Annotated in this window: 107 protein-coding genes and 7 tRNA genes (2 of these 114 cut by a window edge); 35 read left to right on the top strand and 79 right to left on the bottom strand. The window is 72.7% G+C overall.

Annotated features, from left to right (window positions below; genetic code table 11):
- From ACIQGQ_RS19940 to ACIQGQ_RS19930, 3 genes are all read right to left on the bottom strand, one after another.
- Positions 1–467, bottom strand: the 5' portion of a protein-coding gene (locus ACIQGQ_RS19940; RefSeq protein WP_402397558.1) for a vitamin K epoxide reductase family protein. The gene continues 169 nt to the left of window position 1, outside the view; 467 of the gene's 636 nt are visible here — the first part of the coding sequence; its start codon is at positions 465–467; its stop codon lies off the left edge, out of view.
- Between the two features lie 556 nt (positions 468–1,023).
- A complete protein-coding gene (gene hisS / locus ACIQGQ_RS19935) occupies positions 1,024–2,289 on the bottom strand; it encodes a histidine--tRNA ligase (RefSeq protein WP_402397555.1) in 1,266 nt (421 codons plus the stop codon).
- Between the two features lie 14 nt (positions 2,290–2,303).
- On the bottom strand, positions 2,304–2,990 hold the full coding sequence (locus tag ACIQGQ_RS19930; RefSeq protein ID WP_402397553.1) for an MBL fold metallo-hydrolase: 687 nt from the start codon (positions 2,988–2,990) through the stop codon (positions 2,304–2,306).
- 150 nt (positions 2,991–3,140) lie between these two features.
- Between ACIQGQ_RS19930 and ACIQGQ_RS19925 the strand changes: the two genes are divergently transcribed.
- Positions 3,141–3,920 carry a peptidylprolyl isomerase gene (locus ACIQGQ_RS19925; protein WP_402397550.1) on the top strand — a complete coding sequence of 260 codons (780 nt, stop codon included), beginning with the start codon at positions 3,141–3,143 and terminating at the stop codon, positions 3,918–3,920.
- Positions 3,921–4,106: 186 nt separating this feature from the next.
- Complete coding sequence (locus ACIQGQ_RS19920) at positions 4,107–5,336, top strand: DUF349 domain-containing protein (protein WP_402397547.1); 1,230 nt, start codon at positions 4,107–4,109, stop codon at positions 5,334–5,336.
- Positions 5,337–5,612: 276 nt separating this feature from the next.
- Here the strand turns inward: ACIQGQ_RS19920 and ACIQGQ_RS19915 are convergent, their stop codons facing one another.
- The 15 genes from ACIQGQ_RS19915 to pgsA form a co-directional block, all read right to left on the bottom strand.
- A complete protein-coding gene (locus ACIQGQ_RS19915; protein WP_402397545.1) occupies positions 5,613–8,168 on the bottom strand; it encodes a RelA/SpoT family protein in 2,556 nt (851 codons plus the stop codon).
- 160 nt (positions 8,169–8,328) lie between these two features.
- Positions 8,329–8,880 (bottom strand): adenine phosphoribosyltransferase, encoded by a 552-nt coding sequence (locus tag ACIQGQ_RS19910; RefSeq protein WP_402397542.1) that lies wholly within the window; start codon positions 8,878–8,880, stop codon positions 8,329–8,331.
- Positions 8,877–9,980, bottom strand: coding sequence for a protein translocase subunit SecF (gene secF / locus ACIQGQ_RS19905; RefSeq protein WP_366290500.1), 1,104 nt, complete (start codon positions 9,978–9,980; stop codon positions 8,877–8,879). Before secF ends, ACIQGQ_RS19910 begins: the two co-directional genes overlap by 4 nt.
- A gap of 1 nt (position 9,981) precedes the next feature.
- A complete protein-coding gene (gene secD / locus ACIQGQ_RS19900) occupies positions 9,982–11,727 on the bottom strand; it encodes a protein translocase subunit SecD (protein ID WP_402397539.1) in 1,746 nt (581 codons plus the stop codon).
- A gap of 145 nt (positions 11,728–11,872) precedes the next feature.
- The gene (gene yajC / locus ACIQGQ_RS19895) at positions 11,873–12,328 is read right to left on the bottom strand and encodes a preprotein translocase subunit YajC (RefSeq protein ID WP_402397537.1); all 456 of its coding nucleotides are present in this window, start codon (positions 12,326–12,328) and stop codon (positions 11,873–11,875) included.
- Positions 12,329–12,494: 166 nt separating this feature from the next.
- Positions 12,495–13,568 (bottom strand): Holliday junction branch migration DNA helicase RuvB, encoded by a 1,074-nt coding sequence (gene ruvB / locus ACIQGQ_RS19890; RefSeq protein WP_366290492.1) that lies wholly within the window; start codon positions 13,566–13,568, stop codon positions 12,495–12,497.
- 71 nt (positions 13,569–13,639) lie between these two features.
- Positions 13,640–14,266, bottom strand: a complete 627-nt coding sequence (gene ruvA / locus ACIQGQ_RS19885) for a Holliday junction branch migration protein RuvA (protein ID WP_402397534.1) — start codon at positions 14,264–14,266, stop codon at positions 13,640–13,642.
- Complete coding sequence (gene ruvC / locus ACIQGQ_RS19880) at positions 14,263–14,841, bottom strand: crossover junction endodeoxyribonuclease RuvC (RefSeq protein ID WP_402397532.1); 579 nt, start codon at positions 14,839–14,841, stop codon at positions 14,263–14,265. The genes ruvA and ruvC overlap by 4 nt, the downstream gene beginning before the upstream one ends.
- Positions 14,842–14,966: 125 nt before the next feature.
- Entirely contained in the window at positions 14,967–15,719 is a 753-nt protein-coding gene (locus ACIQGQ_RS19875) for a YebC/PmpR family DNA-binding transcriptional regulator (protein ID WP_352277445.1), read from the bottom strand.
- Between the two features lie 61 nt (positions 15,720–15,780).
- On the bottom strand, positions 15,781–16,374 hold the full coding sequence (gene pdxT, locus ACIQGQ_RS19870) for a pyridoxal 5'-phosphate synthase glutaminase subunit PdxT (RefSeq protein WP_352277446.1): 594 nt from the start codon (positions 16,372–16,374) through the stop codon (positions 15,781–15,783).
- Positions 16,375–16,380: 6 nt separating this feature from the next.
- Positions 16,381–17,301 carry a pyridoxal 5'-phosphate synthase lyase subunit PdxS gene (pdxS, locus tag ACIQGQ_RS19865; RefSeq protein WP_402397528.1) on the bottom strand — a complete coding sequence of 307 codons (921 nt, stop codon included), beginning with the start codon at positions 17,299–17,301 and terminating at the stop codon, positions 16,381–16,383.
- A 167-nt stretch (positions 17,302–17,468) separates the two neighbouring features.
- Positions 17,469–18,014 carry a hypothetical protein gene (locus ACIQGQ_RS19860; protein WP_366290480.1) on the bottom strand — a complete coding sequence of 182 codons (546 nt, stop codon included), beginning with the start codon at positions 18,012–18,014 and terminating at the stop codon, positions 17,469–17,471.
- Positions 18,015–18,079: 65 nt separating this feature from the next.
- Complete coding sequence (locus ACIQGQ_RS19855) at positions 18,080–19,240, bottom strand: glycosyltransferase family 4 protein (protein ID WP_402397526.1); 1,161 nt, start codon at positions 19,238–19,240, stop codon at positions 18,080–18,082.
- Positions 19,237–20,172: a phosphatidylinositol mannoside acyltransferase gene (locus ACIQGQ_RS19850; RefSeq protein ID WP_402397523.1), complete on the bottom strand. Its 936-nt coding sequence runs from the start codon at positions 20,170–20,172 to the stop codon at positions 19,237–19,239. The genes ACIQGQ_RS19855 and ACIQGQ_RS19850 overlap by 4 nt, the downstream gene beginning before the upstream one ends.
- Complete coding sequence (pgsA, locus tag ACIQGQ_RS19845) at positions 20,169–20,846, bottom strand: phosphatidylinositol phosphate synthase (RefSeq protein WP_402397521.1); 678 nt, start codon at positions 20,844–20,846, stop codon at positions 20,169–20,171. Before pgsA ends, ACIQGQ_RS19850 begins: the two co-directional genes overlap by 4 nt.
- A gap of 254 nt (positions 20,847–21,100) precedes the next feature.
- Here pgsA and ACIQGQ_RS19840 point away from each other — a divergent pair, with 254 nt between their 5' ends.
- Together ACIQGQ_RS19840 and ACIQGQ_RS19835 are read left to right on the top strand one after the other, a co-directional pair.
- Positions 21,101–23,326 (top strand): elongation factor G-like protein EF-G2, encoded by a 2,226-nt coding sequence (locus ACIQGQ_RS19840; RefSeq protein ID WP_402397519.1) that lies wholly within the window; start codon positions 21,101–21,103, stop codon positions 23,324–23,326.
- A 146-nt stretch (positions 23,327–23,472) separates the two neighbouring features.
- Positions 23,473–25,143: a hypothetical protein gene (locus ACIQGQ_RS19835; protein WP_402397516.1), complete on the top strand. Its 1,671-nt coding sequence runs from the start codon at positions 23,473–23,475 to the stop codon at positions 25,141–25,143.
- 71 nt (positions 25,144–25,214) lie between these two features.
- Here the strand turns inward: ACIQGQ_RS19835 and ACIQGQ_RS19830 are convergent, their stop codons facing one another.
- On the bottom strand, positions 25,215–25,775 hold the full coding sequence (locus tag ACIQGQ_RS19830; RefSeq protein ID WP_402397514.1) for an HIT family protein: 561 nt from the start codon (positions 25,773–25,775) through the stop codon (positions 25,215–25,217).
- A gap of 66 nt (positions 25,776–25,841) precedes the next feature.
- On the opposite strand from ACIQGQ_RS19830, the gene ACIQGQ_RS19825 reads away from it, so the two are divergent.
- Positions 25,842–26,519 carry a potassium channel family protein gene (locus ACIQGQ_RS19825; RefSeq protein ID WP_402397511.1) on the top strand — a complete coding sequence of 226 codons (678 nt, stop codon included), beginning with the start codon at positions 25,842–25,844 and terminating at the stop codon, positions 26,517–26,519.
- 30 nt (positions 26,520–26,549) lie between these two features.
- Here ACIQGQ_RS19825 and thrS read toward each other — a convergent pair whose 3' ends face one another.
- The 3 genes from thrS to ACIQGQ_RS19810 all read right to left on the bottom strand — a co-directional run bounded on the left by thrS (position 26,550) and on the right by ACIQGQ_RS19810 (position 30,389).
- Positions 26,550–28,526, bottom strand: coding sequence for a threonine--tRNA ligase (gene thrS / locus ACIQGQ_RS19820; RefSeq protein WP_366290457.1), 1,977 nt, complete (start codon positions 28,524–28,526; stop codon positions 26,550–26,552).
- 106 nt (positions 28,527–28,632) lie between these two features.
- Positions 28,633–29,823: a hypothetical protein gene (locus ACIQGQ_RS19815; RefSeq protein ID WP_402397509.1), complete on the bottom strand. Its 1,191-nt coding sequence runs from the start codon at positions 29,821–29,823 to the stop codon at positions 28,633–28,635.
- Positions 29,823–30,389 carry a DUF4365 domain-containing protein gene (locus ACIQGQ_RS19810; RefSeq protein WP_402397506.1) on the bottom strand — a complete coding sequence of 189 codons (567 nt, stop codon included), beginning with the start codon at positions 30,387–30,389 and terminating at the stop codon, positions 29,823–29,825. The genes ACIQGQ_RS19815 and ACIQGQ_RS19810 overlap by 1 nt, the downstream gene beginning before the upstream one ends.
- 193 nt (positions 30,390–30,582) lie before the next feature.
- On the opposite strand from ACIQGQ_RS19810, the gene ACIQGQ_RS19805 reads away from it, so the two are divergent.
- Complete coding sequence (locus ACIQGQ_RS19805; protein WP_402397504.1) at positions 30,583–31,311, top strand: 3'-5' exonuclease; 729 nt, start codon at positions 30,583–30,585, stop codon at positions 31,309–31,311.
- Positions 31,312–31,390: 79 nt separating this feature from the next.
- Here the strand turns inward: ACIQGQ_RS19805 and ACIQGQ_RS19800 are convergent.
- Positions 31,391–31,462, bottom strand: a tRNA-Val gene (locus ACIQGQ_RS19800).
- Between the two features lie 39 nt (positions 31,463–31,501).
- Positions 31,502–31,948 (bottom strand): SRPBCC family protein, encoded by a 447-nt coding sequence (locus tag ACIQGQ_RS19795; RefSeq protein ID WP_402397501.1) that lies wholly within the window; start codon positions 31,946–31,948, stop codon positions 31,502–31,504.
- Between the two features lie 83 nt (positions 31,949–32,031).
- Between ACIQGQ_RS19795 and ACIQGQ_RS19790 the strand changes: the two genes are divergently transcribed.
- A complete protein-coding gene (locus ACIQGQ_RS19790) occupies positions 32,032–34,506 on the top strand; it encodes an SCO7613 C-terminal domain-containing membrane protein (RefSeq protein ID WP_402397498.1) in 2,475 nt (824 codons plus the stop codon).
- Between the two features lie 289 nt (positions 34,507–34,795).
- Here the strand turns inward: ACIQGQ_RS19790 and ACIQGQ_RS19785 are convergent.
- Positions 34,796–34,867: transfer RNA gene (locus ACIQGQ_RS19785), tRNA-Val, on the bottom strand.
- 54 nt (positions 34,868–34,921) lie between these two features.
- Positions 34,922–35,422 carry a TIGR02611 family protein gene (locus ACIQGQ_RS19780; protein ID WP_402397495.1) on the bottom strand — a complete coding sequence of 167 codons (501 nt, stop codon included), beginning with the start codon at positions 35,420–35,422 and terminating at the stop codon, positions 34,922–34,924.
- 189 nt (positions 35,423–35,611) lie between these two features.
- Between ACIQGQ_RS19780 and ACIQGQ_RS19775 the strand changes: the two genes are divergently transcribed.
- Positions 35,612–36,025, top strand: coding sequence for an SsgA family sporulation/cell division regulator (locus ACIQGQ_RS19775; protein ID WP_003959770.1), 414 nt, complete (start codon positions 35,612–35,614; stop codon positions 36,023–36,025).
- Positions 36,026–36,271: 246 nt separating this feature from the next.
- Positions 36,272–36,859 carry a CGNR zinc finger domain-containing protein gene (locus tag ACIQGQ_RS19770; protein WP_402397493.1) on the top strand — a complete coding sequence of 196 codons (588 nt, stop codon included), beginning with the start codon at positions 36,272–36,274 and terminating at the stop codon, positions 36,857–36,859.
- Positions 36,860–36,883: 24 nt separating this feature from the next.
- Here ACIQGQ_RS19770 and ACIQGQ_RS19765 read toward each other — a convergent pair whose 3' ends face one another.
- The 3 genes from ACIQGQ_RS19765 to ACIQGQ_RS19755 form a co-directional block, all read right to left on the bottom strand.
- Positions 36,884–37,060 carry a hypothetical protein gene (locus ACIQGQ_RS19765; protein ID WP_402397715.1) on the bottom strand — a complete coding sequence of 59 codons (177 nt, stop codon included), beginning with the start codon at positions 37,058–37,060 and terminating at the stop codon, positions 36,884–36,886.
- A 187-nt stretch (positions 37,061–37,247) separates the two neighbouring features.
- Complete coding sequence (locus ACIQGQ_RS19760; protein WP_402397490.1) at positions 37,248–38,267, bottom strand: LacI family DNA-binding transcriptional regulator; 1,020 nt, start codon at positions 38,265–38,267, stop codon at positions 37,248–37,250.
- A gap of 104 nt (positions 38,268–38,371) precedes the next feature.
- A complete protein-coding gene (locus ACIQGQ_RS19755) occupies positions 38,372–38,818 on the bottom strand; it encodes a hypothetical protein (protein ID WP_402397488.1) in 447 nt (148 codons plus the stop codon).
- A 212-nt stretch (positions 38,819–39,030) separates the two neighbouring features.
- Here ACIQGQ_RS19755 and ACIQGQ_RS19750 point away from each other — a divergent pair, with 212 nt between their 5' ends.
- Entirely contained in the window at positions 39,031–39,546 is a 516-nt protein-coding gene (locus ACIQGQ_RS19750; protein WP_402397485.1) for a DsbA family protein, read from the top strand.
- 3 nt (positions 39,547–39,549) lie between these two features.
- Here the strand turns inward: ACIQGQ_RS19750 and ACIQGQ_RS19745 are convergent, their stop codons facing one another.
- Genes ACIQGQ_RS19745 through ACIQGQ_RS19735 form a run of 3 tightly spaced genes read right to left on the bottom strand, consistent with a single transcriptional unit; the run spans position 39,550 to position 42,284 of the window.
- Complete coding sequence (locus ACIQGQ_RS19745) at positions 39,550–40,386, bottom strand: GNAT family N-acetyltransferase (protein ID WP_402397482.1); 837 nt, start codon at positions 40,384–40,386, stop codon at positions 39,550–39,552.
- A 42-nt stretch (positions 40,387–40,428) separates the two neighbouring features.
- On the bottom strand, positions 40,429–41,250 hold the full coding sequence (locus ACIQGQ_RS19740) for an aminotransferase class IV (RefSeq protein WP_402397479.1): 822 nt from the start codon (positions 41,248–41,250) through the stop codon (positions 40,429–40,431).
- On the bottom strand, positions 41,250–42,284 hold the full coding sequence (locus tag ACIQGQ_RS19735; protein WP_402397708.1) for a chorismate-binding protein: 1,035 nt from the start codon (positions 42,282–42,284) through the stop codon (positions 41,250–41,252). The genes ACIQGQ_RS19740 and ACIQGQ_RS19735 overlap by 1 nt, the downstream gene beginning before the upstream one ends.
- 163 nt (positions 42,285–42,447) lie before the next feature.
- Between ACIQGQ_RS19735 and ACIQGQ_RS19730 the strand changes: the two genes are divergently transcribed.
- The 5 genes from ACIQGQ_RS19730 to ACIQGQ_RS19710 all read left to right on the top strand — a co-directional run bounded on the left by ACIQGQ_RS19730 (position 42,448) and on the right by ACIQGQ_RS19710 (position 42,893).
- Positions 42,448–42,520, top strand: a tRNA-Gly gene (locus tag ACIQGQ_RS19730).
- A 37-nt stretch (positions 42,521–42,557) separates the two neighbouring features.
- Positions 42,558–42,631 (top strand) — tRNA-Cys (locus tag ACIQGQ_RS19725).
- 1 nt (position 42,632) lies between these two features.
- A tRNA-Val gene (locus tag ACIQGQ_RS19720) sits at positions 42,633–42,704 on the top strand.
- 19 nt (positions 42,705–42,723) lie between these two features.
- A tRNA-Val gene (locus tag ACIQGQ_RS19715) sits at positions 42,724–42,795 on the top strand.
- Between the two features lie 23 nt (positions 42,796–42,818).
- A tRNA-Val gene (locus ACIQGQ_RS19710) sits at positions 42,819–42,893 on the top strand.
- A gap of 97 nt (positions 42,894–42,990) precedes the next feature.
- On the opposite strand, the gene ACIQGQ_RS19705 is transcribed toward ACIQGQ_RS19710, so the two are convergent.
- From ACIQGQ_RS19705 to ACIQGQ_RS19695, 3 genes are all read right to left on the bottom strand, one after another.
- The gene (locus ACIQGQ_RS19705; RefSeq protein ID WP_402397476.1) at positions 42,991–43,278 is read right to left on the bottom strand and encodes a zf-TFIIB domain-containing protein; all 288 of its coding nucleotides are present in this window, start codon (positions 43,276–43,278) and stop codon (positions 42,991–42,993) included.
- Between the two features lie 67 nt (positions 43,279–43,345).
- Positions 43,346–44,305 (bottom strand): phosphotransferase family protein, encoded by a 960-nt coding sequence (locus tag ACIQGQ_RS19700; RefSeq protein ID WP_402397474.1) that lies wholly within the window; start codon positions 44,303–44,305, stop codon positions 43,346–43,348.
- 259 nt (positions 44,306–44,564) lie between these two features.
- A complete protein-coding gene (locus ACIQGQ_RS19695) occupies positions 44,565–44,771 on the bottom strand; it encodes a hypothetical protein (protein ID WP_352277480.1) in 207 nt (68 codons plus the stop codon).
- Between the two features lie 594 nt (positions 44,772–45,365).
- Between ACIQGQ_RS19695 and ACIQGQ_RS19690 the strand changes: the two genes are divergently transcribed.
- Positions 45,366–46,676, top strand: a complete 1,311-nt coding sequence (locus ACIQGQ_RS19690; RefSeq protein WP_402397471.1) for a protein kinase — start codon at positions 45,366–45,368, stop codon at positions 46,674–46,676.
- 40 nt (positions 46,677–46,716) lie between these two features.
- Here the strand turns inward: ACIQGQ_RS19690 and ACIQGQ_RS19685 are convergent, their stop codons facing one another.
- From ACIQGQ_RS19685 to ACIQGQ_RS19645, 9 genes are all read right to left on the bottom strand, one after another.
- The gene (locus tag ACIQGQ_RS19685; RefSeq protein ID WP_402397706.1) at positions 46,717–47,244 is read right to left on the bottom strand and encodes a heme-binding protein; all 528 of its coding nucleotides are present in this window, start codon (positions 47,242–47,244) and stop codon (positions 46,717–46,719) included.
- A gap of 254 nt (positions 47,245–47,498) precedes the next feature.
- Positions 47,499–48,332 (bottom strand): TrmH family RNA methyltransferase, encoded by an 834-nt coding sequence (locus ACIQGQ_RS19680; RefSeq protein ID WP_402397469.1) that lies wholly within the window; start codon positions 48,330–48,332, stop codon positions 47,499–47,501.
- An 87-nt stretch (positions 48,333–48,419) separates the two neighbouring features.
- Complete coding sequence (gene cobA, locus ACIQGQ_RS19675; protein WP_402397467.1) at positions 48,420–49,676, bottom strand: uroporphyrinogen-III C-methyltransferase; 1,257 nt, start codon at positions 49,674–49,676, stop codon at positions 48,420–48,422.
- A 235-nt stretch (positions 49,677–49,911) separates the two neighbouring features.
- Positions 49,912–53,337, bottom strand: coding sequence for a nicotinate-nucleotide--dimethylbenzimidazole phosphoribosyltransferase (gene cobT / locus ACIQGQ_RS19670; RefSeq protein ID WP_402397464.1), 3,426 nt, complete (start codon positions 53,335–53,337; stop codon positions 49,912–49,914).
- Between the two features lie 333 nt (positions 53,338–53,670).
- Complete coding sequence (gene cbiE / locus ACIQGQ_RS19665) at positions 53,671–54,903, bottom strand: precorrin-6y C5,15-methyltransferase (decarboxylating) subunit CbiE (RefSeq protein WP_402397461.1); 1,233 nt, start codon at positions 54,901–54,903, stop codon at positions 53,671–53,673.
- Positions 54,904–55,010: 107 nt separating this feature from the next.
- A complete protein-coding gene (locus ACIQGQ_RS19660; RefSeq protein WP_352277490.1) occupies positions 55,011–55,658 on the bottom strand; it encodes a GNAT family N-acetyltransferase in 648 nt (215 codons plus the stop codon).
- Positions 55,659–55,798: 140 nt separating this feature from the next.
- A complete protein-coding gene (locus ACIQGQ_RS19655; RefSeq protein WP_402397459.1) occupies positions 55,799–56,662 on the bottom strand; it encodes a MetQ/NlpA family ABC transporter substrate-binding protein in 864 nt (287 codons plus the stop codon).
- 69 nt (positions 56,663–56,731) lie between these two features.
- Complete coding sequence (locus ACIQGQ_RS19650; RefSeq protein WP_402397456.1) at positions 56,732–57,403, bottom strand: methionine ABC transporter permease; 672 nt, start codon at positions 57,401–57,403, stop codon at positions 56,732–56,734.
- On the bottom strand, positions 57,400–58,461 hold the full coding sequence (locus ACIQGQ_RS19645; RefSeq protein WP_402397454.1) for a methionine ABC transporter ATP-binding protein: 1,062 nt from the start codon (positions 58,459–58,461) through the stop codon (positions 57,400–57,402). Before ACIQGQ_RS19645 ends, ACIQGQ_RS19650 begins: the two co-directional genes overlap by 4 nt.
- Before the next feature lie 599 nt (positions 58,462–59,060).
- Here ACIQGQ_RS19645 and ACIQGQ_RS19640 point away from each other — a divergent pair.
- Both ACIQGQ_RS19640 and ACIQGQ_RS19635 read left to right on the top strand, forming a co-directional pair.
- Positions 59,061–59,420 (top strand): hypothetical protein, encoded by a 360-nt coding sequence (locus ACIQGQ_RS19640; protein ID WP_352277498.1) that lies wholly within the window; start codon positions 59,061–59,063, stop codon positions 59,418–59,420.
- 2 nt (positions 59,421–59,422) lie between these two features.
- Entirely contained in the window at positions 59,423–59,863 is a 441-nt protein-coding gene (locus tag ACIQGQ_RS19635; protein ID WP_402397451.1) for a hypothetical protein, read from the top strand.
- 10 nt (positions 59,864–59,873) lie between these two features.
- Here ACIQGQ_RS19635 and ACIQGQ_RS19630 read toward each other — a convergent pair whose 3' ends face one another.
- The 3 genes from ACIQGQ_RS19630 to ACIQGQ_RS19620 all read right to left on the bottom strand — a co-directional run bounded on the left by ACIQGQ_RS19630 (position 59,874) and on the right by ACIQGQ_RS19620 (position 62,234).
- Entirely contained in the window at positions 59,874–60,377 is a 504-nt protein-coding gene (locus tag ACIQGQ_RS19630) for a GNAT family N-acetyltransferase (RefSeq protein ID WP_402397448.1), read from the bottom strand.
- 36 nt (positions 60,378–60,413) lie between these two features.
- Positions 60,414–60,980 (bottom strand): sigma-70 family RNA polymerase sigma factor, encoded by a 567-nt coding sequence (locus tag ACIQGQ_RS19625; RefSeq protein ID WP_402397446.1) that lies wholly within the window; start codon positions 60,978–60,980, stop codon positions 60,414–60,416.
- Between the two features lie 93 nt (positions 60,981–61,073).
- Complete coding sequence (locus ACIQGQ_RS19620; protein WP_402397443.1) at positions 61,074–62,234, bottom strand: glycerophosphodiester phosphodiesterase; 1,161 nt, start codon at positions 62,232–62,234, stop codon at positions 61,074–61,076.
- Between the two features lie 234 nt (positions 62,235–62,468).
- Here ACIQGQ_RS19620 and ACIQGQ_RS19615 point away from each other — a divergent pair, with 234 nt between their 5' ends.
- Entirely contained in the window at positions 62,469–63,140 is a 672-nt protein-coding gene (locus tag ACIQGQ_RS19615) for a lysophospholipid acyltransferase family protein (protein ID WP_352277505.1), read from the top strand.
- A 67-nt stretch (positions 63,141–63,207) separates the two neighbouring features.
- On the opposite strand, the gene ACIQGQ_RS19610 is transcribed toward ACIQGQ_RS19615, so the two are convergent.
- The 4 genes from ACIQGQ_RS19610 to argH all read right to left on the bottom strand — a co-directional run bounded on the left by ACIQGQ_RS19610 (position 63,208) and on the right by argH (position 68,074).
- Complete coding sequence (locus ACIQGQ_RS19610) at positions 63,208–64,749, bottom strand: MFS transporter (protein WP_402397441.1); 1,542 nt, start codon at positions 64,747–64,749, stop codon at positions 63,208–63,210.
- Positions 64,746–65,297, bottom strand: coding sequence for a TetR/AcrR family transcriptional regulator (locus tag ACIQGQ_RS19605; RefSeq protein WP_385210752.1), 552 nt, complete (start codon positions 65,295–65,297; stop codon positions 64,746–64,748). The genes ACIQGQ_RS19610 and ACIQGQ_RS19605 overlap by 4 nt, the downstream gene beginning before the upstream one ends.
- A 250-nt stretch (positions 65,298–65,547) precedes the next feature.
- Positions 65,548–66,519: an aldo/keto reductase gene (locus ACIQGQ_RS19600; protein ID WP_402397438.1), complete on the bottom strand. Its 972-nt coding sequence runs from the start codon at positions 66,517–66,519 to the stop codon at positions 65,548–65,550.
- A gap of 121 nt (positions 66,520–66,640) precedes the next feature.
- On the bottom strand, positions 66,641–68,074 hold the full coding sequence (gene argH, locus ACIQGQ_RS19595; protein WP_402397435.1) for an argininosuccinate lyase: 1,434 nt from the start codon (positions 68,072–68,074) through the stop codon (positions 66,641–66,643).
- A 256-nt stretch (positions 68,075–68,330) separates the two neighbouring features.
- On the opposite strand from argH, the gene ACIQGQ_RS19590 reads away from it, so the two are divergent.
- Entirely contained in the window at positions 68,331–68,945 is a 615-nt protein-coding gene (locus ACIQGQ_RS19590; RefSeq protein WP_402397433.1) for a pyridoxamine 5'-phosphate oxidase family protein, read from the top strand.
- A 55-nt stretch (positions 68,946–69,000) separates the two neighbouring features.
- The gene (locus ACIQGQ_RS19585) at positions 69,001–69,702 is read left to right on the top strand and encodes a L,D-transpeptidase (protein WP_402397431.1); all 702 of its coding nucleotides are present in this window, start codon (positions 69,001–69,003) and stop codon (positions 69,700–69,702) included.
- Between the two features lie 21 nt (positions 69,703–69,723).
- Here the strand turns inward: ACIQGQ_RS19585 and ACIQGQ_RS19580 are convergent, their stop codons facing one another.
- The 5 genes from ACIQGQ_RS19580 to argC form a co-directional block, all read right to left on the bottom strand.
- A complete protein-coding gene (locus tag ACIQGQ_RS19580; RefSeq protein ID WP_366290374.1) occupies positions 69,724–70,260 on the bottom strand; it encodes an arginine repressor in 537 nt (178 codons plus the stop codon).
- 49 nt (positions 70,261–70,309) lie between these two features.
- Positions 70,310–71,497, bottom strand: a complete 1,188-nt coding sequence (locus ACIQGQ_RS19575) for an acetylornithine transaminase (RefSeq protein ID WP_402397427.1) — start codon at positions 71,495–71,497, stop codon at positions 70,310–70,312.
- On the bottom strand, positions 71,494–72,396 hold the full coding sequence (gene argB, locus ACIQGQ_RS19570; protein WP_366290368.1) for an acetylglutamate kinase: 903 nt from the start codon (positions 72,394–72,396) through the stop codon (positions 71,494–71,496). The genes ACIQGQ_RS19575 and argB overlap by 4 nt, the downstream gene beginning before the upstream one ends.
- Entirely contained in the window at positions 72,393–73,547 is a 1,155-nt protein-coding gene (gene argJ / locus ACIQGQ_RS19565) for a bifunctional glutamate N-acetyltransferase/amino-acid acetyltransferase ArgJ (RefSeq protein ID WP_402397425.1), read from the bottom strand. The genes argB and argJ overlap by 4 nt, the downstream gene beginning before the upstream one ends.
- 88 nt (positions 73,548–73,635) lie before the next feature.
- Positions 73,636–74,664, bottom strand: a complete 1,029-nt coding sequence (gene argC, locus ACIQGQ_RS19560) for an N-acetyl-gamma-glutamyl-phosphate reductase (RefSeq protein ID WP_402397423.1) — start codon at positions 74,662–74,664, stop codon at positions 73,636–73,638.
- Between the two features lie 169 nt (positions 74,665–74,833).
- Between argC and ACIQGQ_RS19555 the strand changes: the two genes are divergently transcribed.
- The 3 genes from ACIQGQ_RS19555 to ACIQGQ_RS19545 all read left to right on the top strand — a co-directional run bounded on the left by ACIQGQ_RS19555 (position 74,834) and on the right by ACIQGQ_RS19545 (position 76,164).
- Entirely contained in the window at positions 74,834–75,025 is a 192-nt protein-coding gene (locus ACIQGQ_RS19555) for a helix-turn-helix transcriptional regulator (RefSeq protein ID WP_402397703.1), read from the top strand.
- The gene (locus tag ACIQGQ_RS19550) at positions 74,994–75,401 is read left to right on the top strand and encodes a hypothetical protein (protein WP_402397420.1); all 408 of its coding nucleotides are present in this window, start codon (positions 74,994–74,996) and stop codon (positions 75,399–75,401) included. Before ACIQGQ_RS19555 ends, ACIQGQ_RS19550 begins: the two co-directional genes overlap by 32 nt.
- Positions 75,402–75,558: 157 nt before the next feature.
- Positions 75,559–76,164, top strand: coding sequence for a dihydrofolate reductase family protein (locus ACIQGQ_RS19545; protein WP_402397417.1), 606 nt, complete (start codon positions 75,559–75,561; stop codon positions 76,162–76,164).
- A gap of 123 nt (positions 76,165–76,287) precedes the next feature.
- On the opposite strand, the gene gap is transcribed toward ACIQGQ_RS19545, so the two are convergent.
- Positions 76,288–77,283 (bottom strand): type I glyceraldehyde-3-phosphate dehydrogenase, encoded by a 996-nt coding sequence (gene gap, locus ACIQGQ_RS19540; RefSeq protein WP_402397414.1) that lies wholly within the window; start codon positions 77,281–77,283, stop codon positions 76,288–76,290.
- Between the two features lie 110 nt (positions 77,284–77,393).
- Positions 77,394–78,350: a helix-turn-helix domain-containing protein gene (locus ACIQGQ_RS19535; protein WP_366290354.1), complete on the bottom strand. Its 957-nt coding sequence runs from the start codon at positions 78,348–78,350 to the stop codon at positions 77,394–77,396.
- Positions 78,351–78,455: 105 nt separating this feature from the next.
- On the opposite strand from ACIQGQ_RS19535, the gene ACIQGQ_RS19530 reads away from it, so the two are divergent.
- The 3 genes from ACIQGQ_RS19530 to ACIQGQ_RS19520 all read left to right on the top strand — a co-directional run bounded on the left by ACIQGQ_RS19530 (position 78,456) and on the right by ACIQGQ_RS19520 (position 80,379).
- A complete protein-coding gene (locus ACIQGQ_RS19530; RefSeq protein ID WP_366290351.1) occupies positions 78,456–78,953 on the top strand; it encodes a peptidylprolyl isomerase in 498 nt (165 codons plus the stop codon).
- A 115-nt stretch (positions 78,954–79,068) separates the two neighbouring features.
- Positions 79,069–79,569 (top strand): hypothetical protein, encoded by a 501-nt coding sequence (locus ACIQGQ_RS19525; protein ID WP_402397411.1) that lies wholly within the window; start codon positions 79,069–79,071, stop codon positions 79,567–79,569.
- A 66-nt stretch (positions 79,570–79,635) separates the two neighbouring features.
- Positions 79,636–80,379 carry a Clp protease N-terminal domain-containing protein gene (locus tag ACIQGQ_RS19520; protein WP_402397409.1) on the top strand — a complete coding sequence of 248 codons (744 nt, stop codon included), beginning with the start codon at positions 79,636–79,638 and terminating at the stop codon, positions 80,377–80,379.
- A 156-nt stretch (positions 80,380–80,535) separates the two neighbouring features.
- On the opposite strand, the gene ACIQGQ_RS19515 is transcribed toward ACIQGQ_RS19520, so the two are convergent.
- A complete protein-coding gene (locus ACIQGQ_RS19515) occupies positions 80,536–81,111 on the bottom strand; it encodes a histidine phosphatase family protein (RefSeq protein WP_402397406.1) in 576 nt (191 codons plus the stop codon).
- Positions 81,112–81,365: 254 nt separating this feature from the next.
- On the opposite strand from ACIQGQ_RS19515, the gene ACIQGQ_RS19510 reads away from it, so the two are divergent.
- Positions 81,366–81,575, top strand: coding sequence for a DUF1918 domain-containing protein (locus tag ACIQGQ_RS19510; protein WP_352277532.1), 210 nt, complete (start codon positions 81,366–81,368; stop codon positions 81,573–81,575).
- Positions 81,576–81,636: 61 nt separating this feature from the next.
- Here ACIQGQ_RS19510 and ACIQGQ_RS19505 read toward each other — a convergent pair whose 3' ends face one another.
- Positions 81,637–82,902: a glycoside hydrolase family 10 protein gene (locus ACIQGQ_RS19505; protein ID WP_402397404.1), complete on the bottom strand. Its 1,266-nt coding sequence runs from the start codon at positions 82,900–82,902 to the stop codon at positions 81,637–81,639.
- Between the two features lie 224 nt (positions 82,903–83,126).
- Between ACIQGQ_RS19505 and ACIQGQ_RS19500 the strand changes: the two genes are divergently transcribed.
- Positions 83,127–83,987 carry a 3-hydroxybutyryl-CoA dehydrogenase gene (locus tag ACIQGQ_RS19500; protein ID WP_366290337.1) on the top strand — a complete coding sequence of 287 codons (861 nt, stop codon included), beginning with the start codon at positions 83,127–83,129 and terminating at the stop codon, positions 83,985–83,987.
- Between the two features lie 87 nt (positions 83,988–84,074).
- Here ACIQGQ_RS19500 and ACIQGQ_RS19495 read toward each other — a convergent pair whose 3' ends face one another.
- The 9 genes from ACIQGQ_RS19495 to infC form a co-directional block, all read right to left on the bottom strand.
- On the bottom strand, positions 84,075–84,605 hold the full coding sequence (locus tag ACIQGQ_RS19495) for an NUDIX hydrolase (RefSeq protein WP_402397400.1): 531 nt from the start codon (positions 84,603–84,605) through the stop codon (positions 84,075–84,077).
- Positions 84,606–84,692: 87 nt separating this feature from the next.
- On the bottom strand, positions 84,693–86,042 hold the full coding sequence (locus tag ACIQGQ_RS19490; RefSeq protein WP_402397397.1) for a transcriptional regulator: 1,350 nt from the start codon (positions 86,040–86,042) through the stop codon (positions 84,693–84,695).
- Positions 86,043–86,441: 399 nt separating this feature from the next.
- Entirely contained in the window at positions 86,442–88,955 is a 2,514-nt protein-coding gene (gene pheT / locus ACIQGQ_RS19485; protein WP_402397395.1) for a phenylalanine--tRNA ligase subunit beta, read from the bottom strand.
- A complete protein-coding gene (gene pheS, locus ACIQGQ_RS19480; RefSeq protein ID WP_402397392.1) occupies positions 88,955–90,082 on the bottom strand; it encodes a phenylalanine--tRNA ligase subunit alpha in 1,128 nt (375 codons plus the stop codon). Before pheS ends, pheT begins: the two co-directional genes overlap by 1 nt.
- 215 nt (positions 90,083–90,297) lie before the next feature.
- Positions 90,298–91,449, bottom strand: a complete 1,152-nt coding sequence (locus tag ACIQGQ_RS19475) for an ATP-binding protein (protein WP_402397390.1) — start codon at positions 91,447–91,449, stop codon at positions 90,298–90,300.
- A 116-nt stretch (positions 91,450–91,565) separates the two neighbouring features.
- Positions 91,566–92,396, bottom strand: coding sequence for a TrmH family RNA methyltransferase (locus ACIQGQ_RS19470; protein WP_402397387.1), 831 nt, complete (start codon positions 92,394–92,396; stop codon positions 91,566–91,568).
- A 120-nt stretch (positions 92,397–92,516) separates the two neighbouring features.
- Positions 92,517–92,900 carry a 50S ribosomal protein L20 gene (gene rplT / locus ACIQGQ_RS19465; RefSeq protein ID WP_366290316.1) on the bottom strand — a complete coding sequence of 128 codons (384 nt, stop codon included), beginning with the start codon at positions 92,898–92,900 and terminating at the stop codon, positions 92,517–92,519.
- A 124-nt stretch (positions 92,901–93,024) separates the two neighbouring features.
- Positions 93,025–93,219, bottom strand: coding sequence for a 50S ribosomal protein L35 (rpmI, locus tag ACIQGQ_RS19460; RefSeq protein WP_352277545.1), 195 nt, complete (start codon positions 93,217–93,219; stop codon positions 93,025–93,027).
- Between the two features lie 121 nt (positions 93,220–93,340).
- Positions 93,341–94,006 (bottom strand): translation initiation factor IF-3, encoded by a 666-nt coding sequence (gene infC / locus ACIQGQ_RS19455; protein WP_366290312.1) that lies wholly within the window; start codon positions 94,004–94,006, stop codon positions 93,341–93,343.
- A 342-nt stretch (positions 94,007–94,348) separates the two neighbouring features.
- Between infC and ACIQGQ_RS19450 the strand changes: the two genes are divergently transcribed.
- Positions 94,349–94,711: a DUF1844 domain-containing protein gene (locus ACIQGQ_RS19450; protein WP_402397384.1), complete on the top strand. Its 363-nt coding sequence runs from the start codon at positions 94,349–94,351 to the stop codon at positions 94,709–94,711.
- A gap of 86 nt (positions 94,712–94,797) precedes the next feature.
- On the opposite strand, the gene ACIQGQ_RS19445 is transcribed toward ACIQGQ_RS19450, so the two are convergent.
- From ACIQGQ_RS19445 to ACIQGQ_RS19435, 3 genes are read right to left on the bottom strand one after another with little or no spacing between them, the layout of a single operon-like run.
- On the bottom strand, positions 94,798–95,526 hold the full coding sequence (locus ACIQGQ_RS19445; RefSeq protein WP_402397382.1) for an SseB family protein: 729 nt from the start codon (positions 95,524–95,526) through the stop codon (positions 94,798–94,800).
- 49 nt (positions 95,527–95,575) lie between these two features.
- A complete protein-coding gene (gene mycP, locus ACIQGQ_RS19440; RefSeq protein ID WP_402397379.1) occupies positions 95,576–96,766 on the bottom strand; it encodes a type VII secretion-associated serine protease mycosin in 1,191 nt (396 codons plus the stop codon).
- A complete protein-coding gene (locus tag ACIQGQ_RS19435) occupies positions 96,763–97,641 on the bottom strand; it encodes a hypothetical protein (RefSeq protein WP_402397376.1) in 879 nt (292 codons plus the stop codon). The genes mycP and ACIQGQ_RS19435 overlap by 4 nt, the downstream gene beginning before the upstream one ends.
- Positions 97,642–98,144: 503 nt before the next feature.
- Here ACIQGQ_RS19435 and ACIQGQ_RS19430 point away from each other — a divergent pair.
- On the top strand, positions 98,145–99,347 hold the full coding sequence (locus tag ACIQGQ_RS19430; protein ID WP_402397373.1) for an amino acid deaminase/aldolase: 1,203 nt from the start codon (positions 98,145–98,147) through the stop codon (positions 99,345–99,347).
- An 18-nt stretch (positions 99,348–99,365) separates the two neighbouring features.
- Here ACIQGQ_RS19430 and ACIQGQ_RS19425 read toward each other — a convergent pair whose 3' ends face one another.
- Positions 99,366–100,304 (bottom strand): DUF2510 domain-containing protein, encoded by a 939-nt coding sequence (locus ACIQGQ_RS19425; RefSeq protein WP_402397371.1) that lies wholly within the window; start codon positions 100,302–100,304, stop codon positions 99,366–99,368.
- Positions 100,305–100,497: 193 nt separating this feature from the next.
- Here ACIQGQ_RS19425 and ACIQGQ_RS19420 point away from each other — a divergent pair, with 193 nt between their 5' ends.
- Positions 100,498–101,226 carry a FadR/GntR family transcriptional regulator gene (locus tag ACIQGQ_RS19420; RefSeq protein ID WP_402397368.1) on the top strand — a complete coding sequence of 243 codons (729 nt, stop codon included), beginning with the start codon at positions 100,498–100,500 and terminating at the stop codon, positions 101,224–101,226.
- Positions 101,227–101,282: 56 nt separating this feature from the next.
- Here ACIQGQ_RS19420 and ACIQGQ_RS19415 read toward each other — a convergent pair whose 3' ends face one another.
- Positions 101,283–102,239 (bottom strand): aminoglycoside phosphotransferase family protein, encoded by a 957-nt coding sequence (locus tag ACIQGQ_RS19415; protein ID WP_402397365.1) that lies wholly within the window; start codon positions 102,237–102,239, stop codon positions 101,283–101,285.
- A gap of 57 nt (positions 102,240–102,296) precedes the next feature.
- The gene (locus ACIQGQ_RS19410) at positions 102,297–103,232 is read right to left on the bottom strand and encodes a LysR family transcriptional regulator (protein WP_402397362.1); all 936 of its coding nucleotides are present in this window, start codon (positions 103,230–103,232) and stop codon (positions 102,297–102,299) included.
- A 71-nt stretch (positions 103,233–103,303) separates the two neighbouring features.
- Between ACIQGQ_RS19410 and ACIQGQ_RS19405 the strand changes: the two genes are divergently transcribed.
- Complete coding sequence (locus ACIQGQ_RS19405; protein WP_402397359.1) at positions 103,304–104,455, top strand: TDT family transporter; 1,152 nt, start codon at positions 103,304–103,306, stop codon at positions 104,453–104,455.
- On the opposite strand, the gene ACIQGQ_RS19400 is transcribed toward ACIQGQ_RS19405, so the two are convergent.
- From ACIQGQ_RS19400 to ACIQGQ_RS19385, 4 genes are all read right to left on the bottom strand, one after another.
- Positions 104,394–105,098, bottom strand: coding sequence for a helical backbone metal receptor (locus ACIQGQ_RS19400; RefSeq protein WP_402397357.1), 705 nt, complete (start codon positions 105,096–105,098; stop codon positions 104,394–104,396). The two genes, ACIQGQ_RS19405 and ACIQGQ_RS19400, sit on opposite strands and share 62 nt — an antisense overlap.
- Positions 105,099–105,109: 11 nt before the next feature.
- Entirely contained in the window at positions 105,110–105,655 is a 546-nt protein-coding gene (locus ACIQGQ_RS19395; RefSeq protein WP_402397355.1) for a helix-turn-helix domain-containing protein, read from the bottom strand.
- 171 nt (positions 105,656–105,826) lie between these two features.
- On the bottom strand, positions 105,827–108,463 hold the full coding sequence (locus tag ACIQGQ_RS19390; protein ID WP_402397352.1) for an ABC transporter permease/substrate binding protein: 2,637 nt from the start codon (positions 108,461–108,463) through the stop codon (positions 105,827–105,829).
- Positions 108,456–109,529, bottom strand: coding sequence for a glycine betaine/L-proline ABC transporter ATP-binding protein (locus tag ACIQGQ_RS19385; protein WP_402397349.1), 1,074 nt, complete (start codon positions 109,527–109,529; stop codon positions 108,456–108,458). Before ACIQGQ_RS19385 ends, ACIQGQ_RS19390 begins: the two co-directional genes overlap by 8 nt.
- 381 nt (positions 109,530–109,910) lie before the next feature.
- Between ACIQGQ_RS19385 and ACIQGQ_RS19380 the strand changes: the two genes are divergently transcribed.
- Together ACIQGQ_RS19380 and ACIQGQ_RS19375 are read left to right on the top strand one after the other, a co-directional pair.
- On the top strand, positions 109,911–110,819 hold the full coding sequence (locus ACIQGQ_RS19380) for a 5'-3' exonuclease H3TH domain-containing protein (RefSeq protein ID WP_402397701.1): 909 nt from the start codon (positions 109,911–109,913) through the stop codon (positions 110,817–110,819).
- 46 nt (positions 110,820–110,865) lie between these two features.
- A protein-coding gene (locus ACIQGQ_RS19375) for a siderophore-interacting protein (RefSeq protein ID WP_402397346.1) crosses the window boundary here: on the top strand, positions 110,866–111,148 show its start. Its footprint extends 560 nt past the window's final position; the window shows 283 of its 843 coding nt (coding positions 1–283); its start codon is at positions 110,866–110,868; its stop codon lies off the right edge, out of view.

The following is a 111,148-nucleotide window of genomic DNA, read 5'->3' as shown; positions in this document are numbered from 1 at the left end:
ATCGTGGCGACCCAGGCCAGGCAGCACCAGAGGCAGAGCGAGTTGATGTTGTAGAGCGACTGGTACTGGAGCCAGGTGCAGAAGCCGACGCCGAACAGGGTGCCGGCGTTCATGCCGAGCCAGTACCAGCTGCGGAAGCGGGCACCGGCGAGCAGGGCCAGACCGATGCCGATGATCACGGGGTAGGTGGCCAGGCCGAGCATCGGGTTCGGGAAGCCGAAGGCCGCCGCCTGCTCGCTCTTCATGATGTTGCCGCAGGCGACCACGGGGTTCAGGCTGCACCCCGGCGTGAAGTTCGGGTCCTCCAGCAGTTTGAACTTGTCGATCGTGATGACCCAGGCGGCGAGGAGTCCGGCGGCACCGGTGATCACCAGGAGCAGTGCGAACGCGCGACCGCCGCCGATGGTCCGCCCGCCGCCGTCCTCGTCCTGCTCGGAGGAGGGATGGTCAACCGTTGCAGTCGTCATATCGCCGTTCCATCAGTGAGTGGCCTGCTGGGCACGGGTCATTGTGCCGCAACCCGGCACCGCTCTTCCGTTCGATGAACATAAAGGTGTGCCCAAAGCTGCCCTCACGGCCGCTACGGGCTCCGGGGGTTGGAGGGGCCCGCACCGGCGCCGGGCTCCCGGCCCGGGCCGGGGCGCGGCTCACCCGCCCCAACCCGGCCCAGGGAAACCGCGGTTGGCATTTCCCGGCCAATTCCACCCGCCGGAATGAATCCACCGCCGTCGAGTTGACGTCGGGTGGGGTGGCCGCACACACCGAAGGGGGCGGTGACGGAACTCCGTCACCGCCCCCTTCCGGGACCTAGGGCATGTTTCGAAAGTCCCGTCTGCCCGGGGGCGCCCGGCACTTCCCCAAGCTCTCGGCTCCGCTCGAGCAGGGGAGACCCCATTGCTCGCCGCGTTGTCGGGATCACCCCGATACATCCAGTATCGGGGCGACCCTCCGCCTTGCGATCGCACGCACCGGACACCCCCGGGCCTGCCCTCCGGGCAGACGACGCTACTTTCGAAACACGCCCTAGCGGCCCAGGCGCCCGCGGATCTCCCCGGCCACCTCGGCCAGGGCCACGGGCGTCTGCTCGCCGGACTCCATGTCCTTGAGCTGGACGACGCCCTCGGCCAGGTCGCGCTCGCCCGCGACGACCGTGAAGCGGGCCCCCGACCGGTTCGCGCTCTTCATCGCACCCTTGAGGCCCCGGTTCCCGTACGCGAAGTCCGCCGCGACACCCTCGCGGCGCAGCTGCGTGACCACGCCGAAGAGCACCCGCCGGGCCTCCTCGCCGAGCGGTACCGCGAAGACGCTGGTGGCGGCGGGCAGTTCGAGCTCGATGCCCTCGGCCTCCAGCGCGAGCACCGTACGGTCCACGCCGAGCGCCCAGCCCACCGAGGGGAGCGCCGGGCCGCCGATCATCTCGGAGAGGCCGTCGTAGCGGCCGCCGCCGCCCACCGCGGACTGCGAGCCGAGCCCGTCGTGGACGAACTCGAAGGTGGTGCGGGTGTAGTAGTCGAGACCGCGGACGAGCTTCTCGTCGTCCTCGTAGACCACACCGGCCGCCGAGAGCAGGTCGCGCACCTCCTCGTGGTACGCCTTGCAGGCGTCGCACAGGTAGTCGCGCAGCACCGGGGCGCCGGTCAGCTGCTTCTGCACCTCGGCCCGCTTGTCGTCGAGGACCCGGAGCGGGTTGATCTCGATGCGGCGGCGGGTCTCCTCGTCCAGGTCGAGCTCGCGCAGGAAGGTCTGGAGGGCGTCCCGGTAGACGGGGCGGCACTCCTTGTCGCCCAGCGAGTTGAGCAGGATGCGGAAGTTCCGCAGGCCCAGCGTGCGGTACGCCTGGTCGGCCAGGATGATCAGCTCGGCGTCCAGCGCCGGGTCCTCGGCTCCGATCGCCTCGGCGCCGACCTGCGAGAAGTGCCGGTAGCGGCCCTTCTGCGGGCGCTCGTAGCGGTAGTACGAGCCGGAGTACCAGAGCTTCACCGGCAGGTTGCCGAGCTTGTGGAGGTTGGCCTCCAGGGCGGCGCGGAGCACCGAGGCGGTGCCCTCGGGGCGCAGGGCCAGCTGCGAGCCGCCCTTGGTGGTGAGGGTGTACATCTCCTTGGTCACGATGTCGGTGGACTCACCGACACCGCGCGAGAAGAGGGCGACGTCCTCGAAACCGGGCGTCTCGATGTAGCCGTAGCCGGAGTTCTTCAGGGGTGCGGCGATCGCCTCGCGCACCGCGAGGTACTTGGCGGAGTCCGGCGGGGTCAGGTCGTACGTGCCCTTGGGGGCCTTGAAGGTGCTCACGGGGGTTTCTCTCGTCACATTCCTCGTCGGGGCGCGTCCAGTCCGTTCAGGAACGGATTGGAGGCGCGCTCGCGGCCGATGGTCGTCTGGGGGCCGTGGCCGGACAGCACCACGGTCGAGTCGTCGAGCGGCAGGCACACGCGGGCCAGCGACTCGAGCAGCTCGGCGTGGTCGCCACCGGGCAGGTCGGTACGTCCGACGGAGCCGGCGAAGAGCAGGTCGCCCGAGAAGAGGACCTGCGGAACATCCGCGGCCCCGGGCATCCTGAACGTCACCGACCCCTTGGTATGGCCGGGCGCGTGCGCGACGGAGAACTCCAGGCCGGCCAGCTCCAGACGGGCACCGTCACTCAGCTCCTTGACATCGTCCGGCTCCCCGACCGTCAGCTCGCCCATGAGCGGCATCCCGATGGAGCGGCCGAGGGCCTTCTCCGGGTCGCTCATCATGAACCGGTCCTCGGGGTGGATCCAGGCGGGGACGTCGTGCGCGCCGCACACCGGGACCACCGAGGCGACGTGGTCGATGTGGCCATGGGTCAGTACGACGGCGACGGGCTTCAGCCGATGCTTCTTCAGCGCCTCCTCGACCCCGGAGGCGGCCTGGTGGCCCGGGTCGATGATCACGCACTCCTCGCCCGCGGCCGGGGCGACCAGATAGCAATTGGTCCCCCAGGCCCCTGCGGGGAACCCGGCAATGAGCACGATCGTCCTTAATGGTCGTCCGACGGCGGAACGCGACGGAGGGGGTCGCGGCAGTTCAGAGCCTACCGGCGCTCCTCATTCCACAGCTAACCCATATACGGTACGGGGCAGCCAAGGCCCGAACCCACGACCCAGCAAGGAGATCACCCGGTGGTCAGCAGCGATCAGCGGCGACGGCAGCTCGCCAGGGACAAGTTCCAGCGGCAGCAGCAGCGCCGGGAGGAGGCCCGCAACCGCAGGAAGCGGCTGACGATCATCATCGCGTCCTCGGTCGTCGCGGTGGCGGTCATCGGTGGAGCCTCCTACCTCGCCCTCAGCGGCGACGACACCAAGAAGGACACCGCGGACGCCGCCGCGAGCGCGAGGCCGTCGCCGAGCGAGGAGAGCAAGGCTCCCGAGCCCGCGATGAAGATCGACAAGAAGGCCACGTACACGATGGCGCTGGGAACGAGCCAGGGCGACATCTCGTTCTCCATGGAGGCGGCGAAGACGCCGCACACCACGAACTCCTTCAAGTCGCTGGCCGACAAGGGCTTCTTCGACGGCACCAAGTGCCACCGGCTGACCACGCAGGGCATCTTCGTCCTGCAGTGCGGCGACCCCAAGGGCGACGGCACGGGCGGCCCCGGCTACACCATCCCCGACGAGAACCTGGACGGTCTGGGCAAGCCGGGCAAGGACGGCACGGTGACGTACCCGGCGGGTACGGTCGCGATGGCGAACGCCGGACCGCAGACCGGTGGCAGCCAGTTCTTCCTGGTCTACAAGGACAGCAAGCTGCCGCCCAACTACACCCCGTTCGGCACGATGGACGACGCCTCGCTGAAGACCCTCGAGAAGATCGGGGCTGCGGGCGCGGCGGGCGGTGCGCCCGACGCCGCGCCGAAGAAGGAAGTGAAGATCACGAAGGCCACTGTCGACAAGTCGTGACCGGCCGGACCGCTTCCGGCGCCGCCGGGTGCGGGACTGATTTTTTTCGGTCGCGCTGAGTGCGGACAGCCGGGCGGCCGGTCGCCTAGATTGACGTTGTGCAGGGCGGGCGCTGCCCGCCCCAGGAAACTGTGGACGATGCCAGGGGGGTGAACCCCCTCGCGGGCATCAGGTGGAGGAGACGCTGTGAGCAGCGACCCGTGGGGCCGTGTCGATGAGACCGGCACCGTGTACGTGCGGACAGCCGACGGCGAGCAGGTCGTCGGATCGTGGCAGGCGGGTTCCCCCGAGGAGGCTCTGGCCTACTTCGAGCGCAAGTACGAGGGCATTGCGGTCGAGATCGGCCTCCTCGAACGGCGGGTGAAGACAACCGACCTGTCGGCGAAGGACGCGACGACCGCCATCGAGCATCTGCGTGTCCAGGTCGACGAGCACCACGCCGTGGGTGACCTCGACGCGCTGCGCAAGCGGCTCGACGCGCTCGTCGCGGCCGTCGACGCGCGTCGCGAGGAGCGCAAGGTCCAGAAGGCGAAGCAGACCGACGAGGCGAAGCACGCCAAGGAGGCCCTGGTCGCCGAGGCCGAGCAGCTGGCGCAGAGCGAGCAGTGGCGCTCGGCCGGCGAACGGCTCCGCGCGCTCGTCGACACGTGGAAGGGCCTCCCCCGGCTCGACCGCAAGTCCGACGACGAGCTGTGGCACCGCTTCTCGCACGCCCGCTCGGCGTTCTCCAAGCGTCGCAAGGCCCACTTCGCCTCGCTGGACGCCCAGCGCGAGGACGCCCGCAAGGCGAAGGAGAAGCTGGTCGCCGAGGCGGAGTCGCTCTCCGGCTCCACCGACTGGGGGACCACCGCCGCCCGCTACCGCGACCTGATGACGGCGTGGAAGGCGGCGGGCCGCGCCCAGCGCGAGGCCGAGGACGACCTGTGGAACCGCTTCCGCGGTGCGCAGGACGTCTTCTTCGCCGCCCGCAGCGAGGTCTTCGCCGAGCGGGACGCGGAGCAGGGCGACAACCTCAAGCTGAAGGAGGAGCTCGCGGTCGAGGCCGAGCGGCTGGTACCGGTGAAGGACCTGAAGGCGGCCAGGGCCGCGTTCCGGGCCATCAACGAGCGCTGGGAGGCCGTCGGCCATGTGCCGCGCGACGCCCGCCCGAAGGTCGAGGGGCGGATGCACGCGGTGGAGCGGGCGCTCCAGGAGGCCGAGGAGGCGGAGTGGCGCCGGACGAACCCTGAGGCGCGGGCCCGCGCCGCGGGGCTGACCGGTCAGCTCCAGGCGGCCGTCGACAAGCTGCGTACGCAGATCGACGCCGCCCGCGCCTCGGGCAACAACGCCCGTGCCGACAAGCTGGCCAAGGAGCTCGAAGGCCGTCAGGCGCTGCTGGACCAGGCGCTCAAGGGCCTGGAGGAGTTCGGGGGCTGAGGTCGGGGGATCCGGCATACGCCCGAGGGGCCTTTCCGCGTTCGCGCGGGAAGGCCCCTTCCGCGTCCGGGCGGGTACGGCACGGACGGAAGCGATGGGATCACGACCACTGCCGGGATCCGGCAGTGCCACGGACGACCGCGTCGCGGTCCTCCGCGTCCCCGGCGACCCGGGCATCGGCGACGCGAGGCGAGCGGCCGTCGGCAGGGCGGTACTTTCTGGACCACGGCCGGTACGGGGCCGGCGCCCAGCCCCCGGCCCCTCTCGGCCCGGCCGCTACGGCCGGCGGGCCGAGGTGACCCGGTAGACGTCGTAGACGCCCTCCACGCCCCGGACCGCCTTCAGTACGTGGCCGAGGTGCTTGGGGTCGCCCATCTCGAAGGTGAAGCGGGAGGTGGCCACCCGGTCCCGGGAGGTCTGGACGGCCGCGGACAGGATGTTGACGTGCTGGTCGGACAGGACGCGCGTGACGTCCGAGAGCAGCCGGGACCGGTCGAGCGCCTCGACCTGGATGGCGACCAGGAAGACCGAGGACTGGGTCGGCGCCCACTCGACGTCCAGGATCCGCTCCGGCTGCTGCGACAGCGAGTCGACGTTGACGCAGTCGGCGCGGTGCACGGAGACGCCGCTGCCGCGGGTGACGAAGCCGATGATCGGGTCGCCGGGAACCGGCGTGCAGCAGCGGGCCAGCTTGACCCAGACGTCCTCGACGCCCTTGACGACCACGCCCGGGTCGGCGTTGGAGCGCCGCTTGCCACGGCTGCGGGAGGGCGGCGAGCTCTCGGCGATGTCCTCGTTGGCCTCGTCCTCGCCGCCGAGCGCCTGGACCAGCTTCTGCACGACCCCGGCGGCCGCGACATGGCCCTCGCCGATCGCCGCGTACAGCGAGGAGATGTCGGGGTAGCGCATCTCGTGGGCGAGGGTGACCAGGGAGTCGCCGGTCAGGATGCGCTGGATCGGCAGGTTCTGCTTGCGCATGGCCCGGGCGATGGCGTCCTTGCCCTGCTCGATCGCCTCGTCGCGGCGCTCCTTGGAGAACCAGGCACGGATCTTGTTGCGGGCGCGGGGCGACTTGACGAAGCCCAGCCAGTCCCGGGACGGTCCGGCTCCGGCCGCCTTGGAGGTGAAGACCTCCACCAGGTCGCCGTTGTCGAGCGTCGATTCGAGCGGGACGAGCCGGCCGTTGACCCGTGCTCCTATGGTCCGGTGGCCGACCTCCGTGTGCACCGCGTACGCGAAGTCGACCGGGGTCGCTCCGGCGGGCAGCGCTATCACGTCGCCCTTGGGCGTGAAGACGAAGACCTCGTTGCGCGAGAGGTCGAAGCGCAGCGACTCCAGGAACTCGCCGGGGTCCTCGGTCTCCTTCTGCCAGTCCAGGAGCTGGCGCAGCCACGCCATGTCGTTGACAGTGTCCTGGCGTGCGCCCTTGCCGGGGCTCTTGGGCACGTCGGTGCGGACCTTGGAGGCGCCCGCGACGGCCTCCTGCTTGTACTTCCAGTGCGCGGCGATGCCGTACTCGGCGCGGCGGTGCATGTCGAAGGTGCGGATCTGGAGTTCGACGGGCTTGCCGCTGGGACCGATCACCGTGGTGTGCAGTGACTGGTACATGTTGAACTTGGGCATCGCGATGTAGTCCTTGAACCGGCCGGGGACCGGATTCCATCGCGCGTGGACGGTGCCGAGCGCCGCGTAGCAGTCGCGGACGGTGTCGACGAGGACCCGGATGCCCACCAGGTCGTAGATCTCGGCGAAGTCCCGGCCCCGCACGATCATCTTCTGGTAGACGCTGTAGTAGTGCTTCGGCCGGCCGGTGACGGTGGCCTTGATCCGGGCGGCGCGCAGATCGGCCTGGACCTCGTCGGTCACTATGGCGAGGTACTCGTCGCGCTTGGGGGCCCGCTCGGCGACCAGGCGCACGATCTCGTCGTACATCTTGGGGTAGAGGATCGCGAAGGCGAGGTCCTCCAGCTCCCACTTGATGGTGTTCATGCCCAGGCGGTGCGCCAGCGGGGCGTAGATCTCCAGCGTCTCGCGGGCCTTCTTCTCCTGCTTCTCCCGCTTGAGGTACCGCATGGTGCGCATGTTGTGCAGGCGGTCGGCGAGCTTGATGACCAGGACCCGGGGGTCCTTGGCCATGGCGACGACCATCTTGCGTACGGTCTCGGCCTGCGCGGCCTCGCCGAACTTGACCTTGTCCAGCTTGGTGACGCCGTCGACGAGCAGGGCGACCTGGTCGCCGAAGTCGCGGCGCAGGGTGTCGAGGCCGTACTCGGTGTCCTCGACCGTGTCGTGGAGCAGCCCGGCCATCAGGGTCGCCGGGTCCATGCCCAGCTCGGCGAGGATGGTCGTGACGGCGAGCGGGTGGGTGATGTACGGGTCGCCGCTCTTGCGCTTCTGGCCGCGGTGCCAGCGCTCGGCGACCTGGTAGGCCCGCTCGATCTGGCGGAGCGTGGCCGTCTCGATCTTGGGGTCGTTGCCGCGGACGATCCGCAGCAGCGGTTCGAGCACCGGGTTGTACGGGCTGGAGCGCTGCACGCCGAGCCGGGCCAGCCGGGCCCTCACCCGGTTGGACGAGCCGCCGGAGCGGGTGGCGGGAGCGGTGGGCTGCACGGGCCTGGCCGCGGGCTTCGACGGGGGCTTCGGGGCGGAGGCGGCCGGGGGCGCCGCGGCGGCCGGCTGCGCGGGCTGGCCGGGGGCGACGGGACCTGCCTCGGGGCCCTTGCCGGGCATCGGCTTCGGCTTCTCCGCGGGCTGCCTCTTCCCGGGCGCGGCTGGGGCCGCCGCGGGCTTGTCGGGCTGCGGGGCGGCGACTGGCTGGGCCTCGTCTGGCAAGAGTGCTCCTCGTGCGGATCCGGGTACCCGGAAAGGCCATCGTATCGAGCCTGCGCCCGCTCTTCCCCCGGGGACCGTGGAGACTCCCGACAACGCGGAACGGGCACCCGGTTGTTCCCGGGTGCCCGTTCCGTGCGTGGCCGTGTCGGTGGCGTGCGGCTCAGACCGTGATCAGGACTTCCAGCGGCGCACCGCGCAGCCCCTGCTCCAGACGGGCGCGCCCGTCCAGGAAGCCGAGCTCCATGAGGACCGCGACGCCCGCGACCTCGGCGCCGGCCCGCCGGATCAGCTCCAGCGAGGCCTCTGCCGTGCCGCCCGTGGCGAGGATGTCGTCGATGACCATGATCCGGTCGTCGGCGGACAGGTCCTCCGCGTGGATCTCGATCTCGGCGGTGCCGTACTCCAGCTCGTAGGCCTGGCTGAGCGTCGCCCCGGGGAGCTTGCCCGCCTTGCGGACCGGTACGAAGCCGAGCCCGGCCCGGACCGCGACCGGGGCGGCCAGGATGAAGCCGCGCGCCTCCAGACCGACGACCTTCGTGGCGCCGTACCGTACGCACAGCTCCGCGAGGGTGTCGGTGAGGGCGGTGAACGCCGCCGGGTCCGCGAGCAGCGGGGTGATGTCCTTGAACAGCACGCCCGGCTTCGGGTAGTCGGGGACGTCACGGATCCGGCTGAGCAGGAGCTCGCGGGTGGTGTCGGTGGTGCTGGTCATCGGCGGTTCCCCGGGGTGCGGCCGTGGCCCCTGGGGGGCTGCTGGCGCTGACCGACGACCGCCGCGGCGGGGGCGGCGTCCTGCGGGAAGTCGTCGTCCTCCGGCTGGTCCTCGGCGGACTCGCCCTTGGCGGCGGCCGCCGCGCGCTTGGCGAGGATCCGCTTCTTCAGGGCCTTCATCTGCGGGTCGCGTTCCTTGAGGTCGGCGACGAGCGGCGTGGCGATGAAGATCGAGGAGTACGCACCGGCGGCGAGGCCGACGAAGAGCGACAGCGAGATGTCGTTCAGCATGCCCGCGCCGAGGACACCGCCACCGATGAAGAGCAGGCCGGCGACCGGCAGCAGCGCCACGATGGTGGTGTTGATGGAACGCACCAGCGTGCCGTTGATGGACCGGTTGGCGATCTCGCTGTAGGTCCAGCGGGTCTGCTTGGTGATCCCGACCGTGCTCTCCTTGAGGCTGTCGAAGACCACGACGGTGTCGTAGAGCGAGTAACCGAGGATGGTCAGCAGACCGATCACGGTGCCCGGGGTGACCTCGAAGCCGACCAGGGCGTAGATGCCGACCGTGATGGTGATGTCGTGGATCAGCGCGACCAGGGCCGCGATGGCCATCCGCCATTCGAAGGCGATGGCCAGGTAGATCACGACCAGGACCATGAAGACGCCGAGCCCGGTCCACGCCTTGTTGGCGATCTGCTCACCCCAGCTGGGGCCGACCAGGTCGGCGGCGATCTTCTCCGCCGGGACGTCGAGGTCCTTGGAGAGGGTGTCCTTGATCTGGTCGGACTTCGCGGTGTCGACCTCGGTGATCTGAATGCGCAGACCGCCGTTGCCGAGCTTCTGGACGATCGCCTGGTGCCCGGAGGCCTTGGTGGCCAGGTCCTCGGCCTCGGCGACGGTGGCGGAGGTCTTCGGGGTGGTGAAGACCGCGCCGCCCTTGAACTCGATGCCCATGTTCAGGCCGCTGACCGCCAGGCCGACGATGGCCGTGATGGTGATCAGGATCGAGATCCCGTACCAGATCTTGCGCTTGCCGATGAAGTCGTAGCCGACCTCGCCTCGGTAGAGACGGGCGCCGAGCGTGCCGAGTCGCGACATCTCACGCCTCCTTCGGGTCAGAAGTGGGGGCGGTGGCACGCCGCGAACGGCGCAGCGGCGGCTTGGCGCCGAGCCGCTTCGGGTCCAGGCCGGACCACGGGTGACCGCTCGCGAAGAACTTCTTGCGGGCCATGATCGTCATGACGGGCTTGGTGAAGAAGAAGACCACGACCACGTCGAGCAGGGTGGTGAGACCCAGCGTGAAGGCGAAGCCCTGCACCTTTCCGACGGTGACGACGAAGAGGACGGCGGCGGCCAGGAACGACACGAAGTCGGAGACCAGGATGGTGCGCCGGGCGCGCGGCCAGGCCCGCGCGACCGCGGGGCGGAGCGTGCGGCCCTCGCGGATCTCGTCGCGGATCCTCTCGAAGTACACGATGAAGGAGTCCGCGGTGATACCGATGGCCACGATGGCACCACAGACGGCCGGGAGGTTCAGCGCGAAGCCGATGGCCGGGCCGAGCAGCGCCATCAGCGTGTAGGTCAGGATGCCGGAGGCCAGGAGGCTGAGCAGCGCGATGAACGCCAGGCCCCGGTAGTAGGCGACCAGGTAGATCACGACCAGGGCGAGGCCGATCGCACCGGCGATCAGACCGGCCCGGAGCTGCTCGCCGCCGAGCGCGGCGGTGACCGTGGTGACGCTCTGCTCCTTGAACGAGAGCGGGAGCGCACCGTAGGAGAGCACGTTGGCCAGGTCCTCGGCGGACTGCTGGGTGAAGCTGCCGGAGATCTCGGCGTTGGCGCTCAGCGCCGTACGCACGGAGGGCGCCGAGACGACTTCGCCGTCGAGCGCGATGGCGAACTGGTTCTGCGGCTGCTGCTGCGCGGCGAGGCGGCCCGTGATCTTCTGGAACTTCTTGGCGCCGGACTTGGTGAACTCCATCTGAACGATCCACTGACCGTTCTGGTCCAGCGCCGCCTTGGCGCTGTCCACGTCCGTGCCGGACACCTCGGCCGGGCCGAGGATGTACTTGGGCCAGCCGTCCTCCTTGGAGCCGCACGCGACGACCGGATCGGTCGGCTTGGTGCCCTGGGTGGCCTTGGCGCGGGACGCCGCGCTGGAGCAGTCGAGCGCCTCGAACTTCTTCTGGAGTTCGGCGGTGGCCGCCTGGTCGGCCGTGGAGGCCGACGGCGTGGCGTCGCCCTTGGGCGTGGTGCTCGCCTTCGGGTCGGGGGTGGAGTCGGCCTTCAGGCCGCCGGTGACCGCGCGGCCCTGGGTGGTGGCGCTCGGGTCCGGGCTCGCCGAGCCCTTCCCGTTCCCCGCCTCGGGGGCGCTGGGGCTGGTGGACGGGTCGGGCTTGCCGGAGGTCGACGCGCTGGGCTTCGGAGTGGGCGTGCCCTGGGCGACGGTCAGCACCGGCCGGAAGTAGAGCTTGGCGGTCGTACCGACCTGCTCACGGGCCTGGGCGGAGTTCGTGCCCTTGGGGATGTTGACGATGATGTTGCGATCGCCCTGGGTCTGGACCTCGGCCTCGGAAACACCCAGACCATTGACACGGCGCTCCATGATCTGGACCGCCGTGTCCATGTTGGTCTTGTTGATCGCAGATTCCTGGCCCGGCTCACTCTTCGCCTCGAGCGTGATCGAGGTGCCGCCCGCCAGGTCGATGCCCAGCCTCGGGGTGGGGTGGTCCGCCAGGAACATCCCGCCGGTGAGCGCGACCATGGCGATCAGGATCAGAGCCAGGGAACGCCCCGGCCTGCCCTGCCCGCCGGCCGGTCCCCGGCTCTTCTTCGGTGCTGCCACCTTCTCGTTTCTCCCTGTCCAACCGCCCCGGGCCGGGTACGCACCCGAGCGGCCACGAAGTGTAGTGGGGACCCGCCCCCGCAGAAGATCGCACGGACCGGGGAGTGCCGGACGCCGGTGGGCTCACGGCATCCCCGGGCGTGGGTCACTTCGCGTCGGACTCGCCGTCGTCCTTGCCCTCGGACTTCTTGCCGGACTCGGCGTCCTTCGGCTCGTCCTCGTCGGCCTTCTTCTCGAGGTCGATCCGGGTGTCGTCGTCACGCTCGGTCAGCGAGGAGGCGTCGTCCGGGACGACCGTGCCGTCGAGGCCGCTCTCGTCGTCACCGTGGACGATGTGGTTGTACTCCTCGTCGCTGAGGACGGCGCCGATGGCGTTCTTGGCGTAGACGGCGTGGACGCCGGGCGCGACCTCCAGGAGGACCGTGTCGTTGTGCAGCTCCTTGACGGTGGCGTACATACCCCCGATCGTCCGGACGCCGGTGCCGGGCTGCATCTCGTCGCGCATCTGGGCGGCGGCCGCCTGCTTCTTCTTGGCGGACCGCGTCATCAGGAACATGGCCCCGATGAGCACGATGAAGGGGAGGAGAGTCACGGGATTCACGGGACGAGTTTCCTTCGCACGACCGCGTTGGGGAGCGGCCTGTATCTACGGGGGTGGGTACACCGACCTGATAAGGGCGGCATCGGCGGAGTCTAAGCGAGTCCGCATCGATGGAACAACGCCCGGAGCCGGTCCGTGGTTCCGGCTCCGGCGAACCTGTGACGGATCACGCCCCGAACAGGCCCTGTTGTCCCTTTCCGCCGTGCTGCGGAGGTACGAGCCCGAGATGGGCCCAGGCCGCGGGGGTCGCGACCCGTCCGCGCGGCGTCCTGGCCAGGAGCCCTTCCCGGACCAGGAAGGGCTCCGCGACCTCCTCGACGGTCTCGCGCTCCTCCCCCACGGCGACCGCGAGGGTGGACAGCCCGACCGGTCCGCCGCCGAAGAGCTTCAGCAGGGCTTCGAGCACCGCGCGGTCGAGCCGGTCGAGCCCGCGGGCGTCGACCTCGTACACCCCGAGGGCCGCGGCGGCGATCGGGCGGTCGATCCGTCCGTCGGCCTTGACCTGGGCGTAGTCCCGGACGCGGCGCAGCAGTCGGTTGGCGATACGGGGGGTGCCCCGGGACCGGCCGGCGATCTCGGCGGCGCCGTCCGCGTCTATCTCGACGTCGAGGAGGCGGGCGGAGCGGTGGACGACGCGCTCCAGCTCGGCGGGGGCGTAGAACTCCATGTGGCCGGTGAAGCCGAAGCGGTCGCGCAGCGGGGGCGGGAGCAGGCCCGCGCGCGTGGTGGCGCCGACCAGGGTGAACGGGGGAAGTTCCAGCGGGATGGCGGTGGCGCCGGGGCCCTTGCCGACGATGACGTCGACCCGGAAGTCCTCCATCGCCATGTAGAGCATCTCCTCGGCCGGCCGCGACATGCGGTGGATCTCGTCGAGGAAGAGGACTTCCCCCTCCTGGAGGGAGGAGAGGATCGCGGCGAGGTCGCCCGCGTGCTGGATGGCGGGGCCGGAGGTGATCCGGATGGGGGCGCCCATCTCGGCCGCGATGATCATGGAGAGGGTGGTCTTGCCGAGGCCGGGGGCGCCGGAGAGCAGGACGTGGTCGGCGGTGGCGCCGCGGGCCCTGGCCGCCTTGAGGACCAGGTCGAGCTGCTCGCGCACCTTCTCCTGGCCGACGAACTCGTCCAGGTCCTTCGGACGCAGGGCGGCCTCCACGGCGGTGTCCTCGCCGTCCGCGTCGGCCCGGACGAGGCGCTCGTCGAGCCGCTCGTCGGTGTCGGGTCCGGTCTCGTCCCAGTTCATTCGGTCTGTCCCGCCTCGGATGTCTCGGTGCCGTGCGGTGCCCGGCCCGGCGTCGGGGTGGCGCGCTGGGGTCAGCGCGCGCGGTTGAGGGTCTGGAGTGCGGCGCGGAGCAGCTGCGGCACGGGAGCCTGACCGCCCTCGGCGATGGCCGCCTCGGCCTGCGGCGTGACGGCGGCGACCGCTTCGTCCGCCTCGCGGGTGGCGTAGCCGAGGCCGATCAGGGCGGCCTGGAGCTGGTCGCGCCAGGAGGAGGTGACGGCGGTGCCGATGCCCTGGCGGCCGATGTGGGCGCCGACCGGCTCGCCGAGTCTGTCCTTCAGTTCGAGGAGGAGTTTCTGGGCGCCCTTCTTGCCGATGCCGGAGACGGCGGTGAGCGCCTTCTCGTCGCCGGTGGCGACCGCGGTGCGCAGCGCGTCCGGGCTGTGGGTGGCGAGCATCGCCTGGGCGAGCCGCGGCCCGACCCCGCTGGCGGTCTGGAGCAGCTCGAAGACCTGCCGCTCGTCGTCGTCGGCGAAGCCGTAGAGGGTGAGCGAGTCCTCCCGTACGACGAGCGAGGTGGCGAGCCGGGCGTCCTGGCCGATCCGGAGCGCCGCGAGGGTGTTCGGCGTGCACTGGACGGCCATGCCGATGCCGCCGACCTCGATCACGGCCGTGGTCGGGGCGAGGGCGGCCACCGGGCCGCTGACGAAGGCGATCATCGGGAGACCTTCCGGGCGGGAGCTGCGGCGGGACGGACCGCCGGGGTGCGGGGGGCGCGGGCCGCGGCGGCGGCCGCGTGCGCCTGCTGGAGGCGGTTGACGGCGGGGGCGCGCCAGATGTGGCAGATGGCGAGCGCGAGGGCGTCGGCCGCGTCGGCCGGTTTCGGCGGGGCGTCGAGCCGGAGCAGCCGGGTGACCATGGCGCCGACCTGTGCCTTGTCGGCGCGGCCGGTGCCGGTGACGGCGGCCTTCACCTCGCTGGGGGTGTGCAGCGCCACGGGGATGCCGCGGCGCGAGGCGCAGAGCATGGCGACCGCGCTGGCCTGGGCGGTGCCCATGACCGTGCGGACGTTGTGCTGGCTGAAGACCCGCTCCACGGCGACGTATTCGGGCCGGTGCTCGTCGAGCCATTCCTCTATGCCGCGCTCGATGGCGACCAGCCGGTGGCCGAGCTCCGCGTCGGGCGGGGTCCGTACGACGCCCACGCCGCGCATCGTCAGCGGGCGGCCGGCGACGCCCTCGACGACGCCGACACCGCACCGGGTCAGCCCCGGGTCCACGCCCAGCACCCTCATGGGGCACCCCCTCCGTACCGGTCGGTCAAGTGTTCCCGCAGGCTATCGGCCGGCACTGACAATGCGACGGGCCGACGGGGGTGTGTCCCCGTCGGCCCGCGCGTAGAGGCTGTGCCGAGCTCGGCCTATGCCTCGACCTTCTCCATGACTTCGTCCGAGACGTCGAAGTTGGCGAAGACGTTCTGCACGTCGTCGCTGTCCTCCAGAGCGTCGATCAGCTTGAAGATCTTGCGCGCGCCTTCCTCGTCCAGCTCGACCTGCATGGTGGGCAGGAAGTTGGCCTCGGCGGAGTCGTAGTCGATGCCGGCCTCCTGGAGCGCGGTACGGACCGCGACCATGTCGGTGGCCTCGCTGACGACCTCGTACGTGTCACCGAGGTCGTTGACCTCCTCGGCGCCCGCGTCGAGGACCGCGCCGAGGACGTCGTCCTCGGACAGCTCGCCCTTGGGGACGATCACGACGCCCTTGCGGTTGAAGAGGTACGAGACCGACCCGGGGTCGGCCATCGAACCGCCGTTGCGGGTCATCGCCACACGTACGTCGGAAGCGGCGCGGTTGCGGTTGTCGGTGAGGCACTCGATGAGCACCGCGACACCGTTCGGGCCGTAACCCTCGTACATGATCGTCTGGTAGTCGACGCCGCCCGCTTCGAGACCGGCACCGCGCTTGACCGCGGAGTCGATGTTCTTGTTCGGGACGGAACTCTTCTTCGCCTTCTGGATCGCGTCCACAAGGGTCGGGTTTCCATCGGGGTCGGCGCCACCGGTACGGGCCGCCACCTCGATGTTCTTGATCAGCTTCGCGAAGAGCTTGCCGCGCTTGGCGTCAATCACGGCCTTCTTGTGCTTCGTCGTAGCCCATTTAGAGTGGCCGGACATCTGCCTTCTCCTTCGCGTCACCCAAAACGATTCGAACCCGAGAGATCCTACCGGGATCGAGTCAGCCGACTGCGCGCACCATGTCCACGAACAGCGCGTGAACACGGTGGTCCCCGGTCAATTCCGGGTGGAAGGACGTCGCCAGGGCGTTTCCCTGACGTACCGCGACGATATGGCCGCCGTGCTCGGCGACCACCCGGGCCCGTGCGCCGACCGACTCCACCCAGGGGGCGCGGATGAAGACGCCCTCCACGGGGCCGCCCTCGATCCCGGCGACCTCGACGGCCGCCTCGAAGGACTCGTTCTGCCGTCCGAAGGCGTTGCGGCGCACGATCATGTCGATCCCGCCGACCGTCTCCTGGCCCGCACGCGGGTCGAGGATCTTGTCGGCGAGCAGGATCATCCCGGCGCAGGTGCCGTAGACGGGCATCCCGTCCCGGACCCGGTCGCGCAGCGGTTCCAGCATGCCGAAGAGGGAGGCCAGCTTGGACATCGTGGTGGACTCGCCGCCGGGGATGACCAGGCCGTCCACCTCGGCGAGTTCCTCGGGACGCCGGACCGGCCTGGCCAGGGCGTCCGCCGAGGCCAGGGCGATCAGGTGTTCCCGTACGTCGCCCTGGAGTGCCAGGACGCCGATCACAGGGGTGTCGCTCATCGGTGCTTACCAGCCACGGTTCGCGTAGCGCTCGGCCTCGGGCAGGGTGTCGCAGTTGATGCCGACCATGGCCTCGCCCAGGTTCCGGGAGGCGTCCGCGATGATCTTCGGGTCGTCGTAGAAGGTGGTGGCCTTCACGATCGCGGCGGCGCGCTTGGCGGGGTCGCCGGACTTGAAGATGCCGGAGCCGACGAAGACGCCCTCGGCGCCGAGCTGGCGCATCAGCGCGGCGTCGGCCGGGGTGGCGACACCGCCCGCGGAGAAGAGCACGACGGGCAGCTTGCCGAGCTCGGCGACCTCCTTGACCAGCTCGTACGGGGCGCGCAGCTCCTTGGCGGCGGCGTACAGCTCGTTGTTGTCGTAGCCGCGCAGGCGGGCGATCTCGTTCTTGATCTGCCGCAGGTGGCGGACGGCCTCGACGACGTTGCCGGTGCCCGCCTCGCCCTTCGAGCGGATCATGGCCGCGCCCTCGGCGATCCGGCGCAGGGCCTCGCCCAGGTTGGTGGCGCCGCAGACGAACGGGGTGGTGAAGGCGAACTTGTCGCTGTGGTTGATCTCGTCGGCCGGGGTGAGGACCTCGGACTCGTCGATGTAGTCGACGCCGAGGGACTGGAGCACCTGGGCCTCGACGAAGTGGCCGATACGGGACTTCGCCATGACCGGGATGGAGACGGCCCCGATGATCTCCTCGATCATGTTCGGGTCCGACATCCGGGCCACGCCGCCGTCCTTGCGGATGTCGGCCGGCACCCGCTCCAGGGCCATGACGGCCACCGCGCCCGCGTCCTCGGCGATCTTCGCCTGCTCGGCATCGACGACGTCCATGATCACGCCGCCCTTGAGCTGCTCGGCCATGCCGCGCTTGACGCGGGCGGTGCCGGTGGCCGGGGAGTCGGCGGACTGCGGGGTGGCGGGAAGCGTGGACATGGGTCGACCTCACTGGGAGAAAAGTTGCCGAAACGCACGGGTTGGTGCGGTACCGAGCAAACGCTCCGGGAACAGTCCACTGCAAGGGCCAATAGTGGGCCGGTGGATCGTTTTGGCCGCGTACGGGTGGCGATGTGGCCCCGGTCACGCGGGAAGTGGCCGTCCGGTCAGCTGCCGGGGCGGTCCGCCAGGGCCGCCGGGGGTTCGTCGTCCATCTCGAAGGCCAGGGGGAAGGGCGCGTGGCCGGCCAGCCGGAACCACCGCACCTTGCGGTGGCGGCGCAGGGCGCGGGCCGCGCGCACCGCGTCGTTGTGGAACCGCCGGGCCATCGGGACGCGGCGGGCGGCGGCGGCCAGTTCGAGCGCCGTCTCCTCGCCGCCGGGGATCTCCTTGACGGCCTCCACCTGCTCCGGTTCACCGAAGACCGCCCGCAGCGCGGCGCTCAGTTCGCTCTCCGCCACCTCGCGCTGCTCCCCCTCAGCCTGGCGGGCCGCGTGCGCGGCCTCGTACAGGACGATGGAGGCGGCCGGGTCGAGGACGCCGGACGTGGCGAGCTCCTGGGTCACCGAGGCGCGGCGCAGGAGCTGGGCGTCGAGGGCGGCCCGGGCGGCGTCGATCCGGGTGTGCAGGCGGTCCAGCCGGCCGGCCGTCCAGCTGAGGTACATGCCGGTCGCGACGACCGCGACCACGATCCAGAAGAGGGTTTCGATCACGGGCGGCAAGGCTACCGCCGGGGCGAGGGCGGCGTGCCGGTGCGGCCCCGGGCCCCGGCCGGCTCCTACTCGCGCGTCAGGCCGAGGCGGGCGCGCAGGCCGGTGCGTTCGTCGGCCGCCACCGAGGCCGCCCCGTCCGTCACCGTCTCGTAGACCGCCAGGATGTCCGCGCCCACCGTCGACCAGTCGAACCGCCGTACGTGCGCGGCGCCCCGTGCGCTCAGTCCGGCGCGCCGCTCCTCGTCGCCGAGCAGCCGGAGCGCGGCGGCGGCCAGCGCGTCCGCGTCCTCGTTGGCGAACAGTTCGCCGGCCGCGCCCTGGTCCAGCACCTGTGCGAAGGCGTCCAGGTCGCTGGCGAGGACCGGTGCCCCGGCCGACATCGCCTCGACCAGGATGATCCCGAAGCTCTCGCCGCCGGTGTTGGGCGCGACGTACACGTCGACGCTGCGCAGCAGCCGTGCCTTGTCCTCGTCGCTCACCATGCCGAGGAACTCGACCCGCTCGCGCATCTCCCGCGGCAGCGAGGCGACCGCCTCCTCCTCGTCCCCCCGGCCCGCGACCAGCAGCCGGGTCTCCGGGCGGGCGGCGAGGATCGCGGGCAGCGCCCGCATCAGGACGGGCAGGCCCTTGCGGGGCTCGTCGATCCGGCCGATGAAGCCGATCGTGCCGCCCTGCCACTCGGCCCGGGGCTCGGCGCCGGCGAAGAAGTCGACGTCGACCCCGTTCGGGATGACCACCGCGTCGCCGCCCAGGTGCTCGACCAGGGTGCGGCGGGCGTACTCGCTCACCGCGATGCGCGCGCTGATCTTCTCCAGGGCGGGCTGGAGGATCGGGTACGCCGCGATCATGGCCCGGGAGCGCGGGTTGGAGGTGTGGAACGTGGCGACGATCGGCCCCTGGGCGGCCCAGCAGGCGAGCAGCCCGAGCGAGGGCGAGGTCGGCTCGTGGATGTGGATCACGTCGAAGGTGCCGTCGTGCAGCCAGCGGCGCACCCGGGCCGCCGACAGGAAGCCGAAGTTCAGCCGGGCCACCGAGCCGTTGTACGGGACGGGCACGGCGCGGCCCGCCGACACCACGTACGGCGGCAGCGGGGTCTCGTCGTCGGCGGGGGCGAGGACGGAGACCCGGTGCCCCAGCCGGATCAGGTGCTCGGCGAGGTCGCGGATGTGGAACTGCACGCCGCCCGGTACGTCCCAGGAGTACGGGCAGACGATGCCGATCTTCACCTCGGGTCCTCCCGGGTCTCCAGATCGGCGAGCCAGAGCCGTTGCAGCATGTGCCAGTCCTCCGGATGGTCGGCGATTCCGACGGCGAAGGCATCGGCCAGCGCCTGTGTCATCGAGGACATCTTCTCGGCGCGGGTGCCTGAGTCCGGCACCTCGACCGGCTCGTGGATGCGGGCCCTCATCACCGGCGTGCCGTCGTAGCCGAGGGTCACGGGGAGCAGCAGCGCGCCGGTCTGCTGGGCCAGCAGCGCGGGTCCGGCGGGCATCCGCGCGGTGTCGCCGAAGAACGTCACCTCGACGCCGGAGGCGGACAGGTCGCGGTCGGCGACCAGGCAGACCAGCCCGCCCGCGCGCAGCCGCCGGGCCAGGGTGCCGAAGGCGGCGCCGCCGCTGTGCGGCAGGACCTCCATGCCGAGGCCCTCGCGGTAGGCGACGAAGCGGTCGTACAGCGTCTCGGGCTTCAGGCGCTCGGCGACGGTGGTGAACGGCACCCTGAGGTCGGTGGTGACCCAGGCGCCCGCCAGGTCCCAGTTGGCCAGGTGGGGCAGGGCGAGGACGACGCCGCGCCCGGCGTCGAGGCCGTCGGTGAGCCGGTGCGCGCCGGTCACGTCGATGGATGCCTTGATCCGTTCCGGGCTCCAGGTGGGCAGCCGGAAGGACTCCATCCAGTAGCGCATGTACGAGCGCATTCCGGCGCGGGAGAGCTCGGCCAGCCGGGCCGGGGACGCGTCGGGAACGACCCGGGCGAGGTTGGACTCCAGCCGCAGCACGCCCTTGCCGCGCCGCTTCCAGACCTGGTCGGCGAGGGTGCGGAAGAGGGTGCGGGCGGCCGGTTCGGGGAGCTTCTTGACGGCCGTCCAGCCGAGCCCGTAGAGCCCGTCGGTCAGCCGGTCGCGCAGGCCGGAGCGCCTGTGGCCCGGATCGTCGCTCACCGGGCGGTCCCGCTCCCCGGGGCGGCGGCCGCGGCCGCGTCGGCGGCATCGGCCTCGGCGGCCTCACGGCGTACGGTGACGACCCGCTGCACGAGCGTGATCAGGCTGCCCACGGCGACGATCCACAGCGCGATCGGGAGCAGCACCTGGACGCCCGGGACGCCGAACGCGTGGAGACCGGCGAGCCCTGCCGCGACCAGTGAGATCACCAGCCGCTCGGCACGCTCGACGAGACCGTTGACCGCGACCGGCAGCCCGATCGACTCGCCGCGCGCCTTGGTGTACGAGACCACCTGGCCGCTGGCCAGGCAGAAGATCGCGACGGCGCAGAGGGTGTTGTCGTCGCCGTTGCCCGCGTACCAGAGCGCGAACCCGCCGAAGATCGCGCCGTCGGCGACCCGGTCGAGCGTCGAGTCCAGGAAGGCGCCCCAGCGGCTGGAGATCCCGGCCTGCCGGGCCATGTTGCCGTCGACGAGGTCGGAGAAGACGAAGATCGTGATGACGATCGTGCCCCAGAAGAACTCCCCCATGGGGAAGAAGACCAGCGCACCTGCCATCACCCCGGCCGTGCCGATCAGAGTGACCGCGTCGGGGCTCACGCCGAGGCGGAGCAGCAGTGCGGCGAACGGTGTGAGGACACGCGTAAAAAATGCACGCGCGTACTTGTTCAGCATGGCCTTCCCGAGGGTCGGTGGGCCGAGCGGCCCCTACGGCCACCGGCTGGCCCATCGTAGTCACGCCCGCCGGACTCCACCCTCCGGGCACCCGGCCGCGCGCCGCGGGGTGCTTTGGATGGACGCGTACCGGTCCGAGTGGAAAGCTCGAATTACCGCGGGTCGCGTCCGGCCGCCGCGGCGGAACCGCGCACGGCCCCTTTCCCGCATCGGATCTTCCCCCGCTCCGCGCCATCAGCCGGGAGGTACGCATCATGGGCGACAAAGGACACCCGCACACCGGGGCCGCCGGCAGGGCGACGACGGCCGGCCGGCCCTCGTCCGTACGGAACGTGGTGCTGGTCGGCCCCAGCGGCTCGGGCAAGACCACCCTCGTCGAGGCCCTCGCGCAGACCGCCGGCGCGGTCAACCGGGCCGGCCGGGTCGAGGACGGCGCCACCGTCTCCGACTACGACGAGATCGAGCACCGCAGGCAGCGCTCCGTACAGCTCTCCCTGGTCCCCGTCGAGTGGGGCGGGTACCGGATCAATCTGCTGGACACCCCCGGGTACGCCGATTTCGTCGGGGAGCTGCGGGCGGGCCTGCGGGCGGCGGACGCGGCCCTGTTCGTCGTGTCGGCCGCCCAGGAGGCCCAGGCGGTGGAGGACACCGCCCGCGCCGCGTGGGAGGAGTGCGCCGCGGTCGGGATGCCGCGCGCCGTCGTCGTCACCCACCTCGACATGGCGCGGACCCCGTTCGACGCGATGACCCGGCTCTGCGGGGAGGTCTTCGGCGGCGACGACCCCGACGCGGTGCTGCCGCTCTATCTGCCCGTCCACGGTCCCGAGGGGGCCGACGGGCACGCCCCGCTCACCGGGCTCACCGGGCTCCTCACCGAACGGTTCCTCGACTACTCCTCGGGCGAGCGTCTGGAGCACCCGCCCGAGGAGGCCCGCCGGGACGCGCTGCGGGAGGCCCGCGACCGGCTCATCGAGGGGATCATCGCGGAGAGCGAGGACGAGACCCTGATGGACCGCTACCTCGGCGGGGCCCCGGTGGACGTCGCCACGCTCCTCGGCGACCTGGAGCGCGCCGTGGCCCGGGGCACCTTCCACCCGGTGCTCGCCGCGGCCCCGGCCGGCGACGGGGCCCGCCAGGGCGTCGGCACGGTGGAGCTGCTGGAGCTGATCACCGGCGGCCTCCCGGCCCCGCCGGAGCGGCCGCTCCCCGGGATCACCCCGCTGCACGGGGCCGCGAGGCCGGACCTGGTCTGCGATCCGGACGGGCCGCTGGTCGCCGAGGTCGTCAAGACGGCCACCGATCCGTACGTCGGCCGGATGTCGCTCGTCCGGGTCTTCTCCGGCACGCTCCGCGCCGACGAGACCGTCCATGTGCTCGGCCGCGGTCTCACCGGTCCGGGGAACGCGCCCCTCCCCTTCCACGAGGCGGAGGTGCGGGTCGGCGCCCTCTCCTCCCCCTTCGGCAAGCAGCAGCGCCCCCGCGAGGTGTGCGTGGCGGGCGATCTGGCCGGGGTCGCCCGGCTCGGCGGCGCCGAGACCGGGGACACCCTGTCCGACCGGGACCTGCCGCTGCTGCTGGAGCCCTGGACCGTGCCGGACCCGTTGCTGCCGCTCGCCGTGGAGGCCCACGGCAAGGCGGACGAGGACAAGCTGTCCCAGGGGCTCGCCCGGCTGGTCGCCGAGGACCCGACCATGCGCCTGGAGCAGAACCAGGACACCCACCAGGTGGTCCTGTGGTGCCTCGGCGAGGCCCACCAGGACGTGGCGCTGGACCGGCTGCGCAACCGCTACGGGGTCCAGGTCGACGCCGTGCCGCACCGGGTGGCGCTCCGCGAGACCTTCGCCGCCCCGTCGGCCGGGCGCGGCCGCCATGTCAAGCAGTCCGGCGGCCACGGCCAGTACGCCATCTGCGAGATCGAGGTGGAGCCGCTGCCCCCGGGCTCGGGCATCGAGTTCGTGAACCGGGTGGTGGGCGGCGCGGTGCCCCGACCGTTCGTCCAGTCCGTCGAGAAGGGGGTGCGCGCCCAGGCCGCCCGCGGGGTGGCGAGCGGCCACCCGCTCGTCGACGTACGGATCACGCTGCGGGACGGCAAGGCCCACTCGGTGGACTCCTCCGACGCCGCCTTCCAGACCGCGGGCGCGCTGGCGCTGCGCGAGGCGGCCGCCGCGGCCCGTGTCCAGCTGCTCGAACCGGTCGCCGAGGTCACGGTCCTGGTCCCGGACGACTACGTGGGGCCGGTGATGAGCGACCTGTCCGGGCGGCGCGGCCGGGTGGTCGGCACCGAGCAGTCCGGCCCGGGCCGGACCCTGGTGCGGGCCGAGGTGCCCGAGCTGGAGATCGACCGGTACGCGGTCGACCTGCGGGCCCTCACCCATGGCGCCGGCCGGTTCGACCGGGCGTACGCCCGGCACGAACCGATGCCCCCGCACCTCGCCGAACGCCTCCGGGACCAGCGGGCGGGCGCCCCTGGCGACAACTGAACCGGCGCGCCGTCCGCCTTTGTCCACGGGGCGGACGGCGCGGGGATCCGGACGATACTCTGTGGTCCCAGCTCAGAAAGTGTGCCGAGCACGGCAGTTGGGAAACAGCCGCAGGAGCAGTTCCTCGGCGGCGAGTGGGGGCGACAGTGGCCAGCGACGGATTCGATTTCTCTCCCGGAGCGCAGATCCCGCTCCAGGGATCGGGCGGGCAGGCAGTGGTGACGAATGCCCTCGCCTCGGCGGCCTACCGGGACAGCCCGGTGGAGAAGATCCTTGACGCCAACAACGAGTGGCACAAGTCCGAAGTCAAGGTGGGCCGTTCCAAGCTCTTCAAGTCCGACTACTTCAAGCCGAATTTCGGTGAGGCGTTCTCCCGTGCCGTTCAGGAGCGGATGCTGGGCGGCGCCCGCAAGGCCCTCATCCAGTCCTTCGGGACCGATCCGCAGACCGTCGTCGAGCACTGTCTGTCCGCGTCCCGCCTCCGCAAGAGCCGCGACACCAAACTCACCGTCATCACCGCCGTGTTCGGCTTTCTCTTCCTCCCCGGCATGCTGATGTGGATCATCGCGTTCCGGCTGCGCGACTCCCTCGCCAAGACCTCGGACAAGGTGCTCTCCGCGCTGGGCAACGCCCTGCTCCCGATCATCGGGATCGTGGCGCTGATCGCGGTGGTCAACGTGGATCTCCACAACTTCCTGGCGATCTACGTCCTGCTGGCCATCGTCGCCCCGGTCGTCGGCTGGTATCTCGCCAAGCAGGTGGCCGAGGCGTCCGCCAAGGACATGCGGGCCCGCTGGGAGGGGCTGCTCTCCGGCGGCGGCATCACCGCCAAGATCCCCGAGGCCGTGCCGAAGAACCCCAGCGAGACCTCCCGCGAGGCGCTCCGCCAGGGCCTGGAGAAGCTCACCGCCGAGCAGCACTCCAACTCGGTCTTCTACGCGGGCCCCAAGGGCATCCTCGGCATGGGGACCCGCTGGGGGAGCTGGCAGCTGGCCGAGGAGCTCGTCTCCAAGGAGCCGGGCAAGGAGTTCCACCAGTTCCGCAGCTGGGACGTGATCCGGGCGATCCACGACCAGCTCAAGATGCTGGAGCGCGGCCCGCTGAACACCGGGGGGTTCCCCAAACCGTCGGTCACCCACTGGATCGTCTCTCCCGTCGGTGAGAACGCGGACTCGGTCTCCCGGCCGGCCGGTGAGGACGTCGCCACCTTCCAGGTCAAGCCGCACGAGATACAGCGGATCTGCAACCACCAGCAGTTCGGCGGCGGCAACCGGCACTACCTGGGCGTCCAGTTCGTCCTCTGGGACGGGCAGTTGATCATCACCATGATGATCACGGTCACGGTGCTCCACGAGACGCTGCGCATCGAGGTGACCGGACACGCGCTCGGCCCGGTCCACTCCCTCTTCACCAGCAAGCCCTCGGCCCCGTCCAAGACGGTCAACAAGACGGTGCGCTTCTGGGAGACCCGGGACATCAAGCTGCCGCTGGTGGAGTCCAGCGAGGTGGTCCGCCTCGCCCTGCGCGCCCCGCTCACCTGGTACCCGCCGCTGCTGGACTACCTGGGCGGGAAGATCGCCCTGCCCGAGCCCTTCGGCCTGCGGCACGCCTGGGCCGAGCAGCCGTGGCGCCACCGCTTCATGGCGGACGACGCGATGCGCGCCGCGACGCCCGTACTGCGCGCCGTGCACAACGCCGCGCTGCGGGTCCTCTCGGAGAACGGTGTCGACACCGAGCGCTTCAACAACCGCTCGATGGTGCTGAGCGGCGCGGTGCAGGACCCGAGCCCGCGCAAGGCCGACCTGTACGACGCGTAGCAGGCACGAGAGAGCCCGAAGGCCGTCCCCGTCTCCGGGGGCGGCCTTCGGGCTTTCCCGCACCGGTCCCGTCAGTCGACCGGCCAGGCGTCGGCCAGCATCTTGCGCGTGTCGGCGAGCAGCTGCGGCAGCACCTTCGTGTGCCCGACGACGGGCATGAAGTTGGTGTCCCCGCCCCAGCGCGGCACCAGGTGCTGGTGCAGATGGGCCGCGATGCCCGCGCCCGCGACCGCGCCCTGGTTCATGCCGATGTTGAATCCGTGCGCCCCGGAGGCCGCGCGCAGCGCCACCATGGCCCGCTTGGTGAAGTCGGCCAGCTCCATGGTCTCCGGCCCGTCCAGCTCCGTGTAGTCGGCCACGTGCCGGTAGGGCACCACCATCAGGTGACCGCCGTTGTACGGGTAGAGGTTCAGCACCGCGTAGACGTACGTCCCGCGGGCGACGACGAGCCCGTCCTCGTCCGAACTCGACGGGATGCCGCAGAACGGACAGCCGTCGCCGGCCTCCGGGCCGGTCGGCTTGTTCTCCCCCTGGATGTACGCCATCCGGTGGGGCGTCCACAGGCGCTGGAACGCGTCGGGCGTCCCCACTCCGATCTGCTGTTCCGGCTCACTCGTCATGCGGATCAGCATATTGCTTCGCTCCCCGGGCGCGTGTCGTCGGGGGCGCACCCACCGTCGCGAGGCGATGCTGAGGCGATGAGCGCCCCGCCCGCCGACTCCGCCCCGCCCCGTCTCCGGCGCTGGGAGCAGCGCACCGAGGTGCCGCTCTTCGGCATCTCGCTGCTCTTCCTGCTCGGCTACGCGATCCATGTCCTCGCGCCCGAGGACCTGAGGGCCGTGCGGAATCTCGGCCTCGCCCTGGTCGGGGCCTGCTGGTTGGTCTTCGCGGCGGACTACGCGGTACGGCTGCGGTTCAGCGGTCTCGGGCACCGTTTCGTCCGGGTGCACTGGCTGGACACCCTGGTGCTGCTGCTTCCGCTGCTGCGGCCGCTGCGTCTGATCCACATCTACACGGTGGTCCAGCAGGGCCGGGAGAAACCGCGCCTGAGCCTGTACGCCCGGGTGATCGGCTACGCGGGGACGGCCGCCCTGCTGCTCGGCTTCTCCGCCGCGCTGACCGTCTACCACCTGGAGCACCGGGCTCCCGGGACCTCGATCCACACCTTCGGGGACGCCGTCTGGTGGGCCTGCGAGACGCTGACGACCGTGGGGTACGGGGACGCGGTGCCGGTCACGGCGGGCGGCCGGACCGTGGCGTCGGGGCTGATGCTCTGCGGGCTGGCGCTGCTCGGGGCGGTGACGGGTTCGTTCTCGTCGTGGCTGATGCAGGTGTTCCGGCGGGAGGACGAGACGAGGCCCCCGGAGGGCGGGTAGCGCTCCGGGGGCCTCGTGTCCGTCGGCGGCTCAGACCTGGACGCGGTCCTCCACGGCCTTGCGGATCTTGGCGATGGCGTCCTCGACCGGGATGCCGTTCTCCTGCGACCCGTCGCGGTAACGGAAGGAGACGGCGCCGTTGGCCATGTCCTCGTCACCCGCGATGATCATGAAGGGCACCTTGGCCTTCTGCTGGTTGCGGATCTTCTTCTGCATCCGGTCGGAGGAGGCGTCCACCTCGACCCGCAGCCCCTGCTTGCGGGCCTTGGCCGCGAACTCCTGGAGGTACGGGACGTGCGCGTCGCCGATCGGGATGCCGACCGCCTGGACCGGGGCCAGCCAGACCGGGAAGGCGCCCGCGTAGTGCTCCAGCAGCACCGCGAAGAAGCGCTCGATGGAACCGAACAGGGCGCGGTGGATCATGACCGGGCGCTGCTTGGTGCCGTCCGGGCCGGTGTACTCCAGGTCGAAGCGCTCCGGCAGGTTGAAGTCGAGCTGCACGGTCGACATCTGCCAGGTGCGGCCGATGGCGTCCTTGCACTGGACCGAGATCTTCGGGCCGTAGAAGGCGGCGCCGCCCGGGTCCGGGACCAGCGGCAGACCCTGCTTCTCGGCGACCTGGCGCAGCGTCTCGGTGGCCTCCTCCCAGATCTCGTCGGAGCCGACGAACTTCTCCGGGTCCTTGGTGGAGAGCTCCAGGTAGAAGTCGGTCAGACCGTAGTCGCGGAGCAGGTTGAGGACGAAGGTGAGCGTCCGGTCGAGCTCCTCGGCCATCTGCTCCTTGGTGCAGTAGATGTGCGCGTCGTCCTGCGTGAAGCCGCGCGAGCGGGTCAGGCCGTGCACCACGCCGGACTTCTCGTACCGGTACACCGTGCCGAACTCGAAGAGGCGCAGCGGGAGTTCACGGTAGGAGCGGCCGCGCGCGTCGAAGATCAGGTTGTGCATCGGGCAGTTCATCGGCTTGAGGTAGTAGTCCACCCCGTCGTCGAGCTGCATGGGGGGGTACATGCCGTCCGCGTACCAGTCCAGGTGGCCGGACTTCTCGAAGAGCTTGCCCTTGGTGGCGTGCGGGGAGTAGACGAACTCGTAGCCCTCCTCCTCGTGGCGGCGGCGCGAGTAGTCCTCCATGGCGCGGCGGATGATGCCGCCCTTGGGGTGGAAGACCGCGAGGCCGGGGCCGATCTCGTCGGGGAAGGAGAAGAGGTCCAGCTCGTTGCCGAGCTTGCGGTGGTCGCGCTTGGCGGCCTCCTCCAGGAACTCCAGGTGCGCCTTCAGCTCTTCCTTGGTGGGCCAGGCGGTGCCGTAGATGCGCTGGAGCATCGGGTTCTTCTCGCTGCCGCGCCAGTACGCCGCGGCGTTGCGCATCAGCTTGAACGCCGGGATGAACCGGGTGGTCGGCAGGTGCGGACCCCGGCAGAGGTCCTTCCAGCACAGCTCGCCGGTCTTCGGGTCGAGGTTGTCGTAGATGGTCAGCTCGCCGCCGCCCACCTCGACGTCCGCGCCGTCGTCCGAGGAGGCGGAGCCCTTGATCCCGATGAGCTCCAGCTTGTACGGCTCGGCGGCCAGCTCCTCGCGGGCGTCCTCGTCCGAGACGACCCGGCGGGAGAAACGCTGGCCGCGCTTCTGGATCTCCTGCATCTTCTTCTCGATGGCCTTGAGATCCTCGGGCGTGAACGGCTTCTCGACGTCGAAGTCGTAGTAGAAGCCGTCCTTGACCGGCGGGCCGATGCCCAGCTTGGCCTCGGGGAAGAGCTGCTGCACGGCCTGCGCCATCACATGGGCGGTGGAGTGCCGCAGGATGTTCAGACCGTCCTCGGAGGAGATCTCCACGGGCTCGACGACCTCGCCGTCGGCGACGGCGTACGCGAGGTCCTTCAGCTCACCGGCGACCCGGGCGGCGACGACGGTGCGCTCGCCGGCGAAGAGCTCGGCTGCCGTAGTGCCCGTCGTCACCACGCGCTCTTCCCGCTCGGAATCGCGTTGGATGGTCACACGGACGTCTGACACCGGTCTCTCCTGACTCAGGGGGCGCACCCGCATTCCTCTAGCGCGTGCCAGGGGAATCGTACCGAGCCGACGGCCTCCCGTGCGAAAAGGGCCGGGGCCGCCCCCGTCATTCGCCGCCGCAGGCCTCCTCGAAGCAGTCGAGGTTCTCGTGGAGGGACTTCATCAGCCGGTCCCGCTCCGCGTCGTCGACCCGTACGGGCACGACCTGCGCGGTCCGGGTCAGCCGGCGGAACCCGTCGTGGCTCTCCAGCCTCCCCTCCACCCGGATCGGCAGCCCCACCAGGTGGGCGTGGCCGGCGATCCGGTACGCCTCCTCGTCCAGTTCCAGCCGTACGTGCGGCACCTCGGCGCCCGCCAGCACCCGCAGCCGGACGATCCCGGGGCCGCCCGGCGCCGCCCGCCGCAGCCGGACGACGGCGCCGGTGACGCGGACGGTCTCGGGCGGCTCGTCCCTGAGGTAGCGGGCGCCCGCCCGGCGCAGGGCGGGCAGGTCGCCCGGGGAGAACTCCACCGGCTCGGGGCGGGCCGGGCAGCCCCCGGGCGGTCCGGCGGCGGGCGCCCAGTCCAGGGCGATGCCCGCCCCCTCCGAGCCCCGTACGAGGGCGACGAGGGCCTGGGTCAGCTCCCGGCTGACGCCCGCCGCGACGGCCGTGTCGAAGGCTTCGAAGCCGCCGGTGGCGCGCTGGTAGTCCACGGCCTCGCGGGTGGCGTGCAGGGCCCGGTGGAGCCGGACGGCGACGGCCCGCCCGGAGGCGACCGGGACGAAGGCGGCGAGCTCGCGGCCGCCGGGCGCGGGCTCGACCAGCACGCCGTCGAGCGCCGCCCGCGCCCGGCGACGGTGGCGGGCGCCGTGGTAGCCGGTGGTGGAACGCACGGCGAGGGCCCCGGCGAGCAGGATCTGCCGGGCGGCGGTGTGCAGCCGTTCCGCGCCGGTCCAGGCCGTCGCGCCCGCGACCGGTTCGGGGGCCTCCCGCCACCAGCGGATCTCGTCGCTGGGCACGGCGAGGGAGAGCAGGATCTCGCGGGCAAAGGGCAGCGCACCGCGGGCGAGCGCGGTGAGCGCCTCGGCGAGGAGGTCCTCGCTGTCGGGGAAGGCGGTGGTGTCGGGGACCAGGAGGCTCGCCGCGCTCCCGGTGGGGCCCGGCGGGGTCCAGCGGCCGTAACGTCCCGGGGTGCCGCCCCGGCGCAGCCAGCCGTGCCGGCCGAGCAGGGCGCCCAGGACGGCCGGGTCGACCCCGGCGGGGTCGGGGACGCCCACCGGGGGTACCGCGCGGTTCCCGTCCGTCGGCCGGTGCATCAGGGCCTCCCTCCCGCCCCTACGCGGGCCATGATCCCGCAGAGCGCCCGGTCGTCGAAGATCCGCGAGGTCGGGACGCGCACGGTGGTCCGCCGCCGCCCGGTCACCGGGTGACCGGCCAGGTTGGTCCAGTAGCAGCAGTGCCGCAGGTCGAGCCGGTCGTGCCCGGCCCGCAGCCAGTCGTCCTGACTGCGCGGCACGATCATCACGACGAGGATCTTGTGGACCGACACAGGGGTCCTGGCGAGCTTCACGAGATGGGCGTTGTCGAGTGTGAACGCGAACGTCGGTCCCGGCGGTCGCGGCGGAATCTGATAGGTGCACTTGAGCTGCACCTTGATGGTCACTTCGTCGTCCACGGCATGGCCGGGGGCTCCGTGGCTGACGTGCCAGTCGATGCCGTTGTCGGGGAAGGGCTGCGACAGGGAGCACCCCGCCGCCGCCGCGACCGCGTGCAGATAACCCACCTGGAGCGTCTCCATGCAGGCGGTGGTGGCGAGTGCGCCGCGCAGCGGTTCGGTCCGCTGGGGCAGCAGCCCGCTCGGTTCGGGCTTCGCGAGCGCCATGGCTGCGGGTGCCTTCCGGGCTGTGGCGACCGGTTTCTCGGATCTCGGGACGACGGGCAACTCCCGCGCCCCGCACCTGTGTTGTCACCGCACCGGACAGTCCGCAAACGGCGTATCAGGCAAAGGGCGCGGGTATCACCGAACCGGGCGGAGGAACAGCACCATCTGCCGTTCGGCTGCGAGGAGTTCGGGGATGACGTACTGGTACGAAGGACCACTGGCCGCATTCGACACCGAGACGACGGGCATCGACGTCGAGGGGGACCGGATCGTCTCGGCCGCCCTCGTCGTCCAGGACATGGCGGGCGGCCGGATGCGCGTCACCCGCTGGCTGGTCAATCCGGGGGTGCCGGTGCCGCCCGCGGCGACCGCGATCCACGGACTGACCGACGAGCACCTCCAGCACAACGGGCGCTGGCCGGCGCCGGTGATGGAGGAGGTGGCCCGCGCCCTGGCCGAGCACTGCGCGGCGGGGCGCCCCCTGGTCGTGATGAACGCGCCGTTCGACCTGACCCTGCTGGACCGCGAGCTGAAGCGCCACCGCGCCTCCTCGCTGGGGACGTATGTGCAGAACTCCCCTCTGTGCGTGCTCGATCCGTACGTGCTCGACAAGCACCTGGACCGCTACCGCAAGGGCCGCCGCACCCTCACCGACCTCTGCGCGCTGTACGACGTCGCCCTCGACGGCGCCCATGACGCCGAGGCCGACGCGACGGCCGCGCTGGAGCTGGTACGGGCGGTGGGGCGGCGGTTCTCCGCCCGCCTGGACCGGCTGAGCCCGTCGGAGCTGCACACCCTCCAGGCGGTCTGGCACGCGGCGCAGGCGCGCGGGCTGCAGGCGTGGTTCGCGAAGAACGGTACGGCGGAGACGGTGGACCCGGCGTGGCCGCTGCGCCCGGCGCTCCCGACCGCCGCCGCGTGACCGGATCCGGAACGGACACGGACGCGGACACGCAGAAGCCGGTCCGTCGATTCTTCTGACGGACCGGCTTCTCCCGGTGTGGGCGATACTGGGTTCGAACCAGTGACCTCTTCGGTGTGAACGAAGCGCTCTCCCACTGAGCTAATCGCCCGGGAACGGGTTGAACCATACAGGGCCCGGCGGCTCCGGTTCAAACCGCGCCCAGCCTGCCCAGCAGCCCGCGCCGTCCGGCGCGCATCATCAGGGCGTGGTTGGCCCGGAACACCGGCCGTCCGGGCACCGCCAGGAGCCGCATCAGCCGCCTGCGCACCTCGACCTCCTGCTCGTAGACGGCCCGGCTGCCCCCGCCGTGCGCGGTCACCGTCCACCGGGCCCAGCCGACCAGGTCGCCGCCGAGCACGGCCTCCACGACCCGGGCCCCGGGGTCGCGGCGGCGTTCGCGGACGGTGACGACGAGTTCGTACGGGAGGAAGGCGCGGATCCGGGTGGTTCCGGTGGTCCCGTCGGCCGTGACCACCGCGCGGAACTGCGGCCACCAGCGCGGGTACCGGTCGGCCCGTTCGAGGATCGCGTACACGGTGTCGGGCGGGGCCGGCAGGTCCCAGGTGCTCATGAAGCGGTAGTGGTTCCAGTCCATGGGCCCAGTCTGCGGATACTCAGCCGGGGAACTGAGTATCCGAGCGCATGTACGAAACCGTGGCCGACACCACACTCACGTCCATGGAACATGTGCCGCCGCCCGCCGAGGAATTGGCGCTCCTCGACCGTGAACTGGCCCGGCTCGACGCCCGCCGGTCCCACCTGCTGGTCCGCCGGGCCTGGCTGCTGAGCGTGCTGACGCCGCCCGCCGCGCCGCCCGCGCCGCAGTTCGCCCCGTTCGGGCCGCCCCCTCGGGCGCCGTTCGCGGTCCCCGCCGCCCGCGCCGGGAACGCCCCGGGCGGCGCGCAGAACGTGCTGCTGACCCTCGGCGGTCTCCTGCTGGCCGTCGCGGCCATCGCGTTCACCCTGGTGAGCTGGGGGCACATGGGGATCGCCGGGCGTTCGGCGGTGCTCGGCGCGGTGACGCTCGCGGCGCTCGCCGCCCCCGTCGCGCTGCTGCGCCGCGGGCTCTCCGCGACCGCGGAGTCGCTCGGCGCCCTGGCGTGCCTGCTGATGGTGCTCGACGCCTACGCGCTGCACCGGGTGGCGGTGCCGGAGGCCGGTGCGGTGGGGTTCACCGCGGCTTCCTCGGCGGTGCTCGCGGTGCTGTGGGGCGGGTACGGGCTGCTTCTCGGACGTCTTCGGCTGCCGCTGCCCCTGGCGGTGGTGACCGCCCAGCTGCCGCTGGTGCTGTGGGCGTGGTCGGCGGGCGCGGGCGCCTCGGGATTCGGCTGGGCGCTGCTGGGGACGGCGGCGCTGGACTGCGTGATCGCGGTGCGCGGCCGGGGCGGCGCGGTCCGGACGACGGCCTGCGCGGGTGCCTGGGCGACCGGGCTCTGGGGGCTGCTGGTGGCGCTGGCGCAGTCGGTGGCGGCCCGTTCGGTGCCGGACGCGGTGGAACCGGCCGCGCTGCTGCTCGCGGGGGCGGCGATCGCCCTCTTCGGGGCGTGGCGCGCTCCCCGGGGGCTCGCGGTGGCGGGCGGGGTGCTCGCCGGGCTGTGCGGGGTGGCCGCGGTGGGCGGGGTGCTCTGCGCCGGAATGGACCGGGGCTGGTCGGTGCCGGTGTACCTGCTGTGCGGTGCGGCACTGCTGACGGCGGTGCGCGCGCCGCTGCCGGAGCCGGTCGGGCGGGGGCTGGGCTGGGCCGCCGCGTCGGTGGGCACAACGGCGGTGCTGGTCTCGGCGCCGCTGGCCGGGCTGTCGCTGCTGGGCCCGGTGTCGCAGCTGGGCCGGGTGTGGGCCGGGGCGCCCGACGGGGGTGTCCGGGGCGCGCTGGGCGTGACCGGTTCGGCGTGGTCCGCCACGGCCGCGGCGCCGGTGACGCTGCTGGCGGCGGCCGCGCTGCTGGGGGCCGCGTACCGCTGGTGGGACGGGCTGGTGCGGGTGGCCGGGCCGGTGCCGCGGCCCGGGGTACGGGGTGCGGCGGGGGCCGTCGCCTCGGCCGTCTGCTGGGCGGGGCTCGTCACGCTCCCCGCGGTGCTGGGGTTCTCGTACCCGGCCGCCGTGGCCGCGCAGTCGGCACTGGTGTGCGGGACGCTCGCGGTGGCGGTGGTCCGGCTGCGCCGGGGTCCGGAGGCGGTGGGGTGGACGGTGCTGGTGTGCGGGCTGGCCGGAGCAGTCGGCGTGGGCTTCCTGTCGCTCGCCGAGGAGTCCGCGACGTACCCGGTGTTCGCGATGGCGCTGGTGGCCCTCGGAGCGGTCGCCGTACTGCTCGACGGGCCAGCGGACGGGGCTTCGCGGGCCGCACAGGCGGTGGCGGCGGGCGGGGCCGTGGTGTGCGCGACCGTGCTGGTCCGCGCGGCCGGGGCGTCGTGGGGCATGGCGGGCCACCGGGCGGCGCCCCTGCTGCTGGTGGTGACCGCGGCGACGGTGCTGCTCGGGGCCCGGCTGCGGGGCCGTCCGGTGGCCCCGGTGATCGAGATCGCCGGTGCGGTACCGGCCGTACTGGCGGTCCTCATGGCCGTACCGGACCGGCCGTTCCTGGCGCTGGTGCTGGCTCTGTGCGGGGTGCTGGCGGCGGGAACGGCGGTACGGGCCGAGCGGCGGCCCGCAGCCGGATACCTGGCGGTGGCGCTGTTCGTCCTGGCCACCTGGGTACGGCTGACGGCCTCGGGGGTGTCGGCCCCGGAGGCGTACACCCTGCCGGTGACGGTGCCCGCCCTGGCGGTCGGGGTGCTGCGGCGGCGCCGCGACCCGTCGGCCTCGTCGTGGACGGCGTACGGGGCGGGTCTCGCCGCGACGCTGGTCCCGAGCCTCTTCGCGGCCTGGTTCGACCCGGACTGGCAGCGTCCGCTGCTGCTCGGCACGGCTGCGCTGGTGATCACCCTCGCGGGCGCCCGGCTGCGGCTCCAGGCCCTGCTGCTGCTCGGCGGCGCGGTGCTGGCCCTGGACGCCGTGCACGAGCTGGCGCCGTACGTCGTCCAGGTCGTCGGCGCACTCCCCCGCTGGCTGCCGCCCGCCCTGGCCGGGGCGCTGCTGCTGGCGGTCGGGGCGACGTACGAGCAGCGGCTGCGCGACGCGCGGCGGCTGAAGGAGAGCGTGGGCCGCATGCGCTGACGGAGCGTCGTCCCGGGCGGGAAAGAAACGCCACGGCGAACTCGCCCGGGAATTGCAGCAGTTCACGGAGGCCCCGACCGATACGGAATTCTCCGGCGAACCGGAGTCATTGCCCGCCCGGGAACCCGGAAGGAAACCTTCCGGGAATTCCCGTATCCCGGAAAACTCCGGAGACCCACCCGGCCCCGCGCTCCCGCGGCCCCACGGGCGGGAAATCCGAGGGCCCACCGGAACCGGAAAACGCAGAGGGCCCGTGAGACTCTGCGGTCTCACGGGCCCTCTGTCCGGGTGGGCGATACTGGGTTCGAACCAGTGACCTCTTCGGTGTGAACGAAGCGCTCTCCCACTGAGCTAATCGCCCGGGTGCGGACCAAACATTACCCCATGTCAGCGGCACCCCATGACCACCCCCGGATCACTCGTGGATCTTCCACGGCATCGTGATGCCGAACTTCCAGACGTAGATCCCCACCAGCACCGCGACGATCACCAGACCGATCACGGTCAGGATGATGTTGCGCCGCCTGACCTTGGGGTCGAGCGCCCGCTGGGCGGCCTCGGTGACCTTCCGCCTGGTCCAGCGGAGCACGAGCTGCGCCCAGACGAACTCCGTCGCCCAGATCGCCATGCCTCCGAAGATCACCAGCCAGCCCGGACCGGGCAGCGGCAACATGATGATCCCCGCCACCACCACGGCGAGGCCGATCACGAAGACGCCGACCTGCCAGCTCAGGTGCAGCGGCCTGGAGGACCGGATGAACCCCGGCGCCCGCGACCCGAGCCCCCGCCCCTCGGGGGCACCTCCCGCGGTCTCTCCGGCCACGTCTGCCGCACCGCTCGCCGCACCGTCCCCCGTGGCGGGAACGGGCGCCGCGGGAACGGCACCGCCGTCCCGCACGTCACGCTCCGCATTCATGGACCCAATCTACCGGAACGGCCTTCTTCACCGGAATGGCCGCATAACCAAAAGTTACACACCGCTGTACGAGCTACCCGAAGAGACACAAAAAGCCCAGAGGGGTTTACAACGCCACCGTAGGTGGCATGTCGATTTCGCCGACGTGCGAATCCCCGAGCGCACACTGAGCGAAAGGCCCTGGCGCTTATGAACACCACGGTCAGCTGCGAGCTGCACCTGCGCCTCGTTGTGTCGAGCGAGTCATCACTGCCTGTACCCGCGGGCCTGCGGTATGACACGGCCGATCCGTATGCCGTGCACGCCACCTTCCATACCGGAGCGGAGGAAACGGTCGAATGGGTATTCGCCCGTGACCTCCTTGCCGAGGGGCTGCACCGGCCCACCGGCACCGGAGACGTCCGCGTCTGGCCATCCCGTAGTCACGGCCAGGGCGTCGTCTGCATCGCACTGAGCTCCCCGGAGGGCGAAGCACTGCTCGAAGCCCCGGCAAGGGCCCTGGAGTCGTTCCTGAAGCGGACCGACGCCGCGGTACCACCGGGCACCGAACATCGCCACTTCGATCTCGACACGGAGCTCTCACACATCCTGGCCGAGAGCTGACCAGGCCGAGAGCCGCACGGCGCCGTCCGACTCGGGGAGACGGCGCCGCCCGGAAAACCGCATACGGCTGACACCGGCGCCGTCACCACGGAATCCACCGTGGTGACGGCGCCGGCGCGCGTCCGTGGCCGGTATCCGCCCCCGCACCGCGCACCGGCCCGCTCGGACCGCTGTGCGCCCCGGCCGAGCCAGTAGAGTCTGCCCGCATCGGCGGACACCCGGCCGCCGGAGGCAGGGAGCGAAAGCGTGCTGATCCCCCACGACACCAGGATCGCCCTCGACACGGTGGTCGAGCTGCTGAACACCGCGCCGGAGAGCGAACCACCGGAGAGCGGGCAGCCGCGGACCGGTCACGGCGAGGGCCTCGCCGACGTCGAGGCGCTGTACGACTTCGCCGGGCGCCACCGGATCAGCGGCGTGGGCGAGCTGGACGAGCGGGACCTGCGGGCCGTACGGGAGGTACGGACCCGCTTCGCCGAGATCTTCGCGACCGACGACACGAAGACCGCCGCCGAGCTCGTCAACGCGCTCATCGCCGCCGCCGGCACGACGCCGCAGCTCAGCAATCACGACGGGTACGACTGGCATGTGCACTACTTCGCGCCCGACGCCTCCATCGCCGACCACTTCGCCGCCGACTGCGGCATGGCACTCGCCTTCATCGTCGTGACGGGCGAGCTGGAGCGGCTGCGCCGGTGCGAGGCACCGGACTGCCGGTACGCCTTCGTCGATCTGTCACGGAACCGTTCGCGCCGCTACTGCTCCAGCCGCACCTGCGGCAACCGTCTGCACGTGGCCGCGTACCGGGCGCGCCGCAAGGAGGCGGCCGGCTGACCCCTCATCGCACGGACCGGCCCCTCACAGCATGAAGAGATCGTGCACCGCGGCCATCAGCAGCAGACTGCCGACGACCGCGAGGAAGATCATCAAAGGGGGCTGGGACAGCGCGAAGAGGCAACCACGAGGCTCTTCGGCGGGGCGTGTGGGGACATCTCCCCGGGTGGTGTCGACCATCTCGGAAAGATCATGACCCACCCCACACCTATAGACGGCCAATAAGCCCGCCGCCCAAGGGAGTTCACCCTTACCAGACGCCCCGGATTCGCTCCGGCGTCCGAGTTGTCCACGGATGTTCGGCAGCCGTTCGGCGTTATATGCGTAATGCCCCGTTTCTCGTTGCCGTGGCGGGGCGGGCGCCCGCCCCGGCCGTCTCCGTGCCGCCTCAGCGCGGTGCCGTACTGGAGGACCGCACCACCAGCTCCGGCTGGAGCACCACCTCGCGGTGCTCATGGCCGCCGCCCTCGCCGTACGCCTCCTCCAGCAGCAGCTCGGCGGCCATCCGCCCCATCACGGCCGCGGGCCGGCGGACCGAGGTGAGCGGTACGGCCGCGGCGGCGGCGAACTCGATGTCGTCGTAGCCGACGAGGGCGATCTCCCCCGGCACGTCGACCCCCGCCGCGTAGAGGGTCTGGAGCACGCCCAGGGCGAGCAGGTCGTTGGCGCAGAACACCGCGGTCGGCCGGGGCACCAGCCCCAGCAGCCGGGCCCCCGCGTCCCGGCCCGCCGCCACGTCCAGCCGGTCGGACGGGATCTCGGTGAGCGCCCCGGGCGGCAGTCCGGCGTCGGCGAGCGCCGCCAGGGCGCCCCGTCTCCGGTCCCTGACCTGGGCGAGGACGTCCGGCCCGCTGACGTACGCCACCGAGCGGTGGCCGGCCGCGAGCAGGTGGCCGACGGCCAGGGCACCGCCCCGGACATCGTCCACGGAGACCGCGCAGATCCCGGGCGCACCCGCCACCCGGTCCACGAGCACGAAGGGGATCCGGTGACGGCCGAAGGACTCCAGATTGCGGCCGCTCGCGTCGGCCGGGGTGATCAGGACCCCGCACACCCGCTGTTCGGCGAAGAGCCCGAGGTACTCGGCCTCCTCCGCCGGGTTCTGGTCGCTGTTGCAGACCATGACGCCGAGACCGGCCCGCCGGGCCGCGCGCTCGGCGCCCCGGGCCACGTCCACGAAGAACGGGTTGCCCATGTCGAGGACGAGCAGGGCCATGATCCGGCTGCGGCCCGCGCGGAGCTGGCGCGCCGACTCGCTGCGCACGTAGCCGAGTTCCTCGATGGCGGCGAGTACCCGGGCCCGGGTCCGCGGCAGGACCGCCTCGGGCCGGTTGATCACGTTGGAGACGGTGCCGACGGAGACTCCGGCCTGCCGCGCCACGTCCTTGATCCCTGCCACGCGCGCCACTCGTCCGCCCCACTGCCGCCTCGGCCGCGCCCGGTCCGCGGCGTGTCCTCATCGTACGGACGGTGTCCGGGCGGCGGATCCCGGGAGTCCTGCGGGGACCGGCCTCAGATGCCGTGCTTCTTGAGGATGGCCTCGATGTCGCTGAAGTCGTCGCCCGGCTCGGCGGACCGCTGCCGGGCCGCCTCCGGCCGGGGCCGTGCGGTGCCCGCTCCCAGGGACGGCGCCGGAGCCTCCGGGGCCACGGCCCGGCCCCGCTCCGCCCGCGCGGCCGCCCGGCGTTCCTTGCCGGTGCCGCCGGTTCGCCGCTCGATCGCCCGGGTGGTCATGAACAGCAGCCAGGCCAGCCCCAGCAGCCCGAAGCCGAGCCAGACAGCCGGCTTGAAGGCGATCCCGGCGACCCAGCTCACGACCCCGGTCAGTACCAGCGCGATCGGGACGAGGGAGTACGCGGCGATCCTCGTCGCGGTGAGGAAACGCTTCCGCCAGGCGGTGACGGCGGCCACGCCCAAACCCGCCGCTGACACCGCGGAGCAGATGGTCTCGGCAAGCATCGGTGCCTCCAGGCGCAGGGGAAACGTCCCTTCCATCCTGCACCGGCGACCGGTACGGCGGCCACGATCGGCGGACGCATCAGGGACATCTCAGGGCCGGGATCCTCCCCAGGTCCCGATTCCGGCGGTGCCGGCCGCGCGGGGCGCCGGGGAGGAGGCGGTGGACCGGGTGCCGGTTGGGTGGCTCGCGCGGGCCCTGGGAGACTGGCCGTATGAGCGATTCCACCCCCGCGACCCCGATCGTCCTCGACGTCTGGTGCGATCTCCAGTGCCCCGACTGCCACCGCGCCCTCACTGATGTGCACGCCCTGCGGGCCCGGTACGGCGACCGGCTGGACGTACGGCTGCGGCACTTCCCGCTGGAGAAGCACAAGCACGCCCACGCCGCCGCCCAGGCCGCCGAGGAGGCCGCCGCCCAGGGCCGGGACTGGGCGTACGTCGACGCCGTCCTCGCCCGTACCGCCGACCTCGACCGCACCGGCGAGCCGCTGCTGGTCGAGGTGGCGCGGGAACTCGGCCTGGACGCCGAGGAGATGGACACCGCGCTGATCGACGGGCGCCACATGCTGATCGTCGACGCCGACCAGGCCGAGGGCAAGGCGATCGGTGTCACCGGCACCCCGACCTATGTGATCGGCGGCGAGCGACTGGACGGCGGCAAGAGCCAGGACGGGCTGCGCGGCCGGATCGAGGAGATCGCCGACCGGCTGCTCGCCGGGCAGGGCTGAGCCTCAGAGCTCCTTGACCAGGTTGTACTGGGTCGTCCGGTAACCGAGCGACTCGTACAGCCGCAGGGCCGGGGTGTTGGCGGCGAAGACGTGCAGGGCGATGTCGCGGGCGCCCCCGGCCAGCGCGATGCGCTCCGCCTGGAGCATCAGGGCGCGCCCGTGGCCCCGGCCCCGGTACTCCTCCTTCACCTCGACGTCGTAGACGAACCCGTCCACCCCGCCGTCGTCCTTCCCGATCAGCGTCACCCACACATGGCCGACGACCGTGGAGCCGTCGACCAGGACGTGCAGGTGGGCGCCCTCGGTGTCGAGGCCGTCGGGGAGGTTGCGGGCGTGGTCGGCCAGGGACTTGTTCATGGCCTGGTCGGCCGGGATGCCCCGCTCGATCCAGGACTGCGCGTACGCGTCGACGGTGACGGCCAGCCAGGCCTCGAACTCCGCGGGGGTCATGGGCCGGGCCACGAGCCCCTCGGGGACTCCGGGTGCGGTGGCGCCGAGCTCCTTGGCCATGTTGCGGCTGCGTTCCGTGTAGCCGAGGGAGGCGGCCAGGCGCCGGGCGCCCTCATTGTCCTGCGGTGCTTCCAGACGGACCTGGACGCAGCCCCAGCCGCGAAGCACCTCCTCGGCGGCGAGGGCGGCGATGGTGCCGCGGCCCCGCCGCCGGCTCGCCTCGTCGATGGTCAGGGAGCTCAGTACGCCGGCGGCGGCGCCGAACCCCGCGTCGGTGCCGACCCGGACGGAGCCGATGGCCCGCCCGTTGTCGCACACCTCGTAGTCGCGGTTCTTCGCACCGTCGGTGCCTTGCTGGATCGGCCCGGTCGGCCGGAGGGTGGTGGTCATCGGGGATGTTCTATCCGCTGGTCCGCGGCCCGTCACCCCTTTTTACGGGTCGAGGTCGTCGGCGGCCCGCTCGGCGAAGACCCGCATGGCCTTGGCGGTCACCGGGCCGGGTGCGCCGGGCAGCTCGCGGCCGTCGATCCGGTGGACGGCCTGCACATCGCGCAGCGAGGAGGTCAGGAAGATCTCCTCGGCCCGCTCCAGGGCGTCGAGGGGCAGATCGGTCTCCTGGGCCCCGGTCCACTCGACGACCAGCTCGCGGGTGATCCCGGCGAGGCAGCCGGAGGCGAGCGGCGGCGTGTGCAGCTGCCCGTCGAGCACGACGAAGACGTTGGAGCCGGTGCCTTCGCAGAGCCGTCCGGCCGTGTTGGCGAAGAGCGCCTCCGAGGCGCCGTGCTCACGGGCCCGGGCGAGGGCCACGACGTTCTCGGCGTAGGAGGTGCTCTTCAGTCCGGCGAGGGCGCCGCGCTCGTTGCGGGTCCAGGGGACGGTGACCGCGGCGGTGGTGTCGGGCCTGCGGGTCGCCTCGCCGATCGCGACGACGAGGGTGGGGCCGAGGGCTCCTCGGTCGGAGCCGAGCGGGGAGAGCCCTCCGGTGCAGGTGATGCGCAGCCTGCCGAGCGGCATCGGGTTGGCCTCGACGACCTCGGCGCAGGCGCGGCGGACCGTGTCGAGGTCGGGCTCGGGCAGGCCGAGGCCGCGGGCCGAGCGGACCAGCCGGTCGAGGTGGCGGGTGAGCGCGAAGGGCCTGCCGTCGACGGTCTTGACCGTCTCGAAGATCCCGTCGCCCACGGTGAGCCCGTGGTCCAGCACCGACACCCGGGCATCCTCGGCGTCGCGCAGCGCGCCGTTGACCCATGTCCTCATCACGCGGTCCTTCCGGTCGATTCCTCGGCACCCGACGCTACCGCGAGGAGCCGGGACGCCTTCAGTTCGGTCTCGTCCCATTCGCGTTCCGGATCGGAGCCCCAGGTGATCCCGGCCCCGGTGCCGAAGCGGAGGAGCGGCGCGGGACCGGTCCGGTCGATCCAGAAGGTACGTATGCCGACCGCGAGGGACGCGGTGCGGCGGTCGGCGTCGACCCAGCCGATCCCCCCGCAGTAAGGACCGCGCGGGGCGGTCTCCAGTTCCTCGATGATCCGCAGGGCACTGGACTTGGGCGCCCCGGTGACCGAGCCGGGCGGGAACGCGGCGGCGAGCAGCTCGGGCCAGCCCGTCCCGGCGGCCAGCTCGCCGCGCACGGTGGAGACGAGGTGGACCAGTCCGGGGTGCTTCTCGACCACGCAGAGGTCGGGGACGGTGACCGACCCGGTGGCGCAGACCCGGCCCAGGTCGTTGCGGACCAGGTCGACGATCATCACGTTCTCCGCGTGGTCCTTCTCCAGCAGATCGGCCTCGGTACGGCCGGTCCCCTTGATCGGCCCCGACTCGACGGTCCGGCCGTCGCGGCGCAGGAAGAGCTCGGGCGAGGCGGTGGCGATCTCCACACCGTGCCCCGGGAGCCGAATCGTTCCTGCATAGGGGGCGGGGTTGCCGCGGGCGAGCAGCGCGGTCAGCGCGTCCACGTCGGCGGCGGACGGGTCGGGCAGTGGCGCGCTCAGCACCCGGCAGAGGTTGGCCTGGTAGACCTCGCCCGTCGCGATGTACGCGCGGATCCGCCGTACGCCCTCGACGTACCCGGCGCGGTCCAGGGACGAGCTCCAGTCACCGGCGGCCGGGCCCCGCCAGGCGCCGGGCACCGGGGCGGGCACCGCCGCCCGGCGCACGGAGCCGAAGCGGGCGCAGACGAGACGGCCCTCGAAGTCGGCGGACACGGCCCAGAAGCCGGTCGAGTCGAGGGCTGCGGGGTCACTGGTCACGTCCCGCAGATCGGAGGCGTGGAGGCCGTCGAAGCGGGCCATCGGAGCAAGGTCGTGCACGTCGTCGAGTCTAGGACGGCCCCCGACGACCCGCCCCGGCGTGGACGCACCTCAGCACGCTGCGCAAACGCGTTTTTGTACTGGCCCAGGAATCCGCTAGAGTTCAACACGTCGCCGGGACGCGCAAGCGGACCGGGAAAGACAAGCGGACGTAGCTCAGTTGGTAGAGCGCAACCTTGCCAAGGTTGAGGTCGCCAGTTCGAACCTGGTCGTCCGCTCGCATAAAGTGGGGGATCTTCCCGAACCCCCGCTCCTGGTGGAGTGGCCGAGAGGCGAGGCAACGGCCTGCAAAGCCGTCTACACGGGTTCAAATCCCGTCTCCACCTCCAAGGACGATTAGCTCAGCGGGAGAGCGCTTCCCTGACACGGAAGAGGTCACTGGTTCAATCCCAGTATCGTCCACCGATCCGCAAGGATCCCCGCGCGATTAGCTCAGCGGGAGAGCGCTTCCCTGACACGGAAGAGGTCACTGGTTCAATCCCAGTATCGCGCACGCAGTACACGCAGGCTCACCCTGCGCGATTAGCTCAGCGGGAGAGCGCTTCCCTGACACGGAAGAGGTCACTGGTTCAATCCCAGTATCGCGCACCAGTGAGAGCCCCGGTCGTTCCGACGACCGGGGCTCTCTCGTGTTCGGGACACGCCTTCCGCCGGTCCGCGGTGGGCCGGCCACCGCGGACCGGTCCGGTCAGGACGAGAAGAGCATGCGACCGAAGCTCTTGTGGCGGTAGTGACCACCGTGGTGGCCGCCGTGGTACTGCGGCGGGGCGCCCCAGGCGGGCTGCTGGGGCGCCGGGTAGGCCTGCGGGGCGGGCGGCGCGGGCGGGGCCTGCTGCGTCCACTGCGACTCGATCCGGGTGAGGGTCTCCAGCTCGCCGTAGTCGAGGAAGATCCCCCGGCAGCCGCTGCACTGCTCGATCTGTATGCCGTTGCGGTTGTACGTGTGCATCTGCGCGTGGCACTTGGGACACTGCATGACCGGGTTCACTCCTCGCGTCGGGTCTCCACCGGCGGGCAGCGTGCCCGTCGGCGGTCGGACCAGCCTACGACGGGTGGCCGGTGCCCAACTCGGGCGGGAGGGAAGCGATTCGGGCGCAGGCGTCGACCATCGCCTGCTCGACCTCGTCCGGAGTCCTGCCCTCCGCGGCGGACTTGGCAAGGGCCAGTGCGGCGGTCTGCACACTCAGTGCCCGGGCCGGTACGTCCAGCTCCGGCCACGGGTCTCCCCCGGGGCGCACCGCGGGCCCGCCCGCCGCCCGGTAGCCGTCGAGGAAGCGGTGCCAGACGTCGGGCGGCAGGATTCCGGCCGCGTACCAGGCGGCGGGCCGGGCGAGATCCCAGGCGGGGTCGCCGAGACCGGCGTCGTCGAGGTCGATGAGCCGCCAGGGTCCGTCCGGGGCCGGGTGGCGGACGAGCTGGCCGAGGTGGAGGTCGCCGTGGCACAGGAAGCGGCGGTGCGCGGGCGGGGCGGCTTCGCCCCGGGCCCAGGGCGGCAGCCGGTGCCAGGCGGCGAGGACCGGGGCGGCGGCCGGATCGTCCGGACGGGCGGCGCGCATCCGGGCCACGGCCCTCGCCGCTTTGGCGGGGCCGCGCATCGGCGGAAGGGCGAGGCCGGGCGGGGCGGGGGTCCGGTGCAGCGTGGCCAGCAGCGCGGCGGCCTCCGCCCAGGGGGCGGCGTCGGGTTCGTCCGGGTCGACCGGGTCGCCGTGCGGCCACAGGGTGACGGGGCGGTCGTGGAGCAGGGCGGTGGGCCGGGGTTCCAGAGGGGCGAGGAGGACCCCGGACAGGCAGGGGTCGGAGGCGAGGGCCATCCGGCCGGTCAGCCCGGGGCCGTCCGTGCCGGGGGCGTGGGCCTTGGCGACGACGGGGCCGCTGCGGACCACGGTGCCGTCCGCGCGGTCGGCGAGCACCAGCGGGGGCGGGCAGGCGCAGGGCTCCTCGGGGTGCGCGTGGGCGGCCCGGTGGGCGAGGGCGCCGAGCGCGCGTACGACTGCGGTGGTCACGGTCTCCCCCGGTGGCGGACGGTGCGGCCCGGTCCGTGCCGGGTCCGCCGACGAGCGTACGCGGGGCGTGGAGGGGCAGGGCGTTGCCGGTGGACCCGTCGCCGCCCGTATGCGGGACGCGAACGGGCCCGGACAGCGCGATGTCCGGTCAGCTCCCCAGCTGACCGGACAAACGCTGCCGCCCGACGCACCCCCGTCCCCACGGGGTTGTTGGCCGGATGTCCCGGTCCGGACCGCTCTTCCGGACCCGGGGCGCCGCTCAGCGCCCCAGCATCACGCCCACGGACGACGCCTGTGTGACCACCGCGTCCCAGCCGCCGAAGACGACCACGAGCAGGGCCGCCAGGGGAAGAACCATCGCCGTCGCCACCAGCGGGTGACGCGTGCCGGCCGCGGGCCGGACGGCGAGCGGGGCGCGCGCCCCGCGTGCCGCGCGGATGGTGGTCCGTGCCGCCGTGTCCGCCATGGTTCCTCTCCTGACTCGTTGGAGAGCGGCGGGCGTGTGACCTCGGGGAACGAGTTCTGTACCCACCGCTCACCTCCCACACTAGGGAAGCGCGGCGGCGGGGGCGTCATGCCCGCGTACCGATTGCCGGGCCTACGAGAGGATGAGCCCCGGCCCGTCGGCGTACTCCCCTGGGTGGAGACCGGTACGACCGGGCCTGGGGAGATCCCGGAGGGGTACGGCGAACTCGGCGGGATGCCCGAACCGTTGGCCGGTGGGGCGGGTGCGGCGGCCGTGATGTCACTCACCCTTCCGCGTCCCGTACAGCCGGGGCCCGCCCCGGTGCGGTGCCGGAGGAGGCGCGGAACGGTGGGAGGGAGATCCGGGCGGCGCGTACGGCGCGGGGCGTCGGGGCGCCAACCGCCGCGTGCCGCCGCCTCCTTGGGCCCGCACCCCGCCGGGGACCCGGCACGGCGGCCGTCGTACGCCCCGTCAGCGGCCGGGCCGGGTACCGACAATCGATCGGCGGGCGAGGGCGCGGCCTCTGAGCGCCCCGGGCGCCGGGTACGTAAGCTGTGCCTCGTCAGGCGGACCAGGCAGCGGGGATGGGCAGACATGGCGATGATGCGGCTCCGGCGCGAGGACCCGCGTGTCGTCGGTTCGTTCAGGCTGCACCGGCGGCTCGGGGCGGGCGGCATGGGCGTCGTCTACCTGGGTTCGGACCGGCGGGGCCAGCGGGTGGCGCTGAAGGTGATCCGCCCGGACCTGGCGGAGGACCAGGAGTTCCGCTCCCGCTTCGCGCGCGAGGTGTCCGCCGCCCGGCGGATCCGGGGCGGCTGCACGGCGCGGCTGGTGGCGGCGGACCTGGAGGCGGACCGGCCGTGGTTCGCCACGCAGTACGTCCCGGGGCCCTCGTTGCACGACAAGGTGGCCGAGGAGGGTCCGCTGTCGGCGGCCGAGGTGGCCGCGATCGGGGCCGCCCTCTCGGAGGGCCTGGTGGCGGTGCACGAGGCGGGGGTGGTCCACCGCGACCTGAAGCCGTCGAACATCCTCCTGTCCCCCAAGGGCCCGCGGATCATCGACTTCGGAATCGCCTGGGCGACCGGGGCCTCCACCCTGACCCATGTCGGTACGGCGGTGGGTTCGCCGGGGTTCCTCGCGCCCGAGCAGGTGCGGGGCGCGGCCGTGACCCCGGCGACCGATGTGTTCGCGCTGGGGGCGACGCTGGCGTACGCGGCCACGGCGGACTCGCCGTTCGGGCACGGCAGTTCCGAGGTGATGCTGTACCGCGTGGTGCACGAGGAGCCCCATCTGCACGATGTGCACGACGCGCTCGCGCCGCTGGTGAGGGCCTGCCTGGCGAAGGACCCCGAGGAGCGGCCGAGCACGCTGCAACTCTCCATGCGGCTCAAGGAGATCGCGGCGCGCGAGGCCCAGGGGCTGCACGAAAGCCGGCCCCCGGCGCAGCGTTCGGCACGGGAGCTGGACCGGCCGACCGGCCGGATGGACGGCCCGTACACCGAACAGCAGACGCGCCGGTCGGCGCCGCCCGCGTCCCGGCCGCAGAAGCAGCCCCTGTCGCAGGGCGGCCGGCCCGGCCCGTCGTCGCGGGCCGGTGCTCCCCGGACCGGCGGTTCGCGCCCGCCCCGGCAGCAGCCGCCGCGCGACACCACCCGGTCGGGGCGGCGTCCGCACGGCACGGCCGGGGCGAACGGCCGCCCGGGGGCCCGGCCCGGGAACCGTCCCACCTCGTCGGGGCTGCGCCCGGCCAATCCGCGGCTGCTGCGCCAGCGGCTCTTCGTCTTCGTCGTCGTGACGCTGCTGGTGGCGCTCGGTATCGCGGTGGCCCAGGGCTGTCAGGGACCGGCCCGGGGCATGGGCGTCGCCCCTTCCGGCAACGGTACGACGCACAGCCTGCGCCAGTAGCGGCCCCGGGCCGAGGCCCCGCGGTCGTTCCCTCCGCCCGCTACTCGCCGAGCGCGGCGACGCCGGCCTGGGCGAACTTCTCGTCGAGGTCGCCGGAGGGGGCTCCGGCGACGCCGATGGCGGCGATCGGGGCGCCCTCGGCGGTGACGGGGGCGCCGCCGGCGAGGAAGAGGGTGCCGGGGATGTCCTTGAGGGTGGGGGCGTTGGCCAGGCGCTTGGCGAGCTCGGAGGTCGGGGCGTTCCAGGAGACGGCGGTGTACGCCTTCTTCACGGCCGATTCGTAGGCCTGCGGGCCGGCGCCGTCGCCGCGCAGGGTGAGGATCGTGTTCCCGTTGCGGTCCACGACCGCGACCGAGACCCGCTGGTTCTCCTTCTCCGCCGCGTCCAGCGTCGCCCGCGCCGCCCTCGTCGCGGCCGCCAGCGTCAGGTGCGTGCTCTCCCGGAGACTGCCGTCCACCGCGTCGGCGGTTACGGCGGTGGTCCCGGCGGACCCGGCGTTGGCGTTGACCACTGCGAACGTGCCGAGGGCGACGGCGCCGGCCACCGTGCCGCCGATGACGACGCGCATCCGCTTCGAGGTCTTCCTGGCGTGCTTCACTGCGGTCACTGGCCTCACTCCTGCTCCTGGGTGCGGGGTGCGGCTCCGTCCGTCCGGCGATCCGGCGTCCGAACCCGCCGGCTCCTGCCGTCCCGTTCCGATCAAGAGTGCGGCCGGAGGGTCCCCCGCCCCGTCGGCGTACCGGCTCCTCGTGGCGGGCGGACCGGCCGACCCCGGGGTCGGCCGATCGGTTGACACCGGGGCGGGAAAGGTGCGGTCCGGGGTCAGGCGGCGGACGGCCGGGTGGCGTAGAAGGCGACGGCGGAGGCGGCGGCCACGTTGAGGGAGTCGACGCCCGCGTCCATCGGGATGCGGACGTGCTCGTCGACCGCGGCGAGGGTTCCGGGGGCGAGGCCCGCGCCTTCCGTACCGAAGACCAGCGCGAGCCGCTCGTGGTCGCGCGCGGCGAGCTCGTCGAGGGTGATCGCCCGTTCACTCAGACAGAGGGCGGCGAGCGTGAAGCCCGCGGCGCGCAGCACCTCGACGTCCTTGGGCCAGGACTCCAGGCGGGTCCACGGCACCTGGAAGACGCCGCCCATCGAGACCTTCACGGATCGCCGGTAGAGGGGGTCCGCGCAGCGCGGGGTGAGGAGCACCGCGTCGATGCCGAGGGCCGCCGCGTTGCGGAAGGCGGCGCCCAGGTTGGCGTGGTCGACGATGTCCTCGAAGACGGCGACGCGCCGGACCGCGCGGTCGTCGCCGTCCGTCCCGGTCAGCAGTGCGTCGACGGTCGGCAGGGGCCTGCGCTGCATCGAGGCGAGGGCGCCGCGGTGGACGTGGTAGCCGGTGACGCGCTCGGCGAGCTCGGGGCTGACCGCGTAGACCGGGGCCGGGACCTCGTCGATGACGTCCCGCATCAGGTCGACCCACTTCGCCGAGAGCAGCATCGAGCGCATCTCGTACCCGGCGTGCCTGGCCCGTCTGATCACCTTCTCGCCCTCGGCGATGAAGAGGCCCTCCACGGGTTCCCGCCTGCGGCGGAGTTCGACGTCGGTGAGTCCGGTGTAGTCGCTCAGGCGGGGGTCGTCGGGGTCGTCGACGGTGATGAGATCAGCCACGGGTTCGATACTGCCTTGTCCGGTGTGCGGTGCCAACGGCTCGGGAGAAGTTCTGTTACCGCTGGTTACTCGGAGGGGTGCGGATGGTCACTCGGCGGGGAGCGGGGCGGTGCCGGTGCCGACCGCGACGACGTCGCCGATGACGATGACGGCCGGGGGGCGTACGTCCTCGGCGGCGGCCCGCTCGGCCACGGTCGCGAGGGTGGCGTCGACGCGGCGCTGGGCGGCCGTGGTGCCTTCCTGGACGAGGGCCACCGGGGTGTCCGGGGACCTGCCGTGCTCGATCAGGGCCTTCGCGATGGGGCCGATCTTGTCGACGGCCATCAGCAGGACCAGGGTGCCGCGGAGCCGGGCGAGCGCCGCCCAGTCGACCAGTGAGCGCGGGTCGTCGGGGGCGACATGGCCGCTGACGACGGTGAACTCGTGGGCGACGCCTCGGTGGGTGACGGGGATTCCGGCGGCGCCGGGCACGGAGATCGAACTGGAGATGCCGGGCACGACGGTGCAGGCGATGCCCTCGGCGGCGAGCGCCTGGGCCTCCTCCATGCCCCGCCCGAAGACGAACGGGTCGCCGCCCTTGAGCCGTACGACGGCCTTGCCCGCCTTGGCGTGCTCGATGAGCGCCTGGTTGATCGCCTCCTGGGCCATGAAGCGGCCGTACGGGATCTTCGCCGCGTCGATCACCTCGACGTGCGGCGGCAGTTCGTCGAGAAGGTCGCGCGGGCCGAGCCGGTCGGCGATGACGACGTCGGCCTCGGCGAGCAGCCGGCGGCCGCGCACGGTGATCAGGTCGGGGTCGCCGGGGCCGCCGCCGACCAGGGAGACACCGGGGACCGACCGGGCGCGGTGGTGGGGGGCGGCGAGCGTGCCGTCGCGGAGCCCCTCGACGATGGCGTCGCGGACGGCGGCGGAGTGGCGCGGGTCGCGGCCCCGGGCGTCGGTGGAGAGGACGGCGACGGTGACGCCCTCGCTGCGACCGGTGGCCGGGGTCCAGGCGGTGGCCACGTCGGCGTCGTCGCTCCGTACGCACCAGGTGCGGGTGCGCTCGGCCTCGGCGGAGGCGGCCTCGTTGGCCGCGTCGTCGTCGGAGGCGACGAGGGCGTACCAGGTGTCGGCGAGGTCGCCGTCCCGGTAGCGGCGGCGCTCCCAGCGGATCTCCCCGGCGTCGGCCATCGCCTCGACGGACGGGGTCGCGGACGGCGATACGAGGGTGATGTCGGCGCCCGCCGCGATGAGTGCCGGGAGGCGGCGCTGCGCGACCTGGCCGCCGCCGATGACGACGACGCGGCGCCCGCCCAGGCGGAGTCCGACGGGGTACGCGGGGTGATCGGCGTGCTCGGCCATGGCGGTGCGGACTCCTCGTGCGATGCGGAATGCGGGCCGCTGCGACGGTGGAGCGGCGGTGACGTGCGGTTTTGTGGAGCGTGAGGCCACGATACGGGGTGCGCCGGGGTACGGGGCGGGAGGGCCGGGCGGCCCTCGACGGCCGTCCGGCCCGGGCCGGACGCCGTGGGGCGTACGGTCCGGGCCGGGTGCCGGCCGTCCCGGTCGCGGTGCGCCGCTTCCGGTTGGCGGTTCGTTACTTCTCGGTGACGCCGGCCGAATCGAACGTCGCCACCTCGTGCATCGCCCGTGCGGCGCTCTGCACGATCGGCAGGGCCAGCAGCGCGCCGGTGCCTTCGCCGAGGCGGAGGTCGAGGTCGACCAGCGGACGCAGGCCCAGCTTGTTGAGCGCGGCGACGTGGCCGGGCTCGGCGCTGCGGTGGCCCGCGATGCAGGCGGACAGGGCCTCGGGGGCGATCGCCCGCGCGACCAGGGCCGCCGCGCCCGCGCTGACGCCGTCGAGGATCACCGGCGTACGGAGCGAAGCGCCGCCGAGCAGGAACCCGGCCATCGCGGCGTGCTCCAGACCGCCGACCGCGGCCAGCACCCCGATCGGGTCGGCCGGGTCGGGCTGGTGGAGGTCGAGGGCGCGGCGCACCACGTCGACCTTGCGGGCGTGCATCTCGTCGTTGATGCCGGTGCCGCGCCCGGTCACCTCGGCCGGGTCCATGCCGGTGTAGACGCTGATCAGCGCGGCCGACGCGGTGGTGTTGGCGATGCCCATCTCACCGGTGAGCAGACCCTTGTTGCCGGCCGCGACCAGGTCACGGGCGGTCTCGATGCCGACCTCGATCGCGGCGAGGACCTCCTCGCGGGTGAGGGCGGGGCCGGTCGTGAAGTCGGCCGTTCCGGCACGGACCTTGCGGGGCAGCAGGCCGGGCGTCGCGGGCAGTTCCATCGCCACGCCGACGTCGACCACGCAGACCTCGGCGCCCACCTGGGAGGCGAAGGCGTTGCAGACCGCGCCGCCGCCGAGGAAGTTGGCGACCATCTGGCCGGTGACCTCCTGCGGCCAGGCCGTGACGCCCTGGGCGTGCACCCCGTGGTCGCCGGCGAAGACCGCGACGGCCGCGGGCTCGGGGATCGGCGGCGGGCAGACGCGGGAGAGCCCGGACAGCTGCGCGGAGATGATCTCCAGCATGCCGAGCGCCCCGGCCGGCTTGGTCATCCTCTTCTGGCGCTCCCACGCCTCGCCGAGCGCCTTGGCGTCCAGCGGGCGGATGTTGGCGATGGTCTCCTGGAGCAGGTCGTGCGGCTCCTCGCCGGGCAGGGCGCGGCGGCCGTACGTCTCCTCGTGGACGACCCAGGACAGCGGGCGCCGCTTGGACCAGCCCGCCTGCATCAGCTCGGGCTCCTCGGGGAACTCGTCGACGTAACCGACGCAGAGATACGCGACGACCTCGAGGTGCTCGGGCAGGCCCAGGGCGCGGACCATCTCCCGCTCGTCGAAGAAGCTGACCCAGCCGACGCCGAGCCCCTCGGCGCGGGCGGCGAGCCAGAGGTTCTCGACGGCGAGCGCGGAGGAGTACGGGGCCATCTGCGGCTGGGTGTGCCGGCCGAGGGTGTGGCGGCCGCCGCGGGTGGGGTCGGCGGTGACGACGATGTTCACCGGGGTGTCGAGGATGGCCTCGATCTTCAGTTCCTTGAACTGCTTGGCCCGGCCCTTGGGCAGCGACTTGGCGTAGGCGTCGCGCTGGCGCTGGGCCAGTTCGTGCATGGAGCGGCGGGTCTCCGCGGAGCGGATGACGACGAAGTCCCAGGGCTGGGAGTGGCCGACGCTGGGCGCGGTGTGCGCGGCTTCGAGGACGCGGAGCAGGACCTCGTGCGGGATGGGGTCGCTGCGGAAGCCGTTGCGGATGTCACGGCGCTCGCGCATGACCCGGAGCACCGCCTCGCGCTCGGCGTCGTCGTAGCCGGGGGCGGGCGGACCGGCGGGGGCCTCGGGCTCCGCCTCGGCCTCGGGCGCGGACTCCTCGGACCGGGCTTCCGGCTGTACGGACGCGGCGGGCGCGGCCTCGGGCTGCTCGGCGGGGGCCGGTTCCGGCTCCTCGGCGGGACCGGCCGCTTCCGCGTCGGCGGTGGCGTCCGGAGCGTCCGGGACCTCGACGGCCACCGGCTCCGGCCCGGCCGCGACCGGCGCCTCGGGCTCCGGGGCGGGTACGGGTGCCTGCTCCGGGGCTCCGGCGGGGGCCGCCTCAGCGACGGGCTCGACGGCCTCCGGCTGGGCGGGCCGCACGGGCTCCATGACGAACGGAACACGCTCGGGCTCGGGCTCGGCGGTCTCCGAAGCCACGGAAACCTCGGGGGTCTCGGACACCTCGGGAGTCTCGGAAGCGGGCACGGCCTCGGGCTCCGCCTCGGCGGCCGGTTCCACAGCCGGTTCCGCGACGGCCTCCGGGGCGGGGCGCGGATCCGTGGGCACCGGGCCGTCCACAGGCACGGGCTGCTCCGTAGGAACGGCCTCGGCGATGTCCTGCGCCACCACGGCCTCGGCAGGCGCCTCGGCGACCGCTTCGTCCCCCACCGGCTCCGGCTCCACGGCCGGAGCGACCGGAACATCCGGTGCGGCCTCGGCGGCCGTCGGCTCGGTCACCACGGGATCGGCGACCGGGGCCTCGGCCTGCGGCTCCGCCACCGGAGCGGGCTCGGCCTGCGCCGGGGCCGGTTCGGCCACCGCTTCGACGACGGGCTCCACGACCGGTTCGGCCACGGGCTGCGCCACGGCCTCCGCCGTCTCGGCGACCGGCTCCGGGGCGATCTGCTCCGCCACGGCCGGTACGGCCTCCGGCTGCGGTGCCGGGGTCTCGGCGACGGCAGGGGCCTGGGCCGCCCACGGGCTGCCGCCCTGCGGCGCGAACTCCCCCGGCTGCGGCAGCTGCGAGGCGTCCTCGACCGGTGCCTCGAAGTACTCCGGGCCCGGGGCGACCGGCGCCGGCGCGGCCGGGGCCTGGGCGCGGACGCGGGTACGGGCCCGCGGGGCGCCCGCGGGCCCCCGGTCGGCGAGCGAGCGCACCACACCACCGGTGGGCGTACCGCCGCCGTACGTCGGCGATCCGTCGGCCGCTACCGGGCCGCGGTGCAGCGGCCGGCGCGCCGGTGCCTGCGGCGGGACCTGGGCCGCCTGAGCGGGGGCGGGAACGGGGGCGGGCTCCGGCATGCGTACGCCGCTCAGGTCGACCGAGCCGGAGTCGCGGCCGCCGGACTCGTGGGTGCCCTGGCCGGGCACGGGCAGCGGCTCCGCCACCGGCTGCGGGGCGGGGTACGCCTCCGTTGCCTGTGCCGGGGCGGGCTCCGGCGCGGGAACGGGCTCCTGGGCCCGGGCGGGGGGCTCGCCGGCCGGCTGCGCGTAGGGCTGTGCCGTGGGCAGGGCCTGGTGGCTCCCGCCCTGGGCGGGCAGCGGGGCCGGGGCGGCGACGCCCTCGGGGTACACCGGGGCCGGGACGGGCTGCGGGTCGCTCCATCCGCCCTGGGGGCTCGGCATCAGGAGAACGTCGTCGTCCTCGACGACATGCTCGGAGGGAGCGAGGTAGGCGTAGGCCTCCGGGGCGGCGACGCCCGGCTGCTCCACCGTGCCTGCGTTCTCCGGCAGTCCCTCACCCGGGATCTGGCCGGTGTCACTCATGCGTACCCCTCGCCCATTCGTCAGTCTTCTTCGGCCCTTCGCCCGGGACGCCCGAACACGGCGGGCCGGTGCTCGTCAACAAGAACGAGCGGGCTCGCCGCGCGGCACGAAACGGTCGCGGACATACTGCATTCTCGCGGCCATTCGCCGCCGCGGCAGCCCATTTCGCCACGGCCCGCTGTGGACTGCGCCACGTCGCGCGTCCCCCGGTTCCGCCGTACCACAGCCGGAACCAAAACAGTCCCCTTTTCCGGACATTGACGAACGAAGCGACGAACGTCCGGGCGCGGTACAACAATCGGCCAGCCTACCTCGCGCCACGCACCGCCCGGCTCAGAGGTCCGGGCACAGGTCCGAGCGCAGGCCCGAGAGGAGGAACACGACCGCGCGTTCCCGTTCCGACCAGGCGGTCGTGTCGAGTTCGACGGACTGGAGCAGCGAGCAGCGGACGGTGTACCCGTTCGCGGCGAGGGCGGCGCCGAGCGCCTCGGCCTCGTCCCGCGTCGAGGCGTGGGTCACGACGCGTTCCGGGCGCCGGTCGGTGACGGCGGTGACGACGGGCACCCCGCCGCCCCCGATCCGTACGATGTCCGGTTCCGGCAGCCGTTCCAGCACATGGGGTGCCCGGCCCTCGACGACCTGGAGCTGGACGCCGTGGGCCCGTGCGGCGGCCGCGGTACGGGCGCAGGCCGCCGGGTCGCTGTCGACCGCCAGGACGGCCGCGCCGAAGCGGGCCGCCTCCACGGCCAGCGCGCCGCCGCCGGAGCCGATGTCCCAGAGGAGGTCACCGGTGCGCGGGCCGAGGCGGGCCAGCTGGGCGGCGCGCAGCCCGGGGGCCCCGCCCTCGCCGTCCCCCGCCGCGCCGTCCGGGTACGCCTCGGCGGGCAGCGCCCAGCCGCGTACACCGTGCGGGTGGCCGGGGCGGCGGCCGGAGATCCAGGCACCGGTGGCCGGGGGTTCGGATCCGCCGCCGAGGACGATCACGACGTTGGGGTCGCGCCAGACGTGGTCGGCGGCCTTGTCGGAGGCGACGACGGTGACCTGCTCGCGGGCGGTGCCGAGCTCCTCGCAGATGACGAAGGTGCGGTGGACGCCTTCGAGGAGCAGGGCCAGTTCGGCGGGGCCGGCGCCAGGCGAGGTGAGGACGGCGACCTTGTGGTGGGCGCGGCAGACGTTGACGGCGCGGCGCAGGGTGCGGGGGTGGGCGACGACCGTGCGGGCGTCCTCCCACGGCATGCCCGCGCGGGCGAACGCGGCGGCGACGGAGGACACGGCCGGGACGACCTCGACCTCCAGCCCGTGCTCGGGGGCGCGGAGGGTGCGGACGACGCCGAAGTAGCCGGGGTCGCCGTCGGCGAGCACCACGGCGCTGCCCCGGTGGCCGGCGATCCGGCGGGCGGCGAGGTCGATGGAGCCCAGGCGGATGCGTTCGGCGTTCGCCGGGACCTCGGGGAGTTCGAGGTGGTGGGCGGCTCCGGCGACGAGCGTGGCGGCCGAGAGGGCTGCCGCGGCCGCTTCCGTCAGGGGCGAGCCGTCCCAGCCGATCACGGTGACCCGATCGGCCATGTGTCGTCAGTCTCCTGGAGTCGTCGCAGGCGGGGGTGGTGGGGAGGAGCGGGCAGGGTGACATTACCCGGTCCGTACCGGCTCGGCGCCCCGAGCCCTTCGGAGGGTCAGTTCCAGTCGTTGTAGCTGCCGTAGCCGCTTGCGTCGGCGAGCTGCTCGGCCACGCCTTCGAGGTCCTCGGGGAGCAGTCCCCAGACGATGAGGTCGGTCCTGATGTCGGTCCAGCCGCCGTCGGTGCCGTTGTCGGTCCGGCTCCGCGCTATGCGGGCGTTGCGCAGGACGCCCTCGCTGATGCAGCCGAGTTTCTGGGCGACCTGCTGGGCGGCGGTGTTGTCGGCCGCGGTGCGCAGTTCGAGGCGTTCGAAGCCCTGGTCGCGGAAGAGCCACTGGGCCACCGCCAGCATGGCCTCGGTGGCGTATCCCTCGCCCCGGGCCCAGGGGGCGGTGATGTAGGAGCCCTCGGTGGCGAGGGTGCGCCAGTCGGTGCGGTGGAGCCGGACCGAGCCGACGAGCCGCTGGGTGAGGAACTCGGTGACGGCGAGCACGATGCCGTCGCCGGCGGTGCGCCGGGCGGGGGCGATCCTGCGGACCCACCGTTCGGCGTCGATCCGGGTGTAGGGGTGGGGGGCGTCGGTCCAGGCGGTGACCATCTCGTCGTTCATCATCTCGATGTACGCGGGGAGGTCCACCATGTCGAAGGGGCGCAGCACCAACCGGTCCGTGCTGATGGAGATGTCCGGGAAGGTGGAAGTCATGCGCAGCTCCATGCCGAAGACCGTTAAAGGCACAGCATGCAGCATCGGCCCGTCGTCGCGCATGGTCGGGTCGGAACGCCGGAGCCCCGCGCCCCCCTGGCGGGGTGCGCGGGGCCCGTCGGGCAAGTGCGGTGCGGTGGTCAGGACTTGGCGGCGGTCCCGAAGGCAGGGACGACCGAGCCCTGGTAGGTGTCCTCGATGAACTTCTTGACCTCGTCGGAGTGCAGGAGCTCCAGGAGCTTCTGGACGCGGGCGTCCTTCTCGTTGCCCTTCTTGACGGCGATGATGTTGGCGTACGGGTTGCCGTCGGCCTTCTCCAGCACCAGGGCGTCCTTGGCGGGCTTGAGGTCGGCCTCGATGGCGTAGTTGCCGTTGATGACGGCGGCGTCCACCTCGTTCAGCGCGCGGGGCACGGTGGCGGCCTCCAGCTCCTTGAACTCCAGGCCCTTCTTGTCGGTGATGTCGCTCAGCCTGGCGCTGGAGCCGACGCCGTCCTTGAGGGTGATGAGGCCGTTCTCGGCGAGGAGCTGGAGCGCGCGGCCCTCGTTGGTGGTGTCGTTGGGAACGGCGATGGTCTGGCCGGACTTGATGTCCTTGAGGTCCTTGACCTTCTTGGAGTACAGGCCGAGGGGCTCCAGGTGGACGGTGCCGACGGAGACGAGGTGGGTGTTCTTCTTCGCGTTGAAGTCGTCCAGGTACGGCTGGTGCTGGAAGAAGTTGGCGTCGACCTGGCCGGTCTCGGTGGCGGTGTTCGGCAGGACGTAGTCCGTGAACTCCTTGACCTCCAGCTTGAGGCCGGCCTTCTCGGCCAGGTTCTTCTGGACGAAGCCCAGGATGTCGGCGTGCGGCGTCGGGGACGCGGCGACGACGAGCGGCTTGGAGGTGTCGGCCTTGGCGCTGTCGCTCTTGGCGCCCGGGTCGGAGGAGGTGCCGCAGGCGGTGAGGCCGAGGGCGAGGGCGCCGAGGGCGGCGGCGGCCGCGGTGATCTTGATGTTCTTACGCACGAAAAGTGCCTCTTTCCAGTGGTGGTGGTGCGCCCGGACAAGGAGTGCGGGCTTGCGGGGAGAGAAGTCTCAGGTGGCGCTGCGGCCCCGGCGGGCCAGCAGGCGTACGGCGGTGTCGCCGATCAGCTGGATCACGGTCACGATGACGATGAGCAGGGCGACGGTGACGAGCATGAAGCGGTTGTCGAAGCGCAGGTATCCGTAGGTGACGGCCTTGGAGCCGAGCCCCTCGCCGCCGACCGCGCCGGCCATCGCGGAGTAGCCGACGAGCACGATGACGGTGGTGGTGACGGCGGAGACGAGCGAGGGCAGCGCCTGCGGCAGCAGGACCTTGCGGACGATCGTCGGGATGGAGCCGCCCATCGACTGGACGGCTTCGACGAGCCCGTGGTCGACCTCGCGGACGGCGGTCTCGACGAGCCGGGCGAAGAACGGGATGGCGCCGACGGAGAGCGGGACGATCATCGCGGTGGGGCCGATGAAGGTGCCGACGACCCAGGTGGTGAAGGGGATCAGCGCGATCAGCAGGATGAGGAACGGCAGCGAGCGGCCGATGTTCACGACGGCGCCGACAATCTTGTTCACCGGGGCGTTCCGGAGGAGTCCGCCCTTGTCGGTGAGGACCAGCAGGACACCCAGCGGCAGTCCGACGGCCACGGTGACGACGGTGGCCCAGAGCACCATGTAGAGGGTGTCGACGGTCCCCTGGGCGAGCAGCGGCTGCATCTCGGACCAGGTCACTTCGCCACCTCCTTGGTGAGCGGTGCGGCGTTCTGCGCGGGAACGGATTCGGCGGGGTCCTCGACGACGTCCGCCTGGAGGCCCTGCTCGCGCAGGAAGCCGATCGGTACGACGTTCTCCTCGAAGCGGCCGGGCAGCTCGATGCGCATCCGGCCGATCTGGCGGCCGCCGACGGTGTCCATCGCGGCGCCGAGGATCGAGATGTCGATGTTGTACGTGCGGGAGAGCTGGGAGATCACCGGCCGGCCGGCGGCGTCGCCGTGGAAGGTGACGTCGACGACGGTGTGGTCGGGGCCGGAGCCCGTACCGCCGACGGGGAACAGTTCCTGGGCCAGTGCGGAGCCGGGGGTGGCGAGCAGGTCGCGGACGGTGCCGGACTCGACGACGCGGCCCTTGCGCATCAGCGCGGCGGAGTCGCAGACGGTCTTGACGACGTCCATCTCGTGCGTGATGAGCAGGACGGTGAGGCCGAGCTGCTGCCCGAGGTCGCGCAGGAGCTGGAGGACGGAGCGGGTGGTCTCGGGGTCGAGGGCCGAGGTCGCCTCGTCGGAGAGCAGCACCTTGGGGTCGCCGGCCAGGGCGCGGGCGATGCCGACGCGCTGCTTCTGGCCGCCGGAGAGCTGGCCGGGGTAGGACTTGGCCTTGTCGGCGAGGCCGACCAGGCCGAGGAGTTCGAGGGCCTTGCGGGACCGGTCGCGGCCGGGGACGCCGAGGATCTCCAGCGGGAGTTCGACGTTGCCCTGGACGGTGCGGGAGGCCAGCAGGTTGAAGTGCTGGAAGACCATGCCGATGCGGCTGCGTGCCTCGCGCAGCTCCCGGCCGGCGCGGCGGCCCCGGCCGGCGAGGGCGGTGAGGTCCTGGCCGTCCACGGTCACGGTGCCGGAGGTGGGGCGTTCCAGGAGGTTGACGCAGCGGATGAGGGAGGACTTGCCGGCGCCGCTCTGTCCGATGACGCCGAACACCTCGCCCTCGCGGACGTGCAGGTCGACGCCGTCCAGGGCGGTGACCTCGCGGCCGCGCGACTGGTAGACCTTCGTGAGGCCCGAAGTGGTGATCACAGGGTTTCCGTCACTGTCGAGTGCGCGACGCGGTGTCCGCCGGGCACGGGGCATTCGTCCGATGAGACTGCTGGGGCGTGGGACCGGGTGGTCCGGGCGCGGTCTCCGGCGCGGCCTGGCATGGCACGGGGCCGGGCGGCGGCGCAGGGGCAGGCTCGTTCCGCTGGGTGCGGACGGCTGGGGCTCGGTCTCGCTTCGGGGCGCGAGACTCAGGCGTGGACCCTCAGAAGGTGCGCATTCGACACATACAACGAGCACCGGGCGTCGTGTCCGCCTCGGTCGCAAGGATGCGTTCGCTCGTCGTGGTCATGGAGCCAAGTAAAACAGACGCCACGCTCCACCGAGCCGGACTGTCCGAATAGCGGACAGTCGTGGACGCGAGGGCGGCCCGGGAGCACCGTGACCGGAATTCACCATCGGCAAGGCCGTGACCTGCGGTGATGCACCGCACGAGGGGGCGGCGGCCGGGGCTCCGGGCGGCGCGGGAGGCGTCCGTTCTGTGGTCAAGGCCACGGCGCGCGCCGCCGTCGCGGACCAAACGGCCTCCACCGGGCGGGGGCGCACGCGGGAGGCCGTTTGGTCCGTAATACCCTCGCTCCATGCTTGTCGCCCTGACGGTCGCGGTCGCCGTGACCGCGCTCGCCCTCGCCGCCTGGTGCGGATTCGCCGCCTACCGGGACCAGCCCACCAAGGACTGGCACTTCATCGGCATGGCCGTGGTCTCGCTGCTGGCGCTGGCCCAGCTGGTGGTGGGCATCGTGCAGCTGTCCCGGGGCGAGCGGCCCGAGCAGGGCATGACGATCTTCATCGCGTATCTGATCGGGTCCTTCCTCGCGGTGCCCGCGGCCGGATTCCTGTCGCTGACCGAACGGACCCGCTGGGGCTCGGTGACGGTGGCGGCGGGCGCGGTCGTGCTGGCCGTCCTCGAAGTACGGCTCTACGACATCTGGGGAAACTGACCGTGACCGACACCGATCGCACCGCCGCGCCCACCGGCACCGCCGAGAAGCAGCCCTTCGACCTCGGCGCCGGCCCCGGCCGGGTGCTGGTCTGGTTCTACGGGGTGTTCACCGTCGCGGCCGCCTCCCGCTCGATCGTCCAGATGATCCTGGACTTCGGGAAGGCACCGCTGGCCTACGTGCTGTCGGCCGTCGCCGCGCTCGTGTACGGGTTCATCACGTACTCGCTGGTGCGCGGGGGCGAGAGGGCCCGCCGGAGCGCGCTGGTGTGCTGTGCGGCGGAGCTGCTCGGTGTGCTGGTCGTCGGGGTGTGGACGATGGTGGAGCCCTCGGCGTTCGCGGACGCCACCGTCTGGTCCGAGTTCGGGATGGGTTACCTGTTCATCCCGGTGATCCTGCCGGTCACCGGGATGATCTGGCTGCGCCGCGCCCGTCGGGCGTGACGGCTCGGGCTCAGGCGCTGGCCACGTAGGCGGGACGGCCGGCGTCCTTCTCCAGGAGGATCATCAGGACGCCGTCCCGGCCGGTCTCGTTGCCCACCGGGGCGTAGCCGGCCCGGCGGTAGAGCCGCAGGTTGCCCTCGCTGCGGTGGCCGGTGTGCAGCCGGAAGCGGGTGGTCGCCCGCTCGTCGGCGAGCCCCTTCTCCGCCGCGCGCAGCAGCCGGGCACCGAGGCCGTGGCCCTGGAGCCGGGGGTGGACGCAGAGTCGGCCGATCTCACCCGTACCGTCCTCGCCGACGGCCCCGCGGACCGTTCCGACGACCTCGTCGCCCAGCCGCGCCACGCACACCAGGCCGGTGGCGATCTCGGCGCGCAGCGCGTCGAGGCTCTCGACCAGCGGGGCGATCCGGTAGTTCCCGTACAGCTCCGCCTCGCTCTGGAAACAGAGGTACTGGAGCTTCAGGATCTCTTCGGCGTCCTGTGCCGTCGCCGTCGAGATGATCACGCTCATGCCCATCTGCGCATGCCTCCGCCCACCTGATCCATCGGTTGTCTAACGCTCCTTTCCCCGCAGTTCAGGAGCCGCAACCTCCGCCGCGAGCATTCTGCGCAGACATCCAAGGCAACGGGAACGGATCGGGCCCAAACTCCCCTGTGACATACCCAACTTCCCTGCGATTTCCCGGTAGGTCGGGTCACCGGGCGCCAGCAGGGCCGCTAAGAGCCGGGCGCACCGGCCGGGCAGCCGTTCCACCGCCGCGCGCAGCGCCCTGCGTTCGTCGGCGCCGAGGGCGAGCCGTTCGGGGCAGCCGCCGGGGTCGGGGGCCGTGTCGTCCCGGAAGGGCCGTTCGCGCCGCACGGTACGGCGGGCCCGGCGGGCCTCGCCCCGTACGGCGGTCCGCACCCAGCGGGCCGGGTCCACCGGCGGCCCCTCCCCTGCGAACCGCTCCAGCAGCCGGAGCCAGACGGCCTGTTCGAGGTCGGCCGGTTCGATCGCGGCACCCGTCGCCGAGGCGGCCGCCTCGGCGACGGCCTCGGCGCTCACCAGCGGGCGCAGGGCCCGGACGACGGACGCGGGTACGGGCACCGGGCCCGTGGAGACATCATCGGAAAAGTTCATGACCGGCCAACGCGCCCGGGCGCGCGACCGGTTGCCGGGCCGGGCGAGCACCACCCGACCGGGGTACGCCCCGGTCGGACGGTGACGCCGGTGTCACTTGGCGGTGAAGTCCGCCGCGGCGAGCAGGGCCGTGTCCGGGTTGTCGGAGAAGATCCCGTCGATGCCGGTGGCAAAGTACGCCTGGAACGCGCCGAAAGCGTCGCCGTAGGCGTTGGGGTCGGTGCCGCGCCGGAAGTCGGCGGGCAGGAAGGTGTTCTCGTTGCGCATGGTGTAGGGGTGCAGGACGAGGCCCTGGGCGTGCGCGTCCCGGACCAGGGTGGTCGGCGTGGTGAGCCGGCCGGCGGAGTCCTTGGGGATGACCAGGTCCAGGGTGGGGCCGATGCCCTGGGCGTAGGAGGCCATCCACTTCAGCCCCTCGGGCTTCACCAGGTCCGCCACGGTGCGCGGGTCGCCGGAGGTGACGAAGTCCCAGGGGCGCTCGCCCGCGCCGGAGAGCAGCACGACGCGCGGGGTCCCGACGAGCCGGGCGAGCCGCTGGATGCTGCCGGGCTCGAAGGACTGGAGGATGACCGGGGACTGCTTGCGGTGCAGGTGGTAGCGGCGCAGCAGCTTGGCGAGCGGCTCTTCGAGGCCGAGGCCGAGGCCCCGGAAGTAGGTGGGGTGCTTGGTCTCGACGTACAGCCAGACGGGCTTGCCGCGCCTGCGGCCCTCGCGGTCGGCCCAGCGCAGGACCTCCTCGAAGGTGGGGACGTCCCAGCGGCCGTCGTAGAGCGTGTTCTTCTGCCGGGTGCCGGGGATGCGCTCCTTGGCGCGGAGGGTCTTCAGCTCGGCGAGGGTGAAGTCCTCGGTGAACCAGCCGGTGAGGGAGGTGCCGTCGACCTTCTTCGTGGTCCGGCGGCTCGCGAACTCCGGGTGGTCGGCGACGTCGGTGGTGGCGGTGATGTCGTTCTCGTGGCGGCAGACGAGGTGGCCGTCCTTGGTCGGCACCAGGTCCTGCTCGACGACGTGCGCGCCCATGTCGAGGGCCAGCTGGTAGGAGCCCAGGGTGTGCTCGGGGCGGTAGCCGCTGGTGCCGCGGTGCCCGATGACCGTGGGGACCGGCAGGTCGAGGCGGAAGCCGTGCCCGCCGGGCTTCGCCGCGGGGCCGGCGGCGGCCGGAGTGGCGGACAGCCCCAGGGCGGCCGTGCCCAGTACGGCGGCTCCCGCTCCCAGCATGGCCCTGCGGCCGGGACCGGTCTGCGCGCGCTCAGTCATGGATGCTCCTCGCGTGTGATGTGTCGCACCTGTCGGGCGGGGCCCGAGCGTAGGCAGCCTCTCCGTCGCGGGGACGGCACCTGGGCGAACATGGCGCAAACTCGTGTCACCACCGGGTATCCGCTCCGTGAACCCGATGTGCGGAGAGTGAGTTCCCGCGAGTATCGTCCTCACCTGCATGGACCGTCACGATCCCGCGCCCCGGCCGGCCCGGCCGCTACACCGGAGGAACCGTTGTCCCGTCACGCACTCATCAAGGCAGTGCTCGGACCGATCTTGCGCCTGATGTTCCGCCCGCAGGTGGAGGGCGTGGAGAACATCCCCGGGGACGGTCCGGTGATCCTGGCGGGCAACCATCTGACGTTCATCGACTCGATGATCATGCCGATCTGCTGCGACCGGCCGGTGTTCTACATCGGCAAGGACGAGTACGTGACCGGCAAGGGGCTCAAGGGCCGGGCGATGGCCTGGTTCTTCACCGGCTGCGGCATGATCCCGGTGGACCGGGACGGCGGCCGCGGCGGGGTCGCGGCGCTGATGACGGGCCGTCGGGTGCTGGAGGAGGGCAAGGCGTTCGCGATCTACCCCGAGGGCACCCGCTCCCCCGACGGCCGGCTGTACCGGGGCCGTACGGGCATCGCCCGGCTGACCCTGATGACGGGGGCGCCCGTGGTGCCGTTCGCGATGATCGGCACGGACAAGCTCCAGCCGGGCGGGTCGGGCCTGCCGCGCCCCGGGAAGGTGACGGTCCGGTTCGGTGAGCCGATGGAGTTCTCCCGGTACGAGGGAATGGACCGCGACCGCTATGTGCTGCGGGCGGTGACCGACTCCGTGATGGCCGAGGTGATGCGGCTGTCCGGTCAGGAGTACGTCGACATGTACGCCACGAAGGCGAAGGCCGCCTGAGCCCGCGCGCACCCGGCGAAGGGCCCGTACCACCCGAACGGTGGTGCGGGCCCTTCGCCGTGTCGCGTCAGTGGTGCGCGGCGCCGTCCTCCAGCTTCTGACCGCGCAGCAGGAACCAGGCGGCCACCGCCGTCGCGAGGAGGACCGCCGCGCCGACGCCCGCGGCCAGTTGCAGCCCGGAGAGGAACGACTCCTGTGCCGCGGCGACCAGTTCCGCCGCCTGCCCGGCCGGCAGGCCGTGGGACGCCTCGACCGCGCCGCCGAGCGATTCGTGGGCCGCGGCGGCGGGTCCGGCCGGAACGCCGTCCGGGGTGTCGAACGTCTGGTAGACGCCGGTGACGATGGAGCCGAGCAGGGCGATGCCGAGGGCCGCGCCGAGCTCGTACGCCGTCTCCGAGACGGCTCCCGCGGCGCCCGCCTGCTCCTTCGGGACGCTGGAGAGGATCACGTCGGAGGTGACGGTGAAGGCGAAGCCCGCACCCGCGCCGACGACGAGCAGCACGGCGCCCATCAGCGGATAGGCGGTCTGCTGGTCGAGCACGGTGACGGCGGCGAGCGCCAGGCCGATCGCCGCGAGGCCGCCGCTCACCACCGAGCGGACCGAGAAGCGGCGGGCCGCCCGCCCGGCGATCAGACCGGCGACGACCGCCCCGACGGCCGCGGGCAGTTCGGCGAGCCCGGCCTCCAGCGGACCGCGCCCCTGCACCAGCTGGAAGAACTGGGACAGGAAGAAGACGAGCCCGGACAGGCCGAGGATGGTCAGCAGATCGGCCACCACCGCGCCCGAGAAGCCCCGGTGGCGGAAGAGCCGCATGTCCAGCAGCGGCGCGGGGAGCGTGAGCTGCCTGCGGACGAACCAGCAGAGCGCGGCCGCGCCGACGACGCCGGCGAGGACCGTCACCGGGTCCGGGCCGTGCGCCGCCAGCTCCTTGACGGTGTAGACGACACCGATCATGCCGATGACGGAGAGCCCGACGCTGATCAGGTCCCAGGGGCCCGGGACCGGGTTCTTCGACTCGGGGATCATCTTCGCGCCGACGACCACGAGGACCGCCATGACCGGCAGGTTGATCAGGAAGACCGAGCCCCACCAGAAGTGCTCCAGCAGGAGCCCGCCGACCACGGGTCCGACGGCCGCGCCCGCCGAGGCCATCGCACCCCAGATCCCGATGGCCAGGCTGCGTTCGCGCGGGTCGTGGAAGAGGTTGCGGATCAGGGCGAGCGTGGACGGCATCAGCGTGGCACCCGCCACACCGAGCAGCGCCCGCGCCAGGATCATCATCCCGGGGGTGTGCGCGTAGGCGTTGAGCACGGAGACCGCGCCGAACGCGATCGCGCCGCTGAGCAGCAGCTTCTTGCGGCCGATCCGGTCACCGAGGCTGCCCATCGAGACCAGCAGTCCGGCGATGACGAAGGAGTAGATGTCGCCGATCCACAGCAGCTGGGTACCGGTCGGTTCGAGGTCCTCGGTGAGGAAGGGGGTCGCCAGTCCGAGGACGGTGGCGTCGATCGCCACGAGCAGCACGGCCAGGACGAGCACGGCAAGTGCGATCCACCGTCCGGGGCGCAGCTCCTCCGTTCCCTGGACGCGCTGTTCGGTCAGGCTCATTTCTCCACGCTCCGGCGTGCTCCACCGAGCATCAGCTCGGTGATCATGTACTGGAAGTCCTGGCTCGCGACGCTGCCCGCCTGGACGGCCCAGGCGCCGGACGAGACGAGTCCGTAGAACGCCTCGGTCAGCCAGGCGGGGGTGAGGTCGATCCGGAATTCGCCGCGCTCCTGGCCGCTCCGGAAGAAGGCGGCCACCCGGGCGTCCAGGCGGCTCCAGCCCTCGTTCACCGCGTCGCCCTCGAAGAGCTGGTTCTCGGTGACCAGGAAGGAGAGGAGCCCGGCGCTGGGCTCGATGGCCGCGACGAGACGGCGCAGCGCGTCCGGTGCCGGGCCCTCGTCGAGCGCGGCGGTGTCCAGGGCCGCCTCGACCTCCCGGATGCCCAGCTCCTCCAGCGCCCTGACCAGCGCGTCCCGCCCGGCGAAGTGCCGGTGCAGGGTGGCGCGGCCGATACCGGCGGCGCGGGCGACCTCGTCCATGGTGGCGGTCGACTTGCGGGTCAGCAGGGCGGCGGCGCTGCGCAGCACCTGCTCACGATCGAGACTCATGAGACAACCATAACCCACATGAGACATTGACGTCTCATGTGGGCCGGTCGGATCCCGCACACCCAGCGGATCCGGAGGGGACGGCCCCGTCGCCGGGGAGCGTCGGGTCAAGACCGCGGAGTCCCGCCGGGCCGTTGATCACGGACATCCCGGTGATCCGCTCCCGGCCGATCGTGCGCACCGGGACCGGGAGGCGCCCGCCCTCGCGCGTCGGGACGACGGCAGGCTCCCCGTCACAGCCGGTCCGCGATCAGTTCCAGCGGAGTCCGGCGCGGTGGCGCCAGTACGCCTCGGGCTCCTCCACCAGCGCGTCCAGCCGGGCGCGCCGCTCGGGGCCGAGGTCGACGAGGGGCGCGTGCAGGTTCCCGGCGAGCTGCTCGACGGTGGCCGCGCCGGAGAGCACCACTCCGGCCCAGGGCTGGTGCAGCACGAAGGCCAGGGCCACCGCGTCGCTGCCGAGGCCCGCTTCGGCGGCGATCTCCTGGACGACGGCGGGGGCCTGCGTACCGGCGAGGCGTCCGTTGGCCATGGCCTCCTTGACGATCACGGTGAGTCCGGCGGCCCGTGCCTCGGCGAGCGCCGCCCCGGCGGAGGTCTCCAGGGCGTTGTAGGTGGCCTGGACGGTACGGAAGAGCGGTTCGCCGTCGACGGTGACGGTGAGGGCGGCCCGGATCGCCTCGGCCTGGCCGGGTCCACTGGTCGACAGCCCCACGCTGACCCCCTCCGCGGCGAGCCCGGCCAGCCGCGCGTGCAGCTCCTTGTCGGTGAGGGCCGGGCTGTCGGGGGTGACCGAGTGGATCTGGTACAGGTCGAGCCGCTCGCCGAGCAGGGTGTCGGTCTCGGCCCGCTGGCGCAGGAAGGTGGTCAGGCCGTGGTCCTTCACCTCGTGGTCCTCGGCCTCGACGCTCCAGCCCGCGGTGTACGTGTAGCCCCACTTGCTGCCGATGACGAGGTCGTCCGCCTCGGGGTGGACCCGCAGCCAGTCGGCCAGGAACTCCTCCGAACGACCGTAGGAGCGGGCCGCGTCGACGTAGCGGACACCCTGCGCGTAGGCGGCGTCGAGCAGCTCGTGGGTGCGGGCGCGCAGCGCCTCGACGCTCCGGTCGGCGGGCAGGTCCCGGTCCCGGTGGAGGTTGATGTAGCCGGGCCTGCCGACCGCGGCCAGGCCGAGCCCGATGTGGGCGGTCGGGGTCGTCGCTGTGGCCAGCCGGGCGAAAGGCATCGTCAGGGCTCCTCGTCGGTCGGGTGCGCTCCCCCGCCAACGTAACCCAGCCCGCGGAAACCGGAGGGCGGGGAGCGCACTGGCCGCTCCCCGCCCTCCGGCACGGTCTCCCGACGGATTCCTACCGCTTCTCGACGGCCCAGGCCTGCTGGACCGCGAGGTCGGCCCGGACCTCGTCGAGCTGCACGGCCACCGCCGAGGGGGCCGTACCGCCGCGGCCGTCGCGGGAGGCGAGCGCGCCCGGGACGTTGAGCACCGTGCGGACCTCGGGGGTGAGGTGCTCGGAGATCTTGGCGAACTGCTCGTCGGTCAGCTCGTCGAGCTCGATGCCGTGGCGCTCGCACTCCTTGACGCACTCGCCGGCCACCTCGTGGGCGACCCGGAACGGCACCCCCTGCTTGACCAGCCATTCGGCGACGTCGGTGGCGAGCGAGAAACCGGCCGGGGCCAGTTCCTCCATGCGGGCGCGGTTGACGGTGAGGGTGGCCATCATGCCGGTGAAGGCGGGCAGCAGGATCTCCAGCTGGTCGCAGGAGTCGAAGACCGGCTCCTTGTCCTCCTGGAGGTCGCGGTTGTACGCGAGCGGCAGCGCCTTCAACGTGGCCATCAGGCCCGTCAGGTTGCCGATGAGCCGGCCGGACTTGCCGCGGGCCAGCTCGGCGATGTCCGGGTTCTTCTTCTGCGGCATGATCGAGGAGCCGGTGGAGAAGGCGTCGTCCAGGGTGACGAAGGAGAACTCCTTCGTGTTCCAGATGATGACCTCCTCGGCGATCCGGGAGAGGTTCACCCCGATCATCGCGGTGATGAAGGCGAACTCGGCGACGAAGTCGCGGGAGGCCGTCCCGTCGATGGAGTTGCCGACCGAACCGCGTTCGAAACCGAGGTCGGCGGCGACCGCCTCCGGGTCCAGCCCGAGCGACGAACCCGCCAGGGCGCCGGAGCCGTACGGGGAGACGGCGGTCCGCCGGTCCCACTCGCGCAGCCGCTCGGCGTCCCGGGACAGCGCCTGGGCGTGGGCCAGCACGTGGTGGGCGAAGAGCACCGGCTGGGCGTGCTGGAGGTGGGTGCGGCCGGGCATCGCGACGTCCGGGTGCGCCTCCGCGAGGCCGACCAGGGCGACCTGGAGGTCGGCGATCAGCCCGCCGATGATCCGGGCGTGGTCGCGCAGGTACATCCGGAAGAGCGTGGCGATCTGGTCGTTGCGGGAGCGGCCGGCCCGCAGCTTGCCGCCGAGGTCGGGGCCGAGGCGCTCCAGCAGCCCGCGCTCCAGGGCGGTGTGCACGTCCTCGTCGGCGATGGTGCCGGTGAAGGAGCCGTCGGCGACATCGGCTTCGAGCCGGTCGAGGCCGTCGAGCATGCGGATCAGCTCGTCCTCGGTGAGCAGGCCCGCCTTGTTCAGGACGCGCGCGTGGGCGCGGGAGCCGGCGATGTCGTACGGCGCGAGCCGCCAGTCGAAGTGGACGGAGGCGGACAGCCTGGCCAGCGCCTCGGCCGGACCGTCGGCGAAGCGGGCGCCCCAGAGGCGTACGTCGCTGGTGCCGTTGCCGTTGCTCACTGCGTGCTCCTCGGGAGAACAGGTGGTGGGTGTGCGACCGCCGCCCGCGCGAGGGCCGGGAGGCGGTGACGTAACTGCCGGGGATCGGGCGAGGTCACGCTCCGTCGCGCCCTTCGACGGTCACCGATAGGCATAACTATGCAGACCTCTGTATTTTTTGTCAAAGCCGTGGTGTGCCCGGTCCGTCCCGGACACCGCCGTCCCACCAGCCGGAAACCCCCTGCCGCCGTCCCCGCCGCCACGGACAATGGCCACCATGGGGAAAACCTACGAACGCATAGACGGACGGCTCAGGACCTTCATCGAGGAACAGCACATCTTCTTCACCGCGACGGCGCCGCTGGACGGCGAGGGCACCGTCAACCTCTCACCCAAGGGCGTCAGCGGCTCGTTCGCCGTCGTCGACGAACGGACCGTGGCCTACCTGGACTTCGCCGGGAGCAACGCGGAGACCGTCGCCCACCTGCGCGAGAACGGCCGGATCACGCTGATGTGGTGCGCCTTCCAGGGACCGCCGAACATCGTGCGGGTGCACGGCCGGGGCGAGCCGGTCTTCCGGGACGACCCCCGGTTCGTCCCGCTGCTCGCCCACTTCCCGGGCGTGGACCCGACCCTCCACGGGCTGCGCGCCGTCATCGTGGTGCACGCCGAGCTGATCCGGGACACCTGCGGCTACGGGGTGCCGTTCATGTCGTACGACGAGGACCGGCCGCTGCACGCGCGGCGGTTCGCCCGCGAGGACGACGCCTCGCTCGGCGCGTACTTCGAGAAGAAGGAGCACATCGCCACCAGCATCGACGGGCTGCCGGGGCTGCCGCTCCCGCTGCCCCCGCTGCCGCCGGCGGACCGGGACGCGGCGCGGCAGCACTGAGCCGTACGGAGCAGACCGGCGTGCGCCGCGCGGCCACCGGGCCTACCGTCCGGGCATGCGCAGACCCATGGTCGTCCTCTCGGTACTGCTCGCGCTGGCGGGCACGGTCGCGGCCCGGCCCGCCGCCGGACCCCCGCTCCCGGCCCGGCTGGCCGACACCGGCGGCGGCGGTCAGCTGATCACGGCCGAGGCCCCGGCCGGGGGCTCCACCACCGGCACCGTCGCCTGGTGGAGCCTGCGCCGGGGCACCTGGGTGCGCGAGGGCTCGGCACCGGCCCGCTTCGGCGCGAAGGGCCTGGCCGAGGGGGCGACCCGGAAGCAGAGCACCGACACCACCCCCACCGGCCTGTACGACCTGCCGTACGCCTTCGGCACCGGCCCCGCACCGGCCGGCACCGCCTACCCGTACCGCCCGGTCGGCGACGACTCGTGGTGGTGCCAGGACAACGCGGCGCGGGCCTACAACCGCTGGGTGGAGCCCCGGCCAGCGGACTGCCGGGCGGGCGAGGCGGAGCACCTGATCGAGTACCGGACGCAGTACGCCCGGGCACTCGTCATCGGCTTCAACTACCGGCGCCCGGTACGGGGGCGGGGCGCCGGGATCTTCCTCCACGTGAACGGGCGCGGTGCGACCGCCGGCTGTGTCTCGGTGCCGGCGGAGGCGATGGACCGGATCCTGCGCTGGGCGGATCCGGCCCGCCGCCCGCACATCGCGATCGGCACCCGGTCCGGCCCGACGGCGATCACGCGCTACTGACCGGTACGGGCGCCGGGCGGCTCAGCGCTCGTTCTGGGCCAGCCGCAGCAGGTGGTCGGCGAGCGCCTGGCCGCCCGCCGGGTCCCGGCTGATCAGCATCAGGGTGTCGTCGCCCGCGATGGTGCCGAGGATGTCGTGCAGTTCGGCCTGGTCGATGGCCGAGGCGAGGAACTGGGCGGCGCCCGGGGGCGTGCGCAGCACCACGAGGTTGGCCGAGGCCTCCGCGGAGATGAGCAGTTCGGCGGAGAGGCGCCGCATCCGCTCCTCCTTCGCCGAGCCGCCCAGCGGTGCCTGCGGGGTGCGGAATCCGCCCTCGCTGGGCACCGCGTAGATCAGCTCGCCGCCGGTGTTGCGGATCTTCACCGCGCCCAGCTCGTCCAGGTCCCGGGAGAGCGTCGCCTGGGTGACGCTCAGCCCGTCGTCGGCGAGGAGCTTGGCCAGCTGGCTCTGCGAGCGCACCGGCTGCCGGTTCAGGATGTCCACGATCCGGCGGTGGCGCGCGGTGCGGGTCTGCGGCACGGACGGCCCACCGTGCTCGGTGTCCTGCGCCTCGGTCATCGTCGTCGCCTCATTGTCCGGATCGTCCGTCCCCTCGTGCCGTCTTCTCTTACGCCCGCGCCGCGCTCGCCGCGTCGAGGATGCCGGGCAGCGCCCGGAGCAGCGCGTCCGCCTCCGCCTCGCCGATGATCAGCGGCGGCATCAGCCGCACGACGTCGGGGGCGGGTGCGTTGACCAGGATCCCGGCCTCCTGGGCCGCCTGCTGCGCCTGGGGCGCGAGCGGTTCGGTGAGCACGATACCCAGCAGCAGTCCGGCGCCGCGGACGTGGGAGACCAGCGGGTGCCCGAGGGCCTCCACCCCGGCGCGGATCTTCTCGCCGATCCGCTTGACCCGGTCCAGGGCGCCGTCGGCGGCCAGGGTGTCCAGGACGGCCAGCCCGGCCGCGCAGGCCACCGGGTTGCCGCCGAAGGTCGTGCCGTGCTGGCCCGGCTTCAGCAGCTCGGCCGCCGGGCCGAAGGCCACCGCCGCGCCGATCGGCAGCCCGCCGCCCAGCCCCTTGGCGAGGGTGACGACATCGGGCTCGACGCCCTGGTGGGCCTGGTGCTCGAACCACTGGCCGCAGCGGCCGATGCCGGTCTGCACCTCGTCGAGGACGAGCAGGGTGCCGGTGGCCCGGGTGATCTCGCGGGCGGCCTCCAGGTATCCGGCGGGCGGCACGACCACGCCGTTCTCGCCCTGGATGGGCTCGATGATCACCAGCGCGGTGTCGGTGGTGACGGCGGCCCGCAGCGCGTCGGCGTCCCCGTACGGGACGTGCGTGACGTCGCCGGGCAGCGGGACGAACGGCTCGCGCTTGGCGGGCTGGCCGGTGAGGGCGAGCGCGCCCATGGTCCGGCCGTGGAAGCCGCCGTCGGTGGCGACCATGTGAGTCCGCCCGGTCAGCCGCCCGATCTTGAAGGCGGCCTCGTTGGCCTCGGCGCCGGAGTTGGCGAAGTAGACCCGGCCCTCGCGGCCGAAGAGCTGGAGCAGCCGTTCGGCGAGGGCGACGGGCGGTTCGGCGACGAAGAGGTTGGAGACATGGCCGAGGGAGGCGATCTGCGCGGAGACCGCCGCCACGACGGCGGGGTGGGCGTGGCCCAGCGCGTTCACCGCGATGCCGCCGACGAAGTCGAGGTACTCGGTGCCGTCGGCGTCCCAGACCCGGGCGCCCTCGCCGCGGACCAGGGGCAGCCGCGGCGTCCCGTAGTTGTCCATCAGCGCGTGGTTCCACCGCTGTGCGAGTTCCTGGTTGGTCATGACTCCCCCTGCGCGTCGGGCACGACCATCGTGCCGATTCCCTCGTCGGTGAAGATCTCCAGCAGGATCGAGTGCTGGACCCGGCCGTCGATCACCCGGGCGGTCTCGACGCCGTTGCGTACGGCGTGCAGGCAGCCCTGCATCTTCGGCACCATGCCGCTGGACAGCTCCGGCAGCAGCTTCTCCAGCTCGGAGGCGGTGAGCCGGCTGATGACGTCGTCGCTGTGGGGCCAGTCCTCGTAGAGGCCCTCGACGTCGGTGAGGACCATCAGCGTCTCGGCGCCGAGCGCGGCGGCGAGGGCCGCGGCCGCGGTGTCGGCGTTGACGTTGTAGACGTGGTGGTCGTCGGCGGAGCGGGCGATGGAGGAGACGACCGGAATGCGGCCGTCGTCCAGCAGGGCGCGGATCGCCCCGGTGTCGATGGCGGTGATCTCCCCGACCCGGCCGATGTCGACGGATTCGCCGTCGATGGTCGGCCGGTGCTGGACGGCGGTGATCGTGTGGGCGTCCTCGCCGGTGATGCCGACGGCGAGCGGTCCGTGCTGGTTGAGCAGCCCGACGAGCTCGCGCTGCACCTGTCCGGCCAGCACCATCCGTACGACGTCCATCGCCTCGGGCGTGGTGACCCGCAGCCCGGCCTTGAACTCGCTGACCAGGCCCTGCTTGTCGAGCTGCGCGCTGATCTGCGGTCCGCCGCCGTGCACGACGACGGGCTTGAGACCGGCCTGGCGCAGGAAGACCACGTCCTGGGCGAACGCGGCCTTCAGCTCGTCGTCGACCATGGCGTTGCCGCCGAACTTGATGACGACGGTCCTGCCGTTGTGCCGGGTCAGCCAGGGCAGCGCTTCGATGAGGATCTCGGCCTTCGGGAGGGCGGTGTGCTTCCGCGTGGCACTCATGAGCTGTACGCGCTGTTCTCGTGGACGTAGTCCGCGGTGAGGTCGTTGGCCCAGATGACGGCGGACTCGGTGCCCGCGGCGAGGTCGGCGGTGATGGTGACCTCCCGGTAGCGCATGTCGACCAGGTCGCGGTCCTCGCCGACGCCGCCGTTCCTGCAGACCCAGACGCCGTTGATGGCGACGTTCAGCTCGTCGGGCTCGAACGCGGCCCTCGTGGTGCCGATCGCGGAGAGCACCCGGCCCCAGTTGGGGTCCTCGCCGTGGATGGCGCACTTGAGGAGGTTGTTGCGGGCGATGGAGCGGCCCACCTCGACGGCGTCGTCCTCGGTCGCGGCGTTCACGACCTCGATCCGGATGTCCTTGGAGGCGCCCTCGGCGTCCCCGATGAGCTGCCGGGCGAGGTCGGCGCAGACCGCCCGTACGGCCTCGGCGAACTCGTCCTGCTCCGGGGTGGTGCCGCTCGCCCCGGAGGCCAGCAGCAGCACGGTGTCGTTGGTCGACATGCAGCCGTCGGAGTCGATCCGGTCGAAGGTGGTACGGGTGGCGGCGCGCAGCGCGGAGTCGAGTCCGGCGGCGTCCACGTCGGCGTCGGTGGTGAGGACGACCAGCATGGTGGCGAGGCCGGGGGCGAGCATGCCCGCGCCCTTGGCCATGCCGCCGACGGTCCAGCCCTCGCCGCCGGCGACGGCGGTCTTGTGGACCGTGTCGGTGGTCTTGATCGCGATGGCGGCCTTCTCGCCGCCGTGCTCGCTGAGGGCGGCGGCGGCCTTCTCGATACCGGGCAGCAGCTTGTCCATCGGGAGCAGCATGCCGATCAGCCCGGTCGAGGCGACCGCGATCTCACCGGCGTTGTGGCCGGTGAGGACCTCGGCGGCCTTCTCGGCGGTGGCGTGGGTGTCCTGGAAGCCCTTCGGGCCCGTACAGGCGTTGGCGCCGCCGGAGTTGAGGACGACGGCGGTGACCTCGCCGCCCTTGAGGACCTGCTCCGACCAGAGGACCGGGGCGGCCTTGACCCGGTTGGAGGTGAAGACGCCCGCGGCGGCGCGACGCGGACCGTGGTTGACCACCAGGGCCAGGTCCGGGTTGCCGCTCTCCTTGATCCCCGCGGCGACACCCGCCGCGGAGAACCCCTGTGCTGCCGTGACGCTCACTGCATCTCCTCGTTCGCTTCTCCGACCGCGCACTGCGGTGGCGCGGCATTCGTGGTCGTACCCAGGCCGGCGGTCGTGCCGCCGTCGCTCACGGAGCGACTCCGATGGTGGAGAGGCCTGTCTCCTCGGGCAGTCCGAGGGCGATGTTCATGCTCTGCAGGGCGCCGCCGGCGGTGCCCTTGGTGAGGTTGTCGATGGCGCTGACCACGATGATCCGGCCCGCGGCCGCATCGAGGGCGACCTGGATCTGTACGGCGTTGGAACCGTGGACGGCCGCCGTGGCGGGCCACTGGCCCTCGGGGAGCAGGTCCACGAAGGGTTCGTCGGCGAACGCCTTCGCGTACGCCTCGCGGACCGTTTCGGCGCTCACCCCGGGCTTCGCCTTCGCGCTGCAGGTGGCGAGGATGCCGCGGGGCATGGGCGCCAGGGTCGGCGTGAAGGAGACGGTGACCGGCTCGCCGGCCGCGGCGCTGAGGTTCTGGATCATCTCGGGCGTGTGCCGGTGGGCGCCGCCGACGCCGTACGGGGACATGTTGCCCATCACCTCGGAGCCGAGCAGGTGCGGCTTGGCCGCCTTGCCCGCCCCGGAGGTGCCGGAGGCGGCGACGATCACGGCCTCGGGCTCGGCCAGCCCGGCCGCGTACGCGGGGAAGAGCGCGAGCGAGACGGCGGTCGGGTAGCAGCCGGGCACCGCGATCCGCTTGGTGCCGGTGAGCGCCGGGCGGCCGCCGGGCAGCTCGGGCAGGCCGTAGGGCCAGGTCCCGGCGTGCGGGGATCCGTAGAACCGCTCCCAGTCCCCGGCGTCCCTGAGCCGGAAGTCGGCACCCATGTCCACGACCAGTACGTCGTCGCCCAGCTGTTCGGCGACGGCGGCGGACTGGCCGTGCGGGAGGGCGAGGAAGACCACGTCGTGCCCGGCGAGGACCTCGGGGGTGGTCGGTTGCAGCACCCGGTCCGCGAGGGGCCGCAGATGCGGCTGGAGCCCACCGAGCCGCTGCCCCGCGTTGGAGTTGGCCGTGAGCGCCCCGATCTCGACCCCGGGATGGACCAGCAGAAGACGGAGCAGCTCCCCTCCGGCGTATCCGCTCGCCCCTGCCACCGCTGCGCGTACCACCATCGGAACCTCCTCGTCGATGGCATGACTATACGCAACACTGCACTTTTATGCAAAGCTATTCGGCCTCGGGCGGGCCTCCGCCCACGGATCCATCACGCATGTAAAGCGTACTTGACATCCACCGAGAGGTGACAAGTAAGCTTTACACGTGCGAAACAGCGTCAGGGAACTGCGGTCATCACGAGGACTCTCCCAGGGCCGACTGGGCACGGCCCTCGGAGTCTCACGGCAGACGATCAACGCCATCGAGACCGGGCGGTACACACCTTCCCTGCCGCTCGCCATGGCCATGGCGAAGTTCTTCGAGGTCAGCGTTGAGGAGATGTTCCATGTCGATGAGAGCCCGGCAGACGACCAGTAGCACGGCCAGGTGGTCCGTCCCCGGCTTCTTCCTCGCCGTCGGGGCCGGCTGCCTGGTCGCCGCCGCTTTCGGCGGCCGCCCGGCTCTAGGCCTGGTGACGTTCGGGATCCTGGCGGCCTGCAGTCTCACCCTGGTGCTGCTGGGGCGCCGCAACGAGACCTATCAGGGTCTCACCGAGAAGGTTCCCGACGAGCGCTTCGCGCGGATCGGGGGGCGGGCATGGGCCGGTACCGGCGTGGTGCTCACCGTGGGAAATCTCGGCGCCTTCATCGGTGACCTGGCATCCGGGCGGAGCGGTGATCCCTACTTCTGGTTCGTGGCCACCGCCGCCGTCTCCTACATCGCGTTCGCCGCCTTCTGGTCCCGGCACACCTGAGAAGCCGTCGCCCGGGACCCGTCCCGCCACCGCGTGCCCGACCGGCCGCACAGCCCCGTCCAGGCCGCGTCACGCCGAGCGTTTCCCGGAACCCGGCCGATGAGTTCGCGGCTCCCGGCCGGTCCAAGCTCGTGACACCCCAGGAAAGGACTCCGCCATGTCCGAGCTTCTCGTCGACTTCATCACCTCGCTCGACGGCTACGCGTCGGGGGAGGGATGGCCCGGGTTCTGGGGCCTGGAGGGCCCGGAGTACCTCGCGTGGCTCGGCGAGCAGCCCGGGGCCACCTGTCTGATGGGGGCGAACACCTACCGCCTGATGTCGGGATTCGCCGCGGGCGAGGTCCCGGGCGGCCAGGACGGGTTCAGGCCCGAGGAGGAGGCGTCCGTCGACGAGCTCACGCGGGCGCCCAGGGTGGTCTTCTCCTCCTCGCTCAAGGAGCCGCTGACCTGGGCCAACACCACCATCGTCCGCGACGGCGCCGTCGGGGCGGTCCGCGCCATGAAGTCGAGCGGCTCGGGGCTTCTCCGCACGGTCGGCAGCCTCAGCCTCTGCCGGTCCCTCCTGCGGGCCGGACTCGTCGACCGCTTCCGGGTCGTGATGTTCCCGGTGATCACCGGGGCCACGGGTGACGAACGCGTCTACGACGGATATCCGGACGTCGCCCTCGACATGATCGGCCACCGCACCTTCGACGGCCGCATCCAGCTGGTCGAGTACAGGCCCCGCGTCCTGGAGCACCCGCCGCTCGGCGCCCCCGCGTGACGACGCCCGTCCATGTGGAGCTCTCCACGGCCGTGACGGCAGAACGCCCCGGTCGGCGCGGGCGGCCGACCGGGGCGTGCGGGGGAGGCGGCTGCCGGGGCGGTGTCCCGCCCCGGCAGCCGGTCAGCCCGCGAGGAGCTGGAGCGTGTCGATCACGCGGTTCGAGAAGCCCCACTCGTTGTCGTACCAGGCGACGACCTTGACGTGGCGGCCGTCGACGCGGGTGAGGGCCGAGTCGAAGATCGACGAGGCCGGGTTGCCCGTGATGTCGGACGAGACCAGCGGGTCCTCGGAGTACTCCAGCACACCGGCGAGCGGGCCCTGCGCGGCGGTGCGGTACGCCGCCAGCACCTCGTCGAGCGTCACGTCGCGGGCGACGGTCGTGTTGAGCTCGACGATCGAGCCGACCGGGACCGGTACGCGGATCGAGTCGCCCGACAGCTTGCCGTCGAGGTTCGGCAGCACGAGGCCGATCGCCTTGGCGGCGCCGGTCGTGGTCGGCACGATGTTGACGCCGGCGGCGCGGGCCCGGCGCGGGTCGCGGTGCGGGCCGTCCTGGAGGTTCTGCTCCTGCGTGTAGGCGTGCACCGTCGTCATGAAGCCGTGCTCGATGCCGGCGAGCTCGTCGAGCACCGAGGCCAGGGGCGCCAGCGCGTTGGTGGTGCAGGAGGCGTTCGAGACGACCGTGTGCACGTCCGGGTCGTAGGCGTCGGTGTTGACCCCGTACGCGAGCGTGACGTCCGCACCGTCCGACGGGGCGCTGACCAGCACCTTCTTCGCACCGGCGTCGAGGTGGACGCGGGCGGCCTTCGCCGAGGTGAAACGGCCGGTGGCCTCCAGGACGATGTCGACACCGAGCTCGGCCCACGGCAGCTGCGCCGGCTCGCGCTCGGCCAGCACCTTGATGCGGCGGCCGTCCACGACGAGGACGTCCCCCTCGACGCTCACCGGGCGGCCGAGCCGGCCGGACGTCGAGTCGTAGGCGAGCAGCCGGGCGAGGGCGGTGGGCTCCGTGAGGTCGTTGACGGCGACGACCTCAAGGGCGGTCTCGCGCTCCAACAGGGCGCGGAGCACATTGCGTCCGATGCGGCCGAATCCGTTGATGGCGATGCGAGTCATGAATGGTGTCCCTTCGGTTCGCCACCCAATCTCGCGCGCCGCGCCCGCCCGCGACAGCGGCACGATCGCCACGGTTCACAAGGATCTCGCCACGCGCGCCCCTCCCCGGCCTACTCCCCCTTGGTGAAGGTGCGCCGGTACTCGCTGGGCGTCGTGCCGAGGATCCGCTGGAAGTGCAGCCGCAGGTTGGCACCGGTGCCGAGGCCCACGTCGGTGGCGATCTGCTCGACACTCCGCTCCGAACGCTCCAGCAGCTCACGGGCCAGGTCGACGCGGGCGCGCATGATCCACTGCATCGGCGTGTACCCGGTGTCCTCGACGAAGCGGCGCGAGAACGTGCGCGGCGACACCGCGGCGTGCCGGGCGAGCGCCTCCAGGGTGAGGGGCCGGCCGAGCCGGTGGAGCGCCCATTCGCGGGTGGCGGCGAACCGCTCGCCGAGCGGTTCGGGCACGCTGCGCGGCACGTACTGCGCCTGGCCGCCGCTGCGGTAGGGGGCCGCGACGAGCCGCCGGGCCGCGTGGTTGGACGCGGCCACGCCGAGGTCGCCGCGGAGGATGTGCAGGCACAGGTCGATGCCCGAGGCGGCGCCGGCCGACGTCAGCACGCTGCCCTCGTCGACGAAGAGCACGTTCTCGTCCACCCGGACGAGCGGGTGCCGGGCCGCCAGCGCCCGCGCGTAGTGCCAGTGCGTCGTGGCGCGCCTGCCGTCGAGCAGGCCCGTGGCGGCGAGCGCGAAGGCGCCCGTCGAGATGGCGGCGAGCCGCGCGCCCCGGGCGTGGGCGGCGATCAGCGCCTCGACGACGGCCCGAGGGGGGTCCTCCCGGTCCGGGAAGCGGTAGCCGGGCACGAAGACGATGTCGGCCCACCCGAGCGCGTCGAGGCCGTGGGTGACGCCGTAGGACAGACCGTCCCCGCCGGTCACGAGCCCCGGCGCGGCCCCGCACACCCGTACCTCGTACGGCATGCTCGCGCGGGTCGAGAAGACCTGCGCGGGGATGCCGACGTCGAGCGGCTTCGCCCCTTCGAGTACGAGGACGGCGACGCGGTGCAGGCGGGAGACGGACACGCAAGAGAGGTTACGTGGGGCGCACCGCCCCCGGTCTTCGCAGGTGGGAGCCGAATATCCCCGCCCGGCCGACGACCCCGGACCCCTCGATGTCAGGATGGGTCCATGACGAGCAAGGTTTATTTCGACATCACCATCAACGACGAGCCCGCCGGGCGGATCACCTTCAAGCTGTTCGACGACGTCGTCCCGAAGACGGCGGAGAACTTCCGCAAGCTGGCGACGGGCGAGGAGGGCTTCGGCTACAAGGGGTCGTCCTTCCACCGGATCATCCCCGACTTCATGCTCCAGGGCGGCGACTTCACCCGCGGCGACGGCACGGGCGGCAAGAGCATCTACGGTGCCAAGTTCCCCGACGAGAACTTCAAGCTGGCGCACACCAAGCCGGGCCTGCTCTCCATGGCCAACGCCGGCCCGGACTCCAACGGCTCGCAGTTCTTCATCACGACGATCGTGACGTCGTGGCTGGACGGCAAGCACGTGGTGTTCGGCGAGGTCGACGACGAGGCCGGCATGGCGCTGGTCAAGAAGATCGAGGCGCTCGGCTCGGGCAGCGGCCGCCCCTCCGCCAAGATCACCATCGCGGACTGCGGCACCCTCTGATCCGTTCCCGCACGCACTGACACGAGCGCGCCGCCCGGCCTCCACGCCGGGCGGCGCGCTCCGTCGTTCCGGCGGACGCGCCCCGGGGGCCCCGCACCCTCGCTACCGTGCCGGGATGGGGAACACATTCGAGGGCGGGGGCCGCACCCTGTCCATGTCCAACGGGAGCACGGACGTCTTCGTCGACGTGCTGATGCTGGCGGTGTCCGATCTCGCCGAGACCGTCTGGGAGTACCGCTTCGCCACTCTGCTGACCTTCCAGGACCAGGGCGCCGTGGGGCGCGGGGTGGTCGGGTTCGACCTGGAGGAGATCGACTGGGGCGGCTCGCCCGGCGAGCGGGCCGCGGCGAAGGACTTCGTCCTGCGGGTGCTCGACCTGGCGCTGCGCAGACACCGATGGGACGAGCTGGACTACGACCCGCCGTACGCGGAGGGGTTCCTGCGGCAGTACCGGGAGATGGTCGAGGCGTTCGACCCCGCCACCGCGTACGCCGCGCCCCCGCACCGCCCCCTCTCCTTCCCCGGCCCGGAGGAGGCCGTCATGGCCTCGTGCGTACGGCACCGGGTGCTGTGCGCACCCGGGTACTGGGACTCGTGCGTCTTCTGCAACGGGTGAAAGCCACCACCCTCCGACTGTCAACGAGAGGTTGACAGTCGGAGGGTGTCAACCTACCGTTGACACATGGTGAATCCGACCCGCCCGACCCATCCCGTGCGCCTCGACGACCTGATCGAGGCCATCAAGAAGTCCCACACCGACGCCCTCGACCAGCTCTCCGACGCGGTGATCGCCGCGGACCACCTCGGCGACGTGGCCGACCACCTCATCGGTCACTTCGTGGACCAGGCCCGGCGCTCGGGCGCCTCCTGGACCGAGATCGGCAAGAGCATGGGGGTGACCCGGCAGGCCGCCCAGAAGCGCTTCGTGCCCAAGGACCCCGGCGAGGTCTCCGACCTCGACCCCAGCCAGGGGTTCAGCCGCTTCACCCCGCGCGCCCGCAACGTCGTGACGGCCTCGATGAACGAGGCCCACGCGGCGCACAACGACGAGATCGGCCCCGCGCACCTGGTGCTCGGACTGCTCAGCGAGCCGGAAGGACTCGCCGCGGCCCTCATCAGGGCCCAGGGCGTCACGCTGGAGGACGTCCGCCGGGCCGCGACCGAGGCGCTGCCCCCGGCCACGACCGGCGAACTGCCCGCGCTCACCCCGTTCGACACCGGGGCCCGCAAGGCCCTCGAACTGACGGCCAGGGAGGCCCTGCGCATGGGCCACAACTACGTCGGGACGGAGCACATCCTGCTCGCCCTGCTGGAGCAGGAGGACGGCTCGGGCGTGCTGACCGGGCTCGGCCTCGACAAGCCCACCATCGAGGCGGCCGTCGCCGAGGCCCTCGCCCTGCTCACCGGAACCGAGCCGAGCGAGTAGGCACCGCCCGGCGGGGACCGGTGCCGGGTACGACGACCGGCACCGGTCCCCGCACCGTTGCGTTTCGGCCAGCGGCAGCCCACCGGGCAGGGCAGCGGCGGGGCGGCGGGGCCGGCCGGGGAACCGGGCGCCGACCTGCCCGTTCCCGCGGACCGGTCAGCGCACGCCCGCTTCGAGCCGCAGACTCCACCGCCCCGGCCCGCCGGTGAGCGTGACCGTCGAGAGCGGTCCGACGTCCACGTTCCAGTACGTCGAGGGCGGGGCCTTGAGCGCGTAGACCAGCGCGGCCCGGACGACCGCCGGTTCGGCGACGGCGACGATGGCGCCGTCGCAGACCGGGCGGGTGTCCAGCCAGCCCCCGATCCGGGTGATGAAGGCGAGCAGCGGCTCACCGCCGTGCGGGGCGGCGCGCGGGTCCGCGAGCCAGGCGTCGACCGCGGCCGGTTCGCACGCCGTGACGTCGGCGAGGGTGCACCCCCGCCACCTGCCCATGTCGCAGTCGCGCAGGGCGGGCTGGACGAGCGGGGCGAAGCCGAGCGCGTCACCGGTCGCCCGGCTGCGCGGAGTGGGTGAGCAGTAGCGCAGTTCGGCGGCGCCCAGCGGGACGAGGGCGGGCGCGGCCAGCCGTATCTCGTACAGACCGGTGTGGTCCAGCGGCCGGTCGTCGTCGAAGCGCTCGGCGAGCAGGCCGGAGCTGCGTGCCGCCGCGACCAACGAGACTCTGGAAGTCATGGCGGCGATCGTGGATCCGAACATCCTGTCGGTCAAGGGCCTTCACCGGTCCGTCCGTCCCGCCGCCGTTCCGGACCCGGCGCGACGGAACCCGGGGCCGATTGGCCTGATTCCCCTCTTCCCATGGGCGGCGCGGCCCCTTCCGATCGGCGTCGTGGGCCGGGCGCCGCCGCCGGGACCGTTCACCGGGCGAAGTCCCGGTCGAGACATAGACTTGTCGACATGGACCGCCACCCAGGAGGAGGTCAGTCCCGATGGAGGCACGCACCGGCGACCGCCTGGTCACCCACGGCCGGACCGTGGGCCAGCACGACAAGGTCGCAGAGATCGTCGAAGTGCTCGGGGCCGGGGGTACTCCCCCGTACCGCGTCCGCTCCGACGACGGACACGAACATCTGATTTCGCCCGGTCCCGACAGCGTCGTGGAACACACCGGCGCCCGGAAGCGGCCCCCGGCCGCGTAGACCGTGCCCGGGGGCGCGGGCGGGCCGTCCGGTTCTCCGGCCGGCCCGTCCGCGGCACCCGTCAGCGGGGCGGGCGGGTCCGGTTGCGGTAGTGGTCGCCCACCACCCGGGCCATCGCCCCGATCCGGTCGGTGACCACGTCCTTCCCGGAGAAGAAGACATGGCCGCGGACCTGGTCCCGGTCGGCGGCGAAGTCGAGGTGGCGGGAGAGTTCGGCCGGGTCCTGCCAGGCGGCGGGCTGGGCCGGGTCGCCGGCCTTGTAGAGCGCCTCGCCCACGAACAGGTCGACGCCGGTCCCCCGTACGGTCTCGTTCCACCAGGTCAGCAGCTTGGCGTAGTCGGCGGCGGCGAAGCCGATGTTCCAGTAGATCTGCGGGCAGATGTAGTCGATCCAGCCCTTCCGGACCCAGCCGCGGGTGTCGGCGTGCAGGTCGTCGTACGTCTGCACCCCCGCCTTGGTGTCGGAGCCGAGCGGGTCGGTCGAGGCGTTGCGCCACACCCCGAACGGGCTGATGCCGAACTGGACGCTCTTCCTGATCTCCTTGATCCGCTCGGCGGTCTCCCGCACCAGCCGGTCGGTGTTGTCGCGCCGCCAGGCCGCCTTGTCCGGGAAGCCCGCACCGTACTTCGCGTACGTGGCGTCGTCGTCGAAGACCTGCCCGGCGACCGGGTACGGGTAGAAGTAGTCGTCCCAGTGAACGGCGTCGATGTCGTAGCGGCGGACCGCGTCGAGCATCGCGTCCTGGACGAAGCGGCGGACCTCGGGGATGCCGGGGTTGTAGTAGAGCTTCCCGCCGTACGGCAGGACCCAGTCGGGGTGGAGCCTGGCCGGGTGGGTGGCGGCCAGGCGGGACGGGTCGGTGTGGTTGGCGACCCGGTACGGGTTGAACCAGGCGTGCAGCTCCAGGCCCCGGCGGTGCGCCTCGGTCACCGCGGTGCCCAGCGGGTCCCAGCCGGGGTCCTTGCCCTGCACGCCGGTGAGGTACTGGGCCCACGGCTCGTACGGCGAGGGCCAGAGCGCGTCCGCGGTCGGCCGGACCTGGAGGACGACGGTGTTCAGCCGCAGGTCCACCGCCTTGTCCAGGTACGCGATCAGCTCGGCCTTCTGCGCCGCCGCAGACAGCCCCGCCTTCGAGGGCCAGTCGAGATTGGCGACGGTCGCCACCCACATGCCGCGCAGTTCGCGCCGGGCGGCGCGGCCGCGCCCCCGGTGCCCCGCCGCGCCGGTCCCCGGGACGTCGTTCCGCCGGGCCGGGACGGCCGCCGCGTCACCCGCCGCGACGACCGAGCCCATCACCCCCGCGACCACACCTGCCGCACCCGTCACAATGCCTCTTCGGGCCATCTGCCGCATTTCGCTGCACCTGCCGTCTCTCTGTGCTCGTCGTCAACATCCGTCGCCCCAGTTATCAGGCGTAACGCAGAGCATGCCCGCCCCGGCCCTCGCCGACCCGCAGGACGCGAGTAACGTCGTGGGGTCGGGGCGGGCACCGGAATCAGACGGGAACCCGCGACCCCCGGAACAGCGAAAGGCACGAGGTGACGGACTCTATGGCCGACATTGCACGGGTCGGAGTGGTGGGTTGTGGCCAGATGGGCGCGGGCATCGCCGAGGTGTGCGCCCGCAGCGGCCTCGACGTCCGGGTGGCCGAGACCACCGGCGAGGCGTTGGAGATCGGCCGCACCCGGCTGCACACCTCCCTGTCGAAGGCCGCCGAACGCGGCAAGATCACGGCCGAGGAGCGCGACGAGACGCTGGCCCGGCTGACCTTCACCACCGACCTGGGCGAGTTCGCCGACCGCGATCTCGTCATCGAGGCCGTGGTCGAGAACGAGCAGGTCAAGACCGAGATCTTCCAGGTGCTCGACCAGGTGGTGACCCGGCAGGACGCGATCCTCGCCTCGAACACCTCCTCCATCCCGCTGGTGAAGCTGGCCGTGGCGACCTCCCGCCCCGACCAGGTCATCGGCATCCACTTCTTCAACCCGGCCCCGGTGCAGAAGCTCGTCGAGCTGATCCCGGCGCTGACCACGTCCGACGAGACGGTGCGGCGCTCCGAGGCGCTGGTCCAGGACGTGCTGGGCAAGCACCCGATCCGGGCGCAGGACCGGTCCGGTTTCGTGGTCAACGCGCTGCTGATCCCGTACCTGCTCTCCGCCATCCGGATGTTCGAGTCGGGCATCGCCAGCCGCGAGGACATCGACAACGGCATGGAGCTCGGCTGCGCCCACCCGATGGGCCCGCTCAAGCTCTCCGACCTGATCGGGCTGGACACGGTCGCCTCGGTCGCCGACTCGATGTACGCGGAGTTCAAGGAGCCGCTGTACGCCGCCCCGCCGCTGCTCCAGCGCATGGTGGACGCGGGCCGGCTCGGCCGCAAGACCGGCTCGGGCTTCTACCCGTACGCCTGACCCTCCGCGGACGCCGCCTCGTACGGGGCCGGACCGGGCGATCCCCGGGCCGGCCCCGTACGCGTCCACCGGCGCTCCGGAGGGCGCTCACCCCAGCCGTAAGTGGTGGAGCATCATCAGCCCGGCGGCCATGCCCGCCGCCGGGACCTCGCCCCGGGCGATCAGCTCCGGCACCAGCTTGAGCGGCACCCACTCCCGGCGCGAGGACTCGAAGGCGTCACGGGGCTCGCCGGTCCAGGCCGCCTCCTCGGACCAGTAGAGGTGGTGCCGGGCGTCGGTGAGCCCGTTGGAGGGCTCGACGGTCAGCAGCGGACGGAGCGGGCCGGGGCGCCAGCCGGTCTCCTCCTCCATCTCCCGGGCGGCGGCGGACGCGAGGTCCTCACCGTCCTCCACGACCCCGGCGGCCAGCTCCCAGCCCCAGCTGTCCGTGATGAACCGGTGCCGCCAGAGCAGCAGCACCTCGTCGGCCGCGTTGACGACGGTGGCCGCCGCGACCGGACGCAGCCGGATGAGGTAGTGGTCGAGGTGCTGGCCGCCGGGGACGACCACATCCGCGAGGTTGACCCGGAACCAGCGATTCTCGTACACGGTCTGTTCGTTCAGATTCGCCCACTGCACGTTTCTGCCGCCTTTCGACGAAGAGGTGGCAATATCGCAGCAGGAGCGGCACCGGAACGGAACGCACCGGTCCAGGCGGAAGACGGCTCACAGCGGCACGCGGAGCGCTCCGTCGATCAGTTCGGCGGCCCGGCCCGCGTCCGCACAGCCGCTCGCGATCAACTCCTCGCGCACGGCGCACAGCCGGTCGCGCAGCCGCCGCGACTCCATGCCCCGGGCCCGCTCCGCCATCTCCACCGCCGTGGCCGCCGCCCGGTCCGCCTCGCCCTGGCGGAGCTCGACATGGGTGAGCATCGCGAGCCGGTGCACCCGGCCCCGGTCGTGCGCGGGGGTGCGCACGGCGTTGGCGGCATGCTCCCGGGCACCGGGCAGATCACCGATCCCCAGCAGCGCCTCGGCCACCTGCACGTCGACCAGCCCCGGCTGGACGTACCCGGTCTCGTCCGGCTCCCGGCCCGGGGTGATCCGGGCGGCCTCCGCCTCGGCGCGCCGGATGCACTCCCGCGCACCGGCCGCGTCGCCGAGCCGGGCGTACGCCTTGGCCTGCATCGCGTACAGGTCGGCGGCGAGCGCGGGGCTGATGTGCCCCTTGGCCGCCCGCAGCGCCGCCTGGGCGAAGGCCACCGACTGCCGGTAGTCGGCGAGCAGCAGCGACTGGTTGACCAGCAGGGCGATCACATAGCCGCCGAACCCCCGGTCGCCGCTCGCCTTCGCCAGCCGGAGCGCCTGGTGGAAGTAGCGCTGGGCGAGGCCGTGCGCGTCGGAGTCGTAGGCGCAGATCCCGGCGACCGCGACCAGGCCGCCCGCCGCCCGGTGCAGCCGCCGCCCCATCGCGTCGCTGTAGCCGCCGCGCAGCAGCGGTGCGGTCCCGGCGTTGAGGAAGCCGACGACGCGGGAGCGGGTCGCGATCCCGCCCGCCCGGCGGTACATCAGTTCGTAGTGGGCACGGGCCGCGCGCAACGTCACTATGTCGGCCATGGAGACCCGGGTCGGCCCGTCGCGGGACACGTCGAGGTCCTCCGGAGGGTTCTCCCACTCCCAGACCGGCATCACCGCCGCCGTGCCGGTGACGGCCGCGGGGACGAGGCCCCGCGGGCTCCGGGCGTCGTCGGACCGCCACAGCGCGGTGGCCCGCTCGACGAAGCCGCCCAGCGGGGAGGCGGGCACCACCGCGCCGGTGCCCGGGGCCGCCATGCCGATGTCGGCGAGCGCGACGGGCCTGCTCAGCCGGTGGCCGAGCACCTCGCAGATCAGGTCGGGCACCTCGCCGCGCGGGCGCTGCCCCTTCAGCCAGCGGGCCACCGCGGTGTGCTCGTACCGCAGCCGCAGACCGCGGACCCGCCCGGCCCGGTTGATGTGCGCGGCCAGACCGGCCCGGGAGACCCCCGCCTCCTCGATCAGGGCAGCCAGCAGAACGTTGGGCTCCGTTGCCCCCATGTGTGCCCCTTTAGGTGGTTCGGCACGCCGAGACGTGTCACACCAGTGGAGCACGATTCACACGGGGTGTGAATGCAATGCCCGAACCGTCCCGCCGCGCACCCTGTCGCACCGGCCCGGAGATCGGTTGAATCAGTCGTCTCGCAAGAGGCGGCCGGGTCGTCTGCTCCCCCTCGTACAGCACGACGGCCCGCTCCCGCACCGTCCGTCCCGCCGACCTGCCCGACACTCCGCGGCGGTACGGACGGTGCCGGACCGCACGGCCCACTGCCCATCGATCGGAGGGTGGAGCCGGGCCACCGGCCCGGACGCGGTCCTCACCGCCCGGCGAGCACGCGGGAGGGGCGCACCCGATGGCCGGGTGCGCCCCTCCTTGCTGTTCCGTGCGGGGTGCGGACGCTACGCGCCGCGCAGCACCGCGCCCGTCCGCTCGGTGGCGAGCGCCACCGCCGCGTCGCGCGCCGCCGACGCCTCGTCGACGGTCAGCGTGCGGTCCGCCGCGCGGAAGCGGAGCGCGTACGCCAGGGACTTGCGGCCCTCGCCGATCTGCTCGCCGGTGAAGACGTCGAACAGCCGCACCGATTCGAGGAGTTCGCCCGCGCCCTCGCGCAGCGCCCGCTCCACGTCGGCGGCCGGGACGTTCTCCGCGACGACCAGTGCGACGTCCTGGGTCGCCACCGGGAAGGTGGAGATCCGCGGCGCCCGGAGCGCGCCGTCGACGGCCTGCTCCAGTACGTCGAGCTCGACCTCCATGGCGCAGCTGCGCTCGGGGAGGTGGAGGTCCTTGACGACCCGCGGGTGCAGCTCGCCGGCGTGGCCGAAGAGGGTCTCCTCGCCGTCGACCAGGACGTACAGCGCGGCGCAGCGGCCCGGGTGCCACGGGGCGTGGCGGTCGCTGCGGACGATCAGCTCGACACCGGCCTCGCCGGCGATGGTGCGGGCGGCCTCGACGGCGTCCGCCCAGTCGGCCGGACGGCCCTTGCCCCACCAGCCGGCCTGCTCGCGGGCGCCCGCGAGGACCACCGCGGCCCGGCGCGGCTGACGCGGCAGCGCGGCGTCGAGCGCGGCGATCTGCTCGTCGGCGGGACGGTGGTCGACGGGCAGCCGGACGGCCTTGGTCTCGCCGCCGGTCGGCCGGAAGACCAGGCCGGTCTCGAAGAGCGCGAGGTCGTGGCTGCCGCGGCCGTCGTTGCGCCGCAGCGCGCCGAGCAGTCCGGGCAGCAGCGTGGTGCGCAGCGCGGGCTCCTCGTCGGAGAGCGGGTTGACGAGGCGGACGGTGCGGCGGCGGTCGTCCTCGCTGTCGAGCCCGAGCTGGTCGAGGACGGCCTCGCCGATGAACGGGTAGTTCAGCGCCTCCACGTAGCCGGCCCCGGCGAGCGCCCGGCCGATGCGGCGGTGCAGCCGCTGGCGGTCGGTGAGCCCCCGGCCGGACGGCGGGGTGGGAAGGGTGGACGGGAGGTTCTCGTAGCCCTCCAGCCGGATGACCTCCTCGGCGAGGTCGTTCGGCTCGCAGAGGTCGGGGCGCCAGGACGGCGCGGTGACGATCAGCTCGTCCTGCCCGTAGACGTCGCAGCCGACCTCCTGGAGGCGGCGTACGACGGTCTCGCGGCCGTACGCGACACCGGCCACCCGGTCGGGGTGGTCGGCGGGCATCGCGATGGTGCGGGGCGCGGAGGGCGCGCTGATCTCGGTGACCCCGGCCTCGGCGGTGCCGCCGGCGAGCAGCACCAGCAGGTCGACGGTGCGCTGCGCGGCGGCAGCGGCGGCCTGCGGGTCGACGCCGCGCTCGAAGCGCTTGGACGCCTCGGAGGACAGCTTGTGGCGGCGCGCCGTCCGGGCGATCGAGATCGCGTCGAAGTGCGCGGCCTCGATGACGACCTCGGTGGTGCGGTGCTCACCCTCCTCGACGTCCGCGATCTCGGTGTTGGCGCCGCCCATGACGCCCGCGAGGCCGATCGGCCCGCGGTTGTCGGTGATGACCAGGTCCTCGGCGTCCAGCACGCGGACCGTGCCGTCGAGGGTGGTGAGCTTCTCGCCCTGCTGGGCGCGGCGGACCCCGATCGGCCCGTCGACGCGGGTGCGGTCGTAGGCGTGCAGCGGCTGGCCGAGCTCCAGCATCACGTAGTTGGTGACGTCGACGGCGAGCGAGATCGGGCGCATCCCGGCCTTCTGCAGCCGGCGCTGGAGCCAGATCGGGGAACGGGCCTCGGGCTGGAGGCCGACGACGGTGCGCGCGGTGAAGCGGTCGCATCCGATCGGGTCGGCGATCTTGACCGGGTAGCCGTACGCGTTCGGCGCGGGCACGTCCAGCAGCGCCGGGTCGCGCAGCGGCAGCCCGTACGCGATGGCGGTCTCGCGGGCGACGCCGCGCAGGGAGAGGCAGTAGCCCCGGTCGGGCGTGACGGCGATGTCGAGGACCTCGTCGACGAGCTGGAGCAGCTCGATCGCGTCGGTGCCCGCCTCGTGCTCCGGCGGCAGCACGATGATGCCGTGCGTGCCGTCGTCGCCCATGCCGAGCTCGTCGGTGGAGCAGATCATGCCGTGCGAGGTCTTGCCGTACGTCTTGCGGGCGGCGATCGCGAAGTCGCCGGGCAGCACGGCGCCCGGGAGGACCACGACGACCTTGTCGCCGACGGCGAAGTTGCGGGCGCCGCAGACGATCTCCTGCGGCTCGCCGGTGCCGTTGGCGTCGCCGACGTCGACCGTGCAGAAGCGGATCGGCTTCTTGAAGCCCTCCAGCTCCTCGATGGTCAGCACCTGTCCGACGACCAGCGGGCCCTTGAGGCCGGCGCCGAGCTGCTCGACGGTCTCGACCTCCAGGCCGACGCCGACGAGCTTGGCCTGTACGTCGCGGCCGGTCTCCGTCGCCGGCAGGTCGACGTATTCCCGCAGCCAGGAAAGCGGGACGCGCATCAGATCTCCATCCCGAACGGCCGGGTGAACCGGATGTCACCCTCGACCATGTCTCGCATGTCTTCTACGTTGTGGCGGAACATCAGCATCCGTTCGATGCCGAACCCGAAGGCGAATCCGCTGTACTTCTCGGGGTCGACGCCGCAGGCGGTGAGCACCTTCGGGTTGACCATGCCGCAGCCGCCGAGCTCGATCCAGCCCTCGCTGCCGCAGGTGCGGCAGGGGCGGTCCGGGTTGCCGACGGACGCGCCGCGGCAGACGTAGCAGACCATGTCCATCTCGGCGGACGGCTCGGTGAACGGGAAGAAGTTCGGCCGGAGCCGGGTCTTCATGTCCGGGCCGAAGAGCGCCTGGACCATGTGGTCGAGGGTGCCCTTGAGGTCGGCCATGGTGAGGCCCTCGTCGACGGCGAGCAGCTCGATCTGGTGGAAGACCGGGGTGTGCGTGGCGTCGAGCTCGTCGGTGCGGTAGACGCGGCCGGGGCAGACCACGTAGACCGGGGGCTCGCGGTCGAGCAGAGTGCGGGCCTGGACCGGCGAGGTGTGGGTGCGCAGCACGACACCGGACTCGTCGGTCTTGGCGCCGTCGGCGCCCTGGACGAAGAAGGTGTCCTGCATCTGCCGGGCCGGGTGGTCGGGCACGAAGTTCAGGGCGTCGAAGTTGAACCACTCCGCCTCGACCTCGGGGCCCTCCGCGATCTCGTAGCCCATGGCGACGAAGACGTCCGCGACGCGCTCCATGATCGTCGTCAGCGGGTGCCGGGCCCCGGCCGGGACGCGGTCGTACGGCAGTGTGACATCCACCGCCTCCTCGACCAGCACGCGGGCGTCCCGCTCGGCCTCCAGCTCCGTCTGGCGGGCCGCGAGGGCGCGGCCGACGGCGGCGCGGGCCTGGCCCACACGCTTGCCGGCCTCGGCCTTGGCCTGCGGCGGCAGTGCGCCGATCTCGCGGTTGGCGAGCGACAGCGGCGACGTGCCCGACGTGTGCGCGGTCTTCGCCTGGGCGAGCGCGTCGAGGTCACCGGCGGCGGCGAAGGCGGCGAGCGCCTCGTCCCGCATGCGCTCGATCTCTTCCGGTTTCAGTGCCTCGACCTCGACTGGGTCGTACGACTTGTTCGGTGCCGACATCTCTTCCCGTGCTTCCGATTGGCTGATACTGCGCTTGCCGGGGAACGTCCCGGCCCCCATGGCCCCGATCGACGACTGGAGGACGCAAAGGTGCCAAAGGTCGAGTCTAAGGGCCACCGGATGTGCAAAGGGTCCGTGGGCGGTCCGGTCCCGCCCGTGGCCCGCCGCCGGCCCGCTCGATCGCTCCGCGACCGGGCCGGGTGACGGGACGGCCCTCAGTTCATGTACGCCGGCGTGCTCACCGGCAGAATAAATCGGAACTCCGCGCCGCCGCCGGGGCCGCGGCCGACCGTGATCGTTCCGCCGTGCGCCTCGACGATGCCCTTGACGATGTAGAGGCCGAGGCCCGTGCCGCCGCGCTTGCTCCCCCGCCAGAAGCGGGTGAAGACACGGCCCATCGACTCCTCGGGGATGCCGGAGCCCTCATCGCTCACGGTGACGGCCGTTCCCTTCTCGTCGCTCTTCGCGGGTGCGGGTTCGACGTCAATGGTGACGGTTCCCTCGCCGTGCCGCACCGCGTTTTCCAGGAGGTTGCCGAGCACCTGGTCGACCTTGTCCGGGTCGGCCCAGACCGCGGGCAGCGGCTGGCAGGTGCGGACGAGGAAGCGGTCGGGCGGGAGGCCGCCGGCCGTGAGGGCCTGGACGTGGCGTTCAACGGCGGCGGAGAGGTCGACGGGCTGGCGGCGCAGCTCCAGGCGGCCCGAGTCGATCCGGGAGATGTCGAGCAGCTCGGCGATGAGCCGGGTGACCCGGCCGGCGTCGGCGTCGACCGTCTCCAGCATCAGGCGCTTCTGGTCGTCGGTGAACCGCTCCCACTTGGCAAGAAGGGTCGCGGTGAAGCCCTTGACGGAGGTCAGCGGGGAGCGCAGCTCGTGGGCGACCGTGGCGATCAGCTCGGCATGGCTGCGCTCGTTGCGGCGGCGGGCCTCGGTGCCGCGCAGCGACACCACCACCCGGCGCACCGGCCCGGTCGGGTACTCGCGCACGTAGCGGGCGGAGACCAGGACCTCCCGGCCGCAGGGCAGCAGCAGATGGCGCTCGGGCTGGCCGACCCGGGTGGCGAGCCCGCCGTACGGGTCGGTCAGGGGCCACCAGCGGCGGCCCTTGAGGTCCTCCAGGGGCAGGGCGCTCTCCAGGGGGCTGCCGAGGGCGGTGTCCCGGGGCACCGCGGTGATCCGGACGGCGGCGGAGTTGAAGCAGATGATCCGGCCGGTCTCGTCGGCGACGACCAGGCCGTCGGGCAGGTCGTCGGGGGCGAGGCCCGTGGAGACGGCCCCGGGCTCCGCGATGCCGTCCGCCGCGAGGGGTCCACCGGCGTGCACGACGGCCGCGTGCGTCCCGTACGGCCTGCTCATGCCGACAGCCATATCCCCTATCCCACCTCTCGAACCGGTGCAGTGGGCCCCGAGTGCGCCACCCTACTAGTCGTCGGTGACGGAGCGACACCCTGCGGTGGCTCTGGGGGACCGGCCGGCCCGCGGGGTCAGCTCCGGCGCTGGGCCCGCGCGGAGGCGTACAGGCAGACGGCCGCCGCCGTGGCCAGGTTGAGGCTCTCCGCCCTGCCGTGGATGGGCACCCGCACGACGGCGTCGGCCAGCGCCCGGGTCTCCTCGGGCAGGCCCCACGCCTCGTTGCCGAAGACCCAGGCGGTCGGGCCTCCCATGGTCCCGGCGTCGAGCTCGTCGTCGAGGTCGTCGGCGCCCGCCCCGTCGGCGGCGAGGATGCGCACGCCCGCCTCCCGCAGCCCGCTCACGGCCTGCTCGACCGGTACGCCGACGGCGACCGGCAGGTGGAAGAGCGAGCCGACCGAGGCCCGGACGGACTTGGGGTTGTAGAGGTCCACCGAGGCGTCGGTGAGCACCACGGCGTCGGCGCCCGCCGCGTCGGCGCAGCGCAGCACCGTACCGGCGTTGCCGGGGTCGCGTACGTGGGCGAGGACGGCGACGAGTCTCGGCCCGGCGGCGAGGATCTCCTCGAACGGGGTGTCCAGGAAGCGGCAGACGCCGATCAGCCCCTGCGGGGTGACGGTCTGCGAGACGTCGGCGAGCACGCCGCTGTCGGCGAGGTGCACCCGGGCGCCCGCCTCGTGGGCGGCGGCGACGATGTCGGCGTACCGCTCGGCCGCCTCGACCGTGGCGAACAGCTCGGTCAGGGTGGGGGTGCCGTCACCGCCGCGGTGCTCGGCGGCCTCCCGCACGGCCTGCGGCCCCTCGGCGATGAACCGGCGCTCCTTGCCGCGGAAGTTGCGCTTGGCCAGCCGCCGGGCGGCGGTGACGCGCGGGGATCGCGGGGAGATCAGTTCGGGGGTGCCCATGGTCGGCGGCCTCTCTGGGTACGGAGGGGGCGGACGTGCGAAACGGTCGTGCAACGCACCGGACCCGCAGACGGCGGGCGCCTGCGGGTCCGGCTCGGAAGGCTGGAGGTGCGACCTGGATCAGGCGGCCTTCGGGGCGTTGACGTCGCTCGGGAGGGCCTTCTGGGCAACCTCGACGAGAGCGGCGAACGCGTTGCTGTCGTTGACCGCGAGCTCGGCCAGGATCTTGCGGTCCACCTCGACGTTGGCGGCCTTCAGACCCTGGATGAGGCGGTTGTACGTCATGCCGTTCTGGCGGGCAGCGGCGTTGATGCGCTGGATCCACAGCTGACGGAAGTCGCCCTTGCGCTTCTTGCGGTCGTTGTAGTTGTAGACGAGGGAGTGGGTGACCTGCTCCTTCGCCTTGCGGTACAGGCGGGAACGCTGGCCCCGGTAGCCGCTGGCCTGCTCGAGGATCGCCCGACGCTTCTTGTGAGCGTTTACTGCCCGCTTGACGCGTGCCACTTGTTAACTCCTTGTAGCGGGGCCGTGGTTGGACTCACACGACCCGAAAACGATTCGGTCCCGGTCTGGGGCGAATGCACCGCCCGCGAATGCGCCGCCCACGGATTCACCGCGGGCCGCGGACTCACTTGCCGAGAAGCTTCTTGATCTTCTTGGCGTCGGCCGGAGCCGCCACGACCGTGCCGGTCAGCGAGCGGGTCTTCTTGGACGACTTGTGCTCAAGAAGGTGGCGCTTGCCCGCGCGCTCACGGAGCACCTTGCCGGAGCCGGTGATCTTGAAGCGCTTGCTGGTACCGCTGTGGGTCTTGTTCTTCGGCATCGCGCCGTTCTCTCCTCGTCAGTGGCGCCCCTCGCGGTGCGGGCACCGGACAGCAGGGGCGTCAGATCTTGATGGGGGCTTCCGGGGAGACCCGGGGCCGCCTGGTTGGCGGCCCCTGGGGTCAGGCCTCGGAAGGTGTCTCGGCCGGAGCCTCGGCGTCGGGGGTGGAACCCTGGCGCTCCGCCTTGCGGGCGGCCTGGGCCTCACGTGCCTCGGCCATGGCTTCGGTCTTCTTCTTGTGCGGGCCCAGAACCATGATCATGTTCCGGCCGTCCTGCTTCGGGTTGGACTCGATGAAGCCGAGTTCCTCCACGTCCGAAGCCAGACGCTGGAGCAGACGGAAGCCCAGCTCGGGTCGGGACTGCTCACGACCACGGAACATGATCGTGATCTTGACCTTGTCGCCCTGCTTGAGGAACCGGACGACGTGACCCTTCTTGGTGTCGTAGTCGTGCGGGTCGATCTTCGGCCGGAGCTTCATCTCCTTGATGACCGTGTGCGCCTGGTTCTTGCGCGCCTCACGGGCCTTCATGGCCGACTCGTACTTGAACTTCCCGTAGTCCATGAGCTTGCACACGGGCGGACGGGCGGTCGCCGCCACCTCGACCAGGTCGAGGTCGTACTCCTGTGCGAGCTCCAGGGCCTTGGCAAGCGGGACAATCCCGACCTGCTCGCCGCTGGGACCGACAAGTCGCACCTCGGGAACGCGAATCCGGTCGTTGATGCGGGGCTCGGCGCTGATGGATCCTCCTCGGTAGCACCACGCGGCCGCCTGGCGGACAGCCACGTAACGTCTGTTTCCTAAAACCAACCGCACCAGTGCATGAAAAATGCCCCGGACGGGACACAGGCGGGGCTCCTGGAACAACCGGAACCACCGCGGTCAACCGCGGGGCACATCGGGCGGTCCCATCGTCCGTACGGAACGATGGCCACCGCCTGACCGGATGACCCGCCGCCCGATGGGGCGGTCAGGTGGGAGATCGGAGCCTCCACTTGTGGGCCGGGCACATAGCTGCCCAGCCGGTCGTTACACAAGGTTAGCAGCTCCCCGGGGCACGCGCTAACCCGCTGCCGTCCGCCGCTCCCGCGGACGGGGCGGCTGCGGGGTGGGCCTATCGTAAGGCCCATGAGTGACGCGACCCCCAGCAGTGATTCCCCCGGCTTCGACGACATGGCCCGCGACATCGCGGAGGTGCCCGCGGTCGAGGTGATCGTGACGGTCGCGGTCAATCTGATGAGCGCCGCCGCCGTGAAGCTCGGGCTGACCGAGGACGGCGACCAGCACAAGGACCTCGACGAGGCCCGCAAGCTCGTCCACGCGCTGGCCGGCCTGCTGGACGCCAGTACCACGGAGATCAGCTCCTTCCACGCGGCCCCGCTGCGGGACGGCCTGAAGTCGCTCCAGCTGGCCTTCCGCGAGGCCTCGCTGGTGCCGGACGAGCCCGGTCAGGGCCCCGGCGAGAAGTACACCGGTCCCGTCTTCGGCTGAGAACCGGGAGTCCCCCGGTCCGTGAACGCGTGAGCCCCCTGCCGCACACCGGCAGGGGGCTCACGCGTTCGGCGGGGTCCGCGCGTTCAGCGGGTGAACAGGGGCTCGCCCGGCGCGGCGGCGTCGGCCGGCAGCAGGGCGAGGTCCAGTCCGCGCACCAGGCGGGCGCGGAGGGTCTCGTCGGCCGCCAGCCGCCCGGCGACCCGGCGGGCCGCCTCGGCGGGCTCCGCGCCGGGGGCGAGGACCAGGGCGAGGGTGCCGTCGGTGCTGCCGGGGCCGAGGTGGGCCCGGAGGACGGTGGGCTCGGCGGCGACCGCCTCGCGCACCGCCGAGGTGACGGCGGGGTCGTCCAGCGGGTCGGCGCTGGTGCGGCCCTCGGCGAGGGCGAGCAGCGCGGGGCCGGTCAGTTCGAAGGCGACCGGTCCGGCCATGTCGAGGACGACCGTGTCCGCCTTCTCGTGCGCGGCGGCCTGCAGCGCCTGGTGCAGGGGGACGGCGACGGGGCGGGCCGCCGGGTCCCAGCGGGCCAGCGAGTCGGTGGAGGTGAAGGCCGGCAGGGCGCGGCGGTCGCCCGCCTGGAGCGTGGGGACGGCCATGTCGCTGGTCTTCTCCCGACGCAGCCCGTTCTCGTCCTCCTCCACCTCCCCCAGGACGGCGACGACCGGGACCAGCAGCCGGGTGCCCCGGAGGGCTTCGAGCACCGGGCCCACCGCTGTGCGGTCCTCGGCCCAGGCCGCCAGGGCCGCGGTGAGTGCCGGGTCGGCGGAGCCGTCGTCGTCGGAGTATCCGGGGTCCGGAATGTTCTTCTGCGCCACAGGGCGAGCGTAGTGCCTGGGTCCTCCCGCCCCGGCAACAGGGCGGGGGTCAGCGCCGGGCGGCGGTGCGGCCCCGGCCGCGCCAGAGCACCACGGCGGTGGCCAGCAGGACCGCGCCGAGGCCGCCCGCGCCGGCGGCGAGCCAGCCGGCCGGCCCGCCGTCGTGGTGCGCGGCGGCCGGTCCCGGGCCGAAGTACCGCTTCCGGTAGCCGGCCTCGGCGGATTCGGCGCGCATCCCGGCGGGGCGGAGCGCCGCCCCGGCCTCGATCGCCGCGGCCGGGTCGACGATGCCGTAGCCGCGGGCGTCGTCGCGGCCGGACGCGGGGGCGCCGCGAGCCGTGTCGGTGAGCAGCTTCTTGATCTGGGCGGGCGACAGTCCGGGGTGGGCGGCGCGGACCAGCGCGACGGCGCCCGAGACGAACGCGGCGGCGGCGGAGGTGCCCCACTCCACGTAGTACTGGCGGTCCGGCGAGGCGACGACGACATCGACCCCGGGGGCGCTGACCGTGGCGTACCAGCGGCGGGTGGAGAACGCGGCGTGGGTGCCGTACCGGTCGACGGCGGCGACCGCGATCACCCCGGGGTAGGCGGCGGGGTACGAGATGTGGTCGCCCTTCTCGCCCCCGTTGCCGGCGGAGGCCACCACGACGGCCCCCTTGCCCAGCGCGTACCGGATGGCGGCGTCCTCGCCCGCCTCGGGGTGGGCGGACCTGCTGTCGTCGCCGAGCGAGAGGTTGATGACGTCGGCGCCGTGGTCGGCGGCCCACCGGATGCCGTCGGCGAGGGCCGTGCCGCGTGACTTGCGGGCCTTGGAGCGGGCCGGGTCGGAGGCTTCGAGGATCACCCGGACGGGGAGGATCCTCGCCTCGGGCGCGATGCCGAGCACCCCGTCGTCGCGGGCCGGGCCGTGCCCGCGGCCCGCGATGATGCCCGCCATCGCCGTACCGTGCCGGGCCCAGGAGCGGTCGCCCCGGCGGGCTCCGAAGCCGATCATGTCCTTGCCGGGCAGCACCTGGCCGGCCAGGTCGGGCAGGCTGCCGTCCACGCCGGTGTCGACGACGGCGACGGTGACGCCCCGGCCCTTGGTGGTCCGCCAGGCCTGGCCGGTGTGGAGCGCGTCGAGTCCCCACTGCTGGTCCCGGATGGCGTCGGCGCCGGCCGGGTGCGCGGGCAGCAGCGCGAGCGCGGTGGCGGCGCAGACCGCGCCGAGGACGCGGTGCCGGCGTCGGCTGCGGCTCATTCCGGCTTCTCCATGAGGTCGGTGACGGTACGGCGCAGGCCGCGCTCGATCCGGTCGGCGATGCCCTTGGCCTCGTGGCCCATTCCGGCCTGGGCGGCGGCGGTCGTGGCGCCCTCGGTCACGGCAGCCGCGGCGGGCTGCGGGTCGGTGACGGTACGTCCGTCGGCGAAGCCGGAGACCGCGAAGACGACGGCGGGCGCCTCGGTCAGCACATGGACCGACCAACTGGCCCGCTGCCGGTCGCCGAATCCGGCGGCGGCCGTTCCCTTGATCGGGTAGGCGCGGGGCATCAGATCGGTGCGCCGGTCCAGACGCTGGTCGGCGAAGCGGGCGCTCAGGGCCTTCATCGCGGCCGCGTCGCCCTCGGTGAAGACGATGCCGACGGTGGTGACGCTGCTGGTGGTGGCGTCGACGTAGGTGGCGCGGACCAGCCGTTCGCAGCCGGCCGGGCCGAGCGCCCGGGCCAGCAGCGGGTCCAGGGCGGGGCCGCAGCCGCTGTCCGGGGCGACGGCGAGGCGCGTCCAGACCCGGTCGGCGCCGCCGGGGCCCGCCCCGTCGCCGCGCAGCGTGCGGGGGAAGAGGGTGTCCACGGGGACGCTGTGCCAGGCGGACCGGCCCACCGCGTAGGCGCCGCTCGCGCCGTCGGCCGAGGAGTCGCTGGTGAGCCAGGCCCCGGTGGCCGCGCCGCCGATCAGCCCGAGGCCGAGCACGACGCAGACCGCGGCGGCCGCCGTCCGGGCGGGATGGCGGGTGCGGATCGGGCGCAGCCGGGTGGTGGTCTCGGCGGGCGTCTCGGGGCGCGGGGCGGCGAACGGCCTCGGGTACACGTACGGGCCGGGGCGCGGCGGGGCTCCCGGGGGCGGTGTCAGGTCCACCGCTCCGACGGGCCTGCGCCGGGTGGCCGCGGGCGGCTGTGCGGGGACCGGCGGGATCCCGGGCCCGGGGGCCGGGGCGGGAACGGGGGCGCCGGCGGGAGGCGCGGCGGGGGCCGGCGGGACGGGCCGGAGCCGGGTCGTGGTCTCCGGGGAAGGGCCGGGCACGGCGGACGGCGGCACGACGGGGTGCGGCGCGGCGGGGTGCGGCGGGGCGACCGGATCCGCAGCGGGCGCGGGCGGGGTCGGTGCCGGGGGGCCCGAGGGCTCCGACGGGGTCGTGGGGCGGGGCGGGACAGGAGCACGCTGCGCCTCGGTACTCATCCGTCTCCCTGGTCCCGTTCCGTACCGTGCGCGGATCAACGTCGCAGGCAGGCCCGTCGGTTGCCGCGTTCCGTCACTCTACGGGGTGGGACCGTCCCGGCGGGAGCCGCTCGTCCGACCCCTGGCGATCTGCGCGGAACATCCCCCTACCCAGCGGTACGGACGTCTGGCAAGCTGCGGCCATGACTGCCCGTGCCGCTGACCGGACCCGGTACAACCGGGCCACCGCCCATCTGGACGCCCCGATCGCCGTCGTCGATCTGGACGCGTTCGACGCCAACGCCGACGATCTGGTCCGCCGTGCGGGCGGAAAGCCGATCCGGGTGGCGAGCAAGTCGGTGCGCTGCCGGGCGCTGCTGGAACGGGTGCTGGCCCGGCCCGGTTTCGCCGGGATCATGTCGTTCACGCTGGCCGAGTCGCTGTGGCTGGCGCGGGCCGGTTTCGAGGACGTTCTGCTGGCCTATCCGACGGCCGACCGGGCGGCGCTCGCGGAGCTGGCCGCCGATCCGAAGCTGGCCGCCGCGGTGACGGTGATGGTCGACGATCACGCGCAGCTGGAACTGATCGACGCGGCCCGGGCGGGCGGCGGCGAGGAGATCCGGGTCTGCCTGGAACTGGACACCTCGCTCCGGATGCTCGGCGGCCGGGTCCGGATCGGCGCCCTGCGCTCCCCGCTGCGCTCCCCCGCCCAACTGGCGGAGCTGGCGCGCTCGGTGGCGCGCCGGCCGGGCTTCCGCCTGGTGGGGCTGATGGCGTACGAGGGGCACATCGCCGGGGTCGGGGACGCGGTCGCGGGCCGGCCGCTGCGTTCCCGGGCGGTCCGGCTGATGCAGGCCGCGGGCCGTAAGGAGCTGGCCGCGCGGCGGGCCGAGGTGGTGCGCGCGGTACGGGCGGTGGCGCCGGACCTGGAGTTCGTGAACGGCGGCGGCACCGGCAGCGTGCAGCACACGGCGGCCGAGCGGGCGGTGACCGAGATCGCTGCCGGGTCGGGGCTCTACGTGCCGAGGCTGTTCGACAACTACACCTCGTTCACGGCCCGTCCGGCGGCGCTGTTCGCGCATCCGGTGGTGCGCCGCCCGGGGGTGGGGGTGGTGACCGTGCTCGGCGGCGGCTACCCGGCGTCCGGTCCCGCGGGCCAGGACCGGCTGCCCGTGCCGTACCTGCCCGAGGGGCTGCGCTACGACCCGCAGGAGGGGCCGGGCGAGGTGCAGACGCCGCTGCTCGGTGCCGCGGCCGACGATCTGCTGATCGGCGACAAGGTGTGGTTCCGGCACGCCAAGGCCGGTGAGATGTGCGAACGCTTCGACGCGTTGCAGCTGATCGAGGGCGACCGGGTGACCGCGACCGTGCCGACGTACCGGGGCGAGGGCCGCACGTTCCTCTGAGCCGGGCGGGGCCGGGGCTCAGGGACCGATCGAGCTGCCCACGCCGCCGCTCGTCACACTGTCGCCGACCGGCCGGATGCCCCGGGTGAGGGTGTCCATGAGCGCGAGCGGGGGCCCGTCCGGGCCCGCGTCGAAGGCGTACCGCACGATGACCGGTGCCTCGGAGCCGACGGTGGACGGGAAGACCAGCGACTGCACGTAGCCGCCGGGGCCCTTGCCCGTCCGCACCCGCCAGCGCACCTGGTAGCCGGCGCGTCCGGCGACGGCCACCTGCGCGGAGGCGAGCCGCTGGTGGGAGACGATGCCGCCGTGGGGGCGGTCGCCGACGAGGTTCTCCCCGTAGGCGGCGTCCGCGGCGGTGGCGATGTCCCGCTCGGCGAGCTCCCGGACGGAGGTGGTGTCCGTGGCGTTCGCGGTGCGGCTGGTCACCGTGCCGTGGTAGCAGAAGGCGGAGGTGCCGCCGGGGCAGTCGTAGGAGCCGACGGTGCGCATCGTGAGGACCTGGTCGACGGTCCGGCCGGGCTTCTCCCAGCCGTCGGGGATCGGCAGCGTGATGCCGTTGAGCTGGTCGACGAGGAGCTTCGCGTCGTCCCCGGCCGGTGGCCCGGTGGGCGACGGGGTGCCGGTCGCGGTGGCGGTCGGGGGTACGGAGGTGGCGGGTGCGGCCGAGGGCCCCGGGCCGTCCCCGTCCCGGCCCAGCAGGACGGCCGCGGCGACGGCGGCGCCGACGACCAGCAGCCCGGCGGCGGCGAGCACGGCAGTACGCCGGCCGGAGCCGCTGCCGTACCGGACGGTGGCGGCCGGTACGGGCGGGGCGGGGGCAGTCGGGGCCGGGGGAACGGGGGCCACGGGGGCTGTCGGGCGGAGGTGAGCGGTCCACGCCGCGCCGTCCCACCAGCGCTCGCTGCCCGGCGTCGCGGCGTCCGGGTACCAGCCGGGCGGTGTCGCGTTGCTCATGCGCCCACTCTAGGGTTCGCTGACCGGCCCGATCCGGCCGTTGGCGGCTTGCCCGAAACGTCCCTCCCGGGGCGCCGGGCCATCGGGGGAGCCTCCGCGCCGTACCGGCCGGAAGCTTATGGTGTGGGAGTGAACCATTGATGATCGGCCATCGGACGGACGGTCGGCCGTGCGGCCGGGAGGGGAACGGGGCGTGACCGGGGACAGCGAGTTCGTGGACCGCCTGACGCCCGCACTGCGGCCCGTCCGGGCGGGGAACGGTTTCGAGGAGGCGCTGGAGCAGATCCTCCAGGTGATCCGGCTGGGACTGGTGCCGGGCGGCGGACGACTGCCGGCCGAGCGCGACCTCGCCGAGCGGCTCGGGATCAGCCGGGTCACCCTGCGCGAGGTGCTGAAGGTGCTCCAGGACCAGGGCCTGGTGGAGAGCAGGCGCGGCCGGTACGGCGGCACGTTCGTCCGGCCGCGCGCCGACAGTCCCGGCGGGGACGAGCTGCGCCGGAGGGTGGCCTCGGTCGACATCGAGGACGTCCTGCGCTTCCGCGAGGTGCTGGAGGCCGGGGCGGCCGAGCTGTGCGCGGCACGGCGGCTCACCGGCGGGGAGGCGGACCGGCTGCGGGCGGCGCTGGCGGCGACGCACGAGGCACCGCTGCCGGACTACCGCAGGCACGACACCCTCTTCCACCTGACCCTGGCCGGGCTCGCCGGCTCCGCCTCGCTGACCGCGCAGTACGCGGCCGTCCGGGCCACGCTCAACGACCTGCTCGACTGCATCCCGCTGCTGGTGCGCAACCTGGAGCACTCCCAGCACCAGCACACCGCCCTGGTAGAGGCGGTCCTCGCGGGGGACGGGGAGGCGGCGCGCGCCGTGGCGCGCGAGCACTGCGCGGGCACGGCGGCGCTGCTGCGCGGCTTCCTCGCCTGACCGACGGCACTCCGGGGAACGCAAAGGTCCACCTTCGCACCATTGCGTGGGCCGGGTCAGGCGGCCGGGTCCCCGAGCCGTCCGCGCAGCCAGCGCAGCGCCGCCATGCCCTGGGCCCGCTGGAAGGCGCGCAGGGTCGGGAGCCCGGGAGGAGCGGGGCGGAGCGCGTGGGAGAGGAAGTAGCCGGTCAGCGCGGCGAGTACCGCCGTCACCCCCGCCGGATCGGCGTCCCGGCCCAGCGGGTGCGCGGTGAAGAGGGCCTCCGGGTCGGGGCCGCCCTGTGCCGCCACGCACGGCGCCATCGCCAGCAGGTCGAACCAGGGGGCGGCGCGCACCGCGTGGGGCCAGTCGACGAAGTACACCCGGTCGTCGGTGAGCAGGATGTTGTCCGCGCGCAGGTCGCTGTGGGCGAGGCTGTCCCCGGAGGCCGGGCCTTCCCAGCCCGCCTCAAGTTCCGCGAGGAGGCCCAGACGGCGCGCGGCCCACGGGTCGAGCCCGTCCGCGCCGCCACCGGCCAGCAGGGTCCGCCAGCCGCTGAACATACTGGCCTTGCGGACGGCCACCGCGGGCGCGTCGACCGGGGCCGGGGTCAGGGCCGCGCCCAGCTCGGTGACGGCCGCCAGGACCCGGTCCAGCTCGGCGGCGTCCCAGGGGACCCGGGGCTGCCGGCCGTCGATGTCCTGGAGCACCAGGGCGACCCGGAAGCCGTCGTCGTAGGAGCCGAGCAGCCGGGGTGCGGGGGTGCCGGGCGGGAGGGCCGCGGTGTGCCGGGCCTCGGCGCGGTGCAGGGCCGGGCTGTCGGGGTTGGTCTCGGCGCTCACCGCCTTGACGAACGCGCGGCGCCCGTCGGCGAGCCGGACCCGGGCGGCGACCCCGGGCGAGAAGCCGCCGTTCTGGCTGTGCGCCTCGACGACCGGGGCACCGAGGATGTCCTCGACGGCGCCGCGGAAGCGGGCGGGCAGACCGGACCAGGGGTGGCGTACGCCGGAGGCGGGAGGCGCGATCACGTTCATCGCGGCATCCTGCCAGCCCGGGTGCGCCGGCGCCCAGCCGTTTTGCCCGGGCCCGGGTCAGTACGCGGGGCGGGCGTCCCGCCCGGTCAGGGAGAGCAGGTCGCGGGCCGGTCCCGTCGGGCGGTGGCCGGAGGGCCAGACGGCGCGCAACTGGCGCCGCAGGCGTACCCCGGCGATCGGGACCTTGACCAGGCGCCGGGCGGACAGCTCCTCGCCGAGCGCCAGTTCGCTCAGGACGCAGGGCCCGGCGCCGCTCTCCGCCGCGCCCTTCACGGCGGTGGTGGAGGAGAGTTCGAGCAGGGGCTGGGCGAGGCCGCCGTGCACGGCGAGCGCCGCGTCCAGGACCTGGCGGGTACCGGAGCCGTGTTCGCGCAGGACGAGCGGGGTGGCGGCCAGTTCCTGCGGGGTGAGGGGGGCGCGGCGGCGGGCCCAGGCATGGGACGGGGCGACCACGACGACGAGGCGGTCGTGGGCGATGACCGTGCCGTCCAGCCCTTCGGGCACGGTGAGGCCCTCGACGAAGCCGAGGTCGGCCTCGCCGGTGAGCAGCCGGGCCGCCACCGCCGCGGAGTTCCCCGCCAGCAGCGAGACCGCGGTGTCCGGCCGTTCGGCGCGCAGCGCTATCAGCCAGCCGGGCAGCAGGTACTCGGCGATGGTCATGGAGGCGGCGACCCGGAGCCGGGAGTCGCGCCGGTCGCGCAGCGCCTGGGCGCCCGCGTCGAACGCCTCGGCGGCCTCGACGACCCGGCGGGCCCAGTCGGTGACCAGGGCCCCGGCGTCGGTGAGCCGGGAGCCGCGCGGTGAGCGGTCCAGCAGGGCCACGCCGAGCTGCCGCTCCATGGACCGGATGCGGCTGCTGGCAGCGGGCTGGCTGACCCCGACGTCCCGGGCCGCCCGCCCCAGGCTGCCGTGCCGGGCGACGGCGAGCAGCAGCTCCAGTGCGCCCAGGTCGGGGACCCGGTGGGAGAGCGGGGCAGGTACGTCACCAGTCATAAGCCCACTTTATGACCTCATAGAAGCGGGACGTCTGGTGGGGCCGCGGCCCGCGCCGGGAAAATCGTGGCATGGCCATCTTTCCGCAGACCTCGCACTCCCCCGCACCGGCTCCGGCCGCCGATCGGCTGCCCGCCCTGCGGCATCTCGGCCCCAACTGGTACGCGGCGGTCATGGGCACCTCGATCGTCGCCAGCGCGGGGGTCGCGCTGCCGGTCCACGTCGCGGGTCTGCGGACCTTCTGCACGGTGGTGTGGGTGCTCGCGGCGGTCGCGCTCGCCGTGGTGCTGGCGGCCCGTGCCGGGCATTGGGCCGCCCACCGCGACCAGGCCCGCCGCCATCTGCTCGACCCCGCCGTCGCCCCGTTCTACGGCTGTCTTTCGATGGCGCTGCTGGCGGTCGGGGGCTCGACGATGGTGGTCGGGCGGGACGTCATCGGGCACGGCGCGGCCGTCGCGGTGGACGTGGTGCTGTACACGGCGGGCACGCTGACCGGCCTGGCCGCCGCCGTCGCCGTTCCCTATCTGATGGTCGTGCGCCACCGGATCGAGCCGGGCACCGCGTCACCGGTGTGGCTGCTGCCGCTGGTGGCCCCGATGGTCTCCGCGGCCCTGGGGCCGCTGCTGGTGCCGGAACTGCCGGCCGGTCAGTGGCGGGAGGCGATGCTGCTGGCCTGCTACGCGATGTTCGGGCTGAGCCTGCTGGCCACGCTGGTGATGCTGCCGCTGATCTTCGCCCGGCTGGTCCACCAGGGGCCGCTGCCGCTCGCGCTGACCCCCACGCTCTTCCTGGTCCTCGGCCCGCTGGGGCAGTCGACGACCGCGGTCAACCAGCTCGCCGACGTGGCGCCGGGTGCGATCGGGGCTCCGTACGCCGGGGGGCTCGGGGTGTTCGCCGTGCTGTACGGGGTGCCGGTGATGGGGTTCGCGCTGCTGTGGCTGGCGCTGGCCGTCGCGCTGGTGGTGCGGGCCGCGCGCAACGGGATGACCTTCGCCATGACGTGGTGGGGCTTCACCTTCCCGGTCGGGACGTGTGTCACGGGCGCGGCCGGTCTGGCCCGGCACACCGGGCTCACCGCGTTCACCTGGCTGGCCGTCGCGCTGTACGTGCTGCTGGTGACGGCGTGGGCGGTGGCCGGGGCGCGGACGCTGCGCGGGCTGTTCAGCGGAGTGCTGCTCGCAGCGCCGCAGGCGCCCGCACCAGCGACGGTCCGTACCACGTGAGGTACCGCCCGTCGACGAGTGCGGCGGGCAGTCCGGGGAACGCCTCGGGCCCGTCGTCCGCGGTGAAGCGGTACGGCTCGTCGGGGAGCACCACCAGCTCGGCACCCGCCGCGTTCAGCTCGTCGAGCGGGACGCGGGGATAGCGCTCGGCGTGGCCCGCGTAGACGTTCTCGACGCCGAGCCGGGCGAGCAGGTCACCGGCGAAGGTGTCGCGGCCCAGGACCATCCAGGGGCGGCGCCAGACCGGGACCACGGCGCGGCGCGGTGCCGGGGGCGGGGACGCGGCCGCCCAGGCCGCTTCGGCCTCGTCCAGCCAGCGCGGCCGGGGCAGGCCGCAGGCGGCCAGTACGCGGGCCAGCTCCGTGAACGCCTGGTCGAGGGTGCGGACCTCGGTGACCAGCACCTCCGTACCGGCGGACCGGAGCGCGGCGAGGTCGTCCGCGCGGTTCTCCTCCTCGTTGGCGACGACCAGGTCGGGCCGGAGCGCGAGCACCGCCGCGACGTCGGGGTTCTTCGTCCCGCCGATCCGGGCGGCGGTGAGGCCGGGCGGGTGGGTGCACCAGTCGGTGACGCCGACGAGCAGTCCGGGGGCGGTGGTGGCGACGGCCTCGGTGAGCGAGGGGACCAGGGAGACGACCCGCACGGCTGTCCCCGTCAGCGGCGCGGGTCGAAGGTGGCGTCGATGTGCTCGGCGACCGCGACGACCAGCAGCCGGGTCTCCGGCACCGTGGCCCGCCAGCGGTGCCGCACCCCGCCGGACAGGAAGAGGGTGTCGCCCTCCTCCAGCCGGTACGCCTGCCCCTCGGCCTCCACCTCGGCGGCGCCCCGGACCACGTACATCACCTCGTCGTTGCGGTGCTGGAACTCGCGCCCGAGGTCGAGCTCGCCGGTGAACTCCAGGGCGCTGAGCTGGTGGCGGCCGCGCACCACCCGGCGTGTCCCGTCGCCCGCGGCGGCGCGTACGACGTCGACGGCGCGCGCGGAGTCGGCGGCGGCGCGCAGCCGGGCCGTGGTGGTCTCCAGGGCGCGGGCGACCCGGTCCAGGGACCGGGCGCTGGGCCGGGCCCGCTCGTTCTCGATCTGGCTGAGGAACGGCACGGAGAGGCCGCTGCGGTCGGCGACCACGGCCAGTGTGAGCCCCAGGGTCCTGCGTCTGCGGCGGACCGCGGCGCCCACGCGGAGTGCTTCCTTCTCGTCCATGTCCGGCTCCCTCCCGACTCGCCATCCTCCCGGGTGCCGGCGGTTTACGCACACGGTTGCGCAAGGTGGGCCGTCCGGCGGACGTCCCGGAGTCGGAAAATCCGTAAAAAGAGGGTGGGCACCGCCTGTGACGGTGCCCACCCTCTCGCGTGCTGCGGTGCCGTACGGCGCCTACCGCGGAGCCATGGTGTCCGCGATGCCCGGGTTCTTCTCCATCCAGGCCTTCACGGCCTCCTCCTCGTGGCCCGCGCCGTGCTTCTGGATCTGGTTCTCCAGTCCGGCGAGCTGCTCCTCGCTCAGCTTGAAGTCCTCGAACCACTTCGTGAGCCGCGGGTAGTGCTTCGGGAAGTCCTTGGAGGCGATGGTGTGCAGCCGGTCGCCGTCACCGAAGGCCTTCTCGGGGTCCGCGAGCTTGGTCATGCCGTACTCGCTGTACGCCCAGTGCGGGGTCCAGAGCAGCACCGCGATGGGCTCCTTCTTGGCGTACGCGCGCTTCAGCTCGGCGAGCATGCCGGGCGTCGAGGAGTCGACGACCTTGTACTCCTTGTCCAGGCCGTAGGCCGGCAGGACGTTCTTCTTCAGGTTCTCCATCGTGGCGGTGCCGGGCTCGATGCCGACGATGCGGCCCTTGAACCGGTCGGCCTTGCCCTTGAGGTCCGCGAGGGTCTTCACGTCCTTCACGTAGGAGGGCACCGCGATCTCGATGGACGTCGGGCCGTACCAGGAGCCGAGGTCGCTCAGCTGCGATCCGTACTTCTCCCAGTAGTTCTTCTGGGTGTACGGCAGCCAGCCGTCGAACTGCACGTCGATCTGGCCGCGCGACATCGCGGTGTACATCGGGCCGACCTCGAACTGCTTGAGGTTGATCTTGTAGCCGCGCTCCTCCAGGACCGCCTTCCACAGGTACGTGGCGGCGATGTCCTCCTCCCAGGGGAACCAGGCCATCTCGACGGTGCGGTCCCGCTCGTCCTTGCCGTTCGCGGCCTTGGCGGTACCCGCCTCGGCGACGGGGGTCCACTTGTCGGCGAGGCCCGGGTTGGCCTTGAGCCAGGTGCGGACCGCCTCCTGCTCCTTGCCGGAGCCGGACTTCTGGATCTCCGCCTCGAGACCGGTGAGCTGGTCCTCGGTCATCGTGAAGTTCTTGAGCCAGCCGCCGACCTCGGGGTTGTCGGCGGTGAAGCCCTTGCGGGCCAGGGTGTGGATGCCGTCGCCCTTGCCCCAGAGGTTCTTGGGGTCCTTGAGCTTGGTCAGCTCGAAGTCGTTGTACGCCCAGTGCGGCGACCAGAGCGGAACGACGATCGGTTCCTTCTTGGCGTACGCGCGCTTCAGCTCGGCCAGCATCGACGGGGTGGAGCCGTCGACGACCTTGTACTCCTTGTCCAGGCCGTAGCCCGGGAGGATCTTGTCCTTGAGCAGGCCCGACTCACCGGCGCTGGGCTCGATGCCGACGATCCGGTTCTTGAACCGCGCGCCCTTGCCCTTGAGGTCCTCCAGCGACGTGACGTCCTTCAGGTACGCCGGGACGGCCAGCTCCAGCGAGGTGGGGCCGTACCAGGAGCCCATGTCCTCCAGGCGGTCCTGGTACTTCTTCCAGTAGCTGGCGTGGGTGACCGGGAGCCAGGAGTCGGTCTCGAAGTCGATCTGGCCGTTGGCCATGCCGGTGTAGAGCGCGCCGGCCTCGTACTGCTTGACGTCGACCTCGAAGCCGCGCCGTTCCAGCATCTCCTTCCAGAGGAAGGTGGAGGCGATGCCCTCGTCCCACGGGATGTAGCCCATGCTGATCTTCTTGCCGGCGCCGATCTTCGCGTCGCCCGCGGTGTTCTCGGACGTGTCCTTACCGGAGGAGCCGAAGACGCCGAGCGCGCCCGCGACGAGCGCGAGGACCACGACGCCGGAGACGGCGACGACGGGCTGCGGGCGGTGGTTCCAGATCCTGAGGCCGCCGGCCATGGCCTGCGCCTTGGCCACGGCACGGCGGGCCAGCGGGGAGACCTCGCGGCCGAGCGCGCTGGTCATCCGGTCCAGGTACATCGCCACGATGACGATGGAGATGCCCGCCTCGAAGCCGAGGCCGACGTCCACGTTGCCGATGGCGCGGTAGACGGCGCCGCCGAGGCCGCCGCCGCCGACCATGCCGGCGATGACCACCATGGACAGGCCGAGCATGATGACCTGGTTGATACCGGCCATGATCGTGGGCAGGGCGAGCGGCAGCTGGACCCGGAGCAGGGTGTTGCGCCGGGTGGTGCCGAACGCCTCGGCCGCCTCGACCAGCTCGCCGTCGACCTGGCGGATGCCCAGCTCGGTCATCCGGACGCCCGGGGGCAGCGAGAAGATGATGGTGGCGATGATGCCGGGCACGACGCCGACGCCGAAGAAGATCACGCCGGGGATCAGGTAGACCATGGCGGGCATGGTCTGCATGAAGTCCAGGACCGGCCGGGTGATCGCGCTGACCGTCTTGGACCGGGACGCCCAGATGCCCAGCGGCACCGAGAGCACCAGCGCGATGATGGTGGCGACCAGCACCAGCGTGACGGTGTCCATCGCCTCGTCCCACAGCTCGACGGAGTCGATGAGGGCGAAGCCGACGAAGGCGAGCAGTCCGGCGAGCAGTCCGCGCAGCCACCAGGCGACGACCGCGACGATGCCGGCGAAGAGCAGTGGTGCGGGTGCGGAGAGCACGGCGGCTATGCCGTCGAACATGCCGCTGACGACGGAGCTGATCGCGTCGAAGAGCCAGGCCAGATGGACCTGGAGCCAGTCGACGGCGGAGTCGACCCAGTCGCCGAGGTGGAGCCTAAACACTGGCCACCTTCTTCGTGACGACGGCGTCGGCCGCGACGGTCTCCGGGGCCTCGGCGGGGGTCATCGGCTCGCCGAGGACGGCGAGCAGCCGGGCGCGCGGGACGACTCCGACCAGCTCGCCCTCGTCGTCGGTGACCGCGACGGCGACCCCGCTCCGCGAGCAGGGCGTGAAGAGTTCGATGATCGGCGTGGACTCGCTGACGGTGGCCGGGGCGGCCTCGATCACGTCGGCGGCGGTGCGCAGTTCCTTGCCGTCGTCCGTGCCGGTGCCCAGGACGGTGTGCGGCTCGGCCATGATGGCGCCCGCGGTCAGCACCCGGGTCCGGTCGACGTCCTGGGTGAAGGAGGCGACGTAGTCGTTGGCCGGGGTGACCAGGATGTCCTCGGCGGTGCCGAGCTGGACGATCCGCCCGTCGCGCATGACGGCGATGCGGTCGCCGAGGCGCATGGCCTCGTTGAGGTCGTGGGTGATGAAGACGATGGTCTTCTTCAGCCGCTTCTGCAGTTCGAGGAGCTGGTCCTGCATGTCGCGGCGGATCAGCGGGTCGAGCGCGCTGAAGGACTCGTCCATCAGCAGCAGGTCGGCGTCGGTGGCCAGGGCGCGGGCCAGGCCGACACGCTGCTGCATGCCGCCGGACAGCTCGTCGGGCCAGGACTTCTCCCAGCCGGCGAGACCGGTCAGCTCCAGCGCCTCGGCGGCGCGCTTCTCCCGCTCGGCACGCGGTACGCCCTGGACCTCCAGGCCGTACGCGGCGTTCTCCAGGACGCTGCGGTGGGGGAAGAGCGCGAAGTGCTGGAAGACCATGCTGATCTTGGAGGAGCGGACGTGGCGCAGCTCGGCGGGGCTCAGGGCGGTCAGGTCCTGGCCGTCGAACAGCACGCGTCCGGCCGTGGGGTCCAGAAGTCCGTTGAGCATGCGCAGCAACGTGGACTTGCCGGACCCGGACAGACCCATGACGACGAAGATCTGTCCCGGCTCCACGGTGAACGAGGCGTCGATCACCGCTGCGGTCGTTCCGTCGGCGCGCAGCTCGTCGCGGTCGGCGCCGCTCTCGAGTTCCTGCACGGCTTGATCGGGTCGTCTGCCGAACACTTTGTACAAGTGCTCGGCTTGCAGCCTGGACACATACACCTCGCGGGTCGAACCGAAAAACGGTCTGCCACCCCCTCCGGCAGACCGTGGAGCGGCGCGGATTCGGTCCGCATGACACGTGCACTGGTTGAAACCGGTACGTGTTCCGCTCCGGCTGCGCGCCTGCCCGCACTTACACGGAGCAAACAAAAGAGTGACCCAGGTCACACCCGAATGGGGGATGGACACCACCCGTACACCGGGTGTCACTCCCGGAACGGACGGGTGCCCGCGGGGACCCCGCGGGCGGTCGCCCCGTGCGCGAGGGCCGCTGTCGGAGGCGTACGGCATCATCGGGATGTGACGCGACGCCTGATGCTCCTCGACACCGCCTCCCTCTACTACCGCGCCTACTTCGGCGTCCCCGACTCGGTGCGCGCACCGGACGGGACACCGGTCAACGCCGTGCGCGGTCTGCTGGACTTCATCGCCCGCCTGGTCCAGGACCACCGCCCGGACGCGCTGGTGGCCTGCATGGACGCGGACTGGCGGCCGCACTGGCGGGTCGAGCTGATCCCCACGTACAAGGCGCACCGGGTCGCGGTGGAGACCGCCGAGGGCCTGCCCGACGAGGAGGAGACCCCGGACACGCTGGCCCCGCAGGTCCCGGTCATCGAGGACGTGCTGGACGCGCTCGGCATCGCCCGGGTCGGCGTCGCGGGGTACGAGGCGGACGACGTGATCGGCACGCTCACCCGGCACGCCACCGGCCCGGTGGACATCGTCACCGGCGACCGCGACCTCTACCAGCTGGTCGACGACGCGCGCGGGGTGCGGGTGCTCTACCCGATCAAGGGCGTCGGCTCGCTCCAGCTGACGGACGAGGCGTGGCTGCGGGAGAAGTACGGGGTGGACGGCGCCGGCTACGCCGACCTGGCCCTGCTGCGCGGCGACCCGAGCGACGGACTGCCGGGCGTCCCGGGCATCGGCGAGAAGACGGCGGCGAAGCTGCTGGACGCCTTCGGCGACCTGGCCGGGATCATGGCCGCCGTCGACGATCCGGCGGCCCGGCTGACGCCCTCGCAGCGCAGGCGGCTCGACGAGGCGCGGCCGTACGTGGCGGTCGCCCCGCAGGTGGTCCGGGTCGCCGGTGACGTGCCGCTGCCGGAGTTCGATCCCACGCTGCCGTCCGCCCCGCGCGATCCCGCCGCCCTCGACGCCCTGGCGAAGAGGTGGGGGCTGGGCGGATCCCTCCAGCGCCTGCTCTCCACTCTGCCCGGCTGAGGTGCTAGCTTAGGTAAGCCTAAGCAATCGGATCAGGGAGAACCTCGTGGCAGAACGACCGGCGCGGCAGGCACCCACGGCACGGGGGGCCGAGGTGGTGCGCACCGAGCGGATCACGCCGCACATGGTGCGCGTGGTCCTCGGCGGTGAGGGCCTCGCCGATTTCAGCCTCTCCGGGTGCACCGACCACTACATCAAGCTCTGCTTCGCACCCGAGGGCGCCGACTACGCGCACCCCTTCGACATGGCCCGCATCCGCGAGGAGCAGCCGCGCGAGCTGTGGCCCACGACCCGTACGTACACGGTGCGGTCCTGGGACCCGGTCGCCC

It is taken from the genome of Streptomyces sp. NPDC092952 (assembly GCF_044754785.1).
GTDB lineage: Bacteria > Actinomycetota > Actinomycetes > Streptomycetales > Streptomycetaceae > Streptomyces.
Note: the sequence above shows the minus strand (reverse complement) of the source record. Positions and strands in the feature narration are given on the sequence as shown.

Coding starts and splice junctions, on each gene's coding strand:
- ACIQGQ_RS19910 (WP_402397542.1), bottom strand. CDS start 8,880: ATGACCAGCACCACCGACACCACCCGCGAGCTCCTGCTCAGCCGGATC.
- secF (WP_366290500.1), bottom strand. CDS start 9,980: ATGTCGCGACTCGGCACGCTCGGCGCCCGTCTCTACCGAGGCGAGGTC.
- ruvB (WP_366290492.1), bottom strand. CDS start 13,568: ATGAACTGGGACGAGACCGGACCCGACACCGACGAGCGGCTCGACGAG.
- ruvA (WP_402397534.1), bottom strand. CDS start 14,266: ATGATCGCCTTCGTCAGCGGCCCGGTGGCCGCCCTCGCCCCGACCACG.
- ruvC (WP_402397532.1), bottom strand. CDS start 14,841: ATGAGGGTGCTGGGCGTGGACCCGGGGCTGACCCGGTGCGGTGTCGGC.
- ACIQGQ_RS19875 (WP_352277445.1), bottom strand. CDS start 15,719: ATGTCCGGCCACTCTAAATGGGCTACGACGAAGCACAAGAAGGCCGTG.
- pdxT (WP_352277446.1), bottom strand. CDS start 16,374: ATGAGCGACACCCCTGTGATCGGCGTCCTGGCACTCCAGGGCGACGTA.
- pdxS (WP_402397528.1), bottom strand. CDS start 17,301: ATGTCCACGCTTCCCGCCACCCCGCAGTCCGCCGACTCCCCGGCCACC.
- pgsA (WP_402397521.1), bottom strand. CDS start 20,846: ATGCTGAACAAGTACGCGCGTGCATTTTTTACGCGTGTCCTCACACCG.
- ACIQGQ_RS19840 (WP_402397519.1), top strand. CDS start 21,101: ATGGGCGACAAAGGACACCCGCACACCGGGGCCGCCGGCAGGGCGACG.
- ACIQGQ_RS19830 (WP_402397514.1), bottom strand. CDS start 25,775: ATGCTGATCCGCATGACGAGTGAGCCGGAACAGCAGATCGGAGTGGGG.
- ACIQGQ_RS19825 (WP_402397511.1), top strand. CDS start 25,842: ATGAGCGCCCCGCCCGCCGACTCCGCCCCGCCCCGTCTCCGGCGCTGG.
- ACIQGQ_RS19815 (WP_402397509.1), bottom strand. CDS start 29,823: ATGCACCGGCCGACGGACGGGAACCGCGCGGTACCCCCGGTGGGCGTC.
- ACIQGQ_RS19810 (WP_402397506.1), bottom strand. CDS start 30,389: ATGGCGCTCGCGAAGCCCGAACCGAGCGGGCTGCTGCCCCAGCGGACC.
- ACIQGQ_RS19805 (WP_402397504.1), top strand. CDS start 30,583: ATGACGTACTGGTACGAAGGACCACTGGCCGCATTCGACACCGAGACG.
- ACIQGQ_RS19795 (WP_402397501.1), bottom strand. CDS start 31,948: ATGGACTGGAACCACTACCGCTTCATGAGCACCTGGGACCTGCCGGCC.
- ACIQGQ_RS19790 (WP_402397498.1), top strand. CDS start 32,032: ATGGAACATGTGCCGCCGCCCGCCGAGGAATTGGCGCTCCTCGACCGT.
- ACIQGQ_RS19780 (WP_402397495.1), bottom strand. CDS start 35,422: ATGAATGCGGAGCGTGACGTGCGGGACGGCGGTGCCGTTCCCGCGGCG.
- ACIQGQ_RS19775 (WP_003959770.1), top strand. CDS start 35,612: ATGAACACCACGGTCAGCTGCGAGCTGCACCTGCGCCTCGTTGTGTCG.
- ACIQGQ_RS19755 (WP_402397488.1), bottom strand. CDS start 38,818: ATGCTTGCCGAGACCATCTGCTCCGCGGTGTCAGCGGCGGGTTTGGGC.
- ACIQGQ_RS19750 (WP_402397485.1), top strand. CDS start 39,031: ATGAGCGATTCCACCCCCGCGACCCCGATCGTCCTCGACGTCTGGTGC.
- ACIQGQ_RS19745 (WP_402397482.1), bottom strand. CDS start 40,386: ATGACCACCACCCTCCGGCCGACCGGGCCGATCCAGCAAGGCACCGAC.
- ACIQGQ_RS19740 (WP_402397479.1), bottom strand. CDS start 41,250: ATGAGGACATGGGTCAACGGCGCGCTGCGCGACGCCGAGGATGCCCGG.
- ACIQGQ_RS19735 (WP_402397708.1), bottom strand. CDS start 42,284: ATGGCCCGCTTCGACGGCCTCCACGCCTCCGATCTGCGGGACGTGACC.
- ACIQGQ_RS19705 (WP_402397476.1), bottom strand. CDS start 43,278: ATGCAGTGTCCCAAGTGCCACGCGCAGATGCACACGTACAACCGCAAC.
- ACIQGQ_RS19695 (WP_352277480.1), bottom strand. CDS start 44,771: ATGGCGGACACGGCGGCACGGACCACCATCCGCGCGGCACGCGGGGCG.
- ACIQGQ_RS19690 (WP_402397471.1), top strand. CDS start 45,366: ATGGCGATGATGCGGCTCCGGCGCGAGGACCCGCGTGTCGTCGGTTCG.
- ACIQGQ_RS19685 (WP_402397706.1), bottom strand. CDS start 47,244: ATGCGCGTCGTCATCGGCGGCACGGTGGCCGGCGCCGTCGCCCTCGGC.
- cobA (WP_402397467.1), bottom strand. CDS start 49,676: ATGGCCGAGCACGCCGATCACCCCGCGTACCCCGTCGGACTCCGCCTG.
- cobT (WP_402397464.1), bottom strand. CDS start 53,337: ATGAGTGACACCGGCCAGATCCCGGGTGAGGGACTGCCGGAGAACGCA.
- cbiE (WP_402397461.1), bottom strand. CDS start 54,903: ATGGCCGATCGGGTCACCGTGATCGGCTGGGACGGCTCGCCCCTGACG.
- ACIQGQ_RS19660 (WP_352277490.1), bottom strand. CDS start 55,658: ATGACTTCCACCTTCCCGGACATCTCCATCAGCACGGACCGGTTGGTG.
- ACIQGQ_RS19640 (WP_352277498.1), top strand. CDS start 59,061: ATGCTTGTCGCCCTGACGGTCGCGGTCGCCGTGACCGCGCTCGCCCTC.
- ACIQGQ_RS19630 (WP_402397448.1), bottom strand. CDS start 60,377: ATGGGCATGAGCGTGATCATCTCGACGGCGACGGCACAGGACGCCGAA.
- ACIQGQ_RS19625 (WP_402397446.1), bottom strand. CDS start 60,980: ATGAACTTTTCCGATGATGTCTCCACGGGCCCGGTGCCCGTACCCGCG.
- ACIQGQ_RS19620 (WP_402397443.1), bottom strand. CDS start 62,234: ATGACTGAGCGCGCGCAGACCGGTCCCGGCCGCAGGGCCATGCTGGGA.
- ACIQGQ_RS19610 (WP_402397441.1), bottom strand. CDS start 64,749: ATGAGCCTGACCGAACAGCGCGTCCAGGGAACGGAGGAGCTGCGCCCC.
- ACIQGQ_RS19605 (WP_385210752.1), bottom strand. CDS start 65,297: ATGAGTCTCGATCGTGAGCAGGTGCTGCGCAGCGCCGCCGCCCTGCTG.
- ACIQGQ_RS19600 (WP_402397438.1), bottom strand. CDS start 66,519: ATGCCTTTCGCCCGGCTGGCCACAGCGACGACCCCGACCGCCCACATC.
- ACIQGQ_RS19590 (WP_402397433.1), top strand. CDS start 68,331: ATGGGGAAAACCTACGAACGCATAGACGGACGGCTCAGGACCTTCATC.
- ACIQGQ_RS19585 (WP_402397431.1), top strand. CDS start 69,001: ATGCGCAGACCCATGGTCGTCCTCTCGGTACTGCTCGCGCTGGCGGGC.
- ACIQGQ_RS19580 (WP_366290374.1), bottom strand. CDS start 70,260: ATGACCGAGGCGCAGGACACCGAGCACGGTGGGCCGTCCGTGCCGCAG.
- ACIQGQ_RS19575 (WP_402397427.1), bottom strand. CDS start 71,497: ATGACCAACCAGGAACTCGCACAGCGGTGGAACCACGCGCTGATGGAC.
- argB (WP_366290368.1), bottom strand. CDS start 72,396: ATGAGTGCCACGCGGAAGCACACCGCCCTCCCGAAGGCCGAGATCCTC.
- argC (WP_402397423.1), bottom strand. CDS start 74,664: ATGGTGGTACGCGCAGCGGTGGCAGGGGCGAGCGGATACGCCGGAGGG.
- ACIQGQ_RS19550 (WP_402397420.1), top strand. CDS start 74,994: ATGTCGATGAGAGCCCGGCAGACGACCAGTAGCACGGCCAGGTGGTCC.
- ACIQGQ_RS19545 (WP_402397417.1), top strand. CDS start 75,559: ATGTCCGAGCTTCTCGTCGACTTCATCACCTCGCTCGACGGCTACGCG.
- gap (WP_402397414.1), bottom strand. CDS start 77,283: ATGACTCGCATCGCCATCAACGGATTCGGCCGCATCGGACGCAATGTG.
- ACIQGQ_RS19530 (WP_366290351.1), top strand. CDS start 78,456: ATGACGAGCAAGGTTTATTTCGACATCACCATCAACGACGAGCCCGCC.
- ACIQGQ_RS19525 (WP_402397411.1), top strand. CDS start 79,069: ATGGGGAACACATTCGAGGGCGGGGGCCGCACCCTGTCCATGTCCAAC.
- ACIQGQ_RS19520 (WP_402397409.1), top strand. CDS start 79,636: ATGGTGAATCCGACCCGCCCGACCCATCCCGTGCGCCTCGACGACCTG.
- ACIQGQ_RS19515 (WP_402397406.1), bottom strand. CDS start 81,111: ATGACTTCCAGAGTCTCGTTGGTCGCGGCGGCACGCAGCTCCGGCCTG.
- ACIQGQ_RS19510 (WP_352277532.1), top strand. CDS start 81,366: ATGGAGGCACGCACCGGCGACCGCCTGGTCACCCACGGCCGGACCGTG.
- ACIQGQ_RS19500 (WP_366290337.1), top strand. CDS start 83,127: ATGGCCGACATTGCACGGGTCGGAGTGGTGGGTTGTGGCCAGATGGGC.
- ACIQGQ_RS19490 (WP_402397397.1), bottom strand. CDS start 86,042: ATGGGGGCAACGGAGCCCAACGTTCTGCTGGCTGCCCTGATCGAGGAG.
- pheT (WP_402397395.1), bottom strand. CDS start 88,955: ATGCGCGTCCCGCTTTCCTGGCTGCGGGAATACGTCGACCTGCCGGCG.
- pheS (WP_402397392.1), bottom strand. CDS start 90,082: ATGTCGGCACCGAACAAGTCGTACGACCCAGTCGAGGTCGAGGCACTG.
- ACIQGQ_RS19475 (WP_402397390.1), bottom strand. CDS start 91,449: ATGGCTGTCGGCATGAGCAGGCCGTACGGGACGCACGCGGCCGTCGTG.
- ACIQGQ_RS19470 (WP_402397387.1), bottom strand. CDS start 92,396: ATGGGCACCCCCGAACTGATCTCCCCGCGATCCCCGCGCGTCACCGCC.
- rpmI (WP_352277545.1), bottom strand. CDS start 93,219: ATGCCGAAGAACAAGACCCACAGCGGTACCAGCAAGCGCTTCAAGATC.
- ACIQGQ_RS19450 (WP_402397384.1), top strand. CDS start 94,349: ATGAGTGACGCGACCCCCAGCAGTGATTCCCCCGGCTTCGACGACATG.
- mycP (WP_402397379.1), bottom strand. CDS start 96,766: ATGAGCCGCAGCCGACGCCGGCACCGCGTCCTCGGCGCGGTCTGCGCC.
- ACIQGQ_RS19430 (WP_402397373.1), top strand. CDS start 98,145: ATGACTGCCCGTGCCGCTGACCGGACCCGGTACAACCGGGCCACCGCC.
- ACIQGQ_RS19425 (WP_402397371.1), bottom strand. CDS start 100,304: ATGAGCAACGCGACACCGCCCGGCTGGTACCCGGACGCCGCGACGCCG.
- ACIQGQ_RS19415 (WP_402397365.1), bottom strand. CDS start 102,239: ATGAACGTGATCGCGCCTCCCGCCTCCGGCGTACGCCACCCCTGGTCC.
- ACIQGQ_RS19410 (WP_402397362.1), bottom strand. CDS start 103,232: ATGACTGGTGACGTACCTGCCCCGCTCTCCCACCGGGTCCCCGACCTG.
- ACIQGQ_RS19405 (WP_402397359.1), top strand. CDS start 103,304: ATGGCCATCTTTCCGCAGACCTCGCACTCCCCCGCACCGGCTCCGGCC.
- ACIQGQ_RS19395 (WP_402397355.1), bottom strand. CDS start 105,655: ATGGACGAGAAGGAAGCACTCCGCGTGGGCGCCGCGGTCCGCCGCAGA.
- ACIQGQ_RS19380 (WP_402397701.1), top strand. CDS start 109,911: ATGCTCCTCGACACCGCCTCCCTCTACTACCGCGCCTACTTCGGCGTC.